This window comes from Opitutaceae bacterium (assembly GCA_015075305.1).
Taxonomy (GTDB): domain Bacteria; phylum Verrucomicrobiota; class Verrucomicrobiia; order Opitutales; family Opitutaceae; genus UBA6669.
In genome coordinates this window covers 1-115,343 of sequence record JABTUS010000009.1, presented here as the reverse complement: position 1 = coordinate 115,343, position 115,343 = coordinate 1, and the positions used below count along the sequence as shown (strand labels likewise).

The 115,343-nt window shown below is 61.4% G+C and carries 84 protein-coding genes, 1 tRNA gene and 2 pseudogenes (1 of these 87 running past the window's edge); 37 read left to right on the top strand and 50 right to left on the bottom strand.

The genetic code is table 11. The features are described from left to right. Positions 1-46 carry the 3' portion of a TlpA family protein disulfide reductase gene (locus tag HS122_16825; GenBank protein MBE7540060.1) on the top strand. 1,133 nt of this gene lie to the left of the window's left edge, so only the last 46 of its 1,179 coding nucleotides appear in the window; the start codon falls outside the window, past its left edge; the stop codon is at positions 44-46. Positions 47-439: 393 nt separating this feature from the next. On the opposite strand, the gene HS122_16820 is transcribed toward HS122_16825, so the two are convergent. Both HS122_16820 and HS122_16815 read right to left on the bottom strand, forming a co-directional pair. Continuing rightward, positions 440-886, bottom strand: a complete 447-nt coding sequence (locus HS122_16820) for a MaoC family dehydratase N-terminal domain-containing protein (protein ID MBE7540059.1) — start codon at positions 884-886, stop codon at positions 440-442. Beyond that, positions 883-1,656, bottom strand: a complete 774-nt coding sequence (locus HS122_16815) for an IclR family transcriptional regulator (GenBank protein MBE7540058.1) — start codon at positions 1,654-1,656, stop codon at positions 883-885. Before HS122_16815 ends, HS122_16820 begins: the two co-directional genes overlap by 4 nt. A gap of 50 nt (positions 1,657-1,706) precedes the next feature. On the opposite strand from HS122_16815, the gene HS122_16810 reads away from it, so the two are divergent. From HS122_16810 to HS122_16765, 10 genes are all read left to right on the top strand, one after another. Beyond that, entirely contained in the window at positions 1,707-2,786 is a 1,080-nt protein-coding gene (locus HS122_16810; protein ID MBE7540057.1) for a Gfo/Idh/MocA family oxidoreductase, read from the top strand. A gap of 3 nt (positions 2,787-2,789) precedes the next feature. Next, the gene (locus HS122_16805) at positions 2,790-3,953 is read left to right on the top strand and encodes an extracellular solute-binding protein (GenBank protein ID MBE7540056.1); all 1,164 of its coding nucleotides are present in this window, start codon (positions 2,790-2,792) and stop codon (positions 3,951-3,953) included. Beyond that, positions 3,950-5,092, top strand: coding sequence for a CoA transferase (locus tag HS122_16800; GenBank protein MBE7540055.1), 1,143 nt, complete (start codon positions 3,950-3,952; stop codon positions 5,090-5,092). The genes HS122_16805 and HS122_16800 overlap by 4 nt, the downstream gene beginning before the upstream one ends. Before the next feature lie 35 nt (positions 5,093-5,127). Further along, complete coding sequence (locus tag HS122_16795) at positions 5,128-6,180, top strand: rhamnose:proton symporter (protein MBE7540054.1); 1,053 nt, start codon at positions 5,128-5,130, stop codon at positions 6,178-6,180. A 61-nt stretch (positions 6,181-6,241) separates the two neighbouring features. After that, positions 6,242-7,333, top strand: coding sequence for a glycosylase (locus HS122_16790; protein ID MBE7540053.1), 1,092 nt, complete (start codon positions 6,242-6,244; stop codon positions 7,331-7,333). Next, positions 7,330-9,738, top strand: a complete 2,409-nt coding sequence (locus tag HS122_16785) for a glycoside hydrolase family 95 protein (protein ID MBE7540052.1) — start codon at positions 7,330-7,332, stop codon at positions 9,736-9,738. Before HS122_16790 ends, HS122_16785 begins: the two co-directional genes overlap by 4 nt. A gap of 30 nt (positions 9,739-9,768) precedes the next feature. Beyond that, positions 9,769-11,163: a TolC family protein gene (locus HS122_16780; GenBank protein MBE7540051.1), complete on the top strand. Its 1,395-nt coding sequence runs from the start codon at positions 9,769-9,771 to the stop codon at positions 11,161-11,163. Then, on the top strand, positions 11,160-12,212 hold the full coding sequence (locus HS122_16775; protein ID MBE7540050.1) for an efflux RND transporter periplasmic adaptor subunit: 1,053 nt from the start codon (positions 11,160-11,162) through the stop codon (positions 12,210-12,212). The genes HS122_16780 and HS122_16775 overlap by 4 nt, the downstream gene beginning before the upstream one ends. Next, positions 12,209-15,316 carry an efflux RND transporter permease subunit gene (locus tag HS122_16770; GenBank protein MBE7540049.1) on the top strand — a complete coding sequence of 1,036 codons (3,108 nt, stop codon included), beginning with the start codon at positions 12,209-12,211 and terminating at the stop codon, positions 15,314-15,316. Before HS122_16775 ends, HS122_16770 begins: the two co-directional genes overlap by 4 nt. After that, positions 15,313-15,747, top strand: coding sequence for an EamA family transporter (locus HS122_16765; GenBank protein MBE7540048.1), 435 nt, complete (start codon positions 15,313-15,315; stop codon positions 15,745-15,747). The genes HS122_16770 and HS122_16765 overlap by 4 nt, the downstream gene beginning before the upstream one ends. A gap of 66 nt (positions 15,748-15,813) precedes the next feature. Here the strand turns inward: HS122_16765 and HS122_16760 are convergent, their stop codons facing one another. Continuing rightward, complete coding sequence (locus HS122_16760) at positions 15,814-16,158, bottom strand: L-rhamnose mutarotase (GenBank protein MBE7540047.1); 345 nt, start codon at positions 16,156-16,158, stop codon at positions 15,814-15,816. Between the two features lie 503 nt (positions 16,159-16,661). Between HS122_16760 and HS122_16755 the strand changes: the two genes are divergently transcribed. After that, the gene (locus HS122_16755; protein MBE7540046.1) at positions 16,662-17,333 is read left to right on the top strand and encodes a phosphatase PAP2 family protein; all 672 of its coding nucleotides are present in this window, start codon (positions 16,662-16,664) and stop codon (positions 17,331-17,333) included. 554 nt (positions 17,334-17,887) lie between these two features. Beyond that, positions 17,888-20,050 (top strand): TonB-dependent siderophore receptor, encoded by a 2,163-nt coding sequence (locus HS122_16750; GenBank protein ID MBE7540045.1) that lies wholly within the window; start codon positions 17,888-17,890, stop codon positions 20,048-20,050. Positions 20,051-20,388: 338 nt separating this feature from the next. Here HS122_16750 and HS122_16745 read toward each other — a convergent pair whose 3' ends face one another. From HS122_16745 to HS122_16685, 13 genes are all read right to left on the bottom strand, one after another. Beyond that, the gene (locus HS122_16745; GenBank protein MBE7540044.1) at positions 20,389-21,696 is read right to left on the bottom strand and encodes a bile acid:sodium symporter family protein; all 1,308 of its coding nucleotides are present in this window, start codon (positions 21,694-21,696) and stop codon (positions 20,389-20,391) included. A gap of 106 nt (positions 21,697-21,802) precedes the next feature. Continuing rightward, positions 21,803-22,459, bottom strand: coding sequence for an aspartate/glutamate racemase family protein (locus HS122_16740; protein ID MBE7540043.1), 657 nt, complete (start codon positions 22,457-22,459; stop codon positions 21,803-21,805). A 49-nt stretch (positions 22,460-22,508) separates the two neighbouring features. Then, positions 22,509-23,807 (bottom strand): four-carbon acid sugar kinase family protein, encoded by a 1,299-nt coding sequence (locus HS122_16735; protein ID MBE7540042.1) that lies wholly within the window; start codon positions 23,805-23,807, stop codon positions 22,509-22,511. 3 nt (positions 23,808-23,810) lie between these two features. Beyond that, positions 23,811-25,055: a ribulose 1,5-bisphosphate carboxylase gene (locus tag HS122_16730; protein ID MBE7540041.1), complete on the bottom strand. Its 1,245-nt coding sequence runs from the start codon at positions 25,053-25,055 to the stop codon at positions 23,811-23,813. A gap of 52 nt (positions 25,056-25,107) precedes the next feature. Continuing rightward, positions 25,108-26,430 (bottom strand): MFS transporter, encoded by a 1,323-nt coding sequence (locus HS122_16725; GenBank protein MBE7540040.1) that lies wholly within the window; start codon positions 26,428-26,430, stop codon positions 25,108-25,110. Between the two features lie 45 nt (positions 26,431-26,475). Then, positions 26,476-28,560, bottom strand: coding sequence for a glycoside hydrolase family 127 protein (locus HS122_16720; protein MBE7540039.1), 2,085 nt, complete (start codon positions 28,558-28,560; stop codon positions 26,476-26,478). A gap of 131 nt (positions 28,561-28,691) precedes the next feature. Then, the gene (glpK, locus tag HS122_16715) at positions 28,692-30,170 is read right to left on the bottom strand and encodes a glycerol kinase GlpK (GenBank protein ID MBE7540038.1); all 1,479 of its coding nucleotides are present in this window, start codon (positions 30,168-30,170) and stop codon (positions 28,692-28,694) included. Positions 30,171-30,192: 22 nt separating this feature from the next. Next, entirely contained in the window at positions 30,193-31,167 is a 975-nt protein-coding gene (locus HS122_16710; GenBank protein ID MBE7540037.1) for a transketolase family protein, read from the bottom strand. Positions 31,168-31,208: 41 nt separating this feature from the next. Then, positions 31,209-32,045 carry a transketolase gene (locus HS122_16705; GenBank protein MBE7540036.1) on the bottom strand — a complete coding sequence of 279 codons (837 nt, stop codon included), beginning with the start codon at positions 32,043-32,045 and terminating at the stop codon, positions 31,209-31,211. Between the two features lies 1 nt (position 32,046). Then, positions 32,047-33,471: a fucose isomerase gene (locus HS122_16700; protein ID MBE7540035.1), complete on the bottom strand. Its 1,425-nt coding sequence runs from the start codon at positions 33,469-33,471 to the stop codon at positions 32,047-32,049. Positions 33,472-33,518: 47 nt separating this feature from the next. Beyond that, positions 33,519-35,156 (bottom strand): DUF5060 domain-containing protein, encoded by a 1,638-nt coding sequence (locus tag HS122_16695; GenBank protein MBE7540034.1) that lies wholly within the window; start codon positions 35,154-35,156, stop codon positions 33,519-33,521. 91 nt (positions 35,157-35,247) lie between these two features. Then, entirely contained in the window at positions 35,248-37,521 is a 2,274-nt protein-coding gene (locus HS122_16690; protein ID MBE7540033.1) for a TonB-dependent receptor, read from the bottom strand. A gap of 360 nt (positions 37,522-37,881) precedes the next feature. After that, positions 37,882-38,052, bottom strand: coding sequence for a hypothetical protein (locus HS122_16685; protein ID MBE7540032.1), 171 nt, complete (start codon positions 38,050-38,052; stop codon positions 37,882-37,884). A gap of 750 nt (positions 38,053-38,802) precedes the next feature. Between HS122_16685 and HS122_16680 the strand changes: the two genes are divergently transcribed. Further along, positions 38,803-39,540: a TonB-dependent receptor gene (locus tag HS122_16680; GenBank protein ID MBE7540031.1), complete on the top strand. Its 738-nt coding sequence runs from the start codon at positions 38,803-38,805 to the stop codon at positions 39,538-39,540. Positions 39,541-39,629: 89 nt separating this feature from the next. On the opposite strand, the gene HS122_16675 is transcribed toward HS122_16680, so the two are convergent. The 7 genes and pseudogenes from HS122_16675 to HS122_16645 all read right to left on the bottom strand — a co-directional run bounded on the left by HS122_16675 (position 39,630) and on the right by HS122_16645 (position 44,239). Next, positions 39,630-40,004 carry a hypothetical protein gene (locus tag HS122_16675; protein ID MBE7540030.1) on the bottom strand — a complete coding sequence of 125 codons (375 nt, stop codon included), beginning with the start codon at positions 40,002-40,004 and terminating at the stop codon, positions 39,630-39,632. A gap of 311 nt (positions 40,005-40,315) precedes the next feature. Beyond that, entirely contained in the window at positions 40,316-40,510 is a 195-nt protein-coding gene (locus HS122_16670; protein MBE7540029.1) for a hypothetical protein, read from the bottom strand. Between the two features lie 482 nt (positions 40,511-40,992). Next, positions 40,993-41,844 (bottom strand): GIY-YIG nuclease family protein, encoded by an 852-nt coding sequence (locus tag HS122_16665; protein MBE7540028.1) that lies wholly within the window; start codon positions 41,842-41,844, stop codon positions 40,993-40,995. A 226-nt stretch (positions 41,845-42,070) separates the two neighbouring features. Continuing rightward, on the bottom strand, positions 42,071-43,186 hold the full coding sequence (locus HS122_16660) for an IS630 family transposase (GenBank protein MBE7540027.1): 1,116 nt from the start codon (positions 43,184-43,186) through the stop codon (positions 42,071-42,073). A gap of 264 nt (positions 43,187-43,450) precedes the next feature. Continuing rightward, positions 43,451-43,642 (bottom strand): type II toxin-antitoxin system RelE/ParE family toxin, encoded by a 192-nt coding sequence (locus tag HS122_16655; GenBank protein ID MBE7540026.1) that lies wholly within the window; start codon positions 43,640-43,642, stop codon positions 43,451-43,453. A gap of 98 nt (positions 43,643-43,740) precedes the next feature. Continuing rightward, entirely contained in the window at positions 43,741-43,926 is a 186-nt protein-coding gene (locus HS122_16650; GenBank protein ID MBE7540025.1) for a hypothetical protein, read from the bottom strand. A gap of 118 nt (positions 43,927-44,044) precedes the next feature. Next, positions 44,045-44,239 (bottom strand): annotated as a pseudogene (locus tag HS122_16645) (transposase). Positions 44,240-44,599: 360 nt separating this feature from the next. Between HS122_16645 and mnmA the strand changes: the two are divergent. Both mnmA and HS122_16635 read left to right on the top strand, forming a co-directional pair. Continuing rightward, positions 44,600-45,703: a tRNA 2-thiouridine(34) synthase MnmA gene (gene mnmA / locus HS122_16640; GenBank protein ID MBE7540024.1), complete on the top strand. Its 1,104-nt coding sequence runs from the start codon at positions 44,600-44,602 to the stop codon at positions 45,701-45,703. Between the two features lie 68 nt (positions 45,704-45,771). Beyond that, a complete protein-coding gene (locus HS122_16635; GenBank protein MBE7540023.1) occupies positions 45,772-49,140 on the top strand; it encodes a PD40 domain-containing protein in 3,369 nt (1,122 codons plus the stop codon). Here the strand turns inward: HS122_16635 and HS122_16630 are convergent. After that, entirely contained in the window at positions 49,130-50,263 is a 1,134-nt protein-coding gene (locus HS122_16630) for a histidinol-phosphate transaminase (protein MBE7540022.1), read from the bottom strand. The genes HS122_16635 and HS122_16630 overlap by 11 nt on opposite strands. Before the next feature lie 52 nt (positions 50,264-50,315). Between HS122_16630 and HS122_16625 the strand changes: the two genes are divergently transcribed. Next, positions 50,316-51,476, top strand: coding sequence for an SAM-dependent chlorinase/fluorinase (locus HS122_16625; protein MBE7540021.1), 1,161 nt, complete (start codon positions 50,316-50,318; stop codon positions 51,474-51,476). Positions 51,477-51,482: 6 nt separating this feature from the next. On the opposite strand, the gene HS122_16620 is transcribed toward HS122_16625, so the two are convergent. Next, entirely contained in the window at positions 51,483-53,507 is a 2,025-nt protein-coding gene (locus tag HS122_16620) for a hypothetical protein (GenBank protein MBE7540020.1), read from the bottom strand. A gap of 211 nt (positions 53,508-53,718) precedes the next feature. Here HS122_16620 and HS122_16615 point away from each other — a divergent pair, with 211 nt between their 5' ends. Then, the gene (locus HS122_16615) at positions 53,719-54,321 is read left to right on the top strand and encodes a hypothetical protein (GenBank protein MBE7540019.1); all 603 of its coding nucleotides are present in this window, start codon (positions 53,719-53,721) and stop codon (positions 54,319-54,321) included. Between the two features lie 44 nt (positions 54,322-54,365). Here HS122_16615 and HS122_16610 read toward each other — a convergent pair whose 3' ends face one another. Further along, positions 54,366-54,899 carry a hypothetical protein gene (locus HS122_16610; GenBank protein MBE7540018.1) on the bottom strand — a complete coding sequence of 178 codons (534 nt, stop codon included), beginning with the start codon at positions 54,897-54,899 and terminating at the stop codon, positions 54,366-54,368. 1,020 nt (positions 54,900-55,919) lie between these two features. On the opposite strand from HS122_16610, the pseudogene HS122_16605 reads away from it, so the two are divergent. Both HS122_16605 and HS122_16600 read left to right on the top strand, forming a co-directional pair. Next, a pseudogene (locus tag HS122_16605) lies at positions 55,920-56,519 on the top strand (type VI secretion system tip protein VgrG). 32 nt (positions 56,520-56,551) lie between these two features. Continuing rightward, positions 56,552-58,513 carry a hypothetical protein gene (locus HS122_16600; protein ID MBE7540017.1) on the top strand — a complete coding sequence of 654 codons (1,962 nt, stop codon included), beginning with the start codon at positions 56,552-56,554 and terminating at the stop codon, positions 58,511-58,513. Here HS122_16600 and HS122_16595 read toward each other — a convergent pair. Continuing rightward, positions 58,503-59,306 carry an endonuclease/exonuclease/phosphatase family protein gene (locus tag HS122_16595; GenBank protein MBE7540016.1) on the bottom strand — a complete coding sequence of 268 codons (804 nt, stop codon included), beginning with the start codon at positions 59,304-59,306 and terminating at the stop codon, positions 58,503-58,505. The two genes, HS122_16600 and HS122_16595, sit on opposite strands and share 11 nt — an antisense overlap. 127 nt (positions 59,307-59,433) lie before the next feature. Beyond that, positions 59,434-60,861 carry an endonuclease/exonuclease/phosphatase family protein gene (locus HS122_16590; GenBank protein MBE7540015.1) on the bottom strand — a complete coding sequence of 476 codons (1,428 nt, stop codon included), beginning with the start codon at positions 60,859-60,861 and terminating at the stop codon, positions 59,434-59,436. A 64-nt stretch (positions 60,862-60,925) separates the two neighbouring features. Between HS122_16590 and HS122_16585 the strand changes: the two genes are divergently transcribed. After that, complete coding sequence (locus tag HS122_16585; GenBank protein MBE7540014.1) at positions 60,926-61,720, top strand: ABC transporter ATP-binding protein; 795 nt, start codon at positions 60,926-60,928, stop codon at positions 61,718-61,720. A gap of 12 nt (positions 61,721-61,732) precedes the next feature. Here HS122_16585 and HS122_16580 read toward each other — a convergent pair whose 3' ends face one another. Both HS122_16580 and HS122_16575 read right to left on the bottom strand, forming a co-directional pair. Continuing rightward, positions 61,733-63,205: a Mur ligase gene (locus HS122_16580; protein ID MBE7540013.1), complete on the bottom strand. Its 1,473-nt coding sequence runs from the start codon at positions 63,203-63,205 to the stop codon at positions 61,733-61,735. Positions 63,206-63,346: 141 nt separating this feature from the next. Next, positions 63,347-65,692, bottom strand: a complete 2,346-nt coding sequence (locus tag HS122_16575; protein MBE7540012.1) for an extracellular solute-binding protein — start codon at positions 65,690-65,692, stop codon at positions 63,347-63,349. 187 nt (positions 65,693-65,879) lie between these two features. On the opposite strand from HS122_16575, the gene HS122_16570 reads away from it, so the two are divergent. Both HS122_16570 and HS122_16565 read left to right on the top strand, forming a co-directional pair. Then, positions 65,880-67,193 (top strand): Gfo/Idh/MocA family oxidoreductase, encoded by a 1,314-nt coding sequence (locus HS122_16570; protein ID MBE7540011.1) that lies wholly within the window; start codon positions 65,880-65,882, stop codon positions 67,191-67,193. A 10-nt stretch (positions 67,194-67,203) separates the two neighbouring features. After that, on the top strand, positions 67,204-70,374 hold the full coding sequence (locus HS122_16565) for a ThuA domain-containing protein (protein MBE7540010.1): 3,171 nt from the start codon (positions 67,204-67,206) through the stop codon (positions 70,372-70,374). Between the two features lie 2 nt (positions 70,375-70,376). Here HS122_16565 and HS122_16560 read toward each other — a convergent pair whose 3' ends face one another. Then, positions 70,377-71,276 (bottom strand): TIM barrel protein, encoded by a 900-nt coding sequence (locus HS122_16560; GenBank protein MBE7540009.1) that lies wholly within the window; start codon positions 71,274-71,276, stop codon positions 70,377-70,379. Positions 71,277-71,459: 183 nt separating this feature from the next. Further along, positions 71,460-71,657, bottom strand: coding sequence for a 30S ribosomal protein S21 (gene rpsU, locus HS122_16555; protein ID MBE7540008.1), 198 nt, complete (start codon positions 71,655-71,657; stop codon positions 71,460-71,462). Between the two features lie 170 nt (positions 71,658-71,827). On the opposite strand from rpsU, the gene dnaE reads away from it, so the two are divergent. The 5 genes from dnaE (at position 71,828) to HS122_16530 (ending at position 79,496) form a co-directional block, all read left to right on the top strand. After that, positions 71,828-75,490: a DNA polymerase III subunit alpha gene (dnaE, locus tag HS122_16550; protein ID MBE7540007.1), complete on the top strand. Its 3,663-nt coding sequence runs from the start codon at positions 71,828-71,830 to the stop codon at positions 75,488-75,490. Positions 75,491-75,508: 18 nt separating this feature from the next. Beyond that, entirely contained in the window at positions 75,509-76,654 is a 1,146-nt protein-coding gene (locus tag HS122_16545; GenBank protein MBE7540006.1) for an RsmB/NOP family class I SAM-dependent RNA methyltransferase, read from the top strand. 27 nt (positions 76,655-76,681) lie between these two features. Then, entirely contained in the window at positions 76,682-77,440 is a 759-nt protein-coding gene (locus tag HS122_16540) for a class I SAM-dependent methyltransferase (GenBank protein ID MBE7540005.1), read from the top strand. A gap of 74 nt (positions 77,441-77,514) precedes the next feature. Then, positions 77,515-78,366: a cytochrome c biogenesis protein CcsA gene (ccsA, locus tag HS122_16535; protein ID MBE7540004.1), complete on the top strand. Its 852-nt coding sequence runs from the start codon at positions 77,515-77,517 to the stop codon at positions 78,364-78,366. Beyond that, positions 78,363-79,496 (top strand): glutamyl-tRNA reductase, encoded by a 1,134-nt coding sequence (locus tag HS122_16530; protein MBE7540003.1) that lies wholly within the window; start codon positions 78,363-78,365, stop codon positions 79,494-79,496. Before ccsA ends, HS122_16530 begins: the two co-directional genes overlap by 4 nt. Before the next feature lie 59 nt (positions 79,497-79,555). On the opposite strand, the gene HS122_16525 is transcribed toward HS122_16530, so the two are convergent. After that, positions 79,556-80,125 (bottom strand): OmpA family protein, encoded by a 570-nt coding sequence (locus tag HS122_16525; protein MBE7540002.1) that lies wholly within the window; start codon positions 80,123-80,125, stop codon positions 79,556-79,558. An 80-nt stretch (positions 80,126-80,205) separates the two neighbouring features. Here HS122_16525 and HS122_16520 point away from each other — a divergent pair, with 80 nt between their 5' ends. Next, entirely contained in the window at positions 80,206-81,060 is an 855-nt protein-coding gene (locus tag HS122_16520) for a cobalamin biosynthesis protein CbiX (protein ID MBE7540001.1), read from the top strand. Positions 81,061-81,065: 5 nt separating this feature from the next. Here the strand turns inward: HS122_16520 and HS122_16515 are convergent, their stop codons facing one another. Continuing rightward, on the bottom strand, positions 81,066-81,713 hold the full coding sequence (locus HS122_16515; GenBank protein ID MBE7540000.1) for a response regulator transcription factor: 648 nt from the start codon (positions 81,711-81,713) through the stop codon (positions 81,066-81,068). A 407-nt stretch (positions 81,714-82,120) separates the two neighbouring features. Between HS122_16515 and HS122_16510 the strand changes: the two genes are divergently transcribed. Then, positions 82,121-82,396, top strand: a complete 276-nt coding sequence (locus HS122_16510; GenBank protein ID MBE7539999.1) for a S24/S26 family peptidase — start codon at positions 82,121-82,123, stop codon at positions 82,394-82,396. Between the two features lie 31 nt (positions 82,397-82,427). On the opposite strand, the gene HS122_16505 is transcribed toward HS122_16510, so the two are convergent. Next, positions 82,428-82,502, bottom strand: a tRNA-Lys gene (locus HS122_16505). A 294-nt stretch (positions 82,503-82,796) separates the two neighbouring features. Then, positions 82,797-84,737, bottom strand: coding sequence for an FAD-dependent oxidoreductase (locus HS122_16500; protein MBE7539998.1), 1,941 nt, complete (start codon positions 84,735-84,737; stop codon positions 82,797-82,799). 345 nt (positions 84,738-85,082) lie between these two features. On the opposite strand from HS122_16500, the gene HS122_16495 reads away from it, so the two are divergent. Together HS122_16495 and HS122_16490 are read left to right on the top strand one after the other, a co-directional pair. Continuing rightward, the gene (locus HS122_16495; protein ID MBE7539997.1) at positions 85,083-86,360 is read left to right on the top strand and encodes an MBL fold metallo-hydrolase; all 1,278 of its coding nucleotides are present in this window, start codon (positions 85,083-85,085) and stop codon (positions 86,358-86,360) included. A 27-nt stretch (positions 86,361-86,387) separates the two neighbouring features. Beyond that, the gene (locus HS122_16490; GenBank protein ID MBE7539996.1) at positions 86,388-87,410 is read left to right on the top strand and encodes a LacI family DNA-binding transcriptional regulator; all 1,023 of its coding nucleotides are present in this window, start codon (positions 86,388-86,390) and stop codon (positions 87,408-87,410) included. Between the two features lie 152 nt (positions 87,411-87,562). On the opposite strand, the gene HS122_16485 is transcribed toward HS122_16490, so the two are convergent. The 10 genes from HS122_16485 to rpsP form a co-directional block, all read right to left on the bottom strand. Further along, a complete protein-coding gene (locus tag HS122_16485; GenBank protein ID MBE7539995.1) occupies positions 87,563-90,244 on the bottom strand; it encodes a TonB-dependent receptor in 2,682 nt (893 codons plus the stop codon). A 612-nt stretch (positions 90,245-90,856) separates the two neighbouring features. Beyond that, positions 90,857-93,934, bottom strand: a complete 3,078-nt coding sequence (locus HS122_16480) for a hypothetical protein (GenBank protein MBE7539994.1) — start codon at positions 93,932-93,934, stop codon at positions 90,857-90,859. Positions 93,935-94,028: 94 nt separating this feature from the next. Beyond that, the gene (locus HS122_16475; GenBank protein MBE7539993.1) at positions 94,029-95,369 is read right to left on the bottom strand and encodes a TolC family protein; all 1,341 of its coding nucleotides are present in this window, start codon (positions 95,367-95,369) and stop codon (positions 94,029-94,031) included. A gap of 1 nt (position 95,370) precedes the next feature. Beyond that, positions 95,371-98,694, bottom strand: a complete 3,324-nt coding sequence (locus HS122_16470) for an efflux RND transporter permease subunit (GenBank protein MBE7539992.1) — start codon at positions 98,692-98,694, stop codon at positions 95,371-95,373. A gap of 79 nt (positions 98,695-98,773) precedes the next feature. After that, positions 98,774-99,895: an efflux RND transporter periplasmic adaptor subunit gene (locus HS122_16465; GenBank protein MBE7539991.1), complete on the bottom strand. Its 1,122-nt coding sequence runs from the start codon at positions 99,893-99,895 to the stop codon at positions 98,774-98,776. A gap of 32 nt (positions 99,896-99,927) precedes the next feature. Continuing rightward, positions 99,928-100,491, bottom strand: a complete 564-nt coding sequence (locus tag HS122_16460) for a MarR family transcriptional regulator (GenBank protein ID MBE7539990.1) — start codon at positions 100,489-100,491, stop codon at positions 99,928-99,930. A gap of 158 nt (positions 100,492-100,649) precedes the next feature. Further along, entirely contained in the window at positions 100,650-102,644 is a 1,995-nt protein-coding gene (gene tkt / locus HS122_16455) for a transketolase (GenBank protein MBE7539989.1), read from the bottom strand. A 147-nt stretch (positions 102,645-102,791) separates the two neighbouring features. Further along, positions 102,792-103,184: a 50S ribosomal protein L19 gene (gene rplS / locus HS122_16450; GenBank protein ID MBE7539988.1), complete on the bottom strand. Its 393-nt coding sequence runs from the start codon at positions 103,182-103,184 to the stop codon at positions 102,792-102,794. A 13-nt stretch (positions 103,185-103,197) separates the two neighbouring features. Beyond that, on the bottom strand, positions 103,198-103,872 hold the full coding sequence (trmD, locus tag HS122_16445) for a tRNA (guanosine(37)-N1)-methyltransferase TrmD (protein MBE7539987.1): 675 nt from the start codon (positions 103,870-103,872) through the stop codon (positions 103,198-103,200). A 136-nt stretch (positions 103,873-104,008) separates the two neighbouring features. Beyond that, positions 104,009-104,272: a 30S ribosomal protein S16 gene (gene rpsP, locus HS122_16440; protein ID MBE7539986.1), complete on the bottom strand. Its 264-nt coding sequence runs from the start codon at positions 104,270-104,272 to the stop codon at positions 104,009-104,011. A gap of 101 nt (positions 104,273-104,373) precedes the next feature. Between rpsP and ychF the strand changes: the two genes are divergently transcribed. Continuing rightward, a complete protein-coding gene (gene ychF, locus HS122_16435; protein ID MBE7539985.1) occupies positions 104,374-105,477 on the top strand; it encodes a redox-regulated ATPase YchF in 1,104 nt (367 codons plus the stop codon). 60 nt (positions 105,478-105,537) lie between these two features. On the opposite strand, the gene HS122_16430 is transcribed toward ychF, so the two are convergent. Further along, positions 105,538-106,824: a glucose-1-phosphate adenylyltransferase gene (locus HS122_16430; protein MBE7539984.1), complete on the bottom strand. Its 1,287-nt coding sequence runs from the start codon at positions 106,822-106,824 to the stop codon at positions 105,538-105,540. A 283-nt stretch (positions 106,825-107,107) separates the two neighbouring features. Between HS122_16430 and trpE the strand changes: the two genes are divergently transcribed. Continuing rightward, positions 107,108-108,589, top strand: coding sequence for an anthranilate synthase component I (trpE, locus tag HS122_16425; GenBank protein ID MBE7539983.1), 1,482 nt, complete (start codon positions 107,108-107,110; stop codon positions 108,587-108,589). A gap of 323 nt (positions 108,590-108,912) precedes the next feature. Continuing rightward, complete coding sequence (locus tag HS122_16420; GenBank protein ID MBE7539982.1) at positions 108,913-109,968, top strand: RNA polymerase sigma factor RpoD/SigA; 1,056 nt, start codon at positions 108,913-108,915, stop codon at positions 109,966-109,968. A 75-nt stretch (positions 109,969-110,043) separates the two neighbouring features. Here HS122_16420 and HS122_16415 read toward each other — a convergent pair whose 3' ends face one another. From HS122_16415 to purH, 3 genes are all read right to left on the bottom strand, one after another. Next, a complete protein-coding gene (locus HS122_16415; protein ID MBE7539981.1) occupies positions 110,044-111,432 on the bottom strand; it encodes a dipeptidase in 1,389 nt (462 codons plus the stop codon). 56 nt (positions 111,433-111,488) lie between these two features. After that, positions 111,489-112,286: a M48 family metallopeptidase gene (locus HS122_16410; protein ID MBE7539980.1), complete on the bottom strand. Its 798-nt coding sequence runs from the start codon at positions 112,284-112,286 to the stop codon at positions 111,489-111,491. 139 nt (positions 112,287-112,425) lie between these two features. Further along, positions 112,426-113,973, bottom strand: coding sequence for a bifunctional phosphoribosylaminoimidazolecarboxamide formyltransferase/IMP cyclohydrolase (gene purH / locus HS122_16405; protein ID MBE7539979.1), 1,548 nt, complete (start codon positions 113,971-113,973; stop codon positions 112,426-112,428). A gap of 130 nt (positions 113,974-114,103) precedes the next feature. Here purH and HS122_16400 point away from each other — a divergent pair, with 130 nt between their 5' ends. Beyond that, the gene (locus tag HS122_16400) at positions 114,104-114,487 is read left to right on the top strand and encodes an ApaG domain (GenBank protein ID MBE7539978.1); all 384 of its coding nucleotides are present in this window, start codon (positions 114,104-114,106) and stop codon (positions 114,485-114,487) included. Positions 114,488-114,567: 80 nt separating this feature from the next. Next, positions 114,568-115,343: MBL fold metallo-hydrolase (locus HS122_16395; GenBank protein ID MBE7539977.1), on the top strand; the 776-nt coding region annotated here is incomplete at its 3' end.

Here is a 115,343-nt window from a genome sequence, read left to right as displayed (position 1 = left end):
CGGTGAGAAACTCGAGACCGAGGTCAAGCGGCTGTTGAAGCTGTAGGGCGGATGGCTGCTGCCCGGGTGCCGTGCGCAGCTGTACAGGGTGAGCAACCACGAATCGATCCGGATGAAAACCGGATGCCGGATGTCGGCAACCGGAGCGCCCCTCGGGCCCCTCCGGGGCAAACCATCGCGAGCCCGGGGCAGCCGCCCCGGGAAAGATTTCGAAATTTAGGACATGTGCCCCGAAGTGGGCGATCCAAACGCTGCAGAGGCAGCACCTCACTTTGCCGCCCCTTCAGGGCTTGAATTTCTAATCTCGATTTGAACCCATGGCGTTGCCATGGGCTCACGTATCTTTCGCCTTCAGCGCAAATGCTCAGATTCCGCCGCCGAATAAACCCATGGCGTTGCCAAAGGTCGACGTATTCTGCGCCTTCAGCGCAAGTCCCGCTTACGCCGGGCGGCGGCGGACCAGGAGGAGGTGCTCGGCGGCCAGGACGGTTTCACCGCGCTGGTTGATTGACTCCACAAGCTCCACCACAATGCCGTGATCGGCGCGCTTGGGGTGGTCCCGCTTCTCCTTGACCGTGCACCGCGATGTCAGCGTGTCGCCGATGAACACAGGCTTGATGAAGCGCAGACGGTCATAACCGTACGAAAACGCCGCGGGATTGATCACGCCGGCCGTCTGGCCCACCGCTATGCTGAAGACCAGCGTGCCGTGCGCGATCCGCTGCTTGAAATCCTGCGTCCGGCACCACTCCGCATCCATGTGGTGCGGATAAAAATCGCCCGTCTGCCCGGCATGCAGGACGATGTCGGCCTCGGTGATCGTGCGCCCGATGGACGTCCGGGATTCACCGGCAACGTAGTCTTCGAAATGAATGGTTGTGTTCATGCTGCGGCCGCAAGGCCCAAGGCTTCCGTTATCTCCGACGCCGTCGACCTCATCGCCGCGATCAACGCATCATCCGCACCGCGCTGACCCCGGCGCATCAGGCGCGAGACCGCCAGCGCCGCAACGATGCCCACCGCCGGGTTTCCCACAAGCACCGAGAGATCGCGCACACCCTCGATCGTCTCACCTTCGGCGGACGCATAGCCCCGCCGCCGGATCTCCGCAAGGCCGCGCGACCATGTCGCTCCTGCCCGGCCGCTCATTCGAACTCCGCCGGGCAACGCCCGCAAAACCGCGTCCCGCCCGTCCTCGCCAAGATGCGCCAGCAGGAGGCGGCCCGACGCCGTTTCCACCGGATCGAACTGTCCGCCCACCTCGATGGAAACCCGCACGCGTTCGGGACTCACCTGCTGCGCAAGGACCAGGAGCATGCCGCGGTCGAGCACGCTCAGGTGACACGATTCGCGCACGCGCTCGGTCAGATCCTGCATCGGCTGCCGCGCCGCGCCAAGCAGCTTCTCCTCCACCGAATGCGTGTGCGCCAGCGAATAGAGCTTCAGCGTCAGGCTGTAGCGGCCCGAGGCCCTGTCGCGCTGGATGTAGCCGCGCGACTCCAGGCAGTTCAGCATCCGGAAGAGCTCGCTGCTGCTGCGCGCGAGTCTCGCGGCCAGCTCCGCAAGCGACTGTGGAACCGAAACGGCGGCCAGAAGCTCGAGCACGTCGAGCCCCTTTTCCAGGGCGGGCACGGGGTACTGGGGGGCCTTGCGCATTTTGAGCTTGCCCGACGTTCGCTAATAAAATGCCATTTCGCAAATAAAAAATGGAACCGCCCCAGCCATCCGCCCCCGTCCTTCCGCGCACGGCACGCCCGATCGTGGTCATCGGAGCGGGCGGCATTGTGCGCGACGCGCATCTCCCGGCCTATCGCCTGGCCGGTTTCCCGGTCTTCGCGATTCATGATCAGGATGGGGCGCGCGCCCGCCGGCTAGCGGAGGACTTCAACGTGGCTCACACCCCCGCCTCGCTTCACGAGGCAGTTCGCACGGCCCCGGCCGGAGCTGTCTTCGATGTCGCGGTCCCCGCCTCGGCCCTGCGCGACGTGCTGCCCGCCCTGCCCGACGGGGCGCCCGTGCTCATTCAGAAGCCCTTCGGCGAGGATCTCGCACAGGCCCGCTCGCTCCTCTCGCTCTGCCGGAGCAAACGCCTGGACGCCGCGGTGAACTTCCAGCTGCGCTTTGCGCCGAACATCGCCGCCGCCCGCGCACTCGTCGCCAGCGGTGCGATCGGCGAGCTTCACGATGTCGAGGTGCGCGTGACGGTCTACACGCCCTGGCACCTGTGGACTTTCCTGGAGGCGCTTCCCCGCGTCGAGATTCTGTATCACAGCATCCACTACATCGACCTGGTCCGCTCCTTCCTCGGCGAACCTTCCGGCGTGTTTGCGAAGACCGTGCGCCACCCCGGCATGCCCCGGCTGGCTTCCACACGCACGAACATCGCATTCGACTACGGGGACACCCTGCGCGCCAATATCACAGCCAACCACGGCCACCTGTTTGGACGCCGGCATCAGGAAAGCTACGTCAAGTGGGAAGGCACGCGAGGCGCGATCAAGGCGGGGCTCGGTCTTCTGGTCGATTATCCCAAGGGCGAGCCGGACACGCTTGAGTTCTGCGCGCTCGATGCCTCCGGAAAACCCGGCCCGTGGGAACCCGTGCCGTTCAGCGGCAGTTGGTATCCGCACGCCTTCATCGGCACCATGGCCTCGCTTCAGCGTCACACCTGCGGGGAGACGACCGAGTTGCCGACACGCATCGATGACGCCATCCGCACCATGGCGGTCGTCGAGGCCGCCTATGAGTCGAGCGCCCGCGGCGCAACCCCGATCCCCCCTCCCTGAGTCATGCCAGATCCCATCATCCTCCGCGGAATGACCTGGAATCATCCGCGCGGCCTCGCCCCGCTCGTGGCGACCGCAAGGCAGTACGCACAGCAGCACCCGAATGTGCGCATCGAATGGTCCGTGCGATCCCTGAAGGACTTCGAGGAGTATCCCATCGAGCGCCTCGTCCAGGATTTCGACCTGATCGTCCTCGACCATCCCTGCATCCCGCTCGTCTCGGCGAAGGGTCTCCTCCTGCCTCTGGACGAACACCTGCCGGCCGCGTTTCTAGCTGACCAGGCTGTGAATTCCGTCGGTGTCTCGCATCGCAGCTACCAGCACAACGGCCACCAGTGGGCGCTCGCCATCGACGCCGCGACACCCGTCGCCTTCTGGCGCGAGGACCTGATGGCGTCGCATCACCTGGAGCCTCCCGCATCCTGGCCGGACCTTCTCGCGCTCGCGCGGCGCGGTCACGTCGAGGTGCCGGCGGCGCCCATCAACTGCCTGATGAATTTTTTCAGCTTTGCGGTCGCGCTCGGAGGCGCGCCGTTTGTCACACCCGACCGGCTCGTTGAGCGAGCCGTGGGCCGCGAGGCGATCGCCCGGCTTCGCGAGCTGATCGCCCTCTGCGATCCCGGTGTCTGGCATCGGAATCCGATAGCATCGCACGACCTTGTCGCCTCCGCGGACAATCACGCAGTCTGCTGCTGCCCGCTCGCGTATGGCTATTCCAACTACGCGCGCCCCGGCTTTGCCGCGCATGTTCTGAAGTTCGGTGCTCCGCCGCTGTTCAACGGACAACCGCTCTCCACCGTGCTGGGCGGCACCGGTCTCGCGCTTTCCGCATCAAGGCCGAATCGCGCGACCGCTGTCGACTACGCGAAGTACACCGCGTCGCCGGAAATCCAGCGGACGCTCTACGTGTCCAGCGGCGGTCAGCCCGGCCACCGTCTGGCATGGACGGATGCGGCCAACAACCGCGTGACCGGCGACTACTTTCTCCGCACGCTGCCCGTGCTCGACCACGCCTGGCTGCGACCCCGCCACGCGGGTTACCAGCATTTCCAGGATGTGGCTTCGCCCATCATTCACGACGCGCTTCGTGGCGCCATCAGCGACGATGCCGCGCTCGACCGGATGGATGCGCTGCATCGCGGGACCATCGCCCGCGCCTCTCCATGAAGCCGCTCGAAGGCCTGCTCGTGCTCGACTTTGCGCAGTTCCTCGCCGGCCCCTGGGCGGCGACGCGGCTGGCGGACCTCGGGGCGCGCGTCATCAAGATCGAGCGTCCGGGCAGCGGCGACATCTGCCGCCACCTGTACATTTCCAACCTGTCCCTCGACGGCGACAGCACGCTCTTTCACTCGATCAACCGCAACAAGCAGAGTTACGCGGCCGATCTCAAGGATCCGGCGGATTTGGAAAAGGTCCGCCAACTCGTTGCCCGCGCCGACGTGCTCATCCAGAACTTCCGCCCCGGCGTGATGGAACGCCTCGGACTCGGTCCGGACGAATGCGCGCGGATGAACCCACGGCTCGTCACGGGCGTCGTCACCGGGTACGGCACGGAGGGACCCTGGCGCGACAAGCCCGGGCAGGACTTGCTGGCGCAATCCGTCTCCGGTCTGACCTGGCTCAACGGCAACGCCGACCAGCCGCCCATGGCCTTCGGCCTGTCGGTGGCGGATCTCACCGCCAGCGCGCATCTGGTGCAGGGCATTCTGGCCGCCCTGCTCCGGCGAAGCACCACGGGGCGCGGCGCGCTCGTCGAGGTCAGTCTGCTCGAATCCGTGCTCGACCTGCAGTTCGAGGTCATCACAACCTTCCTGAACGACGGAGGAAAGGCACCCGAACGCAGCACCATCAACAATGCCAATGCCTATCTCGGCGCGCCCTATGGCATCTACGCAACCGCTGACGGCCACCTGGCGCTCGCCATGGGATCGGTCATCACGCTCGGCGGTCTCCTCGAACTCCCCGCACTCGCCGCCTACACGAATCCGCAGAGCTGGTTCACGCATCGCGACGAGATCAAGCGTCACATTGCCGACCACCTCGTCACCCAGCCAACCCGCCACTGGCTGGAGCGGCTCGAACCCGCCGGTTACTGGTGCGCCGAGGTGCTGGATTGGGCGGGACTCTGGCGCACGGGGGCGTTTTCCGCGCTCGATTTCGTGCAGACCGTGCGGCGCGACGCCGGTCCTGAAATGCGCACCACGCGCTGCCCCATCCGCATCGATCGGCAATTGTACAAGTCGGAGCGCGGGGCTCCGCGTGTCGGCCAGCACACACAGGAGATCCAGGCCGAGTTCAAACTTTAGCGCGAATCACCGCATCCCAGCTCATCCTCACGCCCATGCCCCCTGAAGCCGCCCCCCTGCTCGGCACCCTCCTGCACACCGTCGGCGCCGCCGCCGCCGCGCTGTGCTATGCGCCACAGCGCTACGTCAAGAACTGGCGATGGCAGACCTACTGGCTGATCCAGGCCTCGGGCTGCTGGCTCGTGCTCCCATGGATCTTCGCCTGGTTCACGATTCCGAGCCTCGGCACCGTGCTGCACGAGGCGCCCGGCGCGGCGATGATCAAGTCGTACGTGCTCGGTGTTCTCTATGGCGTGGGAGGCATCGCTTTCGGCGTCGCCATCCGCTACATCGGCTACTCGCTCACGTACGCGATCGCCATCGGCGTCTCCTGCGTCCTCGGCACGCTGCTGCCGCCGCTGCTGGCCGGCACGCTCGGCTCAACCCTGGCCAGCATGGCGGGCACCTATGTCGTCAGCGGTGTCGTGCTCGGAGGCGGAGCGATGCTCATCACCGGCGTCGCAGGATTTCGGAAGGAACGGGAAATGGCGGCGGATGGCGCGAAAACCGGATTCAACCAGCGCATCGGCCTGCCCATCGCATTGCTCGCGGGAATTCTGTCCGCAGTCTTCAGCTTCTCGCTCGCCGCCGGCCAGCCCGTCGCCGATGTCGCCGCAAAATACGGCGCCGGCCACTTCCAGGGAAATGTCATCTATCTTTTTTCCAACACCGGCGCCTTCACCACCACGCTCTTTTACTGCCTCTATCTCATCCTCCGCGACCGCTCGTTTGGTGAATTCGCGACCGCGGGCGGTGCCAGTCTCTTCCGGAATTACGCCCTCGCGCTGCTCACCGGACTGCTGTGGTACCTCCAGTTCTTCTTCTACGGACTCGGACACGTGCGCATGGGCAGCTTCAAGTTTTCAAGCTGGGCCATCCACATGATCATCCTGATCCTGCTCAGCTACGGCTTCGGTGTCGCCATCGGCGAATGGCGTGCCTGCCGCCCGGCCACCAAACGCATCGTCTTCTCGGCTATCACGCTGCTGCTCGGCGCCGTCGGGCTGATCAGCTACGGGAACCATCTCGCATCGTTGTCGGGGAGTTGACTGACCCCGAAAACTGGGCGGAATTTGCGGTTTATTCACGCTCACCATCGATAGTTTCTTCATGTCAAATCCTTCCGCCGCAGCCCATCAATCCTCCCCCAATCCACCGCCGGCCCCTGCCCGCCCCGGTGTCATTCCCTTTCCCGCGGGCAAACCGGTTCTGGTCGACGCCGACTCGATGGCGCGCACTTACGACGAGGTGAAGACGCCGTACAAGTACGGCATCATCCTCCGCGGCGGGGCCGACGAGATCATCGACTGCCCGAACATCTTTCGCCACGGAAATCGCTGGTACATGATGTACATTTCCAGCCGCTCCAACGTCGGATACGAGACCTGCCTCGCACGCAGCGATGACCTGCTTCGCTGGGAGAAACTCGGCGTCGTGCTTCCGCTGCGCAGCGAAGGGTGGGACGCCTGGCAGGCCGCCGGGGGCATCGCACTCTACGACACGCGCTGGGATGGTTCGCACGAACTCACGCGGCACGATGGACGCTACTGGCTGCCCTATCTCGGCGGTTCGAAAAAGGGATACGAACCCGATCCTCTTTCCATTGGACTCGCCTGCACCGACGACCCCGTCGCCATCCGGCCCTGGGAGCGGCTCCCCGAGAATCCCGTGCTGTCCGCAGACCAGAGCGACGCGAGGGACTTTGAGCACGTCACACTCTACAAGAGCGCGATCATCCGCGACGAGTCCCGCTCACTCGGCGCGCCGTTCGTGATGTACTACAACGGCAAGTCCGCCCCCTATGGAAACGAGGGCATTGGCATCGCCATCTCCCACGACATGCGCACCTGGACTCGTTTCGGCCGCGGGCCGGTTCTCATGAGTGTCGGTTCCTCTCCCTGGGCCATCAGCGGAGACCCCCAGATCACGCGCATCGGCGATCTCTGGGTCATGCACTATTTCGGCGCCTTCTGGGATCGCGGTGCCTTCGACACGTTTGCGTGTTCGCGCAATCTCATCCACTGGACGAAATGGAACGGCCCCCACCTCATCGCCCCGACGGAGCCCTTCGATCAGGAGTACGCGCACAAGCCCTGGGTGCTGAAACATGACGGCATCGTCTATCATTTCTACTGCGCCACCGGCGCCGAGGGCCGCGTGATCGCGCTCGCCACCTCCAGGGATCTGGGACGCTCCTCATGACCGGAAACTGGCGCATCGTCCTCTTCGGAATCCTGCTGACAGGCGCTGCACGGGCGGACTCCGGGCTGCCGCGCGATGAATCGCGCTACGTCGTCCTCGATTTTCCCGGCACCCGCCTCGTTGAATCGATCCCGTTGGGCAATGGCAGACTCGGCGCTTCGCTCTTCGGTGGTGTCGCCGAAGAGCGCATCGTTCTCAACGAGTCCGGCATGTGGTCAGGCTCGCCCCAGGACGCCGACCGGCCCGACGCGCACAAGGCCCTTCCGGAAATCCGCCGGCTGCTTCTTGAGGGGAAAAACTTCGAAGCGGAGGCTCTCGTGAATGCCACCTTCACCTGCGCCGGACCCGGCTCCGGTTTGGGTCAGGGTGCCAATGTTCAGTATGGGTCCTACCAGGTGCTCGGCAATCTGCACCTGACGTTCCGGGGTGAGCACGTGGCGGCGCCCGTCACGAACTACAAGCGGGCACTCGATCTGGCGAATGCTGTCGCCTGCATGTCCTACGAACAGGCGGGTGTCCGTTTCACCCGCGATGCGTTTGTCAGCAATCCCGACGAGGTCTTCGTGCTCCGCCTGAGGGCGAACCGTCGCGCGAGCATTTCCTTCGATGCGCGCCTGTCACGGCCTGAGAGGGCGGTGGTCGAGAATCTCGGGCGGGAGGGCCTGCTCCTATCCGGACAGTTGAACGACGGCCTGGAGGGCGGCCGCGGAGTCCGTTTCGCGGCCCGGCTGAAAATCCTGATCAAGGGCGGCACGTCGACTCCCGTGGGCGATGCCATTGAGGTTCGAAATGCGGATGAAGCCCTGCTGTTCGTCACGGCCGCGACCGACATCCGGACGTTCGCCGGCCGGCATGTGGAAAACGCACACGCCACCGCCGAGGCCGATCTCAAGCGGGTCAGCGGGCAGACGTGGGGGCAGTTGTGGGTGTCCCACCTCGCGGACTACGGCCGCTATTTCGACCGCGCCGATCTGCAACTCGGTGCGCGCGATGCCGACGCCGCCGCCCGGCCGACACTGCAACGCCTGCGGGAGTTTCATGAAGGCGCGGCGGACCCTTCCCTGGCGGCGCTCTATTTCAACTTCGGCCGCTACCTGCTCATCTCCTCATCGCGCCCCGGCGGGCTTCCCGCGAATCTGCAGGGCATCTGGGCCGACACGATTCAGACGCCATGGAACGGCGACTGGCACGCGAACATCAATGTGCAGATGAACTACTGGCCCGCGGAGACCACGAACCTCAGCGAGCTGCACGAGCCGCTCTTTGCGCTGATTGAATCGCTGGTCGAGCCCGGCACGCGGACGGCGCGGGCCTACTATGACGCGGGAGGCTGGGTTTCGTTTCTGCTCGCGAATCCGTGGGGCTTCACCTCGCCCGGCGAATCCGCGAGCTGGGGCGCCACCGTCTCCTGCTCCGCCTGGCTCTGCCAGCACCTGTGGGACCACTACCTTTTCACCGGCGACCGCGCCTTTCTTGCCCGCGTCTACCCGATTCTGAAAGGCTCCGCGCTGTTCTACCTCGACATGCTCATCGAGGATCCAAAAACCGGCTGGCTCGTCACCGCGCCCTCGAATTCGCCGGAGAACTCATTCCTCCTCGACGGCAAACGCGTGCACGTGTGTCTGGGACCGACGACCGACATGCAGTTGCTGCGCTACCTCTTCTCCGCCTGCGCGCAGGCCGCGGACACCCTCGGCGTGGATCCTGACTTCGCGGCGGATCTCACCGGCAAACGTTCGCGTCTCGCGCCCACCCGGCTCGGCAGCGACGGTCGCGTAATGGAATGGCAGGAGGAGTACGTCGAAGCCGAGCCCCAGCACCGCCATGTCTCCCACCTCTGGGGCCTCTATCCCGGCGATGAAATCACGCCACGCGACACGCCCGAACTCGCGGCCGGCGCGCGCAAGACGATCGAGAAACGCGGCGACGGCAGCACCGGCTGGAGCCTCGCATTCAAAATGGGCATGTGGGCCCGCCTCGGCGATGGCGACCACGCACACCTCCTTTTGCGAAACGCCCTTCGGCCAGTCGACAACGCCACTGCCGGCAAGAGCTGGGGAGGAACGTTCGCCAATCTGTTCGACTCGCACCCGCCATTTCAAATCGACGGAAACTTCGGCGGCACTGCGGCGATCGCCGAGATGCTGTTGCAGAGCACGCCTGACGAAATTGTTCTGCTTCCCGCCCTGCCTTCAGCATGGCCCGACGGCGAGGTTCGCGGTCTGCGGGCGAGGGGTGGATTCGAGGTGGACATCGCATGGCATTCCCACAAATTAGCCCGCGCCGTCGTTCGAAGCCTGACCGGAAAAACGACCCGCCTGCGTCATGGTGATTCCACATTCCCGATGAGCTTTCCTCAATCCGACAAGGAACCGTTCATCCTTCAACCGCTGGCGCCGCAATAGTCCGCAATGCTGACGGGCATCATGAATTCCATGCCATGCCGTCTGCAAATCCTGTCCCTACTGCTGTATGGCTCGAGTCTGATTTTCGCGGGATGCACGGGCTATCACCCGGCACCCCTTCTGCCTCGGGACACCTCCATTCACGATCTTGGGCAGATCCCACTCAACTGGCGGCATGTGGCGCTGCCAGGGCTGGTTCCTCATCCGTTCGACCCTGCAAAACCACTGGACGTGACCAGCGTCGCCATGCTGGCAGTTGTGGGAAACCCCGAACTGAAACTTGCCCGCGGCGACGCCGGCATCGCCCGGGCGCAGGCGTTTGCCGCAGGACTGCTGCCGGATCCACAATTCAATCTTGCTCAGGATTTCCCTGGAGAAGCAGGCTTCGTCAGCGCCTACAATGCGGATCTGGCCTACGATCTTGGGGCGCTTGTCACGCTCTCGGCCCGTCGCAAGACGGGTGCCGCCGAAATCCAAAAATCAGATCTCGCGCTCCTTTGGCAGGAATGGCGGGTCGTTTTGCAGTCGCGAAGACTATTCGCGGCCGTGGCCTATCTCCAGCAGGGCCGTGAGCTGCTGCGGCAGGCCGTCTCCTTGGCTGGAGTGCGGGCGGAATCCGCACGCCGCGCCATGGAGGAAGGCAACGCCACCTGGGACGGAATCGCCCCCTATCTCGTGGCGCAAAACGATGCACAACGGCAGCTCGATGATCTCACACGCCAATTGCAGCAGGGGCGCTTCGAGTTGAACGCGCTCCTGGGCCTGGCACCGGAAGTCAGGCTCGAACTGGCCCCTCTGCCGCCCATGGCCTCGTTCGACGCCGATGCAGTGCGCGCCGCACTGCGGGACATTCCGATGCGCCGGCCTGATCTTCTGGCGCTGGCGTCCGGCTATGAAGCACAGGAATCGCGGTTGCGTGCAGCGGTGTTGTCGCAGTTTCCATCGCTCAACATCGGCCTCACACGGGCGCGGGACACCTCGGCGGTACACACCAGTGGATTCACGCTCGGCATCACCCTCCCCGTCTTCAGCGGTGCCCGCGGTTCCATCGCCGTTGAATCCGCCACACGGCAGCGCCTGCGCGACGAGTACCAAAGCCGCATAAATGCTTCGCATTCCGAGGTGGAGCAGATCGTGGAGAACCAGACTCTGCTTAAGGCGCAGCTGCGAGCCGCAGACGACGCCGCCACCGCATTGAAGCGGATGGCTGCTGACGCAGAAAAGGCTTATGAAGCGCGCCACATGACCGTGAGCACCTATGTCGACCTGCAGTTATCCCTGCTCGCAAGGCAGTCCGAACTGCTCGCACTCAACCGCGCCGCAATGGAGCAGCGCATCACGCTTCAATCATTGCTGGGCGGCGTGCTGCCCGACGACAACCCAGACGCGCCCGCCAAACGAGGGCCCATGAAGGATGCAAAATGAAACTTCCACTCATCGCCGCCACACTGGTGTTTTCCCTGTCTTGGACATGGGTTTTCGCGCAGGAACCGCCTCCGGTGCCTGTCAGGACCGTGCCGCTCCGTCGTGAAAGCCTCGCGCGCCGGGTGGCGGCTTATGGCACGGTCATGGTCGCCCAGGATGTCCAGACGGACATCAGTCTGCCCTATGGAGCCGAGATCTCCCGTTTGCACGCTGGTGTTGGAAGCAAATTGAAGCGCGGTGATCCTCTCTTTTCTGTGTCTGCCGATCCTGGCGCGATACTGGCGATGCAGCAGGCGCAAGGGGCCGTGGTTCTGGCCCGTGGCGAACTGCAGCGCACACAGTCACTGGAGGCGCAGCGGCTGGCCACGCTATCGCAGGTGGCGGCCGCTGAAAAGGCGGTGACGGATGCCGAGCAGGCGCTCGCAGCGCAACGGCGGCTGGGCGTCGGCGAAGGCGAGCAGATCGTGCGTTCTCCGTTCGACGGCGTGATGCTGAAACTGCTCGTCTCCCAAGGCGACCGCCTCCAGCCGGGGACGGTTATCTTGCAGCTTGGCCGCAGCGATCCGGCGACGCCGTCCTGCATTGTACTGGGAATCGATCCATCCCTGCGGAAAGAGCTGGCGGCAGGTGCAAGCGTCGAGATCACATCCCTGTCCACACCGGCTGACAGCAGTCCGCCAGCATCCATCGGACATGTGCGCGAGGTGCGGGCCGTCGTCAATCCCCAGAGCCGCATGGTCGAGATTCTGGTTGATCTGCCATCCTCCGAAAGCGTTCATCTTATCACGGGCGAGCCAGTCCAGGGAATCATCCTCCTGCCAGCGGGCGAGCACTGGGTGGTTCCGCGACCCGCTGTCCTGCGGGACGCTCACGGTGCATACCTCTACCAGGTGGAGAAGGGACGGGCACGACGGGTTCCTGTCGATGTGCGGGTCGACAACGGGGATCAACTGGCCGTCGACGGTGCGCTTCAGACAGCGCTCCCGATCGTGGTCGAGGGAAATTATCAACTGACAGACGGTCAGCAGGTGCGTGGGGCGGCCCCATGAATCCGGAATCCTGGATGCGGCGCCATCGCCGGTCGGTTCTCTTTCTGATCGCGCTGCTCGCCTTGGGCGGTCTGGCGTCCGCGCTGCACCTGCCAACAACACTCTTTCCCTTTGTCGAGTTTCCACGCATAGTGGTGTCTCTCGACGCCGGCGACCGCCCCGCCGACCAGATGGCGATGCTGGTCACCCGCCCTGTGGAAGAGGCCGTCCGCAGGGTTGAAGCAATGGAGTCCGTGCATTCCATCACCAGCCGAGGAAGCGCCGAGATAGCGCTGAACTTCAGCTGGGGCACCAGCATGGCGAAGGCTTCGCTGGAGATGAATGCCGCAATCGCCCAAATACTGCCCGCGCTCCCACCGGGGACACGCATGACCGTGCGCCGCATGGACCCCAGCAAGTTTCCGGTCATTGCCTACAGCCTTGCCTCGCGCGGTCATTCACTGGTCGAGCTCCACGACCTGGCTCAGTTCCGGTTGCGTCCTCTCCTTTCGTCAGTCTCCGGCGTGGCGCGCGTGGAGGTTCTCGGCGGCGAACAGGAGGAGTATGAGATCGCCGCTGACCCCGCTCGTCTTGCCGCACGCGGTCTGGCGTTGTCCGATCTGGTGCGCGCGGTCTCGGCCGCCAACGCCATAGGCGCAGCCGGCCGGATCGAGGATCACTACAAGCTGTACCTGGTGGTCACAAGCAGCGCCACAGCAAGCCTTGAGCAGATTCAGCGCATCGTGGTGGCGGGTTCGCCGCTGGGCGTGACTCACCTGGGCGATGTCGCGACGGTCCGGCATGGCTCCACCCCCCAATGGACGCGCGTCACCGCCGATGGACAGGATGCCGTGCTCATCAACATTTTCCAGCAGCCCGGTGGCAACAGTGTCAAGATTGCGCGAGAAATCCGGGATCAGCTGGCAGTCTTGCAGTCCAGTCTGCCAAAGGGGATCAGGCTGGCAAACTGGTACGATCAGAGTGAACTTGTCACCGCATCCGCAGCAGGCGTGCGTGATGCCATTCTGATCGGAGTGCTGCTGGCAGCGCTCACCCTGCTGGCATTTCTGCGCAACTGGAAAGTCACCGCGATCGCGGTGACCACGGTTCCATTGGTGATGGCCGCCACCTCCGCGCTCCTGGGAGTTTTTGGCATGGGATTCAACATCATGACCATGGGCGGGATGGCCGCGGCCGTCGGTTTGATCATTGATGATGCCATTGTCATGGTTGAGCAGATCATCCGCCGCGTGCGGGAGGGCGGCGTGGATCGGTTTCATGGAGGAGTGATGCGAGCCGCGCTTGAATACGTGCGACCATTGGCTGGCTCGTCGGCCGCCACCGTGATCGTCTTTGTGCCGCTGGCTTTTCTCTCCGGCGTAACCGGAGCCTTCTTCAAGGCACTCTCCATCACCATGGCAGGCGCCCTGGTGATTTCCTTCGTTGTCGCGCTGACAGCCGTGCCCCTTCTGTGCGACCGCCTGCTGACGGCGCGGGATGCAGACCACGACGAGGATCGCGGCCTCCTGTTTCCGCGATTGAGAAGCGCGTACCTGTGGCTGCTCAGCCGCGCCCTGAAGAGGCCCTGGCTTCCACTCGCGGGAGTCATGCCATTGGTGCTGGCCAGCTGGATCGCATACAGGAACGTTGGCACGGGCTTCATGCCGGCCATGGACGAAGGCGGATTCGTGCTCGACTACAGGACGCCGCCTGGCACGTCGCTCAGCGAAACCGACCGCCTGTTGCGACAGGTGGAGACAATCCTCAGCGCGGACAGCAGCGTCCAGACCTATTCACGTCGCACGGGATTGCAGTTGGGCGGTGGACTGACGGAGGCAAACCAGGGCGATTTCTTTATCCGCCTGAAAGACGGCCCGCGTGCGCCGATCGATCTGGTCATGGATGGCATTCGGGAGCGCATCGAACGAGAGGTGCCTGGCATCGATGTCGAGATGGCTCAGCTGATGGAGGACCTGATCGGCGATCTGACAGCGGTGCCGCAGCCGGTTCAGATCATGATTTTCTCCGATGATCCGAAGATCCTTGAGACTTCCGCGCGACGCGTTGCTGTTGAGCTCAGCAAGGTGCCCGGGATGGTGGACGTTCGCGACGGCATCAACCCAGCTGGTGACGCGATCGATGTTCGATTGCATCCGGAACGTGCCGCGATGGAGGGCGTTGATGCAGCATGGATCGCGCAAACGCTCACAGACATGCTGTCGGGCAGCCTGGCCGCCCAGGTGCAGCAGGGACCAAAAATGATCGGCGTGCGCGTTTGGATCCCACCAGCCGCGCGGTTCAGCGACACCGCCATGCGAAGGCTGATGCTGCGTGCGCCCGATGAACACCTCTTCCCACTCGAACGTGTGGCCACTTTGACCCAGTTGACCGGACAGCCCCAAATAGAAAGCGACAACCTCAGGCGAATGGTGGCCGTTACAGGGCGGATCAGCGGGCGCGATTTGGGATCGACCATTGCCGATGTCAAACATGCATTGCGGCAGTCCGGATTGATCGGAGACGGTGCCTACTACACCCTGGGTGGCCTCTATCAGCAGCAACAGGTGGCATTCAAGGGGCTGATGACCGTGTTTGCCGCGGCGGTGGCGCTCGTGTTCGCGCTGCTGCTCATTCTGTACGAGCGCTTTCGAATTGCTCTCGTCATCCTCACCATGCCGCTGCTGGCGGCTGGCGCGGTGTTCATTGGCTTGTGGGTCACAGGCATCGAGCTCAACATCACCTCGATGATGGGAATGACCATGATTGTTGGAATCGTCACTGAGGTGGCCATTTTCTACACATCCGAATATTGCCAGATGCGCGACAACAACGGCATGGCGCACGAGGACGCCCTGATGGCCGCAGGGCGGAACCGTCTGAGACCGATCATGATGACAACGGTTGCCGCAATTCTGGCCCTGCTGCCCCTGGCGCTCTCCATCGGTCAGGGCTCGGCCATGCAGCAGCCGCTGGCCGCAGCCATCATCACGGGCCTTCTCGTGCAGGTGCCATTGGTGCTTCTGGTGCTTCCAAGCCTGCTCTGCCTGACGCTGGCACGCACGCCGGCACACATGGCCCCGGTCAATGAAAGACTTGGTGCTTCGGGTCCCGCACAAGACGCATGATGCCCGCCAACGGCTGGTTTCTCTGGGCTCTCCTGTCGGCTGTGTTTGCAGGATTGACCGCAATTTTCGCCAAGGCGGGGGTCCAAGGCGTGGATCCTGATTTCGCAACACTGATCCGCACGCTGATCATCCTTGTCGCACTGTCCGCATTCGTGATTTCAACCGGCAGGTGGAGCAATCCCTTCGATCTTCCATCGAGGACCTGGATCTTCCTCAGTCTTTCCGGGCTGGCGACCGGAGTTTCGTGGGTCTGCTACTTTCGCGCACTCAAGGTTGGTGATGCGTCAAAGGTCGCACCCGTGGACAAGTTCAGCCTGGTGCTTGTGGCGGTGTTCGCATTTGCGTTTCTTGGCGAACGTCCGTCCATGCGGGAATGGTCGGGCATTGCATTGGTTGCCACCGGCGTGATCATGCTGGCGCTCAAACGTTAGATCACGCCGCAGGAAATCACCCGCCCAAGGGATGTCCGCGGATGCACGACCCGGGCCCCAGTTTCATCAGTCGAGGTGAAACACCTCGTCGCATGGGGCCCACCAGGCTCCCTCCGGACGGTCCGCAAGAGGCTCCTGCATCGGCATGCAAACTTTCCACCACTCCTGCGTCAGGGGATCCGCCGACATTCTCGCCATGTCCGCCGCATGGTCGCCACCCGCGTATTCATAGTAGCTGAACAGGTAGGCGCGCCCGTCGGGCATCCGTCGCAGATGGATTGAATAGTTGCGGATGTTGCACTCCTTGATCTTCGCGAGCACACCCGGCCAGACTTCCGAGTGGATTCGGACATAGTCGGCGATGGACTCATCGCGAACTCCAATGACGGCTCCATAACGTTTGGTTTTCATTCGGGAATGGAAATGCAATGCAAACAGCGACTGTCATCGAACCGAAGTGTCGCAGGCGACGGGCGACGCATGCCTTTCATTGAATCCGCACATTTCAAACGTCAAGCACCGCGACATTCCCTGCTTCCTTGAGCAGTGAAATTCGCGCAATCCAGTACGTGGCGTGCCGTCCACCGGCAACAAGCATCAATTTTTTAACAGCATCATCTCTCCGCGGCATGCTCATTACATTATCGTCATCTTTCTAACGTTTCCAAAATTGTCGCGTCTGATCACTTGTGTCCTTCATTGGCGAATTCAATGTATGTCCGGCCTGTTGGAGCTGGATGCTCGCAATTTTTGCTGTCTCATTTTCTTCGCTGCCCGCCCAGGGGGATGCTTGGAGGATCTCCGATGCAATTCATTCGGATCCGGACAATGAACCTGGCTCTTCACCGGGACGACGTCCGGAAAGCCTTCTTTCAAGAGAATATGCCTCACTGCTTTTCGATGACACGAAGTCGGTGCTGACCTCTCCGCTGCGCTGGAAGCGGAACGACTGGCTTGTCGCTGGAAGCCTCGCCGGCCTCGTTGTCGCCTCATCCGTGTCCGATGGCGGGATCAAGGAGGAATCACAGGAAACCATAACGCCCAAGCGCCGCGCATTCACAGCGAATGCGCAGAGATTTGGCGCCGAAGGCTCCTGGGCTGTCATCGGCGCGTTCGAAGTCTGCGGAATTCTCGCAAATGATGGAAAGGCCAAGGCCGTGGCGATGGACTGCGTCACCTCCAGCATCATCTCGGCCGGGATTGTCGCGCCCCTGATAAAACTCACCGCAGGGCGAGTCCGGCCCAACGCGTCCGAAAGGACCTTTCAGTTCAAACCGTTCAGTGGGAACTACTCGTTTCCGTCGGGGCATGTGACGCAGGCCTTCAGTGTCGCCTCCGTGATCGCCGCCCACTATGACCAATGGTGGGTGAAGGGCCTCGCCTACGGGGTGGCTGGCGCTGTTGGGTATTCTCGGATTGAGCAGAACTCCCACTATGCGAGCGATGTATTCGCGGGTGCCATCATCGGCACGGTGATAGGGCGAACCATTGTACACCGCCACAACAAGCCAAAGGACGCGGACATCACAATGACCCCATTCTTTGACGGCCTGAGCAGCGGGATAATGTTTGCCAGGAGATTCTGATCCATCCGCAAGACCGACATCCGCTTCCGTTCGTCAACCCAGCTTCAGCACATTGAAATCAAGGCGGCGTCAAAGCGGATCAGCCACCTACATGCCCAACCTCTGCAAGCTCTGTCAGCAGCCCCTCGAAGACAGCGCCCTTGGCAAATGGTGGACCTCCGTCGAGGAGGCCTTTCACTGCGACTGAGGCGGCTCGATTCCCCCCGAGCCCCAAAGGGGCGCAATATCCACAGCCCATGGCAACGCCATGGGTTTCCATGACAAAACTGTTGTTTTTAGCCCTGCAAGGGCGATCTAACACACTGATGCGAAGAGAATTGCAGCGCTCCCGTCAGCGCGCGGAATCTTAACCCGTAGATTGAAGCCGACGCGATTCTCGCGAGCTGCCAAATCACAAATGGAGTCGCGCAAGAGATCCTGCAAGTGACTATTGAGACAGAGACTCAAACTCTTTATTGCATTCGTCACTGTTTCCCTCATTGCTGGCGAGTCTTGCATGCGCGGAAGACCCGGCAGTTCCAATCATCGCAACAATAATCGCCATTAATTTTCCTATGACTTGCTCTCAAACGACAGGCCAATCCCTGCATCGCCAATTGACTCGCGGGATCCTCCTGATTTCCGCGTTCCACGCGGTGACATCCCTCGCCAATGCAGCGGCGGTTCCGAGCTATCTCCCGGAAAATGGCGAGGTGATCCGGCTGGATCAGTTCGAGGTCAATGGACAGCGCGACAAGGCGGATTATGCGGTCGCGCGCTCCCGCACCGCGACCAAGACAGACACCGCATTGATCGATGTTCCCCAAGCGATCACCGTCATCACCCGCGATCTCATCGACGACCAGGCGATGCTGAGCCTCGGCGATGTCACCCGCTACGTGCCCGGGGCGGGCATAGCCCAGGGTGAGGGCAATCGGGATACTCCCGTGTTGCGCGGCAACAGCACGACAGCCGATTTCTTCGTGGATGGGATCCGCGATGACGTGCAGTATTTCCGCGACCTCTACAATGTGGACCGCGTGGAGGTTTTGAAGGGCCCCAATGCCATGATCTTCGGCCGCGGTGGATCCGGCGGCGTGATCAACCGGGTCATCCGGCAGGCCAATTGGGCTCAGCATCGTGACTTCTCGTTCCAAGCAGGCTCCTGGGAGCATTACCGAGGCGTCATCGACTTTGGTCAGCCGATCAATAACGCGCTTGCATTCCGAGCCACCGGCATGCTGGAGGATTCGGGCAGCTATCGCGAGAGTGTCACGCTGAATCGCAGGGCGATCAATCCCACCCTGGCCTGGCAACTCTCGCCTCAAACCATCCTTCGCGCCGGTTTCGAGTATTTCCACGATGAACGCGTCGCAGACCGGGGCATCTCGAGCTTTCAAGGCCGGCCGGTTGTCACCGCACCATCGACATTTTTCGGCGATCCGGCGCAGAGCTCAACCTGGGCCTACGCCAGGACGTCGTTTGTCTCGCTCGAACACACCTTTGCCAACGGCTCGTCCCTGCGCAACCGGCTCAATTTTGGCGACTATGACAAGTTCTATCAAAACGTTTTCCCTGGCGCCGTGGATGCAACGGGAAACAACGTTTCGATCGCCGCCTACAGCAATGCAACGGCTCGCCGGAACTGGATTAACCAGACGGATTTCGTGATCCCTCTCGGGACGAATGCCCTGAAGCAGACGATCCTCGCCGGCCTCGAACTGGGTCATCAGGAGACGGATAATTTTCGCAGGACGGGCTATTTCGATTCGATCAGCCCGACGACAACGTCAATCACCGTGCCGGTCTCCAATCCACGCACATCGCTGCCCGTTTCCTTCCGACAGAGCGCGACGGATGCCGACAATCACGGCATCGCGAAAACCGTGTCGATCTATGCGCAGGATCAGATCGAGCTTTCGCCACGGCTTCAGGCGATCCTGGGTTTGCGCCTGGAAAGTTTCGACATGGACTTTCGCAATCACCGCACGGGATCGAAAGTGGAGAATCGGGACAATGAGATTTCCCCCCGTGTCGGAGCGGTGTTCAAACCCGTCGACCTCCTTTCCCTCTACGCCAGCTACAGCCGCACTTTCGTTCCGCGGGCCGGCGAGCAACTCTCGTCGCTCACGCTCGCCAACCGCAGTCTCGATCCGGAACGCTTTGAAAACCTCGAAATCGGCGCGAAATGGGAGTACCGCCCCGACCTGATTCTCACCGCGGCAGCCTATCAGCTCGACCGCAGGAATGTCGCGATTGCCGACCCCTCGGATCCGACTAAATCCATCCTCGTGGACGGTCAGCGTGCGAAGGGCATCGAGCTCGGCATCACGGGTCGCCTGACCAGCGATTGGAGCATTGTGGGCGGATACAGTTATCAGGACGGAAGCATCAAGACCACACAGTCATCCACCATCAAGGCGGGACAGCGTCTCGGCCAGTTGCCACGGCACAGTTTCTCCCTGTGGAACCGTTACGATCTCAATGCTCAATGGGGCGCGGGACTCGGCATCATCCATCGTGGCGCCATTTTCGCCTCCGCCGACAATCGGGTTTCGCTGCCCGGGTTTGTCAGACTTGATGCAGCCGTGTTCTTCAAGCTCAACGCCAGCGTCCGGTTTCAGCTCAATGTCGAGAACATGCTCGATCGGAAGTACTATTCCCTGGCGCACAGCAACAACAACATCACACCAGGCTCGCCACTCGCCGTGCGAGTGGGCGCCGACATCCGATTCTGACAGGCACGACCGGGACGTGCCCGGCCCCGAATGCAGGGACCAACGGCATGGAATCCCCCTGAGTCTCACGCCCGCTGCGCTCAAGACGCAAGGACGCAAAGGTTTCAGGCAACACCCCTCTTCTTTGCGTCTCTGCGTCTTTGCGTGAGCCCAGCCCACCAACCGCTTCGCCACAACGAAACAAGAGGTCTCGCTCCATCTCAAGACAACTTCGACGGCGGGCGCGCACCCTGACGCAATCCTTGAAGCGCACCGCGCCTTCGCGTTTGGTTCCTCCGGCGCTGTTGTGCGACGCACGTCCCCTGGTCACGACAGAGTGTGCCATTTTCAAGGCGAACCTACGCCTCGGCTCGAGCCCCCTCTCCATCACGCTTCTCCCGCGGCGCGGGTCGGCGGCCCCAGTGGTTCGCGAGGATCGAGCCGGAGATGTTCATCCAGGGACTGAATATCGCCGCCGCAAGTCCGACCGTCGCGAGTTTTCCCATCGCACCGGCCAGTCCGGAGGCCATGCCCCCGTTCTGCAGGCCGACCTCGAACGCCACGGAACGGGCCGAATTCCTGTCCAGCCCCGCACCGCGGCTCAGCCAGTACCCGAAGAAATACCCGGCGGCATTGTGCAGCATTGACGCCAGGAAAAGCAGTGCGCCGACCTTGAGCAGATTGTCGCGGCCTGCGGCCGTTGTCACCGTCGTGAAATACACAATGCCGGCCATCGAGACGAGCGGCATCCGCGTATCGAGCCGCGTGAAGATCCTCGTGATCTGATGGTAGGTCACACCAACGGCGACCGCACCGAGGGCGAAGGCGAAAAGCTCCAGCATCAGCCGGAGGCCTGGTGACTGCCCGAGCGCCCAGGCGTGGTCCTGCGCCGTGAAAATCATCACGGCCCCAATCCCGCACACGATCTGGGCCAGCATCCAGCCGCGGCGGCGCCCGTCCGTCACGCGCTTCAAGTGATCGTGAATCAGCGCCGCAGCTATCGGTACGAGCACGATCTTGATGATCTCAACCATCAGGCCCAGGAACCTCACCTCGACCAGCGTGCCGGCCAGCAGCTTCATCAGCAGCGGCGTCATGATCGGCGCAACCATCGTCGTCACCGCCGTGACGGTGACCGACAGGGGTAGATTCGCCTTCGCAATGTACGTCATCACATTCGAGGCCAGCCCGCTCGAGCAGGATCCGATGAGAATGATGCCCGCCGCAATCTCCGGCTCGAAATGAAAGACCTTCGTCAGCGTCCATCCGACGATCGGCATCACCGAGAAATGGCAGACAATGCCGACAAGCACGCCCCGCGGCGCCTTCGCCACCCCCGCAAAGTCGTGAAGGCTCATCTGAGTCCCCATGCCGAACATCACGAGCTGCACAACAATCAGGATCACCCACTTGTTGCGAAGATCGAGTTCGCCCCACTGCAGGAACGCGGATGGATACATCATCGCTGCGACGACAGCAGCAAGGATCCAGGCCGTGAACTGATACCCTTTCAGCGACCGCACCGCTCCCAGGCCGATCGCCAGCGACACCGCAGCCGCCACCGCCGCAGCCTGCCACAGCGCGGTGTGATCAAGCCCGAGGCCGGCGATCACGATCAGCGCGGAAATACCGGCAAGCAGCGGGCAGACTTTTCGAAGGGGATTCATGGATGGGAAGCGTTGCTTGAAAATTCAGCGGAGATGCCGGCGATCTGACAGGCGCAATGATGAGCACACCAGCTCATCGCGATCGAAGACTCCTGGAGGCAATGCGTCACAATACGGTTGCCAGGTATTCGATCGCGAGCGGCGGACTGGCGAGGATCGGCACCCGCTTCTCTGATTCGGTCAGAGTGTCGACCACACGCGCCATCGAGGCCTGGGCCAGCACAATCACATCAACTGAACGCGAAAGCTCGCGAAGCGCCGCAGCAACAATCGTGTCGTGTTTCTGCGCGTCGCCGGCCATCAGTGCATCGAACGCACCGTCACAGAGTCGCGAGGTCAGTTCCATTTCCCTGCCCGCCGCCGCGGCGCGGCGCCTGACCAGATCCGCCGTCGGGGTCAGCGTGGTCGGCAGGGTGGCGATCACCCCGATGCGGCGTCCCGTCCGCACGGCGCGATCCGCCATCGGCTGGTCCACCCGCAGCACGGGAACCCTCACCGTCGGGGCCGCCTCCTCCACCGCGGGTCCGATCGAGGAGCAAGTGACAAGGATATGGTCGGCTCCACCCGACGCCGCGGATCCAATGTACGCCGCGACGCGCGCCGAGATGTCCGGCGTAATGCCTCCCTTCGCACCGATCTGCCGCACGAGGCTGTCGTCGACAATGTTGAAGGTCTCCACCGACGCGAGCTTCGCCTTCGTCAGTTGCTGAAAAACGGGGACAAGCGTCGCCGAGGTGTGAATGAGAGCGAGGGTCTTCTTCATGGAAAATTCGTGGTCACCAGAGAAACGGCGGGATTCGCGACAGTCATGTTTAGGATTCAGTCCCCCGCACCGGCCCGGAGGCAGTGCCACCAGCCGCCTGTCCGAAATAGTCAGGCGCCCCGACCTGCCCGCCCTTGAAGTTCACCAGCATCCCGTCGACCGGTGAATCGGTCGCATGCGCCCGGCAGAGCGGCGCGCCGGGCGACAGCGGCGCGGCCATCTCGAGCGACTCAATGCCCAGGGTCCGCGCGGCGTAGCTTGAGGTGTCTCCTCCCGCCACCACAAGGCGTCCAACACCCGCTGCTGCGATCGCCGCACGCGCAAGGCGGCCAAGTCCCGCTCCGAGTTTCTCCGCGCCGACATGCACCTCCGCCCGTCCTGTGTGGGTGCAGGCGATCACATGCCTGCCACGGCGAAGACCATCCACGACCTGCTCAAGCGTGCTCACAGCGTCAGGATGATTGGGATCGGCGTCGACAATTTCAAAACCATTGCCCCGCGCCCATTCCACCTGCCCAGCAGTAACCGGCGAACAGCTTCCCGACACAGCGAGCAGCGGTCCCTGCGACTCTGCACGTTGATGCTCGGATGGTGGCACAAGCATTCCTTCAGACGTCCAATACGAACACAACGCCGCTCCGACACCCGAAGAACCCACAACAAATCGCGTTGCACCGGGAAGATTCTCGAGGAGCTCTCCCGCGTGAAGCAGATGCGCCGCGTTCAATCCGTCGATCAGGACGATCCTGCTGCCCGAAGTCCGCAGCCCCGCCCAAGCCGATGATGCATCGTTCTCAAGCGCCCTGAAATCGAGCAATCCGATCGGCAGGGTTGTCTGACGCCCCAGATGCACGACCAGATCCGCCTCGGTCATGGGTGTCACCGGATGCCGGCTGATGGATGGGTGACGATCCAACCGGTGGATAATGCCCGCGCTTCCAATGCCATATCGCGCGAATAGATTCCCAAAGGCGCAGTACCGTCCCAGTGCGGGTGCGGCCACAAGCACCGGGACCACGGCGGTGCCGAAAACCTCGGCGCCGATCTCAATCGCACGGCCAATGCTTCCAACCGCGGGCGAGGAATCGAACGTCGAGCAGACCTTGTAGTGCACATGCCGCGGCGACAACGCCCGCAACGCGGTGAATGCAGGGCGCAGTTCCGTCTCCATCGCATCCGGTGACAGCGATCGCGAAAGTGCCGCGACTCCCACGCCATCGAGACCGCGGCACTCGTCCGCTGCCGGCGCGCGCAGGAAGAGCCTCGTCCTCAATCCCGCGCGGGCGAGCGTCTCGAGCGCATCGGTTGCGCCCGTGAAGTCATCCGCAAGATAGGCCAGTCGCAGCATGGCTCAATGCCGGCCAAACTTCGCGACCGATTTCGCGAGTTCGGGATGCTTCGAGGCGGCCTCCGCCATTGTCATCCCCTCGACCGCCGCATCCCACCACTTCCTGAGCGCGCGCACGCCCGCCGCCGGGCCGTCTGGATGCGCCTGCACGCCGCCGCCGGCCATGTAGAGCAGGTCGACGGTCCGGGTGCGCCGCCAGGTTTCGGGCGCCTGCCCTCCCCACTGACCGGAGGAGACTACGGGAAGCAAAGGCCGTCCGAGCGGTTCCGGCGCAAGGCAGGATTCAATCGATCGAACAACGGAATCGTCCGATTCCCAGAACTTGTTCGCAATGCCGTTCACATGAAGCTGGTCGACCCCCGCGAGTCGCCAGAGCTTCTGATACGCCGGAAACTCAATGCCGAGCAGCGGGTGGCGGTTGAGCATGCCCCAGCCATTGCGATGACCGTGGATGGCGAGCCGCCCGCGATCGCAGATCCGCTTCACGGCGCTCAGGCCGACGCTGTTGATGCTGAGCATCACGCAGGTTCCGCCCGCGGCGAGGACCTTGTCATAGTGTCGCTCCATCGCATCGCATTCATCGCTGATGTTGAACGCGTACATCGCCTTGCGACCCGTGCGATCCGCATGGCGGTGGATGACCTTCATCACGGCGTCCACCCGCTCATCCAAGGGCGAGTGAGGAGGATTCGCCATCAGCTCATCGTCCTTGATGAAATCGATGTCCGCGCCGACGAGTTCCTCCACCATCTCCGCCGTCTCCGCCGGAGAAAGCCCGATGCTCGGCTTGATGATGGTGCCGATGAGCGGACGGCCCTTCACCGCGACGAGTTTTCTGCAACCTTCGACACCAAACGCCGGACCTCGAAACGCGACGGCAAAGGCGGGAGGCACGCTGAAATTGAGGAGCTTGAGTCCGGAGAACTGCGCGAGTTCGTAGAGATTGCCCTGAAGTGTTGAAACCAGCGTGGGCAGGTTGGTGCCGAAGTTTTCCATCGACCACGACACGACCACCTCCGCCCGCTGGTAGCGCGCGGCGGCGTGGCGGCCTGTCGGCAGGGACGGCTCGCCAACGCACTCGCGCATCACGATCGACTCCACACGCGCGGCAAAGCGCGCCTTCAATTCCTTGGTCTCCCCCGGCACAGCCACAAACGTGCCTGAGGACTGCTCGCCGGCCAGAGTGGCGGCAGCCTGCTCAACCGGGAACCCCGTCTCGATCAGATAGGTGGCGGTGACGCGATCCATGGTTGTCGATGGCTTTTCAAGAAAATGAAACGATCGTTGGGCCGCGGCGGCCTCATCCTTGTCCACCCGCTCGCTCCGAAGCGATCTGCTCCAGCGATTTCCCTGACGTGTCGGGCATGAAGAAGAAACCGACGGCTCCGCTGACGACGAGGAAAAGGGTCAGCATGAGCGCGAGCGCATGAAAGTTCGGGTTCTGGTCATTGATGAGCATGGGTGCAATGAAACTCCAGACGCCCAGAAGGACCCGCGCCGCGCCAAAGGTGATTCCCTGCGCGGTGCCGCGCTGCATCGTCGGAAACAGTTCCTGGCTGAACACCTTGTAGAACGCCTCGCCGGCCAGCGCCGCACCGACGCCAAATAGGATGGTGTTGGCGAAGACGGTTGGCACCGTGTACGGCACAAACATGAGCATGCCCCACGCGGCGATCTGAAGGACCGAACCGCCACCCCACAGCCATTTCCGCGCCCTAAAGCTTCGATCGGAGTACGGCATGAAAATGAACACTGTCGCGAGCATCGTGCACAGGAATGAAAGGCTTGCCAGCCCGGTGCCCACCGCCTGGGCGTGCGTTTCGCTGACGTCCCTTCCGCCGAGCAGCACACGGTTGAAGTAGGCGCCAAACGCGCCCACAGTCCCAGCCGTGAGATTCCAGAATAGGTAGATGGTGCCCGTCCACAGCATGGCGCGCACATTGGCGGGCGAGAGGAGGGCGGACACCTGCTCGCGAGCCGTGGCCGCCGCGGCCTTCCATCGTGCGGATTCAGCAAGCCCCCGACGCAGCGCCCAGGTCACGAGCGCAACCACAAACAGGTGAAGAAAGAGGATGCGGTTGCCGAGCAGGCCGAGCGGGGCCAGCGCCATGGCCAGCCAGAGCACCACCGATGGCCCCAGACACCAGGCCACCTGTGTGAAGCCGAGCAGTTTGCCACGCGCGCGGGCCGGGGCGAACTCACCCACCAGCGCGAGCGAGGTCGGGACATCCGCGCCCACGGCCACACCGACGACAAAGGTGCCGGCAAACAGCATCCCTGAGTTCACGGAGAGCGCCACGCAGAGAATGCCGGCGGCGTAAACCAAGAGGTCCCACTGGTAAATGCATTTGCGCCCCAGCTTGTCCCCCAGCCACCCTCCAGCGAACGCACCCAGGGCGCAGCCAATGGCGTTGGGACCTATGGCCTGCAAGGCACCGACCGCCCCCTTGGTGAGATGAAACTCGTTCTGAAAAGCCGCCAGGCTTGCGCCAAGCGCCACGATCGAGCCGGCGTCGAGATAGGAGGCCATGCCTGCAAGGGCGGACCATTTCCATTGCTGTCGCGTGACTGTTGAATCGTCACCGGATGATGCAGCCGAGGCGGGGGATGTGTTTTCGCTCATGGATGTGGGGGAAAGGGTTCAGTGGTGGAGGGAGTGAGCGGATATTCAGCGTGCGGGCAACCAGACGCTCATCTCTGTGTCGCCACGATTGCCCCAGGCGTAGTACGGAATGGCCTTGATGCGCACCGCGAGCGGCTCGCGGTTTCCAACCTCGCGGTAGAGTTCGCTCCCGCTCCAGTCACGGCGCTGAAGCGCCAGCGCTTTGAACGAAAGCGTCATCAACGACGCCCCGGAAATGGTTTCACGCCGGCTCGTGAACGCCGCCTTCGATGAGAGATCGAGGACGACATCCTTCAATCTGACGCCGGCGGGCAAATCATTCGATTCCACGCAATAGACAAGCGGGCCGTTCTTGATGGCGACCTGCCCGAGCGTTTCTTCGACAAGTGGATTGGCCTCCCAGAGCGTCGGCTTGAAGTTCAAGACAAAGTCGACCGTGTCCCCGGCCGCCCACCGGCGTTTCACGCTCGCGTAGGCGCCGGGCTTGATGACGGCATCGCTCGCACTTCCATTGACGCGCAGGCTGGCGCCATCGCGCAGCCAGCCAGGCACGCGAAGCTTGATCGTGACTTCGCCCCCGGGGGCCTCGTCGACGACGAGTTTCACCGAGCCATTCCAAGGATAGTCCGTCTCCTGGCGCAGCCTGATGCGCGCGCCGCTGTCCGCCCAGACGGTATCCAGGGAGCTGGCCGCATACAGGTTCACCCAGAGCGTTCCCGGCGAAAGCGCATACACGTAGTTGTGCGCCTCGGCGATCGTTCTGACGACGTTGGGCGGACAGCAGAAGCTGACCGGAATGTTTGGCTCGCGCGTGCGCGACCAGCGCATCGGCCAGTGGAAATCGTGCAGCTTTCTGAGGGCGTTGACGTAGAAGTAATCCTTTCCATCGAGACTGATGCCTGGCAGGACGCCGTTGTAGAGCGTCTGCTCGAAGAGGTCGGCGTACGCGGCGTCACCGGTCACGGCGAGCTGCCGCCAGATCCACATGCCATAACCGATCGTGGCGCAGGTCTCATTGTAGGCCGTGAGATTCGGCAACTGATAGTCGCGGCCATAGGCCTGATGAATCGTCTTGATCGAGCTGTGCCGCGTGTAGTCCACGCCATCCGGCGAGGCTCCGTCATAAATCGCGCCGGTCATGCCGGTGATGTAGAGTTTCCTGTCCGCCACGTTGTCGGAAAGCGTGGAGAGTGTCTTCAGCAGCGATGAATCCCCGTCCTCGGTGAACACGTCGGCGGCGCCGGCGTAGAGGTAGTTCGCACGGACGGCATGCCCGACGGCCTGCGTCATCTTCCGGAATGGCAGACGATCCTGGTTCTGATCGGAGCCGACTTCCGGAGACACGAGACTGCGGATCTCAATGAGCTGCCGTCCCAGCTCGAGGTAGCGCGGTTCGCGGGTCGTGCGATATAGCTCGACCACCCCCATGTAATGCGAGGGACAGATGGCATTGCGCGCAAGTTCAGCCGGTTTCTCGCGGCAGAGCCGATCGATATAGTCCGCCGCCTTGCGCGCGAGATCCAGCATGCTCGTCTTGCTTGTAATGCGATAATGGATACACGCCGCCGTGATGAGATGCCCCATGTTGTAGGTCTCGAAGTGCTCGCGGTCGGCAAACTCCCGCGCCTTCTGCCCCGCCCTCTGCGGGATGATGGTCTGCGTGTGCAGGTAGCCATCCTCGCGCTGCGCCTTCGCGATGACGGCGATGATCTCGTCCATCTTGCGGTCGATGGCGGGATCCCGGGTGACCGCATAGACCTGGGCGAGCGCCTCGAACCACTTCAGAAAATCGCCGTCATTGAAGGGCGGTCCCAGAAACTCGCCCTTCGCCAGCCCCGCGGCGATGAGGTAGTTTTCCCAGGCATGGCTCGCCTTGGCATCGCTGAGAATCCCCCACATGTGCGGAATCATCGTCGCGCGGCACACCTCGAACCGCTCTCCGAGAAGACCGCCGGACCATTTCACATCGTCCAGGTCGGGCATGTACATGACCGCGTGCGGAGAGCGCACGGTGTCGACGAGCGCCTTCTCCCCTCCAAGCGCCGGCACCGGCGCAAGCACGGCGAACAGAAGCAGGATCCGGGTGTTGCACAGTTTCAAAAGTGATTTCGATTGGCTTGATGTCTGCATGTTCGGAATGGATTCAGAGGCTCGATGGGGCGGGGACTGCGCAACGCATCATGAGCCCTGCAAAGTCGTTGAGGAAATCCTTTCTGCAACGGCTGACCGTCTTGAGTCCCTGGCCCATGTTGAAGATCGTGTCATGGCGCGAGTACGGAGCGGAGTGCGCGGTTCCATCCGCTGTGCATGGCGGCGACCCGGGCACCCGGCAATCCGGGTGAATAGGCCGTTTCGGCGGGAGGTGCGCGGAAGAGGTCGTCGATGGATGCGAAAATCCCGAGTCCGAGCTGTCCCGCAAGCACGGCTCCCAGCGGAGAGCAGTCACGCGCATCCGCAACACGGAGCTCCGTTTCCGCAAGGTCTGAAACAAGCTGCATGAGAAACCGGCTCGCGGTCGGCCCTCCGTCGGCATGCAGGCTCCCCGGCGGCACATCGGCCGCGGCTCTCAGCATGTCGAGTGCGTCCTTCACCTGAAAGGCTATCGATTCGAACGCGGCCCGCGCAATGTGCCGGCGATCGCTGGAGCTGCTCAGTCCGCTGATCGCCGCGCGCGCGTCAGGCCGCCAGTGCGGCAGCCCAAGACCGTTGAAGGCGGGAATGAGGTGCACACCCGCGCTGTCGGGAACCGATTCGGCGAGTCGCTCAAGCTCGGGCACGTCAGGCATGCCCAGCTGATCGCGCAGCCAGGTGAGCGTCGATGCCGCCGAGATGATGATGCCTTCATGCGCGTAGGTCGGGACGCCGCCATGCACCCAGGCGAGCGCCGTGAGTATTCCGCTTCCGGCGTTTCGGGGCTTCCGGCCGATGTTGAGCAGCACTGACGAGCCCGTGCCAAAGGTCACCTTGGCCGATCCGGGATTGAAGCACCGGTGGGCGAACAGCGACGCCTGCGAATCGCCCATCACTCCCCGTATCGGGATGGATCGTGACAGCAGACCGTCGAGCGTCGTTTCACCAAAATGAGCGGAACCCTCCCTCACCCCGGGCAGCGCGCGCAGGGGAACATCCCACAAGCCGCAAAGCGCCTCGTCCCATTGCAACGCGTGAATGTCGAAGAGAAGCGTGCGGCTGGCATTGGTGGGATCGGTCGCAAACACCCTCCCTTCGGTCAGCCGAAATATGAGATACGCGTCCATCGTTCCGACGAGCGCACTGCCGTCGGCCAGTCTCCTTCGAATCTCCGGATCCTCCCACACCAGCCACTGCAGCTTCGATCCGGAGAAATAGGCATCCAGCTTGAGACCGGTCTTGCGGCGGATGAGCGGCTCCGCACCCGCATCGCGATGCGCGGTGCAAAACGCATCCCCGCGCCGGCACTGCCAGACGATGGCCGGCGCGAGCGGCCGTCCGGTCACACGGTCGAAAACCACAATCGTCTCCCGCTGATTCGTGATGGAGAGCGAGACGATTTCCTTTCTTCTGCGACTCCACCGCGTGAGCAGGCTGCGCAGGACCGCCAGCGTGTTTCGCCATATCTCCTCGGCGTCGTGCTCAACCCAGCCGGGGTGAGGATAGTGCTGGCGATGCTCGAGCGACTCGCGGTCGATTGTCACGCCGTTGCGATCGAAGAGCAGGGCCTTCGTGGCGGATGTGCTTTGGTCCAGAGCGAGAAAGAGCATGCAAGAGATGCGGCTGGAATCCTCAGCGCGAACCAGTGACAGGTTGATCGAGGAGTTCTCGTGCGCGCGCAGCCAGCCCCTCCATCGAGATTCCGTAGTGGCGAAAGATTTCGGCCTGTGCGCCCGTGACGGTGTCCTCGTCCGGAATACCAGCCATCCCAAACGCGGGCCTCAAGCCGGCGCCCAGCAGCGTCGAGGCAACGGCCTCGCCGAGGCCTCCGTGAATCATGTGTTCCTCCACGGTGATCACGGCGCGACACTCCCTGCCGGCCGCAAGCACAGCCGCCGCATCGAGAGGCTTGATCGTATGGACACTGACGACGCTCGCCGACACGCCGGACTGAGCGAGCAGCTCTGCAGCCAGCAGGGCATGCACGACAGTCTCGCCGCTTGCGAGGAACGCCACGTCGCGCCCCTCACGAATTGTGATCGCCACACCCGCTTCAAAGCGGGCTTGCGCAGGAGACACGTTGAACATCGGTGCCTTGCCAAAGCGGAGAAACACGGGGTGTGCAGCAATGGCAGCGTAGCGCACCGCTTCACGGGTCTCGAAATTGTCCGCGGGCGCGATGATCGTGATATTGTGGATCGCCCGGAGCACGGCGAAGTCATGAAGCGAATGGTGCGTGGAGCCGAGGGCACCGTAGCTTACCCCCGCACTGATGCCGACCAGCACTCCCGGGACATCCGAATAGCACAGGTCGTTCTTGATCTGCTCGAGCGAACGAGCGGTGAGGAAGCAGGACGGCGACACCCCGAAGGCCTTCTTCCCACAGGCGGAAAGGCCGGCGGTGATGCCGACCAGATTCTGCTCGGCAATGCCGACTTCAACGATCTGTTTTGGCAGGACCTTTCCGAACGGCGCAAGTCTGCCGGAGCCCCGCGAGTCCGAGGTAACGGCCACGATCGTGGGGTCGATCGATGCAAGCGACTGCAGGGCGCCGGCAAACTCCTCAAGATTCGCGCGACCGCTCTTCAATCCGAGCATTTCGGCCATGACCAGCGCGGCCGGGGTGAACATCGAAGGTGCCGGGGCGCTCATGTCAGCGTCTCCCGGCATTTCTCCTCCGCTGCGTTGAGTTCAGCAAGAGCCTGGGCAAGTTCAGCGTCGCTCGGGACACCGTGATGCCATTTCGCGACGTTTTCCATGAAGCTGACTCCCTTTCCTTTCACGGTGTTGGCGATGACAAAGAGGGGTTTGCCGGAATGCGGTGTCGAGAGAGCGGTGACAAGCGCCGCGAAATCATGTCCGTCCACCACGCGCACCTCCCACCCAAACGCCCGCCACTTGTCCTCCAGCGGATCATTGCGCATGACGTCGCGCGTGTGCCCGGTGATCTGAAGCGTGTTGTGGTCGAGGATGGCGGCAAGGTTGTCCAGCCTGTAGTGCGACGCAGCCATAGCCGCCTCCCAGTTGGATCCTTCGGCGAGTTCGCCGTCCCCGAGAAGCGTGAAAACGCGGAACGCATTGCCATCCATCCTCGCGGCGAGCGCCATTCCAAGGCAGATCGGCAGGCCGTGGCCGAGCGCGCCGGTGTTCATCTCGATGCCCCGGATTTTGCGCGTGGGATGCCCGACGTACTTCGATCCATGGCGGCAGACCGTGTCGAGATCCGCATCGGGAAAATAGCCGCGGTCGGAAAGCACCGTGTAGAGCGCCTCAACGCAGTGCCCCTTGCTCTGCACGTAGCGGTCGCGCGTGGGTGCGTCGGCCTTCTCGGGAGTTATCGAGAGCACGCGGTTGTAGAGCGCGCTCAGGATGTCGATGCACGACAAGCCCCCGCCCGTGTGTCCGGCGCCGGCATGATGGATGAGGCGCAGCATGCGCCGCCGAAGCGCAAACGACTTAAGCAGGAGTTCCCGGTCGGTCGACATGTCAGCCCTGCTCCGGCTCGTGATGATAGACCTCCCACCCCAGGTAGCGCTCGAACGCCTCGGCGAGGATGCCGGCCGTGCGGGATGCGTTCATCACCACATGGTGCTCGAAGCCCTCGAGGCAGACGTAACGCATCAGCTTCTGCAGTCTGGGCACGTGCGCGACGGCACGATTGCCAAAGGTCCGGAGTTCGTCGCTTGTCAGCGCGCCTTCGCCGACGTACGTGCGGATCACACCGCGCGAGTCATCCGTCGTGATCCGGCCATAGGTAAGCGGGGCGGCCGGCGTGCGCCCATCGAGCGCACCCCAGGTGTTTTCGACGCCAATCGTGGATCCGAGGATGGGGGCGTTGAGGATCTTGATGTCCGGCAGGAACGACTTCGCCCAGTTCCCGCAGTGGAAGAGCACGCACTTGTCCGCGTCGGCGCCATAGTTGTTGTTCCAGTCGACGATCGCGGACGGTGAAGACGCGGCCAGTTGCATCGCGTACATGGTCAGCACGCCGGTCACGTCGACTTCGCAGGCACTGGGCAGGAAGTTTTCGCTCATCATGCTCATCGACGTGCAGACATTGCACCCATGATTCGCCTGAACGGATGTCCAGCACTGGATTGCCGTGGCATCGAGGTGATTGGCCGCGACAAAGTCATCGAGCACAATCCCCAGGCGGGCCATCTGCGCGAGTTTCGCCGCGGGCACCGCCGTGGCATTGGCATAGGCCTTGATTTCGTCGACCTTCCCTGTGAGGCGCTTGTCGGTGTCGCCGATCTTTGAGGCCGCGCCGATGATCTCGGACAGGTCGACCGTGGTGACGCTGATGCCATGGCGCTCAAGGATCTTCTCGGAATAACGCACGGTGTTGAACGCGCCCGGCCGTGCGCCCACGGCGCCGAGGCGCACCTTTCGAAGTCCCTGAACCACGCGGCACACGGCGGTGAAATCCAGCAGGTCCCGCCTGAAGGAGGCGTCGAGCGGCCGCACCACGTGCGATGTCGTCAGCGTGAACGGAATGCCCGCCTGGCGCAGGTTGTTGCAGACGGAAATCTTGCCGCACCAGGCGTCGCGCCTGCGGATGACATCGAGTTTGTCCAGTTCGTCGGGATAGGCCTGAATGAGAACCGGAACATTGAGCCCCGCCATCTTGAGCGTGTCGGCGACACCTTTTTCGTCGCCGAAGTTCGGCAGGCAGACGAGCACGCCCGAAATGCGTTCGCGATTCCTTCGAAAAAGCTCCGCGCATTTGCGTGCATCGCGGTGCGTTTCAACGCTGCCCAGCTTGCTGTCCGCGGGATCGAGCATGACCGGCTCGATGCCAAGCTCGGTGAAGAGCTTTGCGACGTCCGCCCGTGCGTCGGGCACCAGGCGATCGGGAAAGAAATCGCGGTTGCCGAAGATGACGCCGAGAGTGGCGGGAGACTTGTTCATGATATTCGGAGGGAGTTCGGCACGCCGGCGATGGGAGACACTGCGGTTCAGGGAACGCGGATCAGGCGGATGGCCATGTAGGGTTTTCCCGGGAGAGGAATCCTCGCGCCGTTTGCATCGGTGAAGTAGTAGTCCCAGCGGTCGCGGCTCGTCTTGTTGCGCTTGAGCACGATCGTCTGCGCGAAGGGCTTCACGGTCATTTCCCAGGTGTCTATCACTTCGGCCCTGAAACGCATGCCGTCCTCCAACTGATTCTTGTAGATTTCCGGCACCCATTCCTTCGGAGCTGAGCGGCCAAAATAGACCAGGTAGTACTGGGCGGGCTGTCCGCCGGTGTGGGGCTCGGCCAGACCATCACCGATGGGAGTATTGCGACGGGCATACGGATCAAACCATTGATCGATGGGATCGATGCCGTCCGCCGGGCCCTCCTCCATGATGCGTCGGAGAAACGCGAGCCGCGACGGACTTTCGCCCTTGAGCACGCCCCCCTGGCCCAGCCACACGACATCATTCGGTTCGCCGAAGAACTCGCTGTGCCCCACGTAGGTGCCGGCCACCGTGCCCGCCCAGAAGCGGTGCACCATCTCCTGCGCGCTGAGGTCACCCCAGCGGAACGGCGAATCCCCCTCGTACTTCACCTCGTCGTAGACGACCGGCTTGCGCCAGACGTCACGATAGAGCTCGGCGCGTCCCGCATCGTTCAATGCCGAGCCATTCTGGATGCTGGCATGCGTCACCCAGGGATGGTTGTTGTTGTACATCCGATAGCCGTTGTGGATGGAGCGCAGATGGCCGTAGGGATCCGCTGCCTGCACGATGTGAAAATAGCGGTCCCAGTCGGCGTCGGTCTTGACCCGCATGAAATCGTATTCATTGGCCATCGACCACCAGATGTTCCGGTACGCGGCAAGGCGCGCCACAATGTAGCGAAGATAACGGTCGTCCGTGGCCGCATCCATGATCTCCAGTCCCCACTCCTCCTTGTCGTCATAGGGATGGAAAAGGATCAGATCGCACTCGATCCCGAGATCGCGCAACTGACCGACGCGCTTTTCAAGGTGCTGAAAGAAATCCGGGTTAAAACGCGTATAGTCGAATGCCCGGGGTTTTCCCTCGAAGGGCCAGCGCGGTGGCGGCATATTCTTGCTGCCGTGCGCCTGCGGGAAAACGCACATGCGGAGCTTGTTGAATGGGGACATCGCAAGAGTCTTCAGCGTCTGCTCCTCCAGCGCCTCCGGGCGATGCGTCCAGGTGTAGCTCGTTGTTCCAATCTGCCGGAAGGGCGTTCCGTCCGCGTAGCCGAAATGATACGTATTGCGCACCCCGACGGGACCGTGGTTGCCCCTGCCCGGCGGCGTGGCGGTGAATGTACCGCTCTGATTGGTGAGCGGCCAACGGTTGCTGCTGGTCACGTAGCGCCAGGTTCCCTGATGTTCCGGCATGAAACGCACGCGATAAACGCCTCCTCCGTCGTAGAAGCCGTCCACCTGGCGGGTGTGCGTTCCGTCCGTGAAGGAGGCGGAAAAACGCACATCCAGAAACGGGTTGCCATCGGTCGGTCCGTCCAGGGCAAGCTCGAAGATGGACCACTGCTCAACCGATGCCGGGGGAGGTGGCGGCGCGTCAGCCCGAACAAATACGGTGGACAAACAAAGGATGGAGAAAAGGAGGAGCGTGCGCATGGATCGGGGTTTGGGGGAAGGGGGAGGAATGTCCGGCTGCGGCGTTCCCCCGAACGCCGCAGCCGGACGACTGACCGAAGACAACAGCACCTCAGAATTTCATGTCAGCCGAGAAAGTGATTTCCCGCGGCGGATTGTAACCGCCGTTCTGGATGAATCGATCGTTGGTGAGGTTGTTGCCGGAAATCTCGAGGCCAACGTCGCGCCCGAAGATCTTGACGCCGTACCGGACAAAGGCGGTGACCAGGAAGTAGCCACCCTTGATCGGAAGCGGTGCCGTGACCGGGTTGTCGACCTGGATGGGACCGTAGGCGCGCGAGAACCCGCCGCCGATGGCGAGCTTGTCAAGTGACCCATCGCGGAAGCTGTATTTGGCGAAAAGCGTCAGCGCGCGCGGCGGCACCTGCGTCAGGGGCGCGTTCCACGCCGCGGGATTCGGATCTCCGGGCAGGATCTTCGCGTCGGTCTTCGCATACGAAAGGATCGCCTGAAAGTTGCGGTTGGGCTGGTACTGCAGGCTGGCCTCATAGCCCTTGCTCTGGGAGCCGGGCGTGAAGGTGACCGTGTCGTCGACAAGTCCCGCGGCGTAGTCGACGATCGCACGGGGATCGTTGATCGCGAGATTGGACTTGTGGATGTTGAAGACCGTGAAGGTGCCCGAGATCTTTCCATCCATCGCGTCGACCTTCACACCGTAGTCATAGGCCTTGGATTCCGAAAGCGGGCGCGGCGTCTGGTATCTGACCGTGCGGCCATTGGATTCCGCCGTCTTCGACCAGATGTAGTACACGCCAACATTCTTCGTCACCTGGAACAGCCCGCCAATCTGCGGCAGATTGCGCGTGATCTGGAGCTCCCGGTACTGCTGGCGGCGAAGTCCTCCAAGAATGTGGAGCTTGTTGTCGATCGCGCTCAGGCTTTCCGTGACAAAATAGTCGGCCTTGCCCCAGTCATAGGTCGTGATGCTGTCATTGAACCAGACCGGCCAGGAATTGTAGTTGAAGTCCGGCGTGTAGTAGCGCTTGGAAAGCGGGTCGCTGACGCGGCTCATGTACGGCGACGCAAGCGTGTAATCGATCGCCCCGATCTTCTTGGGCTCCGGCGCAAAATAGCCGTTGCGGTCGTATTTCGTGGGGAAACGGTTGCCGGAAACACCAAACAGCGTGTCCGACTTGAAATACCTTGTCTCGAACTGAGCGAGGAAATTGGCCTCAAAATACTGCGTGTGTTTCCTCACGTGCTCGTAGATCGGCATGCTCGACAAAAGGATGTGATCGGCGGGGGGAACGGCCACGTTCTGATAGCCGATGTCACGCACGGCTGAGAACGTGAACATGGTCAACTGCTCGACCTCGCTGTAGTCGTCGGCCACGATGCCCAGGAACCTGAAATGGTCATTGAAGCGATGCTCGATGCGAGCCTCATGGCGGCGGCGGTTCCACTCCGCCCATGACCACGGTGCGATGCCGGGATTGCGATCGTAGCCGACAGTACCTCCCAGCTGTTCATTGAACGGAGCCAGGATCATGGTGTTCCAGCCATCACGCTTGGGCATGTAATAAAAGCGGATGCGCTCGAACGTGCCCTTGCGGTGACGGAAGGAGAAGTCGTAGGAGAGCGTGGTGTTGCGCGAGATGTTCCAAGTCACGCTGGGATTGAGGACCGTGTCGTGGATCGACTGGTAAACAATCCAGGTGTCGCCATCCTGACGCGATCCATTGACGCGGAAGAGCACGCTTTTGTCCGCGGTCAGGGGACGGTTGAAATCGAATTCCTCGCGGAATCCATGCTCGGACATCCAACTCGCCTTGAGGTAGCCAAGTGCCTTGGTCGTCGGCTTCTTGGTCACGTAGTTTACGACACCGCCGGGAGCCACGAAGCCGTAGAGAATGGCGGAGGGGCCTCGCGCGAGTTCAATGCGCTCGATGTTCGAGGAGTCCGTCCAGGCATTGAAGCGGATGCCATTGCGCAGGATCGCGCCTTCGTAGCCGCGGAAAGTGAACGTCTCCTGGTCGGCCCACGTGCGACCGGAGTTTGTGACTCCGGCCTGGGTGTAGGCGAGCGCTTCCGTCACACGCTGGACGTTGAGGTCATCCAGGAGCTCATGGTTAATCACACTGACGCTCAGCGGGGATTCCTTGAGCGGGGTGGCGATTTTGGTTCCAGTGACGATGTCCTTGGTACGATAGCCGTAATCGCTGTCCGAGGAGACCGTGAACGGACTCAGGACAACGACATCGTCCTTGGATTCGTCTGTCGGGGAGGCATGGGTGGAAACCTGTGCTCCGGCATTACCGGCGCACAGGAGCGGGATGATGCTGAGGGCAGTGCGCCACAATGGAGCGCTCTGTGAATTGCGTTTCATGGCCTGGGATCTCTGGGAACGCTGACACGCTTCCGGTGCGTGAATGAGGCGCACGGTGGAGAGGTGAAAGCAGATTTTGTGGAAGTGAGGCGCCGCACCGGGGGACGAACAGAGCCGATGATGGATTTCTGACGACACTCCCATCCTATCAGGATTCCCCTATCCAATCCTCCGGCCTTCTTGAGAAAAGTCCCGGTATCCTAGGATTGCCACGCAGGCGAACTGCGACTGAACCACGGCTCAAGTCCAAGAAAACAATCCTCCCCCAGCTTGCTCTGTCGCTGTCATTCCTCCATGCGGGCGATCGGCAGATACAGCAGATTTCGGCTTTGTCCTGCGCGCACTTGCATTGATGTGCGCTTACTGGGCACTGCCGCGGTGTTTCAATGTCCTGTACCAGCAGAGCAGTCCGCCGAAAATCAGTGCGATGAACAATATCATCAACGGATGGACCTGGGCGAATGCACGAGGACTCCTGTTGGGAAAGGAAATCTGATCCACGATGCCGTTGATCGCGACGCTGGCTGCCATGGCGAGGGACGATGCCCGCGGTTAATTCCCCACGCCCATTGTAGGCAAACTGCCGATACGTGGCCGCTGTAGTCGGCAATGGCGGTGCCCCTCTTGGAGTATTCGAGGTCATCTCGACCACCACAACGGATAGGGGTTACCCCATGAGAATGACTCCAAGTGTGGCTCGGGCCCCCCGCCCGGGCTATTTGTTTCAGATTCCTGAGTCCCGCCCAAGCTATTTGCAGGCCACACTTTGAAGCAAGCGATTGCGCCGTGTCAGCGCTTCTCGCGGAAGCCGGATTTCGGTACTCACAAAAAAAGAATGGAGGGGCGCGCTCTGTCGTGCCCAGGCGACGCCGATCAAAAGACGCCGCCGGCTCAATTCCCCATCGGCATCGCACAATGCGGCCTCAAGTTGCACTGGCATGCCTCAGCCCAACGGGGCGATACAACCCCTGCCGATGGCGAAGCGATGGGTTCGAGGTGAGCGACTGAGTCGGAATCGGGAGCCCAAAAGGGGCGCCATATCCCCAACCCATGGCAACGCCATGGGTTCACGGGTGAACCGAAAACACAAAGCCCTGAAAGGGCGGCACATTTCTCTCGAGTCAGCGCCGTCCGGCTGCCCGCTGAGGCCGGTGCTGTTCGACCACTGACGGTTCCCGATGGAGTCGTAGGCGTATTCATGCCCATTTGGGATTGAATTATGCGAAAAGTGAAGTTTGACCCCTTTGGCTGAGCTTTCGCAATCACCGCACGGGATCGAAAGTGGAGAATCGGGACAATGAGATTTCCCCCCGTGTCGGAGCGGTGTTCAAACCCGTCGACATCCTTTCCCTTTACGCCAGCTACAGCCGCACTTTCGTTCCGCGGGCCGGCGAGCAACTTTCGTCGCTCACGCTCGCCAACCGCAGTCTCGATCCGGAACGCTTTGAAAACATCGAGATCGGCGCGAAATGGGAGTATCGTCCCGACCTGATTCTCACCGCCGCAGCCTATCAGCTCGACCGCAGGAATGTCGCGATTGCCGACCCCTCGGATCCGACTAAATCCATCCTCGTGGACGGTCAGCGTGCGAAGGGCATCGAGCTCGGCATCACGGGTCGCCTGACCAGCGATTGGAGCATTGTGGGCGGATACAGTTATCAGGACGGAAGCATCAAGACCACACAGTCATCCACCATCAAGGCGGGACAGCGTCTCGGCCAGTTGCCACGGCACAGTTTCTCCCTGTGGAGCCGTTACGATCTCAATGCTCAATGGGGCGCGGGACTCGGCATCATCCATCGTGGCGCCATCTTCGCCTCCGCCGACAATCGGGTTTCGCTGCCCGGGTTTGTCAGACTTGATGCAGCCGTGTTCTTCAAGCTCAACTCCAGCGTCCGGTTTCAGCTCAATGTCGAGAACATGCTCGATCGGAAGTACTATTCCCTGGCGCACAGCAACAACAACATCACGCCAAGCTCGCCACTCGCCGTGCGGGTGGGCACCGACATCCGATTCTGACAGGCATGGCCGGGACGTGCTCGGCCCCGAATGCAGGGACCAACGGCATGGAATTTCCCTGAGTCTCACGCCCGCTGCGCTCACAAGGCTCAGAAGATGGCATCAAGAATTTGCATTGTGATCCGGGTATCTATCGCGTGCAAAACGGATACGACAGTGGAGTGCCGTCCGAATGCGGCTATGAGGAGCAGGAAAAGACTCAAGACGACGAAGATTGCTGCCACGATGGCGGAGTCTTTCACGAGAAACAGCCATGCTGCGAAACCGCCCGCGATGATAGCACCGACTAAAACAACGAGTCGCTCCAACGGCGAGTAGGTCTGAATTCGAAGCTTAAGAAACGCCTCCTTGCTCATCTTGCCTGAACGCATCGCGCGGTTCGCCTCTTTGAGGCACTCACGTTCGAGGAACTCTAGCTTGCGTGGAGAATACGCCATTTTCGGATAACGTTCAAGATGAGCCACGGCCGCCTGAGGCCGTTGGCTCTGGCGCCCGGTTGGGCTCCTTTTCATTCTTCTCGTTCGTCTTCTCGTTCGATTTCGACAATCACTACTCGTTTGACCGGGGCATCGACCCAATAACTGAACACGAACCCTTCAGTGGCGACATGTGCAATAGAACGGCCGTCACCGTCCGGCAAAATATAGTCGGGCTCGGCAAAGGGCTTCTGGCAATCGCATAGGCTATATCCAGCAGCTTTCTTTGTTTACGCCCGGACTGGCAAATGACGAACTCGCTCGCCTCCTCCTCGAGGACAATACGAAAGCGGGCAAGCTCATTCACCGGCGATACGCTTTTCGAGAGCTTCAGCGGTAACGAAACGCCCGGCTTGAACAGCACGAATCTTCTTTGCCGTCGCACGTTTCCACTCGGGTGTACTGTGGCGCAAGCGAATGAGATACGACTGTAACTCTCTCAGCTCGCGCGGCTTGAGCCGCTTCATCTCATGCTTGATCGCGAGGAGTGTCATGGCATCAGGATGCGGGTGATGGGGACTTCGTCAAGGTGGCTTGCGCCCAACGTTCAAGATGAACCACGGCCGCCTGGGGCCGTTGGCTCTGTCTGGCGACTGGTTGAACGAATCCGCGGAGCGGCGGAAGAGGCTGGGGAGTTGAGCTGACGTCGGGGGCATCGATGGGGTGAAGCTGGCGGGGTTATGACTCCGCTGCGAATCAAATTCATCCGTGGCTTGATCGTTCGTGGGTGCGCGGAGTGCCCAACCCAATCCTGCATCGCCAGGTAAGCAAGTGCCGCGTCAATTAGGTCTTGATGTAAGGACTGACCCCTTGGCCCTTGGAATCGCACGCAACTTGTCGGCCTTCGTCATCGACTTGAGTGGTAGTGTGATTGGCACGTGCTGAAATTGCCACGTCGCACTCTATCAGCGAGGCCCGAGTTGGCTGACGCTCAGCCTCAGCGGCGGCGCGCAGCGCCGACCGCTGCATGCTGTTGTCAGGCCCTCTCGTCGAGTTCCTTGAGAGTCGTGCCATTCTTGGTCCTCCATGCCGTGAGCCCATTCGCGCCACCGCCATGCACGACCGCCGCGGCCGCGCTCGGGCTGGAGAACTCCGTGTCCTTCCTGAAGACGAAGAATCCACCCTCCTTCTCGAGAACCCCATCGGCAAGCAGCTTCTTGCGAAGCGTAACAACGAAGGGGTGCCGCTGCTGAGCGGATGGGCGATCTTCCAGGACAGCGGTCGATCCATCGAATACGACGAATCCGTCCGGCGTGCGTTGACCCCGAGCCACCGCGTCTTTGATGCGGCAGAAGAGTTCTCCACCGGCTTGGCTCTTGGTGGGAGCCTTTGCGATTGGAGTCAGCAGATCCGATCCGAGGACGGGCAACAACTGTCGTATGCGCGAAAGAAACACTTCCATGTCTTCTCGGTCGGACTCGGGCAGCTTCGAACCTCCAGGCAGATTCTGTTCGAGCGTGAAACGACCGATCTCCATGGCCTCCGAGAGAAGGCGACTCTCGAGATAGCGTACGTGAGCCTTCGTGAGATTCTCGTCCTTACTCACGAAGACAACCGCGGAGACCCAAAACTCCTTCCCCTTGTGCTGCTTGAGCCGGTCGCGGATGATCTCGGCTTCGCCGATGTAGGCACGTGGCGCGTTCGTGAAGGGATCGCTGCCCGTAAGCACATACACTCCGGCCTTTTCGCATTCCTCGCGCGCAAGGAGTCGATCAAGCTCGGTGCGGGGAGCTGCGAGCGCCTTTCCCGTCCAGTTCGAGATCTCCGCCGTGCGAAGTCCCTTCGCATCCCCGTAAGGTAAGAAGAGCTTGATCGTCGCTGAAGGCATGTGTTTGAGTAGTGCTGGATCGCTGCACGAAGGTCGCCTTCAACTTCAGGCAACGCTTCAACCGGGAGACTCTTCACGAAAAACGAAGCCTGCGCATCAACTCGTCGTGAGAGATTGGCTTGCTCTTGCCGGCGCGGAAGCTCGCCATGCGCGTGTTGAGCAACTTTTGGTGGCTTTGCGGCACAGGCATGTCTAGTGTTCTGTCGCGGAAATGACTATACATATATCATGCGGCCTTCTTGCGCGGCTTTCGCCGGGTGCAACCGGGCTGGATGGCCTCGAGCCGGCGACGACAGCGTTCGATCCTGGCAAGGATGTCCTCCGCCTTGGCGGTCCAAACAAATGGCGTGGGCTCCTGGTTCCATTGCTCGATGAAGCGGGTGATCGAGTTGATCAGATCGGGAACACTGGAGAAGCTGCCGCGACGCACCGCCTTGCCGGTGAGTTCGGCAAACCAGCGCTCCACCAGATTGAGCCAGCTCGAACTGGTGGGAATGAAGTGCAGTTTGAAGCGTGGACGCCGGGCGAGCCAGCGCTGCACCCGCTCGTGTTTGTGGGTGCCGTAATTGTCGACGATAAGATGGAGCTCGTCCGCCTCGGCATATTCCGCGTCGATTTGTCGCAGGAACTTCAGGAACTCGATGTGCCGGTGGCGCGGGAAGCAGTGGCCGCTGATCTTGCCGGCGGCCACGTTCAATGCGGCAAACAGCGTGGTCGTGCCATGGCGCACGTAGTCGTGCGTCCAGGTGCCGCAGCGACCGCGCTTCAGCGGCAGGCCTGGTTGCGTGCGATCCAGCGCCTGAATCTGGCTTTTCTCGTCCACGCAGAGCACCACCGCGTTTTGCGGTGGGTTGAGGTAAACGCCCACCACATCGAGCAGTTTGGGCACAAACTGTGGATCGCGGGAGAGTTTGAACGTCTCCTGTCGGTGCGGCTGCAACCCATGCTCCTGCCAGATACGCGCGACTGTGCTCGCATGCACGCCCTGCGCCTTCGCCAGGGTTCGCGCGCTCCAGTGCGTCCGCCCCGGCGGCTTCGTGTGCAGCGTCGCTTCGACGATCCTTTTCGCCAGCCCTCGGCGCGGCTTGCGCCCGCGGCCATTCGCCACGTCCCACAATCCTTGCGGACCTGCGGACACAAAGCGCTGGCGCCACAGCCGGCAGGTGTGCCGGTTCACCTCCAGCTCCTCCGCAATCGTGGCATCGTCCAGCCCTTCGGCCTTGCGCAAAATGATCCGGCAGCGCTTCACCACCTGCTGGGGCGTACCGTGCGCACCCACCCAGCGCTCCAAAACGCCACGTTGGTCTGCCGTGACCGTCAGAATCGTCGGTTTCCTGCTCATGCTTGCAGGTTGAACGATAACGACTTTTAAGTCTAGTCATTTCAGCAACAGAACACTAGCTCATCTGCGACCGAAAGCCACAGACGTTCAGCAATTTCCAATCTCTTCCGCTTGGGCAATGCAAGGAGAGATGAGATGACTTGCGTGGCCATGCTTCTAACGTGGGAAACGAACTTGGAAGTGCAAGGATTGCCTTTGCCGAACGTTCAAGATGAGCCACGGCCGCTTGCGGCCGTTGGCTCTGGGGCTGGTTCGGCGCATGCTTTATAGAACGAGCGACGTCGGATCCTGCCGCCCGTGCCAAATGCGTACGATGTGAACCAAACGTGCCTCTCGATCCACTCGATATAAAATTCGAAAGTCGTAGCGTAGGACTTCTCGATGCACTCCATCCCTTTTGGGGTATCGAGGTCCAATGTCGGGAAATGTCTGAAGAACCTCGACTCGGTCGATGATGGCCGCGCCAACCTTCTTTGCGGCTTCGACGCTTTTCTCTTCCTCCCGATACTAACGGACAATCTCCGCCAAGTCTGCAACGGCGCGCTCAGTCCAGCTCAGCTTGAAGTCCATTGAGCCAAACGACGTTTAACTTCTTCCTGCGAAACAACCCGACCTTCTCGAATGTCGGATTCGCCTTCTTCGAGAGCCGCAAGAACCTTAACCTCCTCCTGAAGCTGCTCGTACGAGGCATCTTCGGGGAGCGTCCCGAGTGCCTGAAGCGTTTTCTGCTTGGGCGTCATGGCCAGACAATAGGACAGGACTTTCAGGCGCGCAAGGCTTGGATTTGCCGAGCGCTTAAAATGAGCTGGGCTTGTCTCGAAAAAATGGACAGTGGTTCAGGCGGTCAATCTGGGTTCTTCACGGAATCGTGTGGATAGCGCCTGAGGGAAGAAGGGGCGCGAGGTCGAGCTTGCCGCAGAAAAAGAGGATGCGGGCGCGGTGGTTTTCGAAGCGGTGGAAGCCGCGGGCATCGGCCTTGATGGCTTGGATCTTGGAGTTGAAGCCCTCGGTGAGGGCATTGGTGATCGGGCGCTGGAAGTACGTCAGAAGATTCACCAGATGGCTTTTGAGGGTGCGGGCCACGGCCTGAGGTGGACCCCGAAAACTGGACAGGACGGATCGTTAACCGAAACTCGAAAAAACGATCCACATGTCCAAGAAAAGAAGAATGCACAGTTTTGATGGTGTGGGAAACATCGCGGGCGGGACGCCCGTGCCACGCCGGGTTGCACGATCGGACCGCGGCTTGGAATCAGGCTTACCTCATGGAACAGCACCATCGGCTTGTCAGGCTCGCGGCCACGGGCCGATTCACGCCTGCGGATTTGTGCGCGGACTTTCAGGCGAGTTGGAAGCCCGCGGAACGGAGTGCCATTGACAAACCCACCCCGCTGCCCGTCGTTTCGCACGTCGATGTCAAACCGGTCCCGTGAACGCATCCTTGTCGCCCTCTCCGGAGGGGTCGACAGCTCGGTCGCAGCCCTCCTGCTCAAACAGCAGGGGCACGACGTTGCGGGGGCCTACATGAAGAACTGGATCAACGAGGACAATATCGTCGGAGACTGCCCCTGGCAGCAGGACATCGTCGACGCGCGCTCGGTCGCCGAACGCATCGGCATCGATTTCCAGGTTGTCAACTTGATGCGCGACTACCGCGAGCGTGTGGTCAACTATCTCCTGGAGGGATATGCGAGAGGCCTGACACCGAACCCCGACGTCATGTGCAATCGGGAAATCAAGTTCGGTATCTTTCTTTCCTGGGCGAAGGACCACGGCTTCACCGCTGTCGCCACCGGTCACTATGCGCGTCGGATTCAGGTGGCTGACACCGAGGCTTCCGATCATCCGTTTGCCATTCACGAGGGTGTCGACACCAACAAGGACCAGACCTACTTTCTCGCGCTCCTGAACCAGAAACAGGTCCGGGACGCGCGTTTCCCGATCGGTCACCTGCAGAAGCCCGAACTTCGCGCCATCGCCCGCGACGCTGGGCTCGCAACCGCGGACAAGAAGGACAGCCAGGGCATCTGCTTCATCGGCGAGGTGAAAATGCAGGACTTCCTTCGGGCCTACGTCCCGGAGTCGCCCGGGCGGATCCTGCGGGCGTCCGACGAAAAGTCGCTCGGGCTGCACAAGGGGCTTCACTATTACACCCTCGGCCAGCGCAAGGGCATCGGCATCCCCTCCAACACGGACCATGAGGCCTATGTCGTTGTTGGAAAACGCGCCGCCGACAATGCCCTGCTCGTCGCTTTCGACTCCCCATCCGCTCCGGGGCTTTTCCAATCCGAGTGCCGCGTGCATTCGCTTCAGTGGAACGCACCTCCCCCGACTTCGCCCCTCTCCCTCGAAGGTCGCGTCAGGTACCGCGACCCGCGCGTTCCCCTCGAGCTGTTTCCTGAAGCCGATGGCACGGCACGGGTGCGCTTTCACACTCCGCAGCGCGCGCTTGCCAGCGGCCAGATCCTGGCGCTCTACGACGGCCCCCGGCTTCTCGGCGGCGGCGTGTACCTGTAGTCCGCGCCGCTTCTTTTCTCTGGCGGCACTCCACCCCTCCGGGTAGGAGCTTGGCGATGATGAAATGGATAACCCCTTGCCTGGTCGCCACGCTTGCCGCAACCGCGCTGGTTTCACTGCGCGCCGCCCCGCCGGAGCTGAGCGAAACTCGATTGCTGCGTTTTCCCACGACCAACGGTGATCAGATCGTCTTCTCCTATGCGGGTCAGCTCTACACCGTCGGCGTCGCCGGTGGAACCGCCCGCCGCCTGACTGACGGGCCCGGATACGCCATTTTCCCCCGCTTCTCAAACGACGGACGACAGCTCGCGTTCACCGCACAGTACGATGGCAACACCGAGGTCTACCTCATGCCGGCCACCGGCGGCGCGCCACAGCGGCTCACCTACTCCGCGACGCTTTCACGCGACGACCTGGCCGATCGCATGGGTCCCAACAACATCGTGATGACCTGGAAGAACCGCTCGCCCGAGGTCGTTTTTCGCTCCCGCTGGCGCTCCTTCAATCCGTTCATCGGCGAACTCTTTTCGGTCAAGCCCGACGCCGACCTTCCAACGCAACTGCCTGTTCCGCGCGGCGGCTTTGTCTCGTTTTCCCCCGACGACACCAAGATCGCCTACAACCGCGTCTTCCGCGAGTTCCGCACTTGGAAGAACTACAGGGGCGGCATGGCAGACGACATCTGGATCTATGACCTGAAGTCAGGCGAAATCGAAAACATCACACAGAATGAAGCCCAGGACATTTTCCCCATGTGGGCTTCCAACGGAAAGATCTATTTCGTTTCGGAGCGCACGGGCCGGGGGAACCTCTTCGCCTACGACACCAGCACCAAAAAAACCACGCAGATCACGCGATTCAACGACTACGACGTGAAGTTTCCCTCGCTCGGACGCGGAGGCATCGCCTTCGAACAGGCCGGGCGGATCTGGCTCCTCAACCTCACGACCGACCGGGTGTCGCCCGTGCAGATTCAGATCAAGGAAGACTTCGCCGGGGCTCGCGACAGCCAGATCAGCGTCGCCAAAATGCTGCAGGATATCGACCTCTCACCCGACGCCCAGCGTCTCGCTGTCACCGCCCGCGGCGACATCTTCACTGCGCCGGCAAAGCACGGACCCACGCGCAATCTCTCCCAGACTTCAGGCGTCCACGAACGCGGCGCCGCCTGGTCGCCCGACGGCAAGTGGATCGCCTACGTGTCCGATGCCAGCGGCGAGTCCGAGATCTACATCCGCCCCCAGGATGGCAGCGGCACGCCAACCCAGCTCACAAGCGGAGCCGACACGTATTACTACAATCCAAGCTGGTCGCCCGACTCCCGAAAGCTCGCCTGGTCGGACAGGAAGCAGCGCCTCCGCACCGTCGATGTGGACTCCAAAGCCATCGCCCTGGTGGCGGAGAATCGCGATGGACAGATCCGTGACTTCACCTGGTCGCCCGATTCGAAATGGATCGCATGGACCCGCACGGGACGATCTCGGATCAGCCAGATCGTCCTCACAAAACTCTCCGACGGCACCGCAGTGGAGGCAACCGACGCCTGGTTCGACGCCAATTCGCCCCGCTTTTCCGCGGACGGAAAGTGGCTGGCCTTCGCCTCTTCACGCGACTTCAACCCGGTCTATTCGGCCACCGAATGGAACCACGCCTACATGAATATGGAGCGCGTCTACCTGCTCGCGCTCGCCAAGGCCACAACCTCCCCATTTGCACCAAAGAGTGACGAGGTTGCCATAGCCGCCTCCAATGCGGACAAGCCGGCAGGCGCTCCCACCGCGAAGGGGGACAAGGACAAAGCCGACGACGAGAAGAAGGCGGCCTCCTCGGATGGCTCAGGGAAGGAACCGCCATCCGTCGTCGTTGACGTGGAAGGACTCAGTCAACGCGTGATAGGACTGCCGATTGAGCCGTCAAACTACGGATCCCTCCACATCGTCGGCGACAAGGTGTATTATCGACGCGTTCCCTCCGGACCGGTCACCGGAGGAGGCGGCGGAGAAGGTTTTGGTGCGGGCACTCGGTCGAAATCCGTTGTTGCGCTGTACAACCTGAAGGATCGGAAGGAAACCGAGCTCGGCCATGCCGACGTTTACATGATCAGCCGGAATGAAAAGAAAATGCTGCTGCGCACCGGCCCCGACTGGTGGCTGATTGACACCCCCTCCGGCAAATGGGACTTGAAGCCGGAAGCCAAGGTCGATCTCGGCGGATTGGAGACGAAACTCGATCGCAAGGCCGAATGGTCCCAGATCTTCAACGAGAGCTGGCGTCAGATGCGCGACTTCTTCTACGCGCCCAACATGCATGGCATCGACTGGGCGGCGCAGCGTGAAAAATACGGAGCGCTGCTACCCTACGTCGCCACTCGAAACGACCTAACCTACCTCATCGGTGAAATGATCTCCGAACTGCATGTCGGACACGCCTACGTCGGCGGAGGCGATCGCGTCGAGGCACCCCGCAAACCCACCGGGCTGCTGGGTGCGCAGCTCTCGCGCGACCCGCGGAGTCGCGCCTACCGCATCGATCGGATCCTGCCCGGCGAAAACTGGCAGACTTCCACAAGGTCGCCGCTGACTGAAATCGGAGTCGATGTCAGCGAGGGCGATTACATCCTGGCCGTCAACGGACAGCCAACCAGCGAGATGGCGAACATCTATGCCTCGCTCACCGGAACCGTGGGCAAACAGGTCGTCTTGCGCGTCAACAAGTCTCCCGTCGAAAACGGCGCGCACGACGTAACTGTCATCCCCATCGCCGATGAGGCGCCCCTCTATTACGAAAGCTGGGTCGAGAAAAACATCGCGCATGTCAGCGCCCGGACCGAAGGCAGGGTCGGCTATCTGCACATCCCCGACATGGGAGTCGAGGGGCTCAACGAATTCGTCCGCAGATTCTACCCTCAATTGCGGCGCGAGGCGCTCATTGTTGACGTCCGCGGCAACGGCGGCGGAAACGTTTCACCCATGATCGCGGAGCGACTGAACCGGGAACTGGTCATGATCAAGATGTCACGCAACAGCAGCCCCTACCCTGATCCACCCGATCAACTCCTCGGTCCCAAGGTCACGCTGATGAACGAATACTCGGCGTCGGACGGCGACATCTTCCCCTTCCGCTTTCGCGCCATGGGCATCGGAAAACTGATCGGCAAACGATCCTGGGGAGGGGTCGTGGGCATCAGCGGCTCGCTCCCCTTTGTCGACAATGGGACTCTGATGCGTCCCGAGTTCGCCCCGTATTCCACGGATGGAAAGACGTGGATCATGGAGGGGCACGGTGTCGATCCGGACATCGTGGTCGACAACGATCCGTTGAAAGAATTCCACGGAGAGGACCAGCAGCTCGACAAGGCGATCGACGTCATCCTCGAGGAGCTCAAGACGAAGGCCGTGACGCTTCCCACGCCACCGCCATTTCCCGTCAAGCCTTAGCGCGGCCGGCAGACCGCTCCGGAGCCCGGACCAGTCCCGGCCAGGCTCCGAGCTCATGGAGCACCCGCTCATTCTGTTCGCGGGTGCCCACCGTGATCCGCACCCATTCCGGCAATCCGTAGGACTTCACCGGACGCACGATCACACCCCTGCGTTGAAGCGCCTGGAAGCATTCGACTCCCTGCCCCACCTTCACGAGAATGAAATTCGCCGAGCTCGGCACGGATTCAAGGCCGAGGTGCCTGAATCCCTCCTGAAGCTGGAGGAGGCCGGCACGGTTGTCGCGGACGCTGCGCGAAACAAATTCATCGTCGTCCAGCGCGCCAATGGCCGCCGCCTGAGCGATGGCGTTGACATTGAAGGGCTGCCTGACGCGGCCGAGCAATGACGCCATCTCCGCGCTGGAATAAGCGTATCCAATCCGCAATGACGCGAGCCCGTAGGCCTTGGAGAACGTGCGCAAAGCCACGATCTTTCCGCCCTCCCTGATGAGCGGCCGGACGTCTGGTGCATCCTCCGCGTAGTCGGCATAGGCCTCGTCGAACACGAGGACGACGTGATCGGGCAGCGACCGAGCAAAGCTGAGAAATTCGCTCGAGGAATTCGGCACGCCGGTCGGGTTGTTCGGGCTGGCGACGAAAACGAGCTTGGTCCGCGGCGTGATCGCCGCCTTCATCGCGTCCAGATCATGCGCGAAGCCGCGGGTTGGCACCTCCACCGCCCTGGCGCCAAACAGGAGCGTCACCAGCTTGTACACGACGAACGCCGGCGCCCCCATGACCGCCTCATCGCCCGGACGGAGAAAGACGTGTCCGAGCAGTTCGAGGAGTTCATTGGATCCGTTTCCCACGGCAAACTGGTCCGGCTCGAGACTCCATTTCGCCGCCAGTTTCTGCCGCAGCGCGAAGCAGCCGCCATCGGGATAGAGTTCCGAATGGGAAAGCGCCGCGCGCGCCGCGGCAATCGCGCGGGGCGACGGACCAAACGGATTCTCGTTGGAGGCGAGCTTGATGATCCCGGCGGGATCGAGTCCGAGTTCGCGGGCAACCTCCTCGATGGGCTTGCCAGGCTCATACACAGGTTGTGACAGAACGGAGGGATTCACGAGGTCCGCGAGTTGCATCCGGCCAGAGAACACGATTGGACACGCACACAAAAGCCAGAAATCATCCGGCATGCGCCCAACACGACTTTCCCTCCTGCGGCAGTGCGCGGCCGCGCTGGCGTTGGTTTTCCTTGCGCCCTGTTCACAGGCTGCCTCCCCGTCGATCACCACGGGCGAGATTGAGCATGCGCGCTTCCTTTTCGCCCGGCCATCCGGCCAATGGAACGGGCGCCTGCTGATCCACGCCCACGGGTACCGCAGTCCCGAAGAACCGCTGATCGCCAACCTCTCCGTCCAGCGTCTTGCGTACGCCACGCTTCTCAACGAGGGCTGGATAGTGGCGACGACGAGCTACCGGCGGAATGGCATGATCATCGGCGACGCCATCAAGGACATCGATGCGTTGCGTGAACACATCGCGACGCTTTTCGGCGAGCCCGGCATGGTCATTCTGGAGGGCGAATCCATGGGCGGTGCCATCGTCACGCTCATCGCCGAACGCGGAACCGGAGGCTACTCGGGCGCGGTTGCCATTGGAGCCGCCCTGCAGGCCCGTGAGGACGACGGCACCGGAGGTGTCGTCCTGCAGCCCCGCATCCCCATGATCTTCCTCACCAACCAGAGCGAACTCGAAGGTCCGCGGAACTATGTCGTGAGAGCTTCCGCAGAAGCGCGCACAAGTCATGAGATCATCGCGCCAGTGCTTTTCCGAGTGGCACGCAATGGCCACGTAAATGTCAATCAGGCCGAACGCCTGGTCGCCCTGCGCGCCCTCGTTTCGTGGATTGAGAAGGGTCGCGAAACCCTGCCGAAGCCACAGTCCCGCTCTGCGGACGGCCTTGCTGTGTACGGCGCGGGCGCGGTCTTCGACGCCACGGTCAAGCCACCCGCCGAACCAACAAGGGTTGCGTTCGATTCCGACGACCGTGGATTCACGGCGACCGTCACCGAAATCTCGCTCGGCCACGGCAATGTCTATGTCGATGCGCAACCGTCCGACTTTGCGAGGATCGGAATGGAGCCCGGAGGGTATCTTGAGCTGAAGATCGGCGCAAACTCCCACCGCGTCCGGTACGGTCGCGACTTCAGCAGCGTGCCCCGCGGGCAGTGGGTCATGTTTGCCAACGCAGACGGCTTTTTCTGGCTCGCGGTGAACCAGGGCAACGCCGCCCGATCCGCCGGCATCTCAGCCGGCGACAAGATTCACCTGCGTCGATACGGTGCGCAATGATGCGAATCAGTCGCCGGCATTGGCGTCCCGCCCGATCCGCTTCCAGAAGCCGGCCTTGGGACCATTCTCGAAGTCGTGTGAGAAAATCTCCACCCACAGGTACTCCGGCCCCATTCTCGCATTGATCGCCTTCCATAGCGCAAGCGTGTCCTGCTCCTGGTACCAGAGGACGTAGTCGATGTCATTCGCGAGCAGCCACTCACGGGGCTTCTCCATCTCGCCATTGAAGAACTTGAACAAGGCGGCCTGGCGCTGAGGCAGATCCTCGCGATATCCCCGCCAGAGCTGCTCGTGGTTGAGCCAGCCCATCCACATGCTGTGTCCGGCGAAAAGCGGGAGACACGCCGAGTTCGTGAATGCGTCCTTGTTCGGCCGCTCAATGACAACCCCCCGCTTCTCCTGCTGCAGGCGGTTCAGCATCAGGCGCGGGAACATCTCCTTCGTGAGAAAGGCATGCCCCTCCATCTTTCCCATCGCCTCCTTGGACCCGTTCTTCCAGTTCACGGCGAGATCCCAGGCAAAGCTGCACGGATAGAGGCAGAGCACGAGCCCGATCATGCGCACCCAGCGCCGCTGCGTGTGGCAAAGAACAATGGGCCCGAGGGTCACGAGGACCCCGGCTGCGATCCACGGCCACCATTTCAAGGTGGTGTTGAAGCGGTTGAAGTTCCCACTGTAGATGTCGTCCACAAAGAAGAACTCCGAAAAGACGATCATCAGGATCCAGAGGTGTCCGAGCCACCGACCCGCGCGCTGGCCCGAGAAATACCCAAGGAGAATGAACCCAAGACTCGGCAGCAGGAAAAGGACGAGCAGCAAAGGGGGAGTGTGCTCATCCCAGCTCACCATGCGGATGGCGGTGCCGTAGCCACCCGCAGCCGTGGTGAACTCAGAAAGGTACACCCAGGCGGCCATCCATACGGACGCCGCCCCCGCGGCAATCCAGAGCATGGCGCGCGGGGAACGCCTGCCCAGAAACAGGAGCCATCCAGCGATGACAAGCGCCTGAAGCGGCAGGCTCCACGTGTTTGCCAGCACCGTCCAGGTGAGTGTCGCACCCACCACGAGTGCATAACGCCTGAGCTGCTCGCGCTGCCACAGGATGGCGGCGATCGCCACCAGTCCGAGCAGGAGATAGCTCGACAGCGGAGCGTGATAGTCGCCTAGAAAAATCGAGTAGGAGAAGGGCTCTCCCGGCAGATCGAGTTTCGGATACTTGTCCTGGTACGACTTCAGCAGCAGCCCAAGCGGAGCCTGGTCGAGCGGCGCACTGCCGATGAACCGCATGCTGCTCCACGGAGTCGGGTTCTTGTCGACCAGGTGTATCACTCCCGACATCCCTGATCCTCCGAATACAAGTCCGAGCAGCACGACAATGCGCACCCAGCGCCGGTTGCAGAGCAGCCAGATGACGCCGCCAAAAGTCACCCCTCCCAGTCCGATGAGAACGCAGAAACCAAGGTTGTAGACCGTGCCGGGTGTCAGCCCCAGCAGCCGCCCCATCAACGCCGCCGCATAGTGCTGGAAACTGTAGTATTGATTGGATGGATACGGAAAAAGCCACGCGTCGGGCACCGGGATCGTGTGACCCGTCAGGTAGCTGCAGATGTACGAGAAGTCCGCCAGTTTCTCCGAGGATCCGTCGACATTCGGATACGCGAAACGCCAGAGCATCGCATAGCCGAACACCCCGCCGAAAACCAGCCCGCAGTCGAGCATCCGGCGCGGCGAAAACTCGTCCCGCCAGGCCCCGATCCGCGCCTGCCAGACGGGGTTCAATCTCGGGGGCATCCATTTCGAGGCGCTCAATAGAATGAGCCCGAGGGAGGTAGTTGACCCTAGGAAACCGAGGCCTCGAAGACTCCCTAGTCCGTGGTACGACTCCACGGCGTAAAATAGGGTGGTCAGGAGCCATGGGCCAAGTGCGCACGCCAGCCAGCGGTTGCGCCAGAACCAGCCCGTCATCAATGCCACGCCCCAAAGATTGAGAAATAGGAGTGCGAGCGTGAAGAGGAGTCCGAGGTATTGCATTTAATATTCCGCGCTTTGTGTCGTAGGTAGATTTCCAGGCGTCAGGCGTCAATCGGCACGCGAAACCCTGTTACGACACAAGATGTTTAAGTAGCGAATCACCCTAGAGTTGCGGAGTTCACTCTTACAAAGTTTTGACCCCCTTTGACATTGTAAGGGGTTCGGTCGCCACGCAAAAACCCGATGGAGAAATCGAGCTCCCGTCCACGTTTTGAACACAAACTCCAATCTCCCGCATTTCCGCTCGTTCGGATCCGGCCATGACATACCTGGCCCGATTCGGAAGCCCGGCGCGCGCACTTCATTCATTTCAAACGCGGGCGGATTCACCCTTGTCGAGGCGATCATCGCGACACTCGTTCTCGGCCTGGTCTCCGTTTCGATCCTCTCCGGCCTCGTCCTCGCCTACCGCACGGCCGCCAACACCCGCTACCGCGATCATGCGCGCTATGTGCTCAAGTCAATCGGCGATCAGTTTCTCACGCGTCAGGCGGAAAATGCCGGCGTGTTCAATCCGCTGTTCAAGGTTACGACAGGACCCACGGGAGAAGGACTGGTCTGGCAGGGCCTGGTCGGCACATCCGCCAATGCAGCCTCCGGCCTGAAGGTGACACTTGGCGAAACCACCGGGGCCCTGATCACCGATGCCCTCGTGACACGCGAGGTTCGTCTTCTCAACAGCACGGGGGATGTGGACAGCGTGGGCATCGCCTCCTCCGCAGGGATCCTTCTGCGGGGAAAATTCAAGATCACCTACACATTCAACAATGTGCCGTATGAGCAGACCCTGAGCCTCGTCCGCCGAGTCCCATGAGCAAATTTCTCAAACATTGGAGCAGGCGGCACACCTTGCGCAAGTCAGGCGCCTCCGCGTTTACACTCGGCGAAATCCTCGTCACGATCGCCGTCGCCAGCATTGTGCTGATCGCCGCCGGATCGATCTTCATCAGTGGCAATGTAACCGCGAAGAAAATCACCACCCTCAACAAGGTCAGTGTCACCGGCCGTTTCTCGTTCGATCACCTGAGTCGCGAAATGTCTCTCGCCGACGACCTGAAGGCCGACAATTTTGTCAACGAGAGTCCCTCCATTGCGGGCACTTACAGCCGCCTCACCTACCGCGTCAACCTGGGCCTTCCGGGTGTCACTCGCTTCACCAGCACGGGAAGCACAAGTCTCATTGTCGACAACCTCCATCCCGACACGCACCCGATGGCGGGCGACTACGTGTCGGTTGGCTCGCCGCAGCTCAATGGAGGCAAGGGTGCAAAAATAGTCACGGTCACTGATGAGCGTCCCAGTGGTCCTGTCACGCTTACGTTTGCAAGCTCCATACAAGCGATGGCCGGCGCCGCGATCGACATCCAGGCCCTGCAGGTCGCGACCTTTCAACGCGAGCGGGCGTATGAAGCCACGGTCGTCAACACTGAACCTTCCTTCGTCTGGTATGAGAACTACGATGCCGCCTCACCAGGCACGCCCAAGGTGCTCGTCGCGCCGATTGTCGCCGAGCAGTATCCCTTCCGGCGCGTAGGCTCGGGTTCGACAACAAACACCACTTTCTACGCTGACTTCACCCTGGCGCTGCACAGCCGCAAGGAGGACGAGGTTGCGATTCAGACCGGGCAGGCGGATTTCTACAACAACAATGTCGTTGCCGGTCTGCTCGTGAACAAATCAGGCGCTTCTTTCGCGCTGAACTACATCCCGACACCGAGCCCGACTCCAACTGTGGCACCAACGGCGGAGCCGTCGCCAACACCCACCCCGACACCCACGCCAACGGAAACACCCACGCCAACGCCTTCTCCCACGCCGTCGCCAACGCCTTCTCCCACGCCGTCACCATCGCCAACACCGACCCCGACCGCGGTGCCTCCCACCCCGACACCCACGCCGACACCGTCCCCGACCCCGTCTCCGACGCCCTCGCCGACGCCCACTGCGCGCCCTACTCCGACTCCAACGCCTTCGCCGACGCCCACGCCAACTGCGCGGCCTACTCCGACCCCAACGCCTTCGCCTACGCCCACGCCAACCGCGCGCCCTACACCGACGCCAACGCCTTCGCCTACGCCCACGCCAACCGCGCGGCCCACACCGACGCCAACTCCCTCGCCGACACCCACGCCGACCGCCCGGCCCACACCGACGCCAACTCCTTCGCCGACGCCCACGCCGACCGCCCGGCCGACACCTTCGCCGACGCCCACGCCGACTCCCACGGCGCGTCCCACAACCACGCCGACGCCATCACCCACTCCGACACCAACACCGACAGCGCGCCCAACGGTGACGCCAACTCCCACCCCGACCGCGCGTCCCACGCCTTCTCCAACACCAACGCCCACCGCTCGCCCCACAGCGCGCCCAACGGTGACGCCAACTCCCACGCCGACACCGACAGCGCGCCCAACTCCAACGCCAACACCCACTCCGACCGCGCGTCCAACCCCGACACCAACAGCGCGCCCAACTCCGACGCCAACACCCACTCCGACCGCGCGTCCAACCCCGACGCCCACGCCTTCGCCAACACCAACAGCGCGTCCCACCCCGACACCAACGCCCACGCCAACGGCGCGTCCAACCCCGACACCAACACCAACGCCCACGCCGACCGCTCGCCCCACGCCGACACCGACGCCTTCGCCCACACCTACACCGACGCCTTCGCCGACACCGACGCCTTCGCCCACACCCACACCGACGCCTTCGCCGACGCCCACACCTTCACCAACACCCACGCCGACACCTTCGCCGACGCCCACACCTTCACCCACGCCGTCGCCCACACCCACGCCGACACCTTCGCCGACGCCCACACCGTCGCCAACGCCAACGCCTTCGCCGACACCCACACCGACTCCTTCGCCGACGCCTACACCTTCACCAACACCCACGCCAACACCGTCGCCGACTCCTTCCCCGACTCCGACGCCGACACCGACACCAACGCCGACACCGACGAATCGTCCGACGCCGACGCCCACGCGTCCGCCTGATTCCTGATCCTATCACCAACAATCTCGCCTCCAATAGTCATGCGCTCGCAACGTCATCACCTGACGCGAAATGGCAGCACCCTCATAGCTGTTGTCATTGTCGTGGTAGTTCTCTCGATCGTCCTGGGCAGCGTGTTGAAATTCAGTGCCAACACGCAGCGCAACTCCGTGCGCCAAACGCGCCTGGAGAAAGCCAAGCTAATCGCGGAAAGTGAAATGGAGTACCTGTTCTTTCGATGGATAGCAGAAATCAACAAGGGCACGAGTTCTGCGAACCTGGAGGCAAGTTTGATCACTGCCGGCGTCGTGCAGGACCGGGGCTCTTCAACTGCGGAAGCCGTTCCGTTTTCAAAGGACCTGCAGTCGAACAACTGGGAGGTCGCCCGCACGCTTGAATACCACAGCGTCAACCCAGGCGGCGACGGAAGCGCCATTGGCCTCAAGCCGGGAACAACCGAACGAATCGGCCGCAACTACTACTTCATTGCCAGAATACGCGTGACCCGAAACGACCCGGTCTTCGGCACAATTGAGTATCGCGCCGGACGCCGTTTCGTTCGCTCGGAAACGTCTCTGCTCCAGTATGCCGTGTTCTATCAGGACGATCTGGAGATCGCAAATTCACAGGAAATGATCATCAAGGGACCGATCTCCACCAACGGAAGCGCCTATGTCGGCGCGCAGACCGGTGCTGGAAACAACCTTCTCATCACCGACAAACTCTACTTTGTCGACTCCGTCAATGGCGCCACCGACAATTCCGGAACCAGCTACCGGAAGCCAGGTGCCTGGGGAACCTCCACCCTGAAGCCGCCGATATTTGATCCGAATCTCGAAGACGGCTATGCGGACGACACCGAATCGCTCGCCAATATGACGCAACAGGCCAGAAAGCTGGCCGCACCCGAAAACTTTGTCGGCGGCGTCAACGTCACAAAGGCTGTCGCGGACTATCCGGACGCATACCCCACGGACAACGACGTCTATCGTTCCGTGATTGCTCCTCCTCCGTTGAAGGCCGGAAATCCACTCGCCGACAATGAAATGGAGCCGACGATCGAATCCCGCCGCATGTACAATCGAGCGGGCATCATCGTGACCATAAACGTGGATGGCGATGGCAATCCCGTTGTCAACGTCGGCACCAAGACCAACCCAAGCGCCTTCAACGCCGACATCGGCCCCACCAAGATGAGCGAAATCTTCCCGGAGCAGCGCAAGCCCGTCTTCGATCGCCGCGAAAAGACCAACATCAAGATGACCACGGTGGATGTCGCCAAGCTGAAGCAGACCCTGGAATCCACGCCGTCGCTCACCGGCGCCTTCAATGGCGTGCTGTACATTCACGACAACACCAACGACACCGGACTTGGAAACGGCATTCGTCTGAAAAACGGGGCGAGCACACCGCAACTGAACGATGCGGACGGGCATCCCAAGGGTTTTGCTGTTGTTTCCAACAATGGCGTGTACATCCAGGGCAACTACAACACCACCGAGATCTCATCGGGTGTGAACAATCCCTGCGCCGTGATGGGAGATGCCGTTACTGTCCTGTCGGAGGGCTGGGACGACGCCAATTCCGACAAGATTCTAGATGACCGACTGGCTTCAATGCCAAGCGACACTTCGCCGGACGCCATCAAGCTGATGAAGGTGAACTCCGCCATTCTGACTGGAAACTCGCCATCAACCGCCGATGACACGCTGCCGATGGACAAGACTTCGCGCACGAACAGCGGCGGCGTGCAGAATCTGGTGCGCATGCTGGAGGACTGGGACTACGGCGCAGTGAACCTGGAAATCAAGGGTTCGCTCGTGCAACTCTTCCAGTCGGAATACATGACTGGCGTGTTCCGCGACTACGATTTCGAGGGCAATCGCACCTACTATCAGCCGCAGACCCGCACGCTGGATTTCGACCAGCAGCTTGCGAACAATCCTCCCGCCTGGACTCCATCAACCACCGAGTTTCATCGCGGAGACCTGTTCACCTGGTAGTGGTCGCAGGCCTGCTGGCTGGAAGCGAAAACTCCACAAGAACCGGTCGGTGATCCGACAGGACCGACTTTATGACGTCGCTCCGCACGTCATTGCAGCCGGGCGGAAGAAAAACGAAATCAAGCTGCCTGCTCGGCAGCGGGGAGGGGAATGTCCGGCCCGCGCGCGGATGCAGCGTGTAGTCGTCATAGTCATACAGGTGGCTGAGCAGGGATGAGGTGGCGTCCCCCCGATGCGAGCCTGGATTGTTGAAGTCGCCGCAGACAATCGGTGACACATCCCAGCGATCCGGGCGCAACCGCTCCTTTTCGCTGAGATAGGCAAGCAGTCGGTTCATCTGCCGAAAGCGCCGCTGGCGCGAAGCATAGTGGAGATGAAGGTTCACTATGGGCACGCTCCACCCCTCGACATCAAATTCCCCGAAGAGAAAACCCTTCTCTCCGACCCGGCTGCGGCCAAACACGACCGCCTCGGAATCGACAATGGGGTGTTTGGATAGGAATGCATTCCCATAGGCCAGGTTGATGAGCCCCTCTCTCCTGTTGTTGATGCCAAAGACAGCATGGGGAAAATCCGCAAAGTCCCTGAGATATTCGAGGTGATCGAAGTTGCCCGCCCATCGCGAAAACTCATCGATCTCCTGAATCGCCACGATATCGGGCTTCAACTCAGTCAGCAGTCTGGCGATCTTGCGCAGATTGGAGCGGATCTTTCGCGCGGTGGTCAGTCCCTGGATGGGCATCAGTCCGCGCCCGTGGGCGATGTTGAAGGTGACAAGCCTCAGGCGCTGCATCGCCACACCGTGCACCCACATTCAAGAGGTGAAAAGTAAAACCTGCGCCAGAGCATCACCGCATCAACCTGCGCAAAGTCTTCGCATCGGCCGGCGGGAGGCCGCCCACGGCGCATGGATGGCGTCCCTAGGGCACCCACTCCGCTCGCTGGATCGTGAACTGCCACACTCCCTTGAATCGACCCAGAACTCCATAAAATGAAACCTTCTCTCCTTCCCGCCACCGCGCACGAATCTTTTCCCTCAACGCAGGTTCAGGCACCCACACGTCCCAGGTTTCGCCTCTCAGCAGGACGTTCAGGCGGTGACCCTCTCCCACTCTGGCCTCAACCCACGCAAGCCTGCCATCGTACTTTCCGCTGCGCAGTGCAGTCACGTCAGCCACATCCGACAGCTTGACCGCCGCCGCCAGATCGTAGGCTCTTTCAGGAGCCTTGGGTGGATGCGCGGGACTGTCGTTGCTCGGGGATGGCCTGTTCAACGTCATCCACTTGTCAGGCCGGTTGTCCGACACAGTCCTGAAATGCGCGTAAACGGGAAAGTGATCCGAACACCCCGCGCCCGCGGGGCCATCGTTCGTCCATCTCAGGGGAGTTCCCTCCGGGGTCGCATTGATTCCCTTCAGGCGGAGAACTCCGAACGAATTGTCGACATACTGCACGCCCTTGTAGTCATAGAGGCCGCGCGATATGATAATCTGAATCAGTGTTCCCCAATCCCCGCGATACGTGTCGCTTCCGCGCTCCTCGGAAGGCAGTTCAAACCACAGATTGTAGAGATCACGCGTTTTCCCTCGGATCGCGAGCTCATTGCCCTGCGATCCCAGCACGCTGTTCAAGCCGGTCACCGGCATCCGCTCCCTCATGACGCGACTCTGGTTGTACTGGGAGTTGAAGTCCCCGCCCAGGATGATGTCGGCATGCGGGTCGGCTCGGAGGATCTCATCGACACGCGTGCGAAGCGTGCGGGCATTCGCGATGCGGATCTTTTCCGTGACCGGATCGCTCGCGCCCGACTTCCAATGATTGTCGAACACATGCAGCGGGAAGCCGTCAACATCCAGCTCAACCTCAAGGATGTTGCGCGCATTCAGCGTGGGGTGATTGCGCACAGTCTTGACTGGAAAGCGCGTGAAGATCACGCATTTCACCGCGCGCGGATTGCCATCCTCATAGCGCTGGGAGGCGGAGTCGCTTCCGGCGACGACCATGTATCCCTTCATGCCATGCGACTCGAGTGCCTCGAGCAGTCGCTTCTCCGCCGGTTCAACGCGATCAGGCGTTTGATCCACCTCGATTTCCTGAAACAGAATGATGTCCGGACCCCTGCCCTCCTCCATGGCGCCAACCACACGCGCGATGTTTTCCAGCTTGGTCTTGAAGTGCGCGGCGGTGTAGTTTGATGGCTGGTAGTCATCATACGCGGCAATGCCGTCGTCGTCGAAGAGGTTTTCAACATTGTAGACCATGACTGTGAACGCGCGGGCCAGGACCCTGCATCCGGTGGCGAGGATCAGCAGGCAGACTGCAATCCTCAGGCTTCGTAACGGGAGCATGGCCTGCACAATACACTGACTGTCGGCGTTGACCAGCGCCAAGGCATTCGCCCAACTTTTTCCAATGTCGTCGGATCGATCACTCCTTCTCCAGATCAGCAGCCTGTCGGTGAATCGCGGAAGCATCGCGATCCTCCAGGAAATCAACTGGACCATCGCCAACGGGGAGCACTGGGTTCTTCTCGGACCGAATGGCTGCGGAAAGACATCCCTGCTGAAGACGCTTCTGGGATACCTTTCTCCGTCGGGTGGCTCCATCGAGCTCCTTGGCAGGCGCTATGGCTCCGATGACTGGCGCGAGGTTCGCCTCATGCTCGGCATTGTCAGCAGCGCGCTCCAGGCTTCAATACCCCCCGCGGAAACCGCACTTGAGACGGTGATCAGCGGCAGGTATGCGCAGCTCGATCTCTGGGCACCCTCCACACGTCGTGACCGGAAGCTCGCGCGAAATCTCCTGCGCCTGATGGGAGCCGGGGAGCTGGCCGGCCGCCCATGGCTGTATCTCTCGCAGGGCGAGCGCCAGCGGATCCTCATCGCACGGGCCCTGATGGCGCGCCCTCGGATCCTCATCCTGGACGAACCCTGCGCCGGGCTAGATCCGGTCGCGCGAACCGGATTTCTCGAAATCATCGATCGACTCGCGAGCCAGGCAAAGGGTCCCTCGCTCGTTCTTGTCACCCATCACATCGAGGAAATCACCCCGTCGTTCACCCACGCGCTCGCATTGAAATCAGGCCGCATCGCCCGCAGCGGAGAAATCAGGCGCATTGTCACCAGCCGCGTGCTCAGTGAAGTATTTGGCGCGCCCATGCGGGTCAGAAGATCAGGCCCGCGCTATCGGGCGGAGGTCGCGGGCTGACCGCAATCCCCGTCAGGCGGGATGCGCCACTTTGGCGGCTGCCGCATACCTCGCGATGATGCCGTCAAAGCTTCCATTCGAGAAAAAGACCAGCACTCGGGGACCGTGGCGGCCGTCGAGTGTGTTTGCGATCAGGCGATCCAGGAGCGCGCTGTTTGTTTCCGCGGCATGCGAGGTGACTCCTCGCTCCTGAAGAAACCGCCCCACCGCCTCGCTGTCGAATCTCTGGTCCGCCGCAAGTCTGTCCGCGCGATTGACCGCACCGAGATGGACTTCGTCGGCCAGCGCCAGTGCCCGCATGAAGTCGTCCTGCAGAATCCGTGTGCGCGCCGTATTGCTCCGCGGCTCAAAAATCGCCGTCAGCCGGCGGCCGGGATACCGGTTCCGAAATGAAACGAGCGTCTCCGCCAGCGCCGTGGGATGATGCCCGAAGTCCTCGACGAGCAGAAAGTCCGGCGCCTCCAGAAGAATCTCCTGGCGCCGTTTCACACCGCGAAAGCGTTCAAGCGGCCGCAAGTCGAATCCGTCCCGGAAAAGCTCTCGAGCCGCCGCCACGGGGCTCGCGCCACCCGTCCCCTTCGCTTTTGAAAGCAGGGCGGCCGTCGCCGCCACCGCGGCATTGCGGGCATTGTAGAGGCCCGGAAGTTTCCAGTGAATGCGCCCCCAGGTTTCGCCGAACCAGGTGAGGCCGAATTCTGCGCCGGCCGACGACTCGTTAAATCCAAGAATCTTGATGTCGTTTTCATCACCTGTTCCCACCCTGACCACCCGCGTCCACCCCAGCGGACCAAGCGCGCGCAGATTCTCATCATCGCCATTCATCACAATCCATCCCGAGCGCGGCACGATTCGCGTAAGGTGCGAGAACGTGCGCTGCACATCAGCGAGGTCGCGAAAGATGTCGGCATGATCGAACTCCAGGTTGTTCAGCACCGCGATGTGCGGCGCGTAGTGGATGAACTTGCTGCGCTTGTCGAAGAAGGCGCTGTCGTATTCGTCGCCTTCAATCACGAACGGATCGCTGCGGCTGCCGGGATGGTTGCCCATCGGCGGGTCCCGGGGAACGCCGCCGATGAGGAATCCCGGATCGGCCCCGTTCTCGCGCAGAAGGAAGGCGGTCAGCGCGGTCGTCGTCGTTTTTCCATGAGTGCCCGCGATGACGATGTTCCGGCGGTCGCGCAGCACCAGGTCGTGCAGCAGCGCGGGTAGAGACGTGAACGGAAGCGCCTTTGTGTCGAGGAGCCATTCCACCTCCGGATTCCCCCGCGACAGCGCATTGCCGATGACCACGCAGTCGGGCGCAAGCCGGGCGAGGCGCCCGGCATCGTAGCCCTCCGAGACCGCTATGCCGGCGTCCGCCAGCACCTGGCTCATCGGCGGATACACCCCGGCGTCGGCCCCCAGCACCTCGTGCCCGGCCGCGCGCGCCAGCAACGCCGCATTGCCCATCGCCGTTCCACAGATTCCCATGAAATAGATTCTCATCGTCAAGAGAGCGGAGCCACCCCGCCTGTCAGAAGGGAAGCCCGCCACACTGCATTTCCAAGTCAACAGGCAAGCGTTCAGTCCGATTCGAAATGACACAGCCGATCGAGCACGGCATCCCGCCAGATCCCGCTTCTCCCTTCATGCATCGGGCTGCTCACGGCGAAGCAGGCGCATCAGCACCGCGCTTCCAGACAGCACCAGCACGAGCAGCACAACGGCGATCGCGGTCGCCCGGCCGGTCTGGAATTCCTTGAACATGGATGTGACCATCAGGGTTCCAAGCGTGTGACTCCCCGAGTCCGGGTCCTGCGATGTCAGCAGCCAGATCATTTCGAACGCGTTCAACCCGGCAATGACGAGAAAAACGAGGGCGACAACAATGCTCTGCCAGATCAGGGGAACCGTGATGCTGAAGAACTGCCGCATGCGGGACGCACCGTCAATCTCCGCGGCCTCGTAGAGATGCTGGTCTATGCCCTCCATCGCGGCAAGGAACAGCACGAGATTGAAGCCGCAGGCCATCCACACATGGATCGGCACCAGCGACCAGTACAGGTTGCGCGGCGCCAGCCAGGGGTGCGCCTCAAAGGACATGAGCGTTTCACTGCCCAGGATCCGTCCGAGGCCGGACAACGCCGCGTTCGCCAGGCCTCCGTGGGGTTCGTAGGCGCTCATCCACAGGAGGGCTGCCGCTATGCCGCCGAGGAGATTGGGAAACAGAAACACCGATCGGAAGAACCCCGCCCCAAGCACCCCGCGATGCAGCAGGTAGGCCAGCGTCAGCGAAACTGGCAGCACAATGGACGCGGGCACGACCATCAGGAACAGGTTGTTGCGAAGCGCCATCCAGAAGGTGTCGCTCTCAAAAAGCAGCCATCGAAAATTGAAGAGTCCGACCCACTCGCGCTGTCCCATGCCATCCCAGCGCGTGAACGCCCACAGCGCGGCAACCAGGCCCGGAACCAGTATCGCAGAGGCATAAAGGAGAAAGGCCGGTGCCACGAAGACGCCGGCAACCCGCAGGCGCATCGGTCCGAAATACTCCCCCTGCATTGAATCCATTCCGTTCGCGCCGCGCCGCGCACGCCGCCATCCTCCCGGCGGCTTCAGCATCAGCCAGACCGCCATGGCAAGCAGTCCGGCGATCAGAAGTCCGCCCGCCCACGCGTGACGATACTCGATGCGACCGGGATTCGCCACGCGTGACCGGTGCACGCCTGCGGCCGTCTCGACCCGCGCCGCATATTCGCCGGGAGAGATGCGGCCGGCCATCAGCGACAAGCGCTCGTCGACCAGAGCCTGGCGAACCGCGGGCGGCTGCAGCATGACCTGCGGCATCGTGAAGGCCTGCCTCGCACCCAGTATCAGGGTGGCGATGTCCCGCATCCGCGGAGTGAATTCGTCCGGTGTGATACCCTTGATCGCGGTCGGCGATTGGATGCGCCGGACGAATGCATGCGCGCGCTCCCGCGACGTCAGGTACCGAAGAAAATCCAGCGTTGCCGCCTCCCTCGCGGGGTCGCCCGTGACAAAGCAGAAGAGGTTGTCCGTGCTCGCCTGGATCGTTGTCGGATCGGCGATGCCATCCTCGAAGACGGGAAAGTTCATCACTCCCACGTCGAGATCAGGGGGCAGCTTGTCGCCCATCTCGTAGAGCATCCATGAGCCGGATACACACATCGCCGCCCGCCCCTCCGCAAAGGCGATCTGGGCGCCCGTGTGCGTCGACCCTTCCCAGCCCGCCAGCAAATAGTGCCGCGCGATGCGCTGAAGCACCTCCGCAGCCCGCACATAACGCGCATCCGAGTAGGCACCGGCCTCAGTCCGGTTCATTCTTCCCCAGCCTTCCGCCCCCGCAAGATTGTAGTAGGCGGAGCGCACTATGGAATCCGGATAGTTGCCGTAGATTCCGGTCAGGCTCATCGGTGCGATGCCTTCCCCGCGCATCTGCTCGCAGAGCGCAAAGAACTCCCTCCAGGTTCGCGGCACGTGCCAGCCGCGCGCCTTGAAGAGGCCCCGGTTGTAGAAGATCGCCCAGCAGGCGTAGCTCACGGGCACACCGTAGGTGCCGCCCTCGATTTTCCACGAGTCCAGCGCCCCGGGCAGAAACGTGTCCCGCCAGCGTGCATCCCCCTCCCAGTTCGGCCCGTCCAGCAGCGGTGAAAGATCGCGCAGCCTGCCGGCGCGCACCAGAGCGGGAATCAGGACGTCGCGCGGAAGCATCGCATCGGGCAGCGTACCTGCGACAACGCGCACCCGGATCTTGTCAGAAATTCGCGGATCGCCATGGAGCTTGACGGTCACATCCGGACGGAGTTTCTCAAACTCCCGCGCCGTTTCCTCATAGAATGCCGTGCCGTAGCCTCCCGCGAAAATCGGGACCTCAATCTCCGTGCCCGCGAGCCGGCCTCCCGCGAACAGCGCAAGAGCGCCCAACACCCTCAAGAGGTGAAACTGGCGGAATAGAAGACAGATTGAACGCATCGACAGAAAAGGTCGGCGGGAACGGGGGACTCTCCATCGATCCCCCCGGCCACGTCAATGCAATGGACCGACTGCGATGCGCCTGGTCCCATTGCATGTGGTGGCTTGCCACCTGCGAGCCGCTCACTCATGAATGCCGATTCATCACCGTTGCGGCCTCTTCCTCCCCCCGCATGCCTCTCCCTCCATGAATGCCTCCCGGCGCCCGCCACCCTCCTCTCCATCGTCCTCACTACGCCTGACACGCCGCGAGGCCCTGCGTCGCGGGCTCGCCGGCATCCTGGCTGCATCGTCCGCCCCGATGTTCTTTCGCGGCAGCCTGTGGGGACAGGCCGCACCTGCGAACCGAATTCAACTGGGAGTTATCGGCAACGGAAACATCGCCGCAGCCCATATCGGCGCGCTGCTGGGACGCGATGACTGCCGGATCATTGCGCTCTGCGACGTGTCAAGGAAGGCTGCGGATTTGGCGGGAGAGCGCATTTCCCAGGCGTACGGCAAGGGCGCGACACCTGCGATCCACGCCACGCACGAGGAGATTCTGAAACGCGCCGACATCGACGCCGTGTTCGTCTGCGTGCCCGATCACTGGCATGCGCCGATCGCAAAGGCCGCCATGATCGCGGGCAAGGACGTCTATTGCGAAAAGCCGCTGACTCTCACCGTGCGCGAAGGCCGCATCCTGGTGGAAACCGCGCGCCGCTGCGGGCGCGTCCTCCAAACGGGCTCGCAGCAGCGCTCAAACGCCGCCTTTCGCAAGGCCGCGGAAATGGTTCGTGCGCGATGGATAGGCGACCTCACGGGAATCCGCACTGTGCTTGGCCAGTTTCCCCTCCCAAAGATTCTGTCGGAGCAACCCGTCCCGGCGGACTTTGACTACGACCGCTGGCTCGGGCCAACCCCCTGGCGCCCGTACAACGCCCAGCGTGTCCTGGGAAACTACGGCGGTGGCTGGCGGGTTTACCTCGAATACGGGGGAAGAAAGAATGGCGACTGGGGTGCGCACCATTTCGACATCATCCAGTGGGCGCTCGGCATGGACGAAAGCGGGCCTGTCGAGTTTCTGCCAAAGGGCTGGGAGGACGTGAAGGCCCAGACGCATCGCTACGAGTCGGGCGTCAGGGTCGAGCGCGTCGAACGCGTCGAGCACGGCATGATTGAATTCAAGGGCACGAAGGGAACGATCTGGGTGGGACGCGATGACGTCCTCGTCACCGATCCCGCGCCGCTTGCCGCGCGCCCTCTGCGGGCGGACGAGCCCCACCTCTACGCCAGCGATGATCATCACACGGATTTCTTCAACTGCATGCGCACCCGCCAGCGGCCGATCTGCGATGTGGAGATCGGCAACCGCACCGCGACCATCTGCCACTTGAACAATATCGCGGCGCAGCTTCGACGCCCCATCCGCTGGGATCCCCGGAAGGAGGAGATCGTCGGCGACGCCGTGGCTTCACGCCTCCTCGACCGCCCGCGCCGCGCTCCATTCACCCTGTTTTAAGGCCTGTCCCATGCCTCCGCCCCCCGTCCATCCGTCCCTTTCCCTCTTTGTTCGCCTCGCCGCCTTCGGGTCACTCCTGTCGATTGCGGTATCCAAGCCTTCACTACGCGCAGATCCGGTCACCCCTGAGGCGCGCGCATTGATTTCCGCGGCAATTCCCGCCACCGCGCCGGCCAAGCCCGCAAAGGAGCGATGTCTGCTGATCTACACACAAACGAAGGGCTATCGACACGCTTCCATCGAAACCGGAGTGGAGGCGCTCAGTCTCATGGGGGAACGCACAGGCGCCTACCGGGCCGTCGCCGCTGACAAGCCCGCGGTGTTCACACCCGAAAGTCTGCGCGGTTTCGACGCCATAGTGCTGCTCAGCACGACTGGCGAGATCTTCGACACAGTTGAAACCCAGCACGCGCTGCTCGACTATGTGCGCAACGGCGGCGGCGTTGTTGGCATACACGGTGCAACCGATAGTTGCTACAATTGGCCGCAGTATGGGGAGATGATAGGTGGGTATTTCATCAGCCATCCATGGACGCACGACTGGAACGTCACCGTATGGAACGAGGATCCTACTCACCCGCTCAATGCCGCGTTCAAAGGCGCGGTTTCGTTCGCAATCCAGGACGAGATCTACCAGCTCAAGGACCCGTATTCCCGCGGGACCCACCGTGTAATTCTGAGCCTCGACATTCGCCGCAGCGGAGAGCGGCATCCAGACATAGCGCCAAAGATCGTCCGCACCGACAACGACTTCGCCATCAGCCAGCTTCGCATCTACGAGAAGGGCCGCGTCTTCTACTGCTCGCTCGGTCACAATCACGCCATCTATTGGAATCCCTCCATTCTCGCCCACTACCTCGCCGGCATTCAGTGGGCGATGGGCGACCTGCAGGCCGACGCGACGCCTCGCAAACGTCCCACACCTCCCCTCCTCGCCTCCGACCCTGCGCTCTACGAAGCAGTCGCCCGCACCGGCTACGACGCTGATCAATCGCCATTTGAATGGCTCGATCACGCGATTGCCGAGGCAAAGCTCAATGCGGCGACGCTTGCCACGATCGAGTCCCGCCTCGCGACCCTGCTTGCCTCGTTGTCGACCACACCCGCAGCCAGGCAGGCGGTCGCCCAGCGACTGGCCGGGATCATTCCCAGCAATCCCGAGCCCGGTCGCGAGTCGTTGCAAATCCTTGCTCCGCTGCTTCTCGACGCATCCCAGGTCAATGTCGCTCGACTTGCGCTCGAACCGATACCGGGCGGCTCCGTGGACCGGATCTTTCTCGATGCGATGGCGAGAGCCGAAGGCGAGGCTCGCAATGCCATCATCAGTTCGGTGGGCGTGCGGCGGATGGCGAAGGCCGTCCCGGGCCTGCGGATTATTCTGGAAGGGGCGGCTTCCGAAGCCTTCTCCCACGCCGCGACCGCGCTCGGCAGGATCGCAACCGAGGATGCCCTCGCGGCACTGGAATCCTCCCTGGCCTCGGCTTCGCCTGCAATTGCCGAGGCAATACTGGCGGCGGCAGACCGCCTGCCGCCAGCCATCGCCCGAAAGGCCTTCGCTCGCATTGAGGCTTCGCCGGATTCCTCCACCGCTGCGCGCCTGGTCGCATTCCGTGGAATGCTCAAGACCAACCCCGGCACCGCGGTTTCGCTCATCATCGCAACACTCCGGTCCGGCCCGCCGGATCGACGCGACATCGCCACGGAGGCGATTTATTCACTGACCGACCCCGGCACGGCATCCCGGTTGGGCGACGCCATCCCTTCCTTCGATGCCAGGACCCAGATTGCTGTTCTCCATGCACTGGCGCGCCGCGGTGAATCGCAGGCGGTGCCAGCAGTGCTGGCGACGCTCAAGAGTCCGGATGAGCAGGTTCGCATCGCCGGACTTCATGCGCTCGCCATGCTGCCTGGTACTCCGGCGGTCGCCCATACACTCGCCGCCCAGGCGACCCAATCCTCCAGCCCCATGGAGATCAAGGCGGCGAATCAGGCTCTCGCGGACTTGAATGGCGCTGGCGTTGACCAGGCTGTACTCAAGGCTGCCCTTCACGCCGGTGCCCCGGCTCGCGTCGTCTTCATCCGGCAACTCTCGGCTCGCGCCCTTTATGACTCGATTCCCTCTCTTCTCGCAATGCGCACGGACGCGGATCCCCTCATTCGCAACGCCGCGCTGGAGTCGCTGGAAATTCTGGCGGGTGCCAGGGACCAGGGGCCCCTTCTTGACTGGGCTCTCGAAGCAAGCGATGCGCAGGAGAAGATCCGCGCCGTGCGCACCCTCATTGCCACGACGCTTCGCAACCCGGACCTCGCCGGCCGCAATGCCGCGCTGATCGACAGGCTCGCAAAGGGCGGCCCATCCGCGCAGTTCCTGCTGCTTCCCGCACTGCCACGGCTTGCGGACAGGCAGACGCTCGCCGCCGCCACGAAACTACTGGACTCTCAGGACCCCGCCGTCGTGAAGTCAGCCGTCTCCGCGCTCGTCCGCTGGCCTGATCCGGGTCCGCTCGGGGCGCTCCGGGATTTCGCGGAGAACCCCCGGAATCCCGCTGAATTGCGCACGACCGCGGTGTCGGCAGCCGTCTCATTTTTCAAGACAGCCTGCCAGGCCAACCCCAGGCAGGTCGACCTGGACTCCGCCGCACGCCTTCTCGCGGCCAGTTCCAACCCAACGGAACGCAATTCAATACTCTTTCAGATAAGCCGAACCGCATCTCCCGAAGCCCTGCGACTCGCCGGGCGTTTCACGAGTGATCCCGCACTCGCTGAAGCCGCCAAGGACGCCATCCTCGCCATCCGGGCCAATCAGGAATGGCCGCCAGCCTTCAGTGCAACCGCCGGTGCAGGCCAGTTGAAGGCATTGACAGACAATTCACTTTCCAGCGCGTGGACTGTGCCAGCCGTTGCCGGTCAGGAAATCACGATCGACCTCAAGCGCACGCGACCGATTCACCGGCTGACACTGGATCGCGGGAATCGTCTCAACGACTATCCTCCAGCGTTCGAAATCCATGTTACCGACGATCCGGCTTCGCCCGGTCAGCCCAGCATTGCAGGCGTGGGTTCGCGCACCTCCATGGACATTCAGTTTCCCGAGACCGTGCACGGCCGCTATGTGGTCATCAGGATTACGACAGCCCGTGCGGGAGCAAACTGGTCAATCGCCGAGTTCGGAATCGAGTAGTGTCAGCCGCGCCGGGTCAGCCCTCGGGCGACGAGCAGCGCCTCGATGCGCCGGCGGGACGCGACGACATCCTCCGGCACCGAGGCGGGTGAGAGCTCGAGCACAAGCGTATGATGCGGACGCCAGAACGAGCTGATCATCTCAAAATCCACGCTTCCGCTTCCGACCGGCTGATGATCCTCTCCCGCTGCGTTGACATCGTGGAGATGGAATCCGATCAGACGCGACGAAAGTGCCTCCAGTTGTCCGCGATGATCAACAAGGCCATAGCGGTGCTTCAATTCCGCGTGGCCCGTGTCATGCCAGTAGCCGCTGGTTGAATCCGTTCCCACAGCGTCAAACAAGCGGCCAAAATCCTCATCCACGGGCAATTCCTCGAGCCGCTCACGATTCTCAAACCCCAGTCGCACCTGCTTCTCCCGGGCGAGAGGCTCGACTTGCCTGAGGGAATCGATCAATGGATCCCAATGCAGCGGGAGCCGCTTGCGAATCCGGTTCATCACGCGATCCCGCAGCGGAGCAAACCCCGGCTGGGAGAAGGCGGTCTGAAATCCCCGCTTGTCCACCCATCGACGAAGCTTCTCCGCGGGACTTCCCCACAGGAAGTCGATTCCCCCAAGGTGACAAACCACGGCTGTCGCCCCCACCTGTGCCGCGAATTCCAGCGACCGCCTGGTATGCCGAACCCATTGGGCACGCTCCCTTGAATAGCGTGAAGACGGCTCGAACAGGTTGGGCGCCGCTTGATTGATGCCTGCCGGCAATGGACAGAAATTGTGCGTCGACACCACGCTGACGATACGTTCCTCGATCGCTTTGAGCAGGCCGGGAACGAGAACAATCCGGATGCCGTGGCTGAGCTCAATCTGACTGAATCCCAGTTCCGCCATTTCCCGGGCCATCGCATAGCCGTCCGAGTGCCGATGTGAACACCACGAGGTTGAAAGGGCGAATTTCGGAATCAAGGGAAGCGATGGAAACGGAACACAGCTCCGCACAGGAGTGAAGACCGAAAAAAAGACCGCGCCCGTTCGATCGGACGCGGTCAAAGTCTCAAACAGGACGGCCCCCCGGGCACGTCGATATCAGTCAGCGTAGCGGCGACGCAGCATCGCCGTAAAAGCCTGCACCTTGTCCTTGCGGCGGCGCTTCTCACACGGCTTTTCGTAGTATCGCTTGGCGCGCACGCCTTTGATGATGTTTTCGCGATCAAGCTTCTTTTTCATGCGCCGAATCGCGCGGTCAATTGGCTCGTTCTTGCGTATCTTGATTTCGATGGACATGTCGTCGGAAGTGGATGGCCCGTAGGCGGAATTGCGAAAAAGGCGATGAATAGGGCAAAGCGGGTGCCGGTCGTCAATCGCAATTTTCCCGGGCGCATGGGCGCAAATCCGACCGCGATTTGCGCACTCAACGCTTGCCGTGCCGATTTCCTGCCGTTGCTTTTTGCGCTGTGCCGTCCGCCTCTGATTTCGTTCATCTGCACGTTCACTCCGACTACAGTCTGCTCGATGGCGCCTGCCGCATGGATCGCCTCATGAACCGTGCGCTCGAGCTTGGCATGAAGGCCATCGCGCTGACCGACCACGGCAACCTGTTTGGGACCATCGAGTTTTACAATGCGGCCAAGGCGCAGGGCATCAAACCGCTGATCGGTTGCGAAATCTACCTGACCGAAACCTCCCGGCTGGAAAAAAACGGTCGTGCGGAGGAGGGGAAGAGTTTCTATCACCTCGGCCTTCTCGCCCGCAATCTGCAGGGCTACCAGAACCTTCTGAAGCTGGTGTCAGACGCCCATCTCAAGGGATTCTACTACAAGCCGCGAGCTGACTATGAAACTCTTTCGCAGTACGCCGACGGATTGATTGCATTCTCCGGATGCATGTCGGCCATCGTCCCGTATCACCTGCGTCACGATCGATTTGACGACGCCTGCCGGGCCGCGGCTCGGTTTGTCGACATCTTCGGGCGGGAAAATTTCTTCGTGGAAATCCAGGACCACGGCATACCGGAGCAGCGAAAGATCATTCCCGGGCTGCTGGCCATTGCGGAAAAATTCGGCCTCAAGGTCATCTGCACGAATGATGTGCACTACGTGCGCAGGGAGGATGCCGCTCCTCACGACGCCCTGTTGTGCATCCAGACCGGAGCCAAGATCGCCGACAAGGATAGGATGATGCTCGAAGGAGGCCAGTTCTACCTCAAGAGCCGCGATGAAATGGCGGCTCTGTTCTCCGAGGTGCCGCATTCGCTCACCAACACCCTCGCGGTTGCGGACATGTGCGACCTGGCCATTCCTTTTCCAAAGGGCTCCGAGCGCTATCCCCGCTATCCGCTGCCGATTGAGATCGCGGGGAAATTCGACCGGGGATCCTACCTCCACCAGCTCTGCGTGGACGGCCTCAGGTCACGCTACGAGATCAGGCATGCCGAGATCGCAAAGCGCCCGGTGGTCATGGAACGACTGGCCAGTCTCTCCCGGCCTGCCCCTGGAGAAAAGCCCTCCGCACCCGACTACTCCGGATTGCAATCCGATGAACTGCTGGTCGTGCGCATGGAATATGAGCTCACAATCATCTCGGTCACGGGATTTGAGGACTATTTTCTCGTGGTCTGGGACTTCATTGCCTGGGCGAAGTCGCACGGAATCCCGGTCGGGCCCGGACGCGGTTCCGGCGCGGGATGCCTGGTTGCCTTCCTGCTGGGAATCACCAATCTTGATCCCATTCGCTTCGGGCTGCTTTTCGAGCGCTTTCTGAATCCCGAACGCGTCTCCCCGCCGGACTTCGACATCGACTTCTGCATGCGCCGCCGTGGCGAGGTGATCGACTATGTTCGCGGCAAGTACGGCAGGGACTGCGTGGCGAACATCATCACCTACGGCACGCTCGGCGCGAAAATGGTGATCCGCGACGTCGCTCGCGTGAACGACCTGCCCTACGCGGAGGCGGATCGGCTGGCCAAGATGATTCCTGACGAGCTGAACATCTCGCTCGAAAGCGCGATCGCCAAGAGCGCGGAGCTGCGCAATGAAATCGACCGCAATCCCGGCGCCAGGAAGATCGTCGAGTCGGCGCGGGTGCTCGAGGGCATGGTGCGCAACACCGGCAAACACGCCGCCGGCATCATCATCACGGACAAGCGCCTTGACGAATTCGTGCCGCTGACCCTGCAGGAAGGAGACGTCACGGTGCAGTTCGACATGAACGCGGTCGGCAAGCTCGGCCTGCTGAAGATGGACTTCCTCGGATTGAAGACGCTCACCGTCATCTCGGATGCGGTTGGAAACGTGCGCAGGAAGGCCAGGCCCGATTTCGACATCGAGTCCATCCCTCTCGACGACCCCAGGACGTACGCGCTTCTGAACTCGGGGAAAACCGTCGGAGTGTTCCAGCTTGAATCCGGCGGCATGCAGAATGCCTCCAAGCTCGTTGGCATCTCCAACATCGACGACATCAACGCCGTGGGAGCTCTCTACCGTCCGGGTCCCATGGCGTTCATCCCCGACTACGCCCGCGGCAAGAAGGATCCGTCCTCCGTCAGCTACCCTCACCCGCTCCTCGAGCCCATCCTCAAGGAAACCTTCGGCATCATCGTGTACCAGGAGCAGGTCATGGAATGTGCGAAGATCGTTGCCGGCTATACGCTCGGCGGCGCCGACATGCTGCGCCGCGCCATGGGCAAGAAGGATGCCGATGCCATGGCGAAGGAACGGGTCAAGTTCGTCGAGGGTGCCCGGAGGCTGCACAACATCGACGAAAGGAAGTCCAACGAGATCTTTGACCTCCTCAACAAGTTTGCGAGCTACGGATTCAACAAGTCCCACTCCGCCGCATACGCGCTCATCAGCTATCAAACCGCCTACCTGAAGGCCAACTACCCGGTCGAGTTCATGGCTGCAGTGCTCACGACCGAACTGGGCAACGCTGAAAAGGTGGCGCATTTCATCAGCGAGGCCGAGGCCATGGGCCTCACCGTGCTGGGGCCGGACGTCAACGAAAGCCGCGAGAACTTCACGCCTGTTCGCGCCTCGACCTCCAATGCGGGGGGTGCCATCCGCTTTGGTCTCGCCGGCATCAAGGGAGTGGGCGAAGGTGCGGCGGGAAAGATCATCGAGGAGAGGGAAAAGCACGGCGCGTTCTCCAGCTTCATCGACTTCGTTCGCCGGGTGGACTCCAAGGCGATCAACAAGCGCGTCCTCGAGCATCTGGTGAAGACAGGCGCCTTCGATTTCTCCGGTGTTTCGCGAAGGCACCTCTTCGACGGCATTGACGGAGCCCTCGCGGAGGCCTCCTCGATTGCCCGGGACCTCGCCTCGGGTCAGGATTCATTCCTCGACATGCTTGCCGGTGAGCCCCAAGCCGGCGCACCCGCGAGCCCGCAGGCACAGACGATGGCGCCTGCGCGCGAGGCGCACCTTCCGGACTTCGCACCCACGGAGCGTCTGACCTTCGAAAAGGAGCTCCTGGGATTCTACGTGTCGGGTCATCCGATGAACGACTACGCCGCCCTGACCGAAGCTCTCGATACGTTCGCGATTGATGAACTGCTGAATCAGGAAAACCGGACGGAATTCAGGATCTGCGGAATTGCCGGCAGCCTTTCCAAGAAATTGTCGAAGAAGGACAATCGTCCATGGATGGCGTTCACCCTGGCCACAAGGCGCGGCACACTGCCGGTGAACATGTTCGCCGACGCATTCAAGACCCATGGACACAATCTCGCGGAAAACGCGTCGATTGCCGTGCTCGGCACGATCCTCAAGGGCGACGACGGCACCCGCATCAATGTGAAGGAAGTGTATCCACTGGATCTCTACGTCGCGAATAATATCGTGCGCATCACCTGGCTGCTTCATCCGGCCCACGCCGGAACCCTTCCGTTTCTCACGAGGCTGCGCGATGCGATGAACGCGCATCCCGGGGAAACCCGATCGCAGATCGGCTTCCTGATGGAGGATCGTGTCGCTCCCCTGGCTGAAACCAGCGCCGCGCTCGGCTGGAAGCTTTCCGGACCCGTCTTCCAAAGCCTTCGAGCCGAGATGTGCGTCGCCGGTGTGCAGATTGAGTCGCGTCCCCTTGAAATCAAGGAAACGCGCCGGTGGACAAGGAAGTAGATCGAAAGCCCGCAGTTCATGTTCGACCCATCCACGCTCAATCGCGCCGCCCATGTCATCCGCGGAGTCACGCCCAGACTGCCTGCGGACTCCGTTCTGCGCCTTGAGCTGGCGGCCAACCGCGCTCTTTCCCCGGCCGCCCGCAGCGCGGTGTCGCGTGCGGTGTTCAGTTACTATCGCTGGATCAAGTGGCTGAACCGCCACGATTCGATTCAAGCCCAGGTCAATGACGCACTGGAGCGGCAGGCGCGGCATGAACGCGATCCGACAGCCATCAAGCTGGAGGCACTCGCGGCCCGCGCTGTTCCGGAATGGCTCGCAGCTGAAACCGCCCTGCCCCCTGAAACGCTCCGTCTCCTTCAGCTTGAACCCGTGCTCTGGATCCGGGCCCGTCCGGGAATGCGCACCGCGCTCGCTCAGGAATTGAACCATTGCGAGCTTCCGTCCAACCTGTCGCCGGATGGCGCGCTTGCGGCCGAGGCGAAGCACGCCCTTCGATTTTTTGGGAAAAGGGACCTGTTCACGACCGGCGCGTTTCAGCGCGGCGCATTCGAGATTCAGGACATCGCCTCGCAGCTGGTCGGACATGCCTGTGCGCCAAACCCTGGAGAGGTTTGGTGGGACGCCTGTGCCGGAGAGGGCGGCAAGAGCCTGCATCTTGCCGACCTGATGGCCAACCAAGGGACGCTTTGGGCGAGCGATCGCTCAAGTCGCAGGCTCGAACAGCTCAGGCGTCGCTTTGCGCGCGCCCAGCTCTTCAATGTCCGCGTGGCTCCGTGGGAGGAACCCGAGGTGCTCCCGACACGAACGCTCTTTGACGGGGTGCTTCTGGATGCACCCTGCAGCGGGGTCGGCACCTGGCAGCGCAATCCGCACGCCCGCTGGACCACGAAACCGCAGGATGTCCTGGAGCTCGCCGGTGTCCAGGCACGGCTCCTCAACCTTGTTGCTAGGCAGCTCAAGCCCGGGGGGAGACTGATCTACTCCGTGTGCACCCTCACCCGCTCTGAAACCACCGCCGTGGCCGATGCCTTCACAGCTGCAAATCCCGACATGATTCCCGACCCGGTCTTCAGTCACGCCTCATTCCCGCAGACGACTCTCTGGCCGCACGAGTTTCGTTCCAACGGCATGTTCATCGCCGCCTGGAGACGCCAGCGATAGGCCTGCATCCGCACGGGCTCGCATCCAATGTCCAAAAAGATCAGCGCGACAACCGTTCAGGCGGATTTCAATGATCTGACCGCAGTCCTCCACTACACAAAGGCCGCGCACGAACTCGGGCTCTGGAACTCGGAACGGCTCCTGATTGAGCGCTATTTTCCGGATCGAAACGCCAGCATCCTTGAGCTTGGCTGTGGCGCGGCCCGCGTCACCATGGCCCTCTGGAGCCTCGGCTTCACCCGGCTCACAGCCATCGATTTTGCGGACCAGCTCATCGATCAGGCGGTCGCTCTTGCAGCCGAGCGTGGCGCGGCAAACATAACATTCCGGCACGCCGACGCCACCTCGCTCCCGCTGGATCTGTGCACAACCCCCTTCGATGGAGTCCTGTTTCTGTTCAATGGGCTCATGCAAATTCCCGGACGTGAACACCGTCGGGCGGCGTTGAGGGAGGCGCGCCGCGTTTGCAAGCCCGGCGCCCCGTTCCTTTTTACGACTCACGACAGGGACGATTCACGCATTGAGCGCTCCCTATGGCGCCTCGAATCCACCCGTTGGTCCATGGGTCTGCAGGATCCGCGGCTGATCGAGTTCGGTGATCGCTATTTCGAGGATGAGGCGGGGCGGACTTTCATGCACCTGCCCACCAGAACCGAAGTCCTGGAGGACCTGGCCGCAACCGGCTGGACCCATGTTTTTGATGAAATGAGGCGCCGACTGGCCAGGGAGAACAAACCAGTTCGCGAGTTCTCTGACGAATGTCGCTTCTGGGTCGCAACTGCCTAGCGTCTCGTGCGCGCCAACCAGCCTGCGGGCCGGTCTTGCACAGATGGCAGCCCGGGGCCTAGAGTGCCGGATTCATGTCCTTCTCGAACGACCGACTTTGGTTGTGGCTGGGGGCCGCGTGCTATCTCGCGGGATTCGCACTTGGAACCGTCGCGATGATCAGGAAACAGCCGCAATCCCGGACATTGATGTACCTGATCGTGAGTGCAGGCTATCTGTTTCAAACCATGGGGCTGTACCTGCGGGGATCCGCAGTGCGGGGCTGCCCCCTCGGAAACCAGTTTGAAATCCTGCAGTTCACCGGCTGGTCCGCAACAACCCTTTATCTGCTGATCGGGGCCACGTTCCGCCTGAGCCTGCTGGGGTACGCAACTTCGATGCTGGCTGCCGCACTCGCCGTCGTGTCACTGAGCATCCCCGCATTTGATGCAACCCGCCGCGTGGGAATCTTTGGCGGCAACCCTTGGATCGAATTCCACGCGGCGCTTGCCCTGTTCAGCTACGGCGTCTTCGCCCTGCTTTCGCTGACCTCCGCGCTTTTTCTTATCCGGCACTCCTCGTTGAAGAGCAAGCGTCTGAGCGGCGCATTCGCGTTTCTGCCCCCGATTGTTGATCTCGATCACATCAGCCTCCGACTGCTGATCGCCGGTGTCGGCCTGCTCGCCGCGTCGCTTGCAGTCGGCTCGGTGTGGTGGTTTCAGGACACCGAGATTGTAAACCTCTCCAAACTGCTCGTGACGGTGGGAATCTGGGCGGCCTACGGAATCGCACTCGCGCTTCGTCTGCTCAACATGCTGCTGCCAAAACGCCTGGCGTGGATCTGCATCCTGCTGTTTGCCGCGGCGCTGCTCTCGCTTGGCCCGGTGGACGCCAGCAGAAACCCCACGTCCCGACCGGTGCCCGCCGCGGACCATTTGCGCATATGAGTGACCGTGCAAACATGCGACCCGCCTTTTTTGTGCTGGGGGCCAGTCATCACTCGGCGCCGCTGGAAATACGCGAGAAACTCGCCCTGACGCCGGAACGTCTCGCCAGCCTGCAACAGGCGATCGAAGGGATGGCCGGGCTGCACGAACTGGCTGTGTTGAACACCTGCAATCGTGTGGAATTCTATGGGGTCGTCGATTCCCCTGTCGTGATCGAGCGACTGCAGGATGAATTTTGCGCCGCGTGCAATCTCCCGGCCTCGCAGCTCGCCCCGATCCGCCACCTCGCAACCGACCGGAACGCAGTCGCCCATCTCATGGCTGTGGCCTCGGGCCTGGAGTCCCAGATGCTGGGCGAGAACGAAATATTTGGCCAGGTGAAAGCCGCCTATCAGTCGGCTCTTGAACGGAAAACCGCGGGCCCGGTGCTTAATCGCATCTTCCAGAAGTCGTTCCAGGGCGCCAAGCAGGTGCGCACGCACACGGCAATCACGCTCGGTCAGGTCAGTGTGGCAAGCGTGGCCGTCGATCTTGCCATCACGATTTTTGGCGATCTCAAGCATGCCCAGGTCCTGCTGCTCGGAGCCGGTGAAATCGGCGAAAAGACAGCGGCCGCCCTTCGCAGCCGGGGCGTTGAATCGCTTACGGTTTCGAGTCGGACGCTGCCAAGGGCCATGGAGCTGGCCACCCGCTTCGGTGGAGCTGCGCTGCCATTCGAAACCATTCCCGTTCACCTTCACAAGTTCGACATTGTGGTCTGCTCGACGTCGTCTCCCCATGCCGTGATCACGCACTTTGCCGCAACAACAGCCCTTCGTCGACGCCCCGCACACCCGATTCTCTTCGTCGACCTGGCGCTGCCACGCGATGTCGAGCCCATCGTCGGCAAACTCGAAAATGCCTACCTCTACAACCTTGACGATCTCGCGCGCATAGCGGAGGGAAATCGTGCCGCCAGACAGGCGGAGGTTTCCAAGGCTCGATTGATCATCGAGAATCGCGCTGAATTGATCTGGAACCAGGTCGATCTCACTTCGTCAGCATCGGCCGGCGGGCGGGCTTCCGGGCCTCCGATGTTGCCGCACGGTTCCTCGCTTCCCGAACTGCGAAGCGGGACCGGTGGTTCCTGAAACAAAAAGACCCGCGCTACAGCACGCGGGTCTCGCCAATGCCCGGAAAGGCGCCGCGGCTACTTTTTGAGAAAGACGATGTCGACCCTGCGGTCCTTTGCGGCCTGCTCCGCCGTGGCGTTTTCAACCGCATCGAGGTCGCCCTTGGAAAGGGTTTCAATGCGATCAGCCGCGATTCCCAAGGACTGAAGGTACTGTTTCGCAGCCACAGCTCGACGATCGCCAAGTGCGAGATTGTATTCCGCCGTGCCTTTCCAGTCACAATGCCCCTCAAGGAGAACGCGTTGCTCCGGGTGTTCACCCAGCAGTTTCTGGGCCTCCTGCAGCTTGGAGCGCTCGGATGCCCGGATGGCCGACTTGTCAAAGTCAAAGTACACGGGATCGACGAGATCGCGGATCTGGTCTCCAATTTCCGTGCCACGTCGCGATTCCAAACCGGCAGCCGATGCATCGGTAACCCCGGACAGGCTTGAATCGACCGGATTAAGACTGTCAGTCCCTCCCCCTCCGGCTCCTTGTCCGAGCACGGTGTCATTGGGCGAGGGACGCTTTGGTTTCTTGCTACAGCCCGCAAATGCAATTGCGGCACCGACAAGGATGAAGGTGAGTTTCTTCGAGAAGAGATTCATGAGATGGGCGGCAGGGTTGACCTTATCAAGCAAGGGTTTTCGATCGGCAAGTCATTAATCCCATCCTCGCGAATTCATCGATGACCCGGGCGGAAATGTGCTTCCTGTTCGACAATGGCTCCCTTCGCGCGACGGCCACCTTGACGCTCCGCAGGCTCGCGGCAGCCATCGAAGCGCGAATCGACTGCCCCGTCAGACCGGTTTCCCTATTGCATTCAAGTGCAATTTCACCGAAGGAGACCGAAGGCCGTCCGGCAGAGCTTCTGGAGCAGGCACTGGAGGGGCAGCTGGCAGCGGGAATGGAGAAGGCCGTCCTGCTTCCCCTGTTCTTTGGCCCCAGTGGAGCCATTGTCGATTATCTCTCCAGGCGAATCAAAGCCATTTCGCGACGATATCCGACCGCGCGAATCCAGCTGGCAAGGTGTGTTGTCAATCCAAGTGAACCGGATGATGTCCGCGTCGCCAGCGCGCTGGCCGAACGCGTTCGCGAGGCAGTGGCCACGATGAGCGGCCCGTCCCGCGCGCAGGTTGTCCTTGTTGATCACGGAAGTCCGAAGCCAGGCGTCGCGGCTGCCCGCAATCATCTCGGGAGGCAGCTGGCAGCCATCCTGGCGGATGGGGTGCACGGAGTCCATGTGGCTTCCATGGAAAGGCGCCCCGGCCCTCGTTTCGCATTCAACGATCCTCTGCTTATTGACCGCCTGACAACCCCGCCGTGCGATTCAGGCGAGGTTGTCATCGCCCTTCAGTTCTTTTCCCAGGGGCGGCACGCGGGACCCGACGGCGACATCGCGGCAATTTGCAGCGAAGCCATGAAGCGGCGTCCCTCGCTTCGCACACGCATGACCGAACCCATCGGGGTTGCCGACCCGCTTGTCAGCGTGCTGGTGGATCGATTCAATGAGGCGCGGCAGTGGACAACCGGCGCCCATTGATTGCGTCAAATGGGCTTTTTCGGCTCGATCAGCCCGATTTCCAACGCGTAGCGGGTAAGGCTGGCGACATCGTGCAGATTCAATTTCCGCATCAGGTTGGTGCGATGATTGTCCACCGTCTTGACGCTGATGTTGAGCTTCGAGGCGATTTCCTTTGTGCTGTGGCTCTCCGCCACCAGCTGCAGAATCTCGCGTTCACGATCCGTGAGGAAATCGCTTGAAGCACTCGCGGACGGATTTGCGACCACATTGCGCAGGAGAGCCGCAACCGCCGGTCCAAAATACGTGCCACCATTCGCGACGGTCTCCAGGCCTTTCTTGAATTCAAAGAGCCCCGCGGTCTTCTCGACAAATCCGTGCGCACCCGCCTCCAGCATTTCGCGCACAAGCATGGGATTCTCGTGGCCTGAAAAGACCAGCACCCGCAGATTCCGCAGTTGCTTGCTGAGGCGCCGAAGCAGGTCGACACCATTGAGGCCAGGCAGCTTGGCATCGAGCACAATGACATCGGGAAGCACCTCAAGGCAAAGCGCATAGGCGCTCTGTCCGTCACCGCTCTCTCCAACCAGCTTGTAATTCATGTCCGTGCGCAGGATCTCAACGAGCATCTCCCGGATGGCGGTTTGGTCTTCAACGATGACAAGACGTTTCATGCAGTGGAGATATTTCGATGAATTGGGAGCCTGGGGCGGATCAAATAAACAATAGTGCTTAGGACGTAGTTCGGGCCACCAGAGAATCCACTGTCAGCTTTCATCGATCTTTTACATCTCAATCGCCCCATCCGTGACGAACCGATCAGGCAATGGTTTCTCCACATTTGAAGCCCCATCCCATTCTCGCAGGATGTTGTGGAGTCGCCTGTTCTCTGTGCGCGCTCTTGTTTGCAGGCTGCTCAGCGACCGCTGGCACGGATTCCGGCACAACCGCAGGCCATGAAAGCCTGGGACCCGATCCAGGCCGGCCTTCACAGTCCGCCAGACTGGAAGCATGGCGCGATGCCGCAAATCTGGCCTCAATGGGCCAGGAAAGAACCTCCGTTGCGGGAGGGGGTGAATCCATGGCCCCGGTATACAACGAGGACACCTTTCTGGTGATTGCGAAGGCTCGGTATGAGGATCTCCAATCCGGAATGAAGGTGGCGTACCGGACCCGCGGTGGACGGCAGGTGGTGCATCAGCTGGTTGACCCAACTCCCGACGGCTGGCGGGTTCGCGGCATCAACAACGGTGAAGTCGACAGTGAACGAGTGACTGCCGACAATCTTCTTGGAATTGTTTACGCCTCGGTCGATGCCTCGATCGCATCCAGCGAGCCCCCGGCACGCCCTCGGTAAAAAGCACTATCTGACGGTGACTCAAGGGGAATGGTGGGTCGACTGGGATTCGAACCCAGAACCAACGACTTAAAAGGACGCTGCTCTACCGTTGAGCTATCGACCCCCATGAGCTGCAATTCTCTCTCAAACCAACACAGCGACAATACTGGAGTTAGTCGAAATCATTCCATTTCGGCATCTTGCACACTTGGAGTGTGAAGTCTGGCGGAAAAACGCAGTGCTGACAGGGAAAGAACGGGAATTCACGGATCGCTCCGGAACTCTTCAAACCCCGGTTACTACCGGCTGACCAAGATGCCGGGCAAGCAGAATTTCCCGAGGGTGCGACATCATTCCTCTGTGAGTCGCATGGTGCCTCTGTTGGGTGGAGCGTCCAAACGACTCAATCCTCGGTGAGTCAGACGAGGCAACGAATCTCAAAGATTCTCGCAAAGGCATCGCCGTTGGTTGCGTGAACATGCACGCGAAGGCCGCGCAAATGGGCGGAGTTCAACGGATGTCGTCGGAGTCTCTGGTGGTTGCCATGTATCGATTCAATCGAGAACCAACCTTGAGAATCCGAAGTCCACCCCTGGATCTCATAGTCACGCACTGTTTCAGGCTGTGGGCCGCGAATGATGCCACTGTTGATGTGATCAGATGAGCTCAGCGTGAGCTCACGTTGAAACCCGGTGTCAAAGATCAACTGAACCATGCGAATCGGCTTCGATTCATTCCAGAACAATTCAATCCAAGCGCCCCACGATTGCATACGCCCGGCCCAATGGTTGATTGCGGGACCGATCACGACCCCGGCGTCTGACATGCGCAGGGGAACATTGAGCTCGGGCGTGGACTTGACACACTGACTTGGAAAGTCGCGCAGCCAGCCATTCACGACATTGCAGGCCACCGCCCCACCCTCTTCCGCCGATGCGGTGATCCGAGCCTCACGCGCAATGTCATTTTCAGCTTCGCCGCGGATACCCTTGATCGTTTGATCATCGGATATCAGGCTTTGCTGAAGCTCAAGGAGCCGGTGTTTCTGCTGGTAAACCTGACGCGGCGTGATTCCGTGTCGAACGCAGACCGCCGCCGCGGTGCCGATCGCCTGCCCCACGACGCTGCATGTGCCCATGACTCGCGTCGACGTGAACGCGACATGGCTCGCGCTAATGTTGCGACCGGCCATGAAGAGATTGCGAATGTTTCGACTGTAAAGTGAGCGAAGCGGAATGTCATACACCTCCTTCGTGGCAAGCTGCACTCCGGGGGATTCGCCGGCGCTGTCGAATCCCCCGGAAGGATGGTCGTCCATGGGCCAGCCTCCAATCGCGACGGCATCTTCAAAGTTCCCACCGTCGATCAAGTCCTGCTGGGTAAGTATATGGTCTCCGACAATACGGCGACTCTCCCGCTTGCCTGGCACCATGCCGAACCATTCGAGCGCCCAGTTTGCGCTTTCCGGAAACCGTCCGCTGTTCTTGATGTGATCCCAAATGCCCATGACGATTGCCAGCAATTCAAAGCGGATGAGCTCATTGTCACCGATCGTGTCGACATGCCCACCCCACTCGATCCACCAATAGCCGTATTCCCAGGACTTGATCGTGCGGTGCCGCAGCTGTTCGCTGTCGATCCTGCGGGCCCAAGACGGAGGGCTGAATGGCATGGGTGCATTGTGCTTCCGCGATATGAAAAGAATGCTGCTTCCCAAGACCTCTCGATCCGCCACTTCGGGAGCAAGTGATTCGCTGAACTCAGCACGCGATTCGCGTCCACGACGGGTCTTGGCTCCCGCTTCCAAGGCGAGGCGGGAATCCCCTGTGCAGTCACAGAAGATGTCGGCGTGAATGCGATAAATCCGCTCTGTGGCGTCGCTCCGCACCACCACCTCCTCAATGACTCCCCCGCTCGTTTCGGCGGAAACCAAGACACTGTCGAGCAGCAGGGTGATATTGGACTCCGTGATCACCTTGTCGTAGAGCAGCAGATCCCACATTTCCCGGCAGCGCTGGGGGTTGCTGACTGCGTCGTCGAGACGCAGTTCCTCCAATATGCCGCCTTCGCGCCAGCCCGGTCTATTCTTGTGCCAGTTGGCGCCGACGATATGCATCCGAACCTCGCTGGAGGCATTGCCGCCAAGCCTGGAGCGATTTTGCACCAGCACCACCCTTGCGCCGTTCCGCGCGGCCGCAATCGCCGCGCATACGCCCGCCATGCCGCCACCAGCCACCACCACATCTGTCGACAGCTGGATCACGGGCAGGCCGGAATCTGCAGTGGTCCTCTCTCCCCCGGGGTTTAACGACAAGAATTTTGACCGGATTGGATCAGCTGGCGGAATAGCGGTGGACATGGAGGAGTTGAGGAGCGGCAAACGGCCGGTTAGTCCGCGACGCGAATCATGAAGCGCTGACCGTCTTGCGCACCGGCACTGTGAATCGAAAGTTGATCGAAAGAGCGCATCAGCGAAAGATGGAGACATGAAACAATTCCGTGACATCGACCAACCGAGCGTTGCTGAATGCGTTAAACGACAGTCTTTGCGGCCGCTGGGAAGATCGGAGTGAGAATTGGAGGAAGCGCCCTGCAACTTAACGCTTTCAGTGAGCGACCCATTGGCATGGCATCAGCGAGTTCCAGACTGCCGTCACGGCTCTCCAACCCGCCCTCCGTTGAGTTCGATCAATCCAATCAACCCGTGCGCATTCCCATCGTGATCCCCGTCAACACCCTCCGCATCGTGCTCGTTTGGGTTGCCATTCTCGGAGCCACGGAAATCGGATGCCAGGCGGCCGATGCCGCAGTTGGATCCCCACTCCCCCTGTGGTCCGAAGGCTGCCTCGATATTCACCATATCAACACCGGTCGGGGGGAAACCGCGTTTCTCATCCTGCCCGATGGAACCACACTGCTTGTGGATGCAGGAGCGGCGCCGCCCGAGGCTGGCTGGAGCACCCCGCCCAAGCCCGACGGTGCGCGCAGCGCGGGTGAATGGATCGCCCGCTATATTGCACACATGCTCCAGCGCTTTCCGGAAAAGCGGATCGACCAGGCGGTCATCTCCCATTTTCACATCGATCACATGGGGGCGATAAGCGCCAAATCACCGGTCTCCTCGTCCGGAGCCTATCAACTGGGAGGGCTGACCGAGATCGCCGAACACATCCCGATCCGCCGTCTGTTCGATCGGAATTGGCCGGAGTACAACTGGCCGCTGCCGCTCGTGGATCTGAAGATGCAGAATTACCGCAAGTTCATTGACTGGGAGAGCACTCATCGGGGAATGCGCGTCGAACGCGTTGAAGCCGGACGCAATGATCAGATCGGTTTGGTGCGAAACAAGTCACGTTTTCCGGAATTCGAAATCCGCAACATCGCGGTGAATGGTCATGTCTGGACCGGTGTCGGTTCCGTCTCGCGCAATCATTTTCCGGCACTGTCCGCTTTGCCCAAAACAAACTACCCGGCCGAGAACAAGTGCAGCATCGCCCTGCGGATCTCCTACGGGAAGTTCGACTATTTCACTGGCGGCGACCTCGACGTGCGGGACGTGGAGATCGCGAATCCCAGCGATCAATGGAAGGACATCGAACGACCCGTGGCCATGGCCACAGGGCCAGTGGAGGTCTACAAGGTCAACCATCACGCCAACTACGACGCGAGCAGTCCTTTCTTCCTGAGTGTCCTGCGACCGAAGGTGAGCGTGGCATCCACTTGGGGCGCAAGTCAGCCCGCGATGAGCGTGCATCGCCGGCTGCTCTCGACTCACACCTACCCGGGTCACAGGGACGTGTTCTACACGAACATGATGGAGGCCACGCTATCCGCCCTGCATATCGACCGCACCAAAACCCCGGCGGGACATGTCGTCGTCCGGGTGACGCCCGGCGGTGGAGAATTCTTCGTGTATGTGCTCGACGACACCGACGAATCCTATCGGATCAAGGCCGTGTTCGGACCGTATCGATCCGATTGAACCTTCATCCACCGCGGTACTCCCCCCATGCCAAGACTTCTCGGCGTCACTCTCGCCGACGTGGCGCGCGCCGCCGGATTGAGTACCGGCGGCGCATCCTACGCTCTTCGCGGCCATCCGAGCATACCCGCCGGCACAGTCGAGCGAGTTCGGCAGATTGCGGCGAAGATGAACTATCGTTCCGACCTGCGCGTCAGCTCCCTGATGGCAACCATCCGGCGGGGCCGCATGCTCGCGCAGCCCGAAACGCTGGCTTTTGTCTGGGTGAACACACCCAGGAAAACGGACAACCTGCCGATCCACCTGCAGCATTACGTGAAGGTGCTGGTCCAGGCCGCCCGGCAGCGTGCCGAACAGCTCGGATCAGGCATTGAGGAATTCTGGCTCGGGCAGTCAGGCCTGACACCGCACCGGCTCCATTCCATCCTCCGCGCACGGGGAATCTCCGGCGTCCTCATCTCCCCCGCCGCTGGCAACCAGTGCGTTGCGATTGACTGGGACTGGCAAGTCCTGGCTCCGGCCATCATCGGAAGCACCGAGATCTCACCGGTGATCAACCGCGCGGCGCACTACCATTTTCGCAGCGTCTGGCGTACGTTGGAGCGGCTCCGCGTGGAAGGAAGAGCGCGCCCCGCCGCGATCCTCAGCGAAACGGTGCAGGGCAGAATTCACCGCATGCAGCACGCCGCGTTCATCACCCATCATCCAACACCCGCGATCGCGCACAAGGCCGTGCGCTTCTGCGAACCTGGTGAATTTCGGAGATTGGGCCGCTGGCTCAAAAGCTTCCGGCCCGATGCCTTGTTGCTGGGCTGGCAGGTGGACGAGAGGATCCTCGAGCAATTGCGCGAGCTGGCCCCTCAGGCCAGCCGGATCGTTACCTTGGACTGGCATCCGCACGGCGTGCTTCCGGGCATTGATCCCTGCAACGAGGTCATCGCTTCCAATGCAGTGGATCTCGTAATCGCACAATTGCACCGCAACGAATGTGGCGTCGCACCGCTTCCGACCACGGTACTGCTGGATGGAGAGTGGCGCGAGACCTCGTGACGGTGCGAAGAACGCGATGGAGCAAAGCGCGCTTGGAGTCTGACACCTGACCCAGCGCTTGGGACAGCACCAGGCAGCCCACGGCTAGCATCCGCAGCCTCCCCTTCGGCCGGATCGGCAAACGGATGCCAGCACACCTCATGACGATCCCGCTAGAACTTGTAGGTGAAATCCAGCGCGTACGTCCTGTCCTGATCCATTTCGTAGCGATTCATCTCGAAAGGTGCGAGATAGCCCTGCTTCACCCCCTGGTTGGTCAGGTTCCTTGCCTGCAGCTTCACGATGAAGTTCTGTGTAAGAGAATACCGGATGCCCACGTCGAGGCGTTCAGACTCGCGCAGCCAGTAGGTCGTCCACGGATAGAGACCGAGCGAAATCGGACTCTTGCCCTTCCAGTTGTAAGAGATGCGGATCTCGCCCTTCTTCCGCGGAAACGTGTAGAAAATCGTCGCGTTGGCCATGTAGTCGGGCTGGTACTGGAGTGACTTCAAGCGCACATAGGTCGTGCCGGAAAGGTAGTTCATTTCGGCCCACAATTTGGTGTAGTTGAGCGCAACACCCACGCGCTTCTCAAAGACGCCCGGCAGCCCCGGAATCGCATTGTGCATCAAGGCGACTTCCACCCCGCGAATCTTCGATTGCGAGGAATTGTACGGCTGGGTCGCCCTGTAGACAACACCGTCGATCTCCTCGTCGACAGCCTGGGTGTAGATGTCGTCCTTGATGTCCTTTGCGAATCCGGTCAGCGATGCCATTCCGTCCTTGCTGAAGAAGTATTCCAGGGCGAGGTCGTAATTGGTGGAGCGGCGCGGCTTCAGGTTCGGGTTGCCACGCGTGATCGTCAGGTTCTCATCATTGCGGATCACCGCCTGGGCGATATCGTCGAACTGGGGACGGCCGAGCGACTTGCTGACGGCGGCCCTGGCGCGAAGGCCGGGAGTGAAGTAATGGGTCACGATGGCGGAGGGCAGCAGGTTTTCCCATGTGCCGCCGGACGGGGTGAACGTCCCGTCAAAAGCACCGCTGGCACCGGCGAGCGGAGAGCGAGCGTCGTAGTCCACCTTGTCGTAGCGCGCGCCCGCGATAAGCTTGGTGCTTTCCCAACTGTATCTCGCCGAGACGTACGCGGCGAACAACTGTTCCTTGTAGAAGTAGTCGCTTTCCCAGGAAGCGTTCCTGGTTGAGTTCTGGTTGACCGCCAGGTTCGGGAGCACGGTCTGCGCGAACTGGGTGTAGTTGACCCAAACCACCGGATAGGGGTAGTTCACCGAACGAAAGTCGGGCACAAATCCCATCCCGGTCAACGGGGCGCTGTTGTTGACGAAGTTCGTGGTGGTGCCGTCGCGGCTGACCTCCGTCTCGCGCCAATCGGCGCCGGCGGCGTACCCGAAGCCGGGACTGTTGTTGGAATAGTTCTTCTTGTAGTCGATTCGGACCTGCTTGGAGTCCACCTTGGAATCGACGATGTTGATCGGTGCCGAGCTCAGGCGGAAGCTTGAGACGCTGGCCAGAGCATCCGCGTTCTCAACCGTGGTCTTCGGGAACAGGCTGCCGCTGTAATCAAACGTGACAAAGGAAGAAGGCGGGCTGTAGAGGAACGTGACGGTCTCATCCTTGTTGTAGAATTCGTTTTGATAGGCTCCGGCGCGCAGTTCGAGCGTGGAGTCGGTGCTGAGCCTGCCCTCCACCTTGAAAATGAGGCCGCGGGTTTCCTGCGCAAAACGATCGTAGCTGTAGATGGAGCGAACGCGGCCGATCTTGAAACGGCCGACATCGGGGCTCGGGCGGGTGAGGGCGGTGAAGGTCTCAAGATAGAACTGATCGAGGTCCTGATCCTCGAACTTCTTGTAGTCAAATCCAAGCAGCGACACCGACCAGACGTCGGAAATGCGATACTCAAACTTGGCCGAACCGCCGTACATCTCGGAGTACTTCGTGTAGTCCATCGGGCGGTAGATCGTCGGGAAAGGATGCAGGCCATCCCAATTCGAGAGGTTGCTGGCCGCTGTTGTGCTGGTGGGGGTGTAATACACACGACCGTTGGGATTGGTCTTGGTGTAGCTGTAGTCCCGCTGGCGATAGACGCCGCTGAGGACCACGCCGAACCGGCCATCGCGGCCAAAACGATTCACATACAATCCCGACAGGGCGCCGCCAATCGGCCTGTTCTTGTAGTTGCCGGTGCGGGTGTAGAAGTCGGAAATGTATTTGCCCTGGCCCGTCTCGCCGGTCAGCTGCAGCCGGATGTTCGCGGTGCGCCGGTCCTTGAGCGCGCTGTATGGCTCGATGTTGGTGACGCCCCCGATGGCCCCGGCATCCAGGTCGGCGGTGAAACTCTTGTACACGCGGGTGGTGCGTGAAATCTGCGTGGGAATCAGGTTCAAGTCCACGCGGCGCAGGCCGTCGCCGTTGTTGGCAGTGGAAAACATTGTTATGCCGTCGAACGAGGTGTAACTCAGATCGGCAGGAATGCCTCGCACGGAAACATAGGACGCCTCCTGCTCGCCGTAGAGCGTCTGCATCGCACTGATGCCCGGCAGCCGGATCAGTGCGTCGGCCAGATTCTCATCAGCCAGGTTCCCGAGTTCGTCCATCGTCAGGCTGTCCGCAATATTCAGGGTCTCACGGCGGTTCTCCACTTCCTCAAGGCTTCGCAGCGCCGTTCCGGTGACCTGCAGCGCGTCCAGGCTCACGACGTCCTCCCTGCCATGCGAACTGGCCGACGGAGCGGAAGATTGCGCGAAACCGCAGCTCAGGGTGACGAGGATGGAAAAAACGCCGGTGACAATTGCCGGGCAGGACGGGTTCGATCGGAGCAGCATTCGTTTGTTCATGGGTCAGGATGATTGGCTTGGGGATGACACGGCGGGTTCTCTTCCGCCGTGCGGGGGCGGAAGGGCCCACCAGTGCTGGACAACGGATTTGCAGGCGTTTCCCCGGCGGAAACAACCCGCGCCCCATTGAATGCGTTAAGTTCGGCATGACGGGGAGCGGCTGGCCCGACTCGTTTGAAAAGGGAGCCACGCGGTGCCTCCGCAGCGAGGGCGGGATCGACGGGAAGGGTTGAACGCACGTGAGGTGGGGCTCTCAGCTTGTTGAATATTTATTCAGCGTTTTGATTCATATAGGGGAAGCCGGCGACCGAATCGTGTCAAGCCTTTCGGTCCCCATGCGCATCAATCCCCGCCCACACGCCCCTCATGGCCGGCGGTGGATCGCCTTGCGCAGGGGCGGTGCCAGCACCGATAGCGTCTGGCGGTCTAGATTGTTGATGCGTGACAATCTCGTCCATCGGCAGCATTTCCTGCTCCAGCATGCGGATGGCCACTGGATAACAATGGGATCCCAGATGCGCACCATGCACAATTCATCCATTCACTGAAGACGTTAAGCAGCGCGCTCACAGGGAGGGTGACGCACCCGGTTGTTCGGTCACCCCCCACTGCTCACTTCAGTTGCGCAAGCAGGTTCAGGATTGCTCCGATGTCACCGTGCTGAATCTTCTCAATGTCCCCGGAGCTCAGCTTCATTGAGAGCACCTTTTCAAACAAGGCCGCCACGATGCGCGAAATGTCGGGCTTCTCGGCTGTGCCGCTGATATTGAGCGCCAGTGAGAGTGGAATGTACCCCAGACTGTCACGCGTGTCGCCCAGCAGGTTTCCCTTCTTCATTATTTCCGCCGCCCGGCCACGGGCGGCTCCGCTCAGTTTCAAGGTCAGCGCCTGCTTCCAAATTGGAACATCCGGCCGGTACTTGAGTCCGCCTGAACCCACGAATCGGAGCTCGGGGGAAGTGATCGTGAGGTCGCGAAGCACCGTGTCCATCGACGTCGAGCCGCCCGCATCCAGCGTGAGCTGATCAAATTTCAGCTCCGCAATCAGCTTCACAATGGCCTCCAACTCACCGAGGCGCTCCGCCACTGCGTGCGCCTTGGAAGCGGCGCCGCCCAGACCGCCCGGCAGCCTGGCTCCAAGCACACCCGCTATCGAAGCAATGGCTCCCACCTCATCTGTCCGCTTGAGCAACTGCGCACGGGCAGCGCTGATCGCGTTGACATAGTTCGATGGCACGGGACGAAAGAGCCCGCCCCTGCTCGACACCTTTACTCCACCCGACGCCTGGTCAAACAACCTGGCGAGACTCTCGCCCGATGAAGTAACCTCGCTGCTGATATTGAACTTTCCCTCGACCACTGGCAGCGCGGAACCGTCGCTGAATGCCTTGAGCGTCGCTCCCGAATCCAGGCCGGTGACATCCAAATCCGCCTTCAGATGAAAAGGCGTGGGCCTTGAGGGGTTGAAGGTCACATCCCCGGTAAGCGCCACCTTTCCCCCTGGTCCCAGCAATGCGTTGAGTTCCTTCAAGGTGACGACCGTATCTGAAATCGACAGACTGCCCTTGAGGTCGCGAACTGACAGGTCCGGAGAATAGATCACCTTCTGGAAATCAAATGAAAGGCCGCCTCCGACTCCCTCCCATGGCGGCCCGCCTCCCTGCGTCGATTGGGGAGCCGGTTCCGTTGTCGGCCCGCCTCCGGCGAATGGCGCGAGCAGGAATTTCACATCCTCCACATTCATCTCGGTGCTTGAAACTCGCGCATCGAGATCGACGCCCGTTTTCACCGTTTTTCCCCTGGCATTGATCATGAGGTCGCTCTTTCGACCCGCACGCTCGACCAGCACAGGCACGCTCGCGGCAAATGCACCTCCCGTCTCGAGCCTTCCCCGAATCTCCACCGACACCTTCGGGAGCACTTCACTGACCGCGGGGGAGGCCAGATCCGAGAGGGTGATCTCCGCCGCCACATCCTGCGCGGCTCCACTGGTCGCGGTGAATCTCCCACTCATCGTTCCGCGCGAAAGAACCGGCGTGCCACCAATCAACGGCTGCGCCAGCAATGCGGGAAGGTCCACCGAAAACGCACCTGTCGCCTTGAGCGGTTCCTTTTCCTCCGCCGACTGGCCTGCCTTGATCGAGAGAGTCATCAGGTTGCTCTTCCCGCTTCTTGCCGAAAAATCCGTGACCTCCGCCTGCCAGCCCCGCGAGGTCACATCCGCGGACAGGCTAAGGCTGAGCGTGGCATCGCGGACGATGGGCCTGCCATCGTCAGAGAGCGAAAACGGCGAAATTGTCATCGGACCCTGGGGACGAAGGGCAAACCCGCCAGAAGTGGACATCACCGCAAAGGTGCCTCTCGCTTCACCGCCACTCAGCGAGGTCTTGCCGAGGAACGGTTGAATCCACTCCAGCGGGAACGACTCCACATCCAAGGTCATCAATGCGCTGCCGGCGTCCGTCACACGAATCTCACCGCTTTTGCCATCGTACTCAAATGACTGCCGGGCATTGATCTGAAGCACGGGGGAGTTTCCGTCGACCCTCGCCTTCAAGGACCTCACGCGAAGGAGATCTCCGGCCTTTTCAACCGAGAAATCCGCGCTGAGTCTGAGTGAACCCACCCGGGCGAGTTCCCTCTGCAGAACCTCGAGCCTTCCAAGCGAGAGGTCGATCCGCCCGCTCGCGGCGATCTCATCAAATGTGGTGGTCAGTTCGAAGGTCGTTTCCGTCTTCGCATCGAACTCGGGAACCGAGTACCCAAGCGCGAAAGGAGCGAGATCCGCATCGCGCGCCGCAAGCTGTATTTTCCCCGAGAGTCTGCCGCCACCAGCGGGCAGGGCCGCATCCAGCTTCACGAGCGATTTGCCGTCCGACTCGATTTGCAGTGCATACTGCTCCGTTCGCTGCGGCCCGCGTGCTGCCGCGAGTTCCAGACGCAATGCCGCTCCGTTTGGCATCGATGCTCCGGACGCCCTGAGATCGCTGCCAAATGTCACGCGATCAATTGAGGACGGCGTGTCCATGTGCAGTCCGACGCTGCCATTGCAGCTCAGCGCCGACACGGTGCCGCTTCCGCTCGCATCGGCCTGGATGATGAATTTCGCCTCCCTGCCAGAGCCGAGCCCGCCACCCGTGATGACAATTCGCGCCCTGGACGACCGGCCGGCTTCGGCGGGAAAGATGATGTCGCCCGCAAGATCCAACGCATCCACCGACAGATCGACCGGGAAATTGAGTTCGCTGAAAATTCCATGAAACGCATCGGACTTCACCGCAGGCTCGGCATTCGCCGAGGACAAGACCGCCAGGTAGCCCGCCAGACCGCGGCGCCCCCCGCGAACGTCCCCGGCAAGCTTGTCCGGAGCAGTCAGATCCAGCGTCCATCCGTGCGCGTAAAGACGCCGGACAGCGACATGCTTCCGGGCCGCCTTTATCACAGGGACATCGATCACGGCTGATGGCAGCACGAGAACCATTCCCGGGCGCGCAATGCGAATCGAACTCAGTTCAACCCGATCCAGGCCAACCGAAACCCGGCCTATCTCCGCCTTCAAATCCTTCTGGCCGGCAACGGCGCGACGCGCCGCCCAGGTTTGAAATCCCGAATTCAATCCCACGCCAGCCGCAACGATCAGCAGCACCACCAGCGCAATCACGACGTACAGCAGGATGCGCACGGATCTCATGCCCGGAATTCAAGTCGGTTTCCGAAAGAATGCGAGCCAACCCGAGGCGCTGCAGGCGGAAATTTGCGCGCCACCCGGGATCAACAAGGTCCGGTCAGCTGGTTGTGGCGAAAGTATCCGCCTGGCCGATCGCCTTGCGAAGATTGGCCAGCGCCACGAGGTAGTTGTAGTTGGCCTGAAGTTGATTGTTCCGGGCCTGGGTCAGATCAACCTGGGATGTGAGAACATCCAGCTGCGTCGCGGTCCCGGCGGACTGACGGACATTTGCAAGCCGCAAGGCCTCAGCCGCCTGGTCCACAACCTTCCTGGAGGCTTCCGCAAGCTCCCACGCCTCCTGGAGCGAAGAGAGTGCCCGGCGCACCTCGACGTCAACCGCCAGCTGCGCCTCCTTGATGGACAATTGAGCCTGCGCAAGCTGGGAGCGCGCCTGTGCAATGCGCCCGGCCGTTGCCCGGCCGTCGAAAACGTTCCACTGCGATTGCACACCGACAAGCCAGCCATCCGCGGCATCGCGAAAACTGTCGCTCAATCCCGTCTTGCGCCACTGGTAGCCGGCAATGGCGTCAACGGAGGGAAGGTGGCCGGAGCGGGCCGCCTTCACGCCCTGCTCACGGGCATCCTCCAGTTTGGAAAGGCGTGCGAGTTCGGGGCGATTGGCACGGGCCGTCTCCAACGAGGTTTTCAGATCGAAGGAAACCGGCTCGGCCTTCAGTTCCCCAATGAACTCCGGGACCTTGCGCAGGTTCTCACCCTCGCCATTCACAAAACCCAGCGCCTGGCGCAGCTCCTCGATGGAGAGGCGGAATGCATTGCGGGCTTGAATCAAGGCGGGCTGCGCATTGGCCAGCGCGACCTCCGCGCGAAGCACCTCGAAACTGGAGGATGCTCCGGCCTCAAAGCGGTTCCTGGCATTTTGAAGCTGCTCCTGAAGCAGCGCCACGGACTGTTCGCGCACCTTGATGCTCTCGCGCGCCAGCAGGACGTCATAGAACCGCGTGCGCACGGAGAGCAGCGCGTCGTTGATCACCCCCTGCAGTTCGAGCACCGCAGCCTCCCGCGCGAGTTTCGCACCGGAAATCGATGCATTGATGCCGCCACCCGCATAGATTGCCTGTCGCGCCTGGATCTGAATGTTCCAGGCGGAATCGTCCTGAGGAAAGGTCTGCGCAATCTCGCGCGCGTTCCGTTGATAGGCGGCACCGACAGACACGTTCGGGATGTGTCGCGAGGAGACTTCAAGCACAACACCCTCCTGCTGCCGTATGCGCTCCCGGGCCTGGCGAATGGAGAAGTTGTTCTCCAGTGCATACTGCAGGGCCGTGGGAAGGTCCAGGGTCTCGGGAACCGGCTGCGTGGACGTTGACTGGGCCGCCAGGCCCATCGTACTGACAAGAATCACGCAGCAGAGAGCCGCACGGGAAGAGAGATTGTGCATGTTATTTGATGGCAAGTTCAGGACTGTGCTGGGCAAGCAGCGTGGATTCGCGCTCGATGTGACGGTCCTTCGAATGATCGCGGGCAATGAGCGCATAGAATGCGGGGACGATGAACAAGGTGAAGAATGATCCGACCGTCATGCCAACCACCAGCACCCAGCCAATGCTGTTGCGGGCCGCCGCACCGGGGCCCGTGACAAAAATCAGCATGAGATGTCCAAAGACCGTTGCCGCCGAGGTCATGAGAACCGGGCGCAGGCGGGTTGCCGCGGCACGGCGGGTCGCCTCCAGTTTTGGGACACCCTTCTCCTGGAGGGAGTTCGCAAACTCGACGATGAGAATGCCATTCTTGGCCACCAGCCCCACGAGCGTGGTCATGCCGATCTGCGAATAGATGTTCAGCGAGGTTTTCCAGAGAAAGATCGGCAAGGCGGCGCCAACCAGGGCGAGCGGCACCGAGCCGAACAGAATGATGCACGGATCGCGGAAGCTGTTAAACTGCGCGGCCAGCACCAGAAAGATCAGAATCACCGCAAGCCCACCCGACATCAGGAGCGCATTGCCCTCGTAGCGAAGCTGCCGCGACTGGCCGCCGTAGTCGATCGAGTACTCGGGCGGCAGGATTTCCGAGGCCTTCTTCTCCAGCTTCCGCAACGCCTGGTCCGGGCTGGGTCCGACTCCTATGATCTTCACCGAGTTGAGCTGCTGGAACCGATTGAGTGTGCGCGGCTGCACCGTCTCTTTCAGTGTCGCAATGGTGGAAAGCGGAACAAGCCGACCATTCGGACCCCGCACATGATAGTCGAGGATCTGGTCCGCCGTGAGCCGGTGCGAGCGCTCCACTTGCGGAATGACGCGATAGCTGCGCCCGTCGTTGACGAAGCGGTTCACATAACCACCACCCAGCATGGAACCCAGGTCGCGGGCAATGTCGGTCAGACTCAGACCCATGGCGGCCACCTTGTCCTTGTCGATTTCGATCTCGTACTGCGGCAGGTCGAATTTGAGATCACTATCCGCGAAATAGAATGTCGGTGCCTGATCCGGCGCATTCGCCTCGGTGTTCGCAAACAGGGTCAGTTGGTCGGCAACCTCAAGCATCTGCCGGTGGTCAGCCGTTGACCGGATCACGAATTCAATTGGGTACTGGCCGCCGGAGGGAAGGGCATCCGGCGTGTTCAACACCACGTTCATGCCGGCTATCTTCGCGGTTTCAGTAAGAAGCGATTGTTCAATCTGCACCGTCGTCCGCTTTCGTTCGGACCATGGCTTGGCAATCAGGCCTCCAAATCCGAAGTTCGGCGTCGTAAGCTGGAAGGACGCCGCGTACTCCGGCACACTCTCAAACAGCCTCTGAACCTCGTCCGCATAGCGGACATTGTGCTCAATGGTCGATGTCGGGGACGCAATGAGAAAGGTTCCGATGAAGCCCTGATCCTCCTTCGGCGCCAGTTCCTTCTGCGCAAACATGAAGAAGACCGGAAGGAGCATGCAGAGCATGACGCCTCCGGCCAGGACGAACTGCACGGTCTTGAATCGCCGGCCAAAGGCCACATCGAAAACCAATGCGAGGACCGCCGGAACCACGCCCAGTGCGAGGGCGCCGGCGCCAAGCATGCTGACGTTCCTTCCCGCAAGCGCGCCCCCAGCCACCTTCATCCCGATCAGCCCCGCGACAAACAAGATGCTGCTCGTCGCAATCCCCGCCGGCAGCACGCCCCAGCCCAGCTTCCGCCGTTCCCGAGTCGCCAGCATCGCTCCTATGAGCCGGTCGTAAGCCGTGCGCAATCGGTCGAACATGTGATTGGTGATGCCCGTCAGACCGCGCTCCTCGTGCGCATGATCCCTGAGGAGGCGCGCACTCATCATCGGCGACAGCGTCAGCGCCACAAAACCAGAAATCGTCACCGCCCCCGCGAGCGTGAAAGCAAACTCCCGGAAGAGCGCGCCGGTCAGTCCGCCTTGAAAACCGATCGGAGCATAGACGGCCGCCAGGGTGATCGTCATCGAGATGACCGTCGCCACGAGTTCCCGCGCACCGAGCACGGCGGCATCAAAAGGACTCCTGCCCTCGCGGACATGCCGCTCGACATTCTCGACGACGACGATCGCGTCATCGACGACGATACCGACGGCGAGCACGATGGCGAGCAGCGTGAGCAGGTTGATCGTGAATCCGAGCAGCAGCATGATGAAGACCGCGCCGATCAATGAAAGCGGCATTGCGACCAGCGGAATCAGCACCGACCGAACTGATCCGAGGAACAGGAAGATGACGACAGCAACGATCGCCAGCGTTTCGCCCAGCGTCTTCACGATCTCCTTGAGCGCATCATCAATGTATGCCGTGGCATCGTAACCGATCGACATTTTCATGCCCGACGGAAGTCCGGCCTCGATTCCCGGCAGCGCGTCTCGCACGCGCTTGATCACCTCCAGCGTGGATTCCGTTGGCAGAACCCAGATGCCCATGAATGTCGCGCGTTGGCCACTGAAGCGAACCTCCTCATCATAGCTCTCCGCGCCAAGCGTGACATCCGCGACATCGGACAGACGGATGATCGCGTTGTTGCGCTCGGCCACGACGAGCCTCCTGAACTCATCAACATTCTTGAGATCGGTATCCGCGACCAGACTCACGGTGATCATGGACCCCTTGGTTGCTCCAACCGCCGCCAAGGCGTTGTTGCTGGCCAGCGCCTGGCGGACTTCAGACGGACTGAGCCCATGCGCCGCCAGCGCGTCCGGCTTCAGCCAGATGCGCATCGCAAAGGTCCTCCCCCCCAGAATGTCGGCCCGCTGCACGCCCTTCAACGAGGCCAGTTGCGGCTGCACGACCCGGTCAAGGAAGTCGGTGACCTGGTTGGCCTCCATGTCCTTTGAGTGGAAACTCAGATACATCGAGGCGAACTGGTTGTCGCTCGTCTCAACGGATATCGAGGGCGCCTCGGCCTCTGGCGGGAGCTGGCTGCGCACCTGGTCAATTTTCGAGCCGATCTGCGCAAGCGCCGCATTCGTATCGTAGTTGAGCCGCAGATAAACATTGATCGTGCTCATCCCCGAGCGGCTTTCCGACTCAATGTAGTCGATGCCGTCCGCACTTGCGATGACGCGCTCAAGCTGGGTGGTGATGTAGCCGCGCACCGTCTCCGCGCTCGCACCGAAGTAGATGGTTGTCACCTTGACGACCGCGCTGTCACTTTTCGGGTACTGGCGGACATTGAGCGAAAAGTAGGACATCACGCCCACCACCAGGATCACAATGTTGACGACAAGCGCGATGACCGGCTTGCGAATGAACAGGTCCGTAAAACTCGATTTCATGGTATGACCATCACAACGCGATTTTTGGGCGCAAAAACCTCCCGTCGCACCGCCACAGGCGATGAAACGCGATCATGCTTCAGGTGTTGGCAGGCTTGGGATCCACCTGGCTCTCAGGCTTCACCGTGTTGTTTATCTGGATCTCGAGTCCGTTGCGCAGCTTGAACACACCGGATGTGGCGACCTCATCCCCCGGCTTCACGCCATCGAGGACTGCAATCATGTCGCCACGCGAGGCACCCAGTTTCACGAACATCTGCCTCACCCCCAGATACTCGGACCCATCGGCATGCTTCATCTTCTCAATGATGAAAACCGAATTGCCATAGGATGCGTAGGAGATTGCTGTCGCCGGAAGCACGACCTCGGGGTTGCCCGCCTTCAACTCTATCTCGGCGCGTGCGAACATGCCGGAGCGAAGCAACTCATCGGGATTGGCGATCGTCGCCTGCACGGAAACATTGCGGGATGCCGCATCCACGGCTGGATTGATCGCGCTGACCCTTCCTTCAAAAACACGGTCCGGAAAGGCGTCGATGCGCACATTGACCTGCTGCCCGACGGCAACCTGGGGCAGCTGGCGCTGCGGAATCTGGAGGTCGACATACATCGGATCCAGCCGCTGCAGGGGCATGAGCGGCGCGCCTCGCGCCACAAACTGCCCCAGGTTGATCAGCCGGATGCCCACGCGACCCGAAAACGGAGCACGGACGATCTTCTTTTCCAACAACGCCTTCACCGCTGCGGCATCCGCCTCGGTCTGACGCAACTGGGCATCCGCGGCGTCCAGTTGCGCCTGGCTGATGGTGTTCTTCGCGAGAAGCTCCTCGGCCCGCTGGCGGTCGAGCCTGGCGATCCGATGGCGGGCTTCGGCCGCAGCCAGTTGCGCGGTTTCGACCGTGGTGTCGAATTCAACCAGCACGTCGCCCGCCTTCACGGCCGCGCCGTTCTCAACGGCGATCCGCGTGATCGTTCCCTCCGCATCGGCTGCGAGGAGAACGCCTTCAACCGGCGCCAGGGTTGCGATGGAATTCAGCGTCCGCCGCCACACGGCCTGCTCCGCCTTCGCGGAGGTGACAGCAGCGGCGGGCATCGCATGCTGGTGCGATGACATCTCCTTGATTTGCGACACCTTGACGGCACCGAGTGTAAAAAACACGAGTGCGACTCCTCCGATGAGACACAATAATCTCTTGAGCATGGTAGGTTGGGGAAAAGTTTGCGTCCGTCAGGTCAGGCCACGCTGGCCGCGGGATTCTGGGACTTTGCGTTCGCCGCAGTTGTGACTTTCATCGTGCCTTGAAGAACTTTGCCGAGCAACTGAACAAGGGTTCTACGTTCAGTCTCGTTCAGTCCGGACATCAGGGCGGCAGTTTGTCGAAAATGCTCCGGGAGAAAGCTGTGCAGGAAGGCTTCCCCCTTTGGCGTGAGGTTCACCGACATCATGCGGCGATCCTGTGAATCCGGCTCACGCTTCACAAATCCGTCCTTCTCCAGGGTGTCGATCAAGCCAGTCATTGTCGCCCTGGCCACACCCGCCTTCTCCGCCAGTTCAGCGGGCGTGCGGCGATCCCCACAGTCATCATGCCGATTCATGAGCAGCATGAGCACGGTGAACCGGCCTTGGGAAATATTCCTGGATGAAAGAAATGCGTCCGTTGCCCTGAACACCTCGTCGCCCGTTCTCAGCAAATGCAGGTAAACTTCCAACGCCGATGGATCCAGGTCAGGAAACCGCTTGGCACCTTTCAGAAGGCACTCATAACGCGGAAGGTCCTTGAGCATCAGCAGCGGCATGCAGAATTGATTGGAACGCGAAATAGTTAGGAGCCTAATCAAAAAAGCAAGCCGCTGATATGATATTTATCAGCCGCTCACGCATTCCGAAGCTTCGACAAGAATCCCGGGCAATCCAAAGGATCGCGCCTATTCCACTACCCTCTGATCAATAACAATTAATCAAGCTTGCTCGCTGCCGCAACAATGGCCTCGGCGGTGATTCCAAGCTCCTTGAACACCGTTCCGCCGGGCGCACTCATGCCAAATCGATCGATGCCGATGCTGGCTCCATCGAGCCCGACGTACTGTCGCCATGGCGAAGTGACTCCCGCCTCGATTGAGATGCGCCGGCGCACGGATGTCGGCATCACGGCATCACGATAATCCTGAGGCTGACGGTTGAATCGTTCAAAACAGGGTACCGATACGACGCGGGTACCGGGTCCCAGAATCCTGGCAGCCGCCACGGCATACTGCAGCTCCGAACCGCTCGCCAGCAGCAGCGTGCTCAACGGCGCGGTCTCACGAATGGCAATGTACGCACCCCGCGCGACACCGTTTCTGCGCTGCTCGACCGGGATTTCGTTCAGCATCGGCACGGCCTGGCGGGTCAGGGCTATCAATGTGGGCCCATCCATGCGCCCGAAAGCCGCGGCAAAGGCACCCGCCGTCTCCTCCGGATCCGCGGGACGAATCACATCGAGTCCGGGAAATGCGCGGAGGGACGCGACCGTTTCCACCGGCTGGTGCGTCGGGCCATCCTCGCCAACACCCACCGAGTCGTGCGTGTAGATGTACACGACGGGGAGGTGGGAAAGCGCAGCAAGGCGCATCGCCGGGCGCGAGTAATCCGCGAAGACAAGAAATGTCGCAACGGAAGGACGGAAAAGGGCATCGTAGGCGATTCCGTTCGCCATCGCCGCCATGGCGTGCTCCCGGATGCCAAACCGAATGTTTCGCCCGGCGCGATTCGACGGATCGAAGTCGGGAGCATCGGCAATCAGGTTCAGGGTCGAGCCATAGAGATCCGCACTGCCTCCGATCACCCATGGCATCGCGGCCGCAATGGGCTGAAGCACGGCTTTGCCCGCGGCGCGCGTTGCGAGCTTTGAATCCGGTGCAAAAGGCGGAATCCTCTCAAGCAGCTCCGCCGCCGTCACCGGCCCATCAGCCTGCGACTTGTCGAGCATCGCAGCCTTGTCCGGATTCGCCTCGCGCCACGCCTTGTAGGTCTTGTGCCATTTGTTGCAGCCGCGCACGAGGCGCGCCTTGTGCTGGGCAAAATAGGCGCGGACGTCATCGCTCACAAAGAAATGCTCCGCCGGAAGCCCGAGCGCGGTCTTGGCCGCATCGATGAACTTGGCCCCACCCTCGCCGTGGCCCTTCGGCGTGCCCTGCACCTCGGGAATGCCGCGCGCAATCACCGTCTTTGCAATGATCAACTGAGGCCTGCCCGACTTGGTCTTCTTCGCCCGATTGAACGCCTTCAGGAATGCAACCATGTCGTGTCCATCGACCGTCTGCACATCCCATTCGATCGCCTTGAATCGCGCCGCGGTGTTTTCGCTCTGCGTCTTGTTCGCCATCGCGTCGAGCGTGACGTCGTTCGAATCGTATATGAGGATCAGGTTGTCCAGTTTCTGATGTCCCGCAAAGGAGACAGCCTCCATCGCCACGCCCTCCTGCATGCAACCGTCGCCGGCAAGGGCCACGACATGGTAGTCGAGAATCGTGTGCTCAGCCGTGTTGTAGTGCGCCGCAGCCATCTTCGCGGACACGGCAAGCCCGACTTCATTTCCAATCCCCTGCCCCAACGGACCGGTCGTCGCCTCCACACCCGGCGTGTCGTGAAACTCCGGGTGTCCAGGCGTCCGGCTGCCAAGCTGGCGAAAGCGCTTCAGGTCGTCCATCGACAGATCGTAACCGCTCAAATGCAGCCAGGCGTACAGGAACATGGATCCGTGACCGGCCGACAGGACAAAGCGGTCGCGGTTGATCCACCGGGGACGCTCGGGATTGTGCTGAAGCGCATGGCCGTACAGCACGGCTCCGATCTCCGCAGCGCCAAGCGGCAGCCCGAGGTGCCCCGACTGGGCGGCGTGAATGGCGTCCATGGCAAGGCCACGGGCTTGGTTGGCTGCTTTGGCGAGAAGGAGGGTCTGTAAGGTCATGTCGGGCTGAAATTATGACTGCACGTCGTTGAACACAAAGGCGCAAGGTTCATTTTCCACGCAAAAAAAGCGAGCCGAAGCGGGCTCGCCTTGATAAAAGTCTGCGTACGGGATGCGCCTGGGCTCTCCGGGCGCGTCCCACGCGCATCAATTGGATGCGACAGGAGCCGCCTCGGTGGCAGCCTTCTCGTCGTAGGCCTTGCGCTTGACGGCCATGGCGGCCTTTCCTTCACGATCGCGCAGGTAATACAGACGGGCCCGCATGATTTCGGACTCCTTCTCCACCTCGATCTTCACCACATTGGGCGAGTTCACCGGGAACACACGCTCCACCCCCTCGCCATAGCTGATGCGGCGAACGGTGAACGTCTCGTGAATGCCTGATCCTTTCAATGCGATCACCACGCCTGCAAAGATCTGCACGCGCTCCTTGTCGCCTTCGCGCACCTTCGTGTGCACTCGAACGCCATCCCCCACCTTGAAGGGGGGACGGTCGGATTTCACCTGGTTTGCGGTGATTTCTTTGATGATCGGGTTCATGACTTGGCTTTCGTTACTTGAGTAAATCGGGTCGGACCTGGCGTGTTTTTTCCACCTGCCTCGCATGCCGCCACTTTTCTATCTCGGCATGATTGCCCGAAAGGAGAACTTCGGGAACGGACATGCCTCGGAATTCGGCGGGACGCGTATATTGAGGAAAGTCGAGCAACTTGCGGGTGAACGATTCGTGCGTCAATGACTTTTCCTCCCCCAGAACGCCGGGGATCAACCGCGCAACCGCATCCACCACCACGGCGGCGGCCAGTGTGCCATTGGTCAGCACATAGTCACCTATGGAGACTTCTTCATCGATCAGGCAGTCGCGAATCCTCTGGTCGATACCCTCATAATGCCCGCTGAGAAGCAGAATGTGCGTCTCTCCGGCCAGGCGTTCAGCCATCGCTTGATCGAAGGGCCTGCCGTCCGGTGTCAGATAGATCCGTCGCGACTCCGGACGCTGCAGCGCCTCAATCGCTGCAAACACCGGATCAGGCTTCAATACCATGCCCGCACCACCACCAAACGGACGATCATCCGCCGTGCGATGGCGATCGGTCGCCCATCCTCTCAAGTCATGCACGCCGACTTGGATCAAATTCCGCTCAATCGCCTTGCCAAGAATGCTTTCAGCAAGAAAGCCATCCAGCATCCGCGGGAAAAGCGTCAGGATGTCAATGGAGAGCGGCATGACTGCGGCGGAAAATGGGGCGCCAGTCCCAGGCGGCAAATCGGCGAATCCACGCCGGCAACAAAAAAAGCCTCGTTGCACGAGGCTTCCTCAAACGGTTGTGGCCGGTGCCGGCTCTCCGCCAGAGTGTCCCGACTCAGGAGGCTGCTGATGCAGCCGCCCTGCGGACCTTCTTGGCGAGCGAATGCACTGTCGAGGAGGGCTTCGCACCCTTGCTGATCCAATAGTCGACACGGTCAATCTTGAGGGTCAATGCGTCAGCTCCCTTGGACCGTGGAGAATAGGTTCCAAGCATTTCGATGGCGGCACCATCGCGGCGGGAACGAGCCTCGGCTACCACAACGTGGTAGATGGGTTTATGGGTGGCCCCGATGCGGGACAGGCGAATACTGAGTGCCATGATGCGTGAGTAAGACCGATGATTTGCTTGAAAAGCCGACAAGTGCACGGCCCGACAAATGGCTTGTCAAGCACTGAGTCCCATCGCTCTGCTCTGCCTTTATGCTCAAAGCCGGAATCGTCGGACTTCCCAATGTAGGCAAGTCCACCCTCTTCAATGCCCTGACCCGCTCCCGAAAGGCTGAGGCGGCCAACTATCCGTTCTGCACGATCGATCCCAACATCGGCGTCGTGACCGTCCCCGACGATCGTCTCGCCGCCTTGCAGAAAATTGCCAAAACCAGCGTGGTCATTCCCGCCGCAATCGAGTTCGTCGACATCGCCGGGCTGGTTGCCGGGGCGAGCAAGGGCGAGGGGCTGGGCAACCAATTCCTCGCCAATATCCGCGAGACCGATGCCATCGTCCACGTCGTTCGCTGCTTCGAGGATCCCGATGTCATCCATACCATGGGGACGGTGGATCCGGTGCGCGACATTGAGATCATCACCACCGAGCTGATACTCGCCGACCTCGATGCGGTGACCAAGCGCATCGAGAAAACGCAGAAGAAGGCGAAGAGCGGCGACAAGGAAGCCCAGGCGGAAATCCAGCTCCTTGAACGCCTGAGTCCCCACCTCAATGCCAACAGGCCCGCAAACATTCTGCCCGCCTCCGATGAGGAAAAAAAACTCCTTCAGCATTTCCAGCTCCTCAGCGCAAAGCCTGTTCTGTACGCCTGCAATGTCGCCGAGGCCGAGCTGGCTGCGGCGGAGGACAATCCGTTCGTCAAGCAGGTCGCTGAATTTGTCAGAACGCATCACGATGCCGCCTATGTTCCCATCAGCGCCAGAATCGAGGCTGAGCTGATCGATCTCGCACCCGAGGAGGCGAAGGAGTTTCTCAAAGACCTCGGTGTGGATGACTCCGGAGTCTCCCAGTTGATCCGCGGCACCTATGCACTGCTTGGCTTGCAAACCTATTTTACCGCCGGTGAGAAGGAGGTCCGCGCCTGGACGATCAAGAAGGGATGGAAGGCTCCGCAGGCGGCGGGAGTGATCCACACGGATTTCGAGAAGGGCTTCATCAAGGCTGAGGTCGTCGCCTACGACGACCTTGTTCGACTCGGCAGCACTGCAGCTGCGAGAGAGAGCGGAAAGTACCGTCTCGAAGGCAAGGACTACGTCTTTGCCGATGGCGACGTCGCCCTCTTCCGTTTCAACAACTGACGGGCAGCCAGGTATTCCAAAACGGAATGCCTGGGCCCGCGGAGCATGCCCAGCCGCCCGTCAGACGACTGTGCCATGGGGCACGACGACTCCCTTGGGCACGATCAAAATGCGATCTCGAATGAGCACCCCGTGCGCGTAAGTGCCGTCCGGCTTTCCCTCAGGTGACAACACGACGTTGTCCCCGATCCGCGTATTCTTGTCGATGATGGCCTTGCGGATCCTGCAGTTGCGGCCAATGCCGATGTTCGGAACTCCCTTGACGGCATTGGCTGCGATCTCGGCCTCACCTTCGTAGAAGTCGGAGCCCATGACGATCACGTCCTCCAGGTTGGTCCCCTCCCCCAGGTACGAACGAATGCCCAACACGCAGCGGTGAAGCGCGCAGTCCGTCACGATCGAGCCATCGCCAATGACGACGTGGTCGATCTGGCATTTGTTGATCTTTGACGCCGGAAGGAAACGCGCCGATGTGTAGATGGGCGCGCGCTCATCGAAGAAGTTGAAGGGAGGCAGCGGATGCGCGAGGTGAAGATTGGCGTCGAAGAATGCCGCCACCGTTCCAATGTCCTCCCAGTAGCCCTCGAAAATATGGGTGAAAATACGCCGCTTGCCCAGAAGGCTGGGAATGACCTCCTTGCCAAAATCGGTCATTGAATTGTCGAGAGCCTCCGCAAGAACCTGCCTGTTGAAAACATAAATGCCCATCGACGCCAGGCAGCGCTTCTCGTCGCTCCGCGTGGTCAGTTTCGCCTCAATGCTTTCGCTCAGCGCGAGACCCGCGATGACCGCTGGATCCTTCGGCTTTTCAACAAAGCCATTCACCGCAAGGTCGTCGCCCACTCTCATCAGTCCGAGGCCCTCAACGCGGGAGGCCGGAAACGGAATGCCTGCAATGGTGACATCCGCGTCATTCGCAATATGCTCCTCGATGATCTTCATGTAATCCATCCGATAGAGCTGGTCGCCGGAGAGAATCAGCACGAAGTCATGGTTGAAGGCCCGGTAATGGATGAGGTTTCGTCGCACCGCGTCCGCAGTTCCCTGATACCAGTCCACACTCTTCTCCGTCTGTTCAGCGGAAAGAATATCAACAAATCCGCCTCCAAAGGCATCGAAATTGTAGGTGTTTCGGATATGCCGATGAAGGGAGGCGGTGTTGAACTGGGTCAGCAGAAAAATCCGGTTGATGCCCGAATTTATGCAGTTGCTGATCGGGATGTCGACGAGCCGGTATTTCCCCGCAAGCGGCACCGCCGGCTTGCAGCGTTCCATGGTGAGCGGATAGAGCCGGGTGCCCCGCCCGCCGCCCATGATTACGGCCAATACACGTTTTTCGAGAGTCATGTCACTTTATGCCTACAGGGTTTCCTGGATGATCATGTGAAATTTTTCCGGGCGGTGCTTGTCACCGCCAGAGTCTGGAAAGTTGTTGAATGATGAAAGGGGGGCGCCCGATTCCGCCGCGAAGGAAATGCCGGCATTCAATCGTGGGGAACGTGGTCTGTTGCAGAGGCCCCTATTCGAAATGATTACGTGGACAGGCGTCGAGCCCTAAGCGTCACTTGAAAATTGCCTCGTCGTCGTTCAGGGGTCACTGGCAGGCTCCCTCCCCGGCCGAACCAATCGCATGACAATCTTTCCCGATCGCGACGCTTTCCTCCGCCTCGCCAAGTCCGCCAACGTGATTCCCGTCTATACGGACCTGATGGCTGACTTCGAAACACCCGTTTCAGCCTATGCGAAACTTCGCGATGCCGGACCATCGTACCTCCTCGAATCGGTGGAAGGCGGTGAAACGCTTTCACGTTACAGTTTCATCGGCTGCCGCCCGCGAAAGACTCTGGCCTGCGGCCCGGAGACAACGGAAATCAGAACACCCGGCGCGCCGCCAAAAGTCGTGCCGACACCGGCGGACCCGCTGACGCTGCTCGAAGACGAAATGCGGGGGTTTCATCCGGTGAGCCTGCCGGGCCTGCCGCGCTTCACCGGCGGCGCCGTCGGATTCATCGGCTATGAATATGCGACCCGGGTGGAACCAACCGTTCCGGCTGCGAAGGATGACGAGCTCGGGCTGCCGATGCTCTATTTCATGCTTTCGGATTCGCTCCTCATCTTTGACAGGGCGAAGCAGACCCTTCGCCTCTGCGTCAACGCACACGTGGCCGGCGATCCTGAAGGCGCGTATCAATCCGCCACGACGGAGCTCGCACACCTCTTCGACCTCCTGCGCAAACCCCGCGAATTGGCTCCAGCGCCGCTCGTCAATCCCGGTGCGATAGGTGTCCCCCCGGGCAACTTCACACAGGCCGGTTTCGAGAAGGCTGTCGCCGATGGAAAGGAATTCATTCGCGCCGGCGACATCATCCAGTTTGTTCCGTCCCAGCGCTTCTCCAGGCCTTTCACCAAATCACCGCTCGATCTTTACCGGGCCCTGCGCACGGTCAACCCGTCGCCATACATGTTCATTCTGGACACAGGTGATTTTGCGATCGTCGGCGCCTCGCCTGAAGTGCACGTGAGATTGACCGACGGGCGGGTCGAGATCCGCCCGATCGCCGGCACGCGCAGGCGCGGCGCCACCGCTTCGGAGGATCACGCCCTGGAAAAGGAGCTCCTCGCCGACGAGAAGGAGCGCGCCGAGCACCTGATGCTGGTGGATCTGGCGCGGAACGACATCGGCCGGGTCTGCCGCTTCGGCAGCGTCACGGTGCCGGAAATGATGGTCATCGAGCGTTACTCGCACGTGATGCACATCGTTTCGCAGGTCGAGGGAACAATCGACGAGGGAAGGACGGCCTACGATCTCATGCGTGCGACGTTTCCCGCGGGCACCGTTTCCGGCGCCCCCAAGATCCGGGCCATGCAGATCATCGCTGGCACTGAACCAACCCAGCGCGGATTCTACGCCGGTGCTCTCGGTTACTTCGGTTATGATGGCAATCTTGACTCCTGCATCATGCTGCGGACGTCTCTGTTGAAAAACGGAAGGATCTACATTCAGGCCGGTGCTGGAGTCGTCGCCGACAGCGATCCCGCATCTGAATTCCAGGAAACGATCAACAAGGCTTCGGCCCTGTTCAAGGCGGTGGCGATAGCTGAGCGACTTTGAATTCGCTGCCCGCAAGCGGGATTCGCTCATGGGCTTTGTCACTGGAATTGACCGGATTCATGTGTGACACTCCGGATCGGCAGGCTCGGGATTGCCTGTCATACTGAGACAGATTAGCACACTCAATAGGCGGGCTTTTCACGTGCCCGCTCTCATCCGTTGGGCCAAATGGACTGGCCCGGTTTAGGCTGGTCGTTAGGTGCCTAATCATTTAACGTCACACACGGAACCTTCCATACGGTGGCTGTCGGAACAACTAACAGCATACGCATATATTCAAAGTCATGATCTTTCATTCCCACACCTCACAAGCGTTTGCCGACATGGATCTGGGTACGTCACGCGGTTCGGGCTCAATTGCACCCTCCACCCCGTCTGTTGAAGCCCCTCCTTCCTTTCTGGAAAGGCCCGAGCCCGCAGCCCGGGAGACGTCGGTGCCCGTCGAGCGCAGCAGCCTTCAGCTCTATCTTCAGGAAATCGGCAAGACTCCGCTCCTGACTGTCCAGGAAGAGATCGTCCTCGCCAAGCGCATTCGCCGGGGCGACAAGGCGGCCCGCGATCACATGATCTCCGCGAACCTGCGATTGGTCGTGAAGATTGCGATGGACTACAAGGACTTCGGGCTGCCGCTTCTCGACCTCATAAGCGAGGGCAACCTGGGTTTGATCAAGGCAGTGGAACGGTTTGACCCCCGCAAGGGGGGCAAACTCTCCACCTACGCAGCCTGGTGGATCAAGCAGTCGATCAAGCGCGCGCTGGCCAACCAGAGCAAGACCATCCGCCTCCCGGTTCATCTTGTCGACAAGATCGCCAAGATGCGCAGAACGGCGCTGGCCATGACCGAGTCGCTTGGCCGCGAGCCAACGGACGAGGAGCTGGCCATTGAACTTCAGATTCCGACGAGCAAGGTCGCGCATCTCAAGTCAGTCAGCGTTCGTCCAACTTCGCTCGACGCTCCCATTGGGGACGACAGCGATTCGGGCACCTTTGGAGACATTGTCGGCGATGAAAACGCCATGAGTCCGCTCGAGTCGCTGAAGGAACGCATGCAAAGCTCCGACCTGCGCGCGATGCTCGATGCACTTGAGCCCCGCGAGGCGGAAATCATCAAGCTGCGCTTTGGATTCGATGGACGCGACGAACTCACGCTCGAGGAGGTGGGCAGGAAATTCAAGGTCACCCGCGAGCGTATCCGCCAGCTCCAGAACATCGCGCTCTCCAAGATGCGAAAGGCGATCGCCCGCAATGAAGCTCAGCGCACCGCGGATGAAATTGAACTGGAGGACCGCCAGCGCCAGCGCATGGAGGTCATCCGCGAATTCATCGAATCAAAAACCCGCGACGGCGTGCCGGCCTCCGCACAGGTCGGCCTCAACTAGTCTCATGAAGTCTCGCGCGATCGAAAGCCGGCGCTCCCGCGCCGGCTTTCTGCCGCCCGGGTTCGCACGCGCTCCTCAGTCAGCAGCCGGCTGCTTCGAGCCGGCCAGCGACTCCAGAATCCGTTCAGACGCCTGCATGCCTTTCTTCATCACACCGAGGCTGAAGCTCTCGTTCGGGGCATGCAGGTTGTCCTCGGGAAGAAAGAGGCCGATCATCAGGGAGTCGAGTCCAAGGATGCGCTTGATCTCTCCAATGATGGGAATGCTCCCACCTTCACGCAGATAGAGCGGCGGTCTGCCAAAGACCTCCGTGATCGCCTTGTCCGCCGAACGAAACGCCCGGGCCAGCACGGGTGACTGATCCTTTGGCGTATTTGACCGGTCGGGGGGCACCACAACATACGGAACCCCATCGTGCTGGTCGACGAGGCGGATGGTCACGTCATCCGGCGCACGTTCACGCACGGTGCGATAGACAAGCTCCCTGATCCTGTCCGGATCCTGGCTCGGAACCAGCCGGCAGGAAATCTTGGCGAACGCCCGGCTCGGAATGACCGTCTTCGTTCCCTCTCCCTGGTAGCCTCCGCCAATGCCATTGAACTCCAGCGTCGGCAGAAAGCGGACCGCCTCCATCGGCCCATAGCCTTCAGGCGTATGAAATTTCCGGATACCCAGAAATCTTCGATAGCTCTCCAAGTCTCCGTCGAGCTTCGCCAGTTCCCGCCTCTCCCACGGCTCCACATCGAGCACGTCATCGTAGAAACCGGGCACGTTCACCCGTCCGTCCGGGCTGTGCAGGGAGGCGCAGATTTCCGCCAGCGCCTGTATCGGATTCCTCAATACTCCGCCATGAAGGCCGGAGTGCAAATCGGTCCCTGCCGTTGTCACTTCGAGATCGAACAGCATGAGTCCCCGGAGCCCGCACGTGATGACGACCTGGTCCTCGCTGGGGCTCCCCGTGTCCGACAGCAGCACGAAATCGGCCTTCAACTTGTCCCTGTGCTTCTCCAGAAACCCCGAAAAACTGGGGCTCCCCATCTCCTCCTCCCCTTCAATGAGAAAGGTAATGCGCAGGGGCAGGTCGGGACGCCTCTGCAGCAGCCCGGCGACCGCCGCAATGTGCACCATGAGCGGCCCCTTGTTGTCGGCCGTTCCACGTCCGTAGATCCGCCCGTTGCGAACCTCGGGCTCAAAGGGCGCGGATGTCCACAGATTGAGCGGATCCACGGGCTGCACGTCGTAGTGTCCGTAGATCATCACGTGCGGCCAGGAATCCGGTCCCGTTCGTTTCGCCAGAATGACCGGATGAAGCCCGGTCGCGGCGATTTCGACCGAGAATCCGATCGATTTCAGCAGACCCGCGACAAATTCACGCGCTCCGGCCATCCCCGCCTTGCAGCTCGAATCGGCCGAGACACTCGGGTGCCGGACGTACTCCTTCAGTTTTTCAACAGGATCAAACATTCGGCGACCGTGACGCATTCGCCAAACCTGCGCTAGTACGAAAAGACAAAAACGCCCTATTGGTACTTTTGACGGGCCTGCTCGTACGTCGCCATGTACTGCGGCGCGAGTTCCTCAAGATTGCGAATGCGCTGCTGATCCGACGGGTGGGTCGACAGCCACACCGGCGGCTTGCCCTGATTCGCGCTTTTTGCCGCCATCTTTTTCCAGAAAGTCACCGCCGCGCGGGGATCATACCCGGCACCCGCCGCAAACCGCAGACCAATGCGGTCGGCCTCGGATTCATGAAGACGCGAATAGGGAAGCAGCGCCCCGAGATTGGCCGCGAGGCCGTAGGCGCTCATGATGGCCGCACGCTTGGAAGGATCCACCTGCTTCATGTCCATGCCGATCTGCGCCAGCGCCGCACCGCCGGCAACCAGGTAATTCTGCGAGGTTCGCTCCGCACCGTGCCTGGAACTGACATGGGCGATCTCATGCCCCATGACCGCGGCCAGCTCGTCATCGGAGGACACCAGCTTGAGCAATCCGGTGTACACGCCCACCTTGCCTCCCGGCAGCGCGAAGGCATTGACCTGCGGAGAATCGAAAACGACGAACTCCCACCGCGCATTCGGAATGTCGCGTCCGACGGACTGCGCGATCCGCCTGCCCACGCGCTGAACCTGGGCGTTCGCAGCCGGATCCTGCGAAACCTTTTCCTCCTTTTTGATCTGATCAAATGCACTCAGGCCCATCTGGGCTTCTTCAGACGGCGATACGAGCATCACCTGGTGCCTGCCCGTCTCCGGAACCGTGGAGCAGCCGGCAAGAACACCAACGGCAAGCATTGCAGCGAAAATTCGGAGGTTCATTGTTTGGACGTTGTCAGACCCTTGCACGAGCGGGAGGTTCAACGCAATCCTTCACGCTTCGCGCCGCGCGGCCTCCCCCCTTGCCTCAGACGGAGAACCCGCATGAATGCACCAGGCGGCATCGCAAGCCTCTGATCGATCAATGCCGGAAGTGACGGACGCCCGTAAAGACCATGGCCATTCCCCGGTCATTGGCGGCCTTTATCACTTCCTCGTCGCGCACGGAACCACCCGGCTGAATCGCGCTGGTCGCCCCCGCATCGGCGGCGGCGATCAGGCCGTCCGCGAATGGAAAGAGCGCCTCACTGGCCACAACCGATCCCTTCAAGTCGAGCCCCGCCTCGCCGGCTTTCCAGACCGCGATGCGGGAGCTGTCCACGCGCGCCATCTGCCCCGCCCCCACTCCGAGGGTCTGCTCGCCGCGCGCGTAGACGATCGCGTTCGACTTGACGTGCTTGCACACCTTCCAGCCGAAGATCATTGAATCCCATTCCTCCGGCGTGGGCTCGCGGCTTGTCACCACCTTGAAATCAGCGCCTTTTTCCATGCGACGGTCACGATCCTGCACCAGTATTCCTCCAACAACCGATCGGATCTCCTGGAGCGCATCGGCGCCAAGGCCGCCCTTTGCGACCATCAGCCGGAGGTTTTTCTTTTTCCCAAGGATCGCGAGCGCATCGTCGTCAAAACGCGGCGCTATGATGACTTCGGTGAAGATGTCGGAGATCGCCTTCGCCACGGCGCCGTCAAGCGTCCGATTCACGATGATGATGCCTCCAAACGGAGCCTGCCGGTCCGTCGCGTAGGCCTTGTTCCAGGCATCGATCAGCACCTCCGCACTGGCGACTCCACAGGGATTCGTGTGTTTCAGAATCGCGACGGTGGGACGCTCGAATTCACCGATGAGGTAGGTGGCGGACGTGATGTCCAGAATGTTGTTGTAGCTGAGTTCCCTGCCCTGCAGTTGCTGGAAATGATCGTGAAACGTGCCGTAGAGCGCGGCCTTCTGGTGCGGATTCTCCCCGTATCGAAGCGCCTGGGCCTTGTCAAAGCCGATGGAAAACCGCGCCGGAAGCCCGCTCAACGCATGGATGTCGGGTTCCGCAGCCTGCGCCTCGAGATAGCGGGCGATCGCCGCATCATAGGCCGCCGTTCGCTGAAACACCTTCAGCGCCAGCTCCCGCCGCAAAGCAGCGAGTTTCGTCGGCGAATCCATCGCCTCGAGCACCCGCGTGTAGTCACCTGGATCGCACACCACCGTGACGCTCGCCTGATTCTTGGCCGCGCTGCGCAGCATGGACGGCCCGCCAATGTCGATGTTCTCGATCGCTTCTTCAAATTCGACATCCGGTTTCGCAACCGTCGCTTCAAAGGGATACAGGTTCACCACCACCAGATCGATCAACGCGATCCCGTTGGCCTTCGCCTGGGCGAGATGGTCCTCCTTGTCGCGCCTGCAAAGCAAACCGCCGTGAATCTTTGGATGCAGCGTCTTGACACGGCCCTCCATGATCTCGGGAAACCCCGTGTGCGTCCCCACCTCGGTGACGGGCAGTCCCTGGGCGCCCAGCAGCTTCGCGGTTCCACCCGTCGAAAGCAGGCGATAGCCATGCTTGCGAACCAATGCGGTTGCAAATTCCGCCAGGCCTTGTTTGTCGCTCACCGAAAGCAGCGCCAGTTTTTCCATAGAGAAGGGCTTTTTGCGCTTCCCCGCGGTATCCGGCAAGCCGGAACACAATGCGGCTCCAAACCGCGTCTGACGACGTGGCATTGCGTAATCCCGAACCACGCCTACACTCCCCGGTCTTCGTTCCACCGTGTCCGCTTCCGCTCCCATCCCGGGCCTGACCGCCCAACTTGACAAGCTGATCTACCATCACGGTGGAATCTGCGCGCCGCCGGACAAGCGCCACGCGTTCATCTACTACATCACCATCCAGAACGGATCCCCCCACACCATCACCCTGCTCGGACGCAAATGGGTGCTTGAATACGAGGACGGACGCCGGGCGGTGATCGAGGGCGACAAGATCGTGGGCGAAACGCCGCGACTGGTTCCCGGCGAGGCGTTCAGCTACAACAGCTATCACCTGACAAATGAGAACGCGCAGGTCCATGGAAGCTTCCACGGCGTCGATGAGACGGGCGCAAGAATCCATGTCGTTCTCCCCCCGTTCGCCATGGCGATTCCATCACGCTGATCCGTGCATCTCCGCGAAATGACCCCAAAAGGTTGCGCTTGCACGTTCCCCCGGGCTCCGTCTCTCTGACCGATCCGTAAATGAATCTCATCGACCTGAACCGCGAAGGCGGAATCGGTGCAAACTCGCTCTTCCTCCGCCTTGGCGATCTGCGCATCCTCGTGGACTGCGGCATGCACCCGAAACACGCCGGCCGGGCTGCAACTCCGGATCTGGGCAAACTCAGGGGAGTCTCGCTCGATCTCATCATTGTCACCCACTGCCACCTCGATCACATCGGAAGCCTCCCCTTGGTCATGCGGGAACACCCCGATACGCCCGTGATTCTTTCAACCGCAAGCCGCATGCTCATTGAGCGCATGCTGCACAACTCGGCAAGCGTGATGACCCGTCAGAAGGAGGAGTTGCAGCTTCCCGATCTGCCCCTTTTCACGCACGCGGAGATCGACCGCCTGAGCAAGCGCTTCACGCCAATTCCGTTCGGACAGGCTAAACGCTTCCGGGGAAACAAGGACGAGATCGAGGTGATCCTTCACCCGGCCGGGCATGTCGTGGGAGCGGCCGGCGTCGAGATCCATCACAAGCATCGCGGAATCTTCATCACGGGCGACGTTCTCTTCGAGGACCAGCGCACGCTCTCAGGCGCCAAGTTCCCGGCCGGTCGTTTTGACACGCTGGTCATGGAGACAACGCGCGGCGCCACGGAGCGCCCGCTTGACAAGGGACGCGTGCGCGAATTAGGGCGCCTCATCGACAGCATCAACGACACAATCCAGCGCGGGGGATCGTATCTCATTCCCGTCTTTGCGCTGGGCCGGATGCAGGAGATCCTTTCAATCGTCCATGATGCCCGCAA

Coding starts and splice junctions, on each gene's coding strand:
- HS122_16820 (MBE7540059.1), bottom strand. CDS start 886: ATGAACACAACCATTCATTTCGAAGACTACGTTGCCGGTGAATCCCGG.
- HS122_16815 (MBE7540058.1), bottom strand. CDS start 1,656: ATGCGCAAGGCCCCCCAGTACCCCGTGCCCGCCCTGGAAAAGGGGCTC.
- HS122_16810 (MBE7540057.1), top strand. CDS start 1,707: ATGGAACCGCCCCAGCCATCCGCCCCCGTCCTTCCGCGCACGGCACGC.
- HS122_16805 (MBE7540056.1), top strand. CDS start 2,790: ATGCCAGATCCCATCATCCTCCGCGGAATGACCTGGAATCATCCGCGC.
- HS122_16800 (MBE7540055.1), top strand. CDS start 3,950: ATGAAGCCGCTCGAAGGCCTGCTCGTGCTCGACTTTGCGCAGTTCCTC.
- HS122_16795 (MBE7540054.1), top strand. CDS start 5,128: ATGCCCCCTGAAGCCGCCCCCCTGCTCGGCACCCTCCTGCACACCGTC.
- HS122_16790 (MBE7540053.1), top strand. CDS start 6,242: ATGTCAAATCCTTCCGCCGCAGCCCATCAATCCTCCCCCAATCCACCG.
- HS122_16785 (MBE7540052.1), top strand. CDS start 7,330: ATGACCGGAAACTGGCGCATCGTCCTCTTCGGAATCCTGCTGACAGGC.
- HS122_16780 (MBE7540051.1), top strand. CDS start 9,769: ATGCCATGCCGTCTGCAAATCCTGTCCCTACTGCTGTATGGCTCGAGT.
- HS122_16775 (MBE7540050.1), top strand. CDS start 11,160: ATGAAACTTCCACTCATCGCCGCCACACTGGTGTTTTCCCTGTCTTGG.
- HS122_16770 (MBE7540049.1), top strand. CDS start 12,209: ATGAATCCGGAATCCTGGATGCGGCGCCATCGCCGGTCGGTTCTCTTT.
- HS122_16765 (MBE7540048.1), top strand. CDS start 15,313: ATGATGCCCGCCAACGGCTGGTTTCTCTGGGCTCTCCTGTCGGCTGTG.
- HS122_16760 (MBE7540047.1), bottom strand. CDS start 16,158: ATGAAAACCAAACGTTATGGAGCCGTCATTGGAGTTCGCGATGAGTCC.
- HS122_16750 (MBE7540045.1), top strand. CDS start 17,888: ATGACTTGCTCTCAAACGACAGGCCAATCCCTGCATCGCCAATTGACT.
- HS122_16745 (MBE7540044.1), bottom strand. CDS start 21,696: ATGAATCCCCTTCGAAAAGTCTGCCCGCTGCTTGCCGGTATTTCCGCG.
- HS122_16740 (MBE7540043.1), bottom strand. CDS start 22,459: ATGAAGAAGACCCTCGCTCTCATTCACACCTCGGCGACGCTTGTCCCC.
- HS122_16735 (MBE7540042.1), bottom strand. CDS start 23,807: ATGCTGCGACTGGCCTATCTTGCGGATGACTTCACGGGCGCAACCGAT.
- HS122_16730 (MBE7540041.1), bottom strand. CDS start 25,055: ATGGATCGCGTCACCGCCACCTATCTGATCGAGACGGGGTTCCCGGTT.
- HS122_16725 (MBE7540040.1), bottom strand. CDS start 26,430: ATGAGCGAAAACACATCCCCCGCCTCGGCTGCATCATCCGGTGACGAT.
- HS122_16720 (MBE7540039.1), bottom strand. CDS start 28,560: ATGCAGACATCAAGCCAATCGAAATCACTTTTGAAACTGTGCAACACC.
- glpK (MBE7540038.1), bottom strand. CDS start 30,170: ATGCTCTTTCTCGCTCTGGACCAAAGCACATCCGCCACGAAGGCCCTG.
- HS122_16710 (MBE7540037.1), bottom strand. CDS start 31,167: ATGGCCGAAATGCTCGGATTGAAGAGCGGTCGCGCGAATCTTGAGGAG.
- HS122_16705 (MBE7540036.1), bottom strand. CDS start 32,045: ATGTCGACCGACCGGGAACTCCTGCTTAAGTCGTTTGCGCTTCGGCGG.
- HS122_16700 (MBE7540035.1), bottom strand. CDS start 33,471: ATGAACAAGTCTCCCGCCACTCTCGGCGTCATCTTCGGCAACCGCGAT.
- HS122_16695 (MBE7540034.1), bottom strand. CDS start 35,156: ATGCGCACGCTCCTCCTTTTCTCCATCCTTTGTTTGTCCACCGTATTT.
- HS122_16690 (MBE7540033.1), bottom strand. CDS start 37,521: ATGAAACGCAATTCACAGAGCGCTCCATTGTGGCGCACTGCCCTCAGC.
- HS122_16685 (MBE7540032.1), bottom strand. CDS start 38,052: ATGGCAGCCAGCGTCGCGATCAACGGCATCGTGGATCAGATTTCCTTT.
- HS122_16670 (MBE7540029.1), bottom strand. CDS start 40,510: ATGACACTCCTCGCGATCAAGCATGAGATGAAGCGGCTCAAGCCGCGC.
- HS122_16665 (MBE7540028.1), bottom strand. CDS start 41,844: ATGCCTTCAGCGACGATCAAGCTCTTCTTACCTTACGGGGATGCGAAG.
- HS122_16660 (MBE7540027.1), bottom strand. CDS start 43,186: ATGAGCAGGAAACCGACGATTCTGACGGTCACGGCAGACCAACGTGGC.
- HS122_16650 (MBE7540025.1), bottom strand. CDS start 43,926: ATGACGCCCAAGCAGAAAACGCTTCAGGCACTCGGGACGCTCCCCGAA.
- mnmA (MBE7540024.1), top strand. CDS start 44,600: ATGTCAAACCGGTCCCGTGAACGCATCCTTGTCGCCCTCTCCGGAGGG.
- HS122_16630 (MBE7540022.1), bottom strand. CDS start 50,263: ATGCAACTCGCGGACCTCGTGAATCCCTCCGTTCTGTCACAACCTGTG.
- HS122_16625 (MBE7540021.1), top strand. CDS start 50,316: ATGCGCCCAACACGACTTTCCCTCCTGCGGCAGTGCGCGGCCGCGCTG.
- HS122_16620 (MBE7540020.1), bottom strand. CDS start 53,507: ATGCAATACCTCGGACTCCTCTTCACGCTCGCACTCCTATTTCTCAAT.
- HS122_16600 (MBE7540017.1), top strand. CDS start 56,552: ATGCGCTCGCAACGTCATCACCTGACGCGAAATGGCAGCACCCTCATA.
- HS122_16595 (MBE7540016.1), bottom strand. CDS start 59,306: ATGCAGCGCCTGAGGCTTGTCACCTTCAACATCGCCCACGGGCGCGGA.
- HS122_16590 (MBE7540015.1), bottom strand. CDS start 60,861: ATGCTCCCGTTACGAAGCCTGAGGATTGCAGTCTGCCTGCTGATCCTC.
- HS122_16585 (MBE7540014.1), top strand. CDS start 60,926: ATGTCGTCGGATCGATCACTCCTTCTCCAGATCAGCAGCCTGTCGGTG.
- HS122_16580 (MBE7540013.1), bottom strand. CDS start 63,205: ATGAGAATCTATTTCATGGGAATCTGTGGAACGGCGATGGGCAATGCG.
- HS122_16575 (MBE7540012.1), bottom strand. CDS start 65,692: ATGCGTTCAATCTGTCTTCTATTCCGCCAGTTTCACCTCTTGAGGGTG.
- HS122_16570 (MBE7540011.1), top strand. CDS start 65,880: ATGAATGCCTCCCGGCGCCCGCCACCCTCCTCTCCATCGTCCTCACTA.
- HS122_16565 (MBE7540010.1), top strand. CDS start 67,204: ATGCCTCCGCCCCCCGTCCATCCGTCCCTTTCCCTCTTTGTTCGCCTC.
- HS122_16560 (MBE7540009.1), bottom strand. CDS start 71,276: ATGGCCCGGGAAATGGCGGAACTGGGATTCAGTCAGATTGAGCTCAGC.
- rpsU (MBE7540008.1), bottom strand. CDS start 71,657: ATGTCCATCGAAATCAAGATACGCAAGAACGAGCCAATTGACCGCGCG.
- HS122_16545 (MBE7540006.1), top strand. CDS start 75,509: ATGTTCGACCCATCCACGCTCAATCGCGCCGCCCATGTCATCCGCGGA.
- HS122_16540 (MBE7540005.1), top strand. CDS start 76,682: ATGTCCAAAAAGATCAGCGCGACAACCGTTCAGGCGGATTTCAATGAT.
- ccsA (MBE7540004.1), top strand. CDS start 77,515: ATGTCCTTCTCGAACGACCGACTTTGGTTGTGGCTGGGGGCCGCGTGC.
- HS122_16530 (MBE7540003.1), top strand. CDS start 78,363: ATGAGTGACCGTGCAAACATGCGACCCGCCTTTTTTGTGCTGGGGGCC.
- HS122_16525 (MBE7540002.1), bottom strand. CDS start 80,125: ATGAATCTCTTCTCGAAGAAACTCACCTTCATCCTTGTCGGTGCCGCA.
- HS122_16520 (MBE7540001.1), top strand. CDS start 80,206: ATGACCCGGGCGGAAATGTGCTTCCTGTTCGACAATGGCTCCCTTCGC.
- HS122_16515 (MBE7540000.1), bottom strand. CDS start 81,713: ATGAAACGTCTTGTCATCGTTGAAGACCAAACCGCCATCCGGGAGATG.
- HS122_16510 (MBE7539999.1), top strand. CDS start 82,121: ATGGCCCCGGTATACAACGAGGACACCTTTCTGGTGATTGCGAAGGCT.
- HS122_16500 (MBE7539998.1), bottom strand. CDS start 84,737: ATGTCCACCGCTATTCCGCCAGCTGATCCAATCCGGTCAAAATTCTTG.
- HS122_16490 (MBE7539996.1), top strand. CDS start 86,388: ATGCCAAGACTTCTCGGCGTCACTCTCGCCGACGTGGCGCGCGCCGCC.
- HS122_16485 (MBE7539995.1), bottom strand. CDS start 90,244: ATGAACAAACGAATGCTGCTCCGATCGAACCCGTCCTGCCCGGCAATT.
- HS122_16480 (MBE7539994.1), bottom strand. CDS start 93,934: ATGAGATCCGTGCGCATCCTGCTGTACGTCGTGATTGCGCTGGTGGTG.
- HS122_16475 (MBE7539993.1), bottom strand. CDS start 95,369: ATGCACAATCTCTCTTCCCGTGCGGCTCTCTGCTGCGTGATTCTTGTC.
- HS122_16470 (MBE7539992.1), bottom strand. CDS start 98,694: ATGAAATCGAGTTTTACGGACCTGTTCATTCGCAAGCCGGTCATCGCG.
- HS122_16465 (MBE7539991.1), bottom strand. CDS start 99,895: ATGCTCAAGAGATTATTGTGTCTCATCGGAGGAGTCGCACTCGTGTTT.
- HS122_16460 (MBE7539990.1), bottom strand. CDS start 100,491: ATGCCGCTGCTGATGCTCAAGGACCTTCCGCGTTATGAGTGCCTTCTG.
- tkt (MBE7539989.1), bottom strand. CDS start 102,644: ATGACCTTACAGACCCTCCTTCTCGCCAAAGCAGCCAACCAAGCCCGT.
- rplS (MBE7539988.1), bottom strand. CDS start 103,184: ATGAACCCGATCATCAAAGAAATCACCGCAAACCAGGTGAAATCCGAC.
- trmD (MBE7539987.1), bottom strand. CDS start 103,872: ATGCCGCTCTCCATTGACATCCTGACGCTTTTCCCGCGGATGCTGGAT.
- rpsP (MBE7539986.1), bottom strand. CDS start 104,272: ATGGCACTCAGTATTCGCCTGTCCCGCATCGGGGCCACCCATAAACCC.
- ychF (MBE7539985.1), top strand. CDS start 104,374: ATGCTCAAAGCCGGAATCGTCGGACTTCCCAATGTAGGCAAGTCCACC.
- HS122_16430 (MBE7539984.1), bottom strand. CDS start 106,824: ATGACTCTCGAAAAACGTGTATTGGCCGTAATCATGGGCGGCGGGCGG.
- trpE (MBE7539983.1), top strand. CDS start 107,108: ATGACAATCTTTCCCGATCGCGACGCTTTCCTCCGCCTCGCCAAGTCC.
- HS122_16420 (MBE7539982.1), top strand. CDS start 108,913: ATGGATCTGGGTACGTCACGCGGTTCGGGCTCAATTGCACCCTCCACC.
- HS122_16415 (MBE7539981.1), bottom strand. CDS start 111,432: ATGTTTGATCCTGTTGAAAAACTGAAGGAGTACGTCCGGCACCCGAGT.
- HS122_16410 (MBE7539980.1), bottom strand. CDS start 112,286: ATGAACCTCCGAATTTTCGCTGCAATGCTTGCCGTTGGTGTTCTTGCC.
- purH (MBE7539979.1), bottom strand. CDS start 113,973: ATGGAAAAACTGGCGCTGCTTTCGGTGAGCGACAAACAAGGCCTGGCG.